Source organism: Leifsonia sp. 21MFCrub1.1 (assembly GCF_900107895.1).
GTDB classification, from domain to species: Bacteria; Actinomycetota; Actinomycetes; order Actinomycetales; family Microbacteriaceae; genus Leifsonia; species Leifsonia soli.
Genome location: NZ_LT629867.1, coordinates 3,841,414 through 3,937,779, shown reverse-complemented (window position 1 = coordinate 3,937,779; position 96,366 = coordinate 3,841,414). Strand labels below are relative to the sequence as shown.

114 protein-coding genes (1 of these 114 only partly in view) are annotated in these 96,366 nt (G+C 71.3%); 41 read left to right on the top strand and 73 right to left on the bottom strand.

Annotation, left to right across the window (positions count from 1 at the left end):
- Positions 1–255: 255 nt before the first annotated feature.
- On the bottom strand, positions 256–474 hold the full coding sequence (locus BLW09_RS18775) for a hypothetical protein (protein ID WP_089916442.1): 219 nt from the start codon (positions 472–474) through the stop codon (positions 256–258).
- A gap of 242 nt (positions 475–716) precedes the next feature.
- On the opposite strand from BLW09_RS18775, the gene BLW09_RS18770 reads away from it, so the two are divergent.
- The 3 genes from BLW09_RS18770 to BLW09_RS18760 are packed head-to-tail and all read left to right on the top strand — an operon-like array spanning position 717 to position 4,887.
- Positions 717–1,928, top strand: a complete 1,212-nt coding sequence (locus BLW09_RS18770) for an EfeM/EfeO family lipoprotein (protein ID WP_089916439.1) — start codon at positions 717–719, stop codon at positions 1,926–1,928.
- Positions 1,925–3,139 carry an iron uptake transporter deferrochelatase/peroxidase subunit gene (gene efeB, locus BLW09_RS18765; protein WP_089916436.1) on the top strand — a complete coding sequence of 405 codons (1,215 nt, stop codon included), beginning with the start codon at positions 1,925–1,927 and terminating at the stop codon, positions 3,137–3,139. Before BLW09_RS18770 ends, efeB begins: the two co-directional genes overlap by 4 nt.
- Before the next feature lie 59 nt (positions 3,140–3,198).
- Positions 3,199–4,887: a phospholipase C gene (locus BLW09_RS18760; protein WP_089916434.1), complete on the top strand. Its 1,689-nt coding sequence runs from the start codon at positions 3,199–3,201 to the stop codon at positions 4,885–4,887.
- Positions 4,888–4,939: 52 nt separating this feature from the next.
- Here the strand turns inward: BLW09_RS18760 and BLW09_RS18755 are convergent, their stop codons facing one another.
- The 5 genes from BLW09_RS18755 to BLW09_RS18735 form a co-directional block, all read right to left on the bottom strand.
- Positions 4,940–5,794: an SDR family oxidoreductase gene (locus BLW09_RS18755; protein WP_089916431.1), complete on the bottom strand. Its 855-nt coding sequence runs from the start codon at positions 5,792–5,794 to the stop codon at positions 4,940–4,942.
- Complete coding sequence (locus tag BLW09_RS18750; protein WP_089916428.1) at positions 5,791–6,162, bottom strand: VOC family protein; 372 nt, start codon at positions 6,160–6,162, stop codon at positions 5,791–5,793. Before BLW09_RS18750 ends, BLW09_RS18755 begins: the two co-directional genes overlap by 4 nt.
- Before the next feature lie 52 nt (positions 6,163–6,214).
- Entirely contained in the window at positions 6,215–7,429 is a 1,215-nt protein-coding gene (locus BLW09_RS18745; protein ID WP_089916425.1) for an alpha/beta hydrolase family protein, read from the bottom strand.
- Positions 7,430–7,499: 70 nt separating this feature from the next.
- A complete protein-coding gene (locus BLW09_RS18740; RefSeq protein ID WP_089916423.1) occupies positions 7,500–7,904 on the bottom strand; it encodes an NUDIX hydrolase in 405 nt (134 codons plus the stop codon).
- Between the two features lie 35 nt (positions 7,905–7,939).
- A complete protein-coding gene (locus BLW09_RS18735) occupies positions 7,940–8,389 on the bottom strand; it encodes an SRPBCC family protein (protein ID WP_089916420.1) in 450 nt (149 codons plus the stop codon).
- 116 nt (positions 8,390–8,505) lie between these two features.
- Here BLW09_RS18735 and BLW09_RS18730 point away from each other — a divergent pair, with 116 nt between their 5' ends.
- Positions 8,506–9,414 (top strand): 5'-3' exonuclease, encoded by a 909-nt coding sequence (locus BLW09_RS18730; RefSeq protein WP_089917101.1) that lies wholly within the window; start codon positions 8,506–8,508, stop codon positions 9,412–9,414.
- A 19-nt stretch (positions 9,415–9,433) separates the two neighbouring features.
- Here BLW09_RS18730 and BLW09_RS18725 read toward each other — a convergent pair whose 3' ends face one another.
- Positions 9,434–10,642 carry a GAF domain-containing protein gene (locus tag BLW09_RS18725; RefSeq protein WP_089916417.1) on the bottom strand — a complete coding sequence of 403 codons (1,209 nt, stop codon included), beginning with the start codon at positions 10,640–10,642 and terminating at the stop codon, positions 9,434–9,436.
- 198 nt (positions 10,643–10,840) lie between these two features.
- Positions 10,841–11,770 carry an aldo/keto reductase gene (locus BLW09_RS18720; RefSeq protein WP_089916415.1) on the bottom strand — a complete coding sequence of 310 codons (930 nt, stop codon included), beginning with the start codon at positions 11,768–11,770 and terminating at the stop codon, positions 10,841–10,843.
- Positions 11,771–11,854: 84 nt separating this feature from the next.
- Here BLW09_RS18720 and BLW09_RS18715 point away from each other — a divergent pair, with 84 nt between their 5' ends.
- Positions 11,855–12,124, top strand: a complete 270-nt coding sequence (locus BLW09_RS18715; protein WP_089916412.1) for a TetR family transcriptional regulator — start codon at positions 11,855–11,857, stop codon at positions 12,122–12,124.
- Positions 12,125–12,159: 35 nt separating this feature from the next.
- On the top strand, positions 12,160–12,705 hold the full coding sequence (locus BLW09_RS18710) for a hypothetical protein (RefSeq protein ID WP_089916409.1): 546 nt from the start codon (positions 12,160–12,162) through the stop codon (positions 12,703–12,705).
- A gap of 1 nt (position 12,706) precedes the next feature.
- Here BLW09_RS18710 and BLW09_RS18705 read toward each other — a convergent pair whose 3' ends face one another.
- The gene (locus BLW09_RS18705) at positions 12,707–12,997 is read right to left on the bottom strand and encodes a hypothetical protein (protein ID WP_089916407.1); all 291 of its coding nucleotides are present in this window, start codon (positions 12,995–12,997) and stop codon (positions 12,707–12,709) included.
- Positions 12,998–13,062: 65 nt separating this feature from the next.
- Here BLW09_RS18705 and BLW09_RS18700 point away from each other — a divergent pair, with 65 nt between their 5' ends.
- Both BLW09_RS18700 and BLW09_RS18695 read left to right on the top strand, forming a co-directional pair.
- Positions 13,063–13,596 (top strand): TOPRIM nucleotidyl transferase/hydrolase domain-containing protein, encoded by a 534-nt coding sequence (locus tag BLW09_RS18700; RefSeq protein ID WP_231946954.1) that lies wholly within the window; start codon positions 13,063–13,065, stop codon positions 13,594–13,596.
- 9 nt (positions 13,597–13,605) lie between these two features.
- On the top strand, positions 13,606–14,121 hold the full coding sequence (locus BLW09_RS18695; RefSeq protein WP_089916403.1) for a tetratricopeptide repeat protein: 516 nt from the start codon (positions 13,606–13,608) through the stop codon (positions 14,119–14,121).
- 7 nt (positions 14,122–14,128) lie between these two features.
- On the opposite strand, the gene BLW09_RS18690 is transcribed toward BLW09_RS18695, so the two are convergent.
- The 4 genes from BLW09_RS18690 to BLW09_RS18675 form a co-directional block, all read right to left on the bottom strand.
- Positions 14,129–15,052, bottom strand: coding sequence for an AEC family transporter (locus BLW09_RS18690; RefSeq protein ID WP_089916400.1), 924 nt, complete (start codon positions 15,050–15,052; stop codon positions 14,129–14,131).
- Between the two features lie 90 nt (positions 15,053–15,142).
- The gene (locus BLW09_RS18685; RefSeq protein WP_089916398.1) at positions 15,143–15,958 is read right to left on the bottom strand and encodes a TspO/MBR family protein; all 816 of its coding nucleotides are present in this window, start codon (positions 15,956–15,958) and stop codon (positions 15,143–15,145) included.
- A gap of 52 nt (positions 15,959–16,010) precedes the next feature.
- On the bottom strand, positions 16,011–16,802 hold the full coding sequence (locus BLW09_RS18680) for a putative protein N(5)-glutamine methyltransferase (RefSeq protein ID WP_089916396.1): 792 nt from the start codon (positions 16,800–16,802) through the stop codon (positions 16,011–16,013).
- A 77-nt stretch (positions 16,803–16,879) separates the two neighbouring features.
- Complete coding sequence (locus tag BLW09_RS18675) at positions 16,880–17,491, bottom strand: flavodoxin family protein (RefSeq protein ID WP_089917098.1); 612 nt, start codon at positions 17,489–17,491, stop codon at positions 16,880–16,882.
- Between the two features lie 105 nt (positions 17,492–17,596).
- Between BLW09_RS18675 and BLW09_RS18670 the strand changes: the two genes are divergently transcribed.
- From BLW09_RS18670 to BLW09_RS18650, 5 genes are all read left to right on the top strand, one after another.
- Positions 17,597–17,935 (top strand): hypothetical protein, encoded by a 339-nt coding sequence (locus tag BLW09_RS18670; protein ID WP_089916392.1) that lies wholly within the window; start codon positions 17,597–17,599, stop codon positions 17,933–17,935.
- A gap of 82 nt (positions 17,936–18,017) precedes the next feature.
- On the top strand, positions 18,018–18,299 hold the full coding sequence (locus BLW09_RS18665; protein WP_089916390.1) for a hypothetical protein: 282 nt from the start codon (positions 18,018–18,020) through the stop codon (positions 18,297–18,299).
- Between the two features lie 45 nt (positions 18,300–18,344).
- Positions 18,345–19,865, top strand: a complete 1,521-nt coding sequence (locus tag BLW09_RS18660; protein WP_089916387.1) for an FAD-dependent oxidoreductase — start codon at positions 18,345–18,347, stop codon at positions 19,863–19,865.
- A 76-nt stretch (positions 19,866–19,941) separates the two neighbouring features.
- Entirely contained in the window at positions 19,942–20,592 is a 651-nt protein-coding gene (locus BLW09_RS19225) for a hypothetical protein (protein WP_231946953.1), read from the top strand.
- A 25-nt stretch (positions 20,593–20,617) separates the two neighbouring features.
- A complete protein-coding gene (locus BLW09_RS18650) occupies positions 20,618–21,523 on the top strand; it encodes a hypothetical protein (protein ID WP_089916384.1) in 906 nt (301 codons plus the stop codon).
- A 9-nt stretch (positions 21,524–21,532) separates the two neighbouring features.
- Here BLW09_RS18650 and BLW09_RS18645 read toward each other — a convergent pair whose 3' ends face one another.
- A complete protein-coding gene (locus BLW09_RS18645; RefSeq protein ID WP_089916380.1) occupies positions 21,533–21,850 on the bottom strand; it encodes a DUF7882 family protein in 318 nt (105 codons plus the stop codon).
- A 408-nt stretch (positions 21,851–22,258) separates the two neighbouring features.
- Between BLW09_RS18645 and BLW09_RS18640 the strand changes: the two genes are divergently transcribed.
- The 4 genes from BLW09_RS18640 to BLW09_RS18625 all read left to right on the top strand — a co-directional run bounded on the left by BLW09_RS18640 (position 22,259) and on the right by BLW09_RS18625 (position 25,724).
- Positions 22,259–23,032, top strand: coding sequence for an ABC transporter ATP-binding protein (locus BLW09_RS18640; protein WP_089916375.1), 774 nt, complete (start codon positions 22,259–22,261; stop codon positions 23,030–23,032).
- On the top strand, positions 23,014–24,585 hold the full coding sequence (locus BLW09_RS18635) for a transporter (RefSeq protein WP_089916373.1): 1,572 nt from the start codon (positions 23,014–23,016) through the stop codon (positions 24,583–24,585). The genes BLW09_RS18640 and BLW09_RS18635 overlap by 19 nt, the downstream gene beginning before the upstream one ends.
- A 270-nt stretch (positions 24,586–24,855) precedes the next feature.
- Complete coding sequence (locus BLW09_RS18630; RefSeq protein ID WP_089916370.1) at positions 24,856–25,233, top strand: ArsR/SmtB family transcription factor; 378 nt, start codon at positions 24,856–24,858, stop codon at positions 25,231–25,233.
- Entirely contained in the window at positions 25,230–25,724 is a 495-nt protein-coding gene (locus BLW09_RS18625; protein WP_089916369.1) for an SRPBCC family protein, read from the top strand. The genes BLW09_RS18630 and BLW09_RS18625 overlap by 4 nt, the downstream gene beginning before the upstream one ends.
- A 130-nt stretch (positions 25,725–25,854) precedes the next feature.
- Here BLW09_RS18625 and BLW09_RS18620 read toward each other — a convergent pair whose 3' ends face one another.
- Positions 25,855–26,616, bottom strand: a complete 762-nt coding sequence (locus BLW09_RS18620) for an alpha/beta fold hydrolase (RefSeq protein WP_089916366.1) — start codon at positions 26,614–26,616, stop codon at positions 25,855–25,857.
- A 225-nt stretch (positions 26,617–26,841) separates the two neighbouring features.
- Here BLW09_RS18620 and BLW09_RS18610 point away from each other — a divergent pair, with 225 nt between their 5' ends.
- The gene (locus BLW09_RS18610) at positions 26,842–28,434 is read left to right on the top strand and encodes a stealth family protein (RefSeq protein WP_089916361.1); all 1,593 of its coding nucleotides are present in this window, start codon (positions 26,842–26,844) and stop codon (positions 28,432–28,434) included.
- A 99-nt stretch (positions 28,435–28,533) separates the two neighbouring features.
- Here BLW09_RS18610 and BLW09_RS18605 read toward each other — a convergent pair whose 3' ends face one another.
- Positions 28,534–29,457, bottom strand: coding sequence for a phosphodiesterase (locus BLW09_RS18605; RefSeq protein WP_089916358.1), 924 nt, complete (start codon positions 29,455–29,457; stop codon positions 28,534–28,536).
- A 168-nt stretch (positions 29,458–29,625) separates the two neighbouring features.
- Here BLW09_RS18605 and BLW09_RS18600 point away from each other — a divergent pair, with 168 nt between their 5' ends.
- Positions 29,626–29,874 carry a hypothetical protein gene (locus tag BLW09_RS18600; RefSeq protein ID WP_089916356.1) on the top strand — a complete coding sequence of 83 codons (249 nt, stop codon included), beginning with the start codon at positions 29,626–29,628 and terminating at the stop codon, positions 29,872–29,874.
- 31 nt (positions 29,875–29,905) lie between these two features.
- Positions 29,906–30,601 (top strand): hypothetical protein, encoded by a 696-nt coding sequence (locus BLW09_RS18595; RefSeq protein ID WP_089916353.1) that lies wholly within the window; start codon positions 29,906–29,908, stop codon positions 30,599–30,601.
- Between the two features lie 2 nt (positions 30,602–30,603).
- Here the strand turns inward: BLW09_RS18595 and BLW09_RS18590 are convergent, their stop codons facing one another.
- Entirely contained in the window at positions 30,604–31,422 is an 819-nt protein-coding gene (locus tag BLW09_RS18590; protein ID WP_172824263.1) for an SDR family oxidoreductase, read from the bottom strand.
- Positions 31,423–31,477: 55 nt separating this feature from the next.
- On the opposite strand from BLW09_RS18590, the gene BLW09_RS18585 reads away from it, so the two are divergent.
- From BLW09_RS18585 to BLW09_RS18570, 4 genes are all read left to right on the top strand, one after another.
- A complete protein-coding gene (locus BLW09_RS18585) occupies positions 31,478–32,146 on the top strand; it encodes an HAD family hydrolase (RefSeq protein WP_089916351.1) in 669 nt (222 codons plus the stop codon).
- A gap of 84 nt (positions 32,147–32,230) precedes the next feature.
- The gene (locus tag BLW09_RS18580; protein WP_089916348.1) at positions 32,231–32,530 is read left to right on the top strand and encodes a hypothetical protein; all 300 of its coding nucleotides are present in this window, start codon (positions 32,231–32,233) and stop codon (positions 32,528–32,530) included.
- Entirely contained in the window at positions 32,527–32,874 is a 348-nt protein-coding gene (locus BLW09_RS18575; RefSeq protein ID WP_089916345.1) for a hypothetical protein, read from the top strand. The genes BLW09_RS18580 and BLW09_RS18575 overlap by 4 nt, the downstream gene beginning before the upstream one ends.
- A 27-nt stretch (positions 32,875–32,901) precedes the next feature.
- Positions 32,902–33,096, top strand: a complete 195-nt coding sequence (locus BLW09_RS18570) for a hypothetical protein (protein WP_089916342.1) — start codon at positions 32,902–32,904, stop codon at positions 33,094–33,096.
- Between the two features lie 80 nt (positions 33,097–33,176).
- Here the strand turns inward: BLW09_RS18570 and BLW09_RS18565 are convergent, their stop codons facing one another.
- Positions 33,177–33,491: a hypothetical protein gene (locus BLW09_RS18565; RefSeq protein ID WP_089916338.1), complete on the bottom strand. Its 315-nt coding sequence runs from the start codon at positions 33,489–33,491 to the stop codon at positions 33,177–33,179.
- Positions 33,492–33,700: 209 nt separating this feature from the next.
- Positions 33,701–36,583, bottom strand: coding sequence for a hypothetical protein (locus tag BLW09_RS18560; RefSeq protein ID WP_089916336.1), 2,883 nt, complete (start codon positions 36,581–36,583; stop codon positions 33,701–33,703).
- Positions 36,584–36,705: 122 nt separating this feature from the next.
- On the opposite strand from BLW09_RS18560, the gene BLW09_RS18555 reads away from it, so the two are divergent.
- Positions 36,706–36,933, top strand: a complete 228-nt coding sequence (locus tag BLW09_RS18555; RefSeq protein ID WP_089916333.1) for a hypothetical protein — start codon at positions 36,706–36,708, stop codon at positions 36,931–36,933.
- Positions 36,934–36,989: 56 nt separating this feature from the next.
- Here the strand turns inward: BLW09_RS18555 and BLW09_RS18550 are convergent, their stop codons facing one another.
- The 6 genes from BLW09_RS18550 to BLW09_RS18525 are packed head-to-tail and all read right to left on the bottom strand — an operon-like array spanning position 36,990 to position 42,070.
- On the bottom strand, positions 36,990–37,178 hold the full coding sequence (locus tag BLW09_RS18550; protein WP_089916332.1) for a hypothetical protein: 189 nt from the start codon (positions 37,176–37,178) through the stop codon (positions 36,990–36,992).
- A gap of 17 nt (positions 37,179–37,195) precedes the next feature.
- Positions 37,196–37,825, bottom strand: a complete 630-nt coding sequence (locus BLW09_RS18545; RefSeq protein WP_089916329.1) for a TMEM175 family protein — start codon at positions 37,823–37,825, stop codon at positions 37,196–37,198.
- Between the two features lie 22 nt (positions 37,826–37,847).
- Positions 37,848–38,471 (bottom strand): response regulator transcription factor, encoded by a 624-nt coding sequence (locus BLW09_RS18540; protein WP_089916327.1) that lies wholly within the window; start codon positions 38,469–38,471, stop codon positions 37,848–37,850.
- Positions 38,468–39,724, bottom strand: coding sequence for a sensor histidine kinase (locus BLW09_RS18535; protein ID WP_089916326.1), 1,257 nt, complete (start codon positions 39,722–39,724; stop codon positions 38,468–38,470). The genes BLW09_RS18540 and BLW09_RS18535 overlap by 4 nt, the downstream gene beginning before the upstream one ends.
- 2 nt (positions 39,725–39,726) lie before the next feature.
- Positions 39,727–41,304 carry an MFS transporter gene (locus BLW09_RS18530; protein WP_089916324.1) on the bottom strand — a complete coding sequence of 526 codons (1,578 nt, stop codon included), beginning with the start codon at positions 41,302–41,304 and terminating at the stop codon, positions 39,727–39,729.
- Between the two features lie 49 nt (positions 41,305–41,353).
- Complete coding sequence (locus BLW09_RS18525) at positions 41,354–42,070, bottom strand: TetR/AcrR family transcriptional regulator C-terminal domain-containing protein (protein WP_089916321.1); 717 nt, start codon at positions 42,068–42,070, stop codon at positions 41,354–41,356.
- Between the two features lie 73 nt (positions 42,071–42,143).
- Here BLW09_RS18525 and BLW09_RS18520 point away from each other — a divergent pair, with 73 nt between their 5' ends.
- Positions 42,144–42,854 carry a DUF4386 domain-containing protein gene (locus BLW09_RS18520; protein WP_089916319.1) on the top strand — a complete coding sequence of 237 codons (711 nt, stop codon included), beginning with the start codon at positions 42,144–42,146 and terminating at the stop codon, positions 42,852–42,854.
- Here the strand turns inward: BLW09_RS18520 and csrA are convergent.
- From csrA to fliO, 8 genes are all read right to left on the bottom strand, one after another.
- On the bottom strand, positions 42,832–43,068 hold the full coding sequence (csrA, locus tag BLW09_RS18515) for a carbon storage regulator CsrA (RefSeq protein ID WP_018188940.1): 237 nt from the start codon (positions 43,066–43,068) through the stop codon (positions 42,832–42,834). The two genes, BLW09_RS18520 and csrA, sit on opposite strands and share 23 nt — an antisense overlap.
- Positions 43,069–43,077: 9 nt before the next feature.
- On the bottom strand, positions 43,078–43,638 hold the full coding sequence (locus BLW09_RS18510) for a hypothetical protein (RefSeq protein WP_231946952.1): 561 nt from the start codon (positions 43,636–43,638) through the stop codon (positions 43,078–43,080).
- 175 nt (positions 43,639–43,813) lie between these two features.
- A complete protein-coding gene (locus BLW09_RS18505; protein ID WP_442911297.1) occupies positions 43,814–45,805 on the bottom strand; it encodes a flagellar biosynthesis protein FlhA in 1,992 nt (663 codons plus the stop codon).
- A gap of 59 nt (positions 45,806–45,864) precedes the next feature.
- On the bottom strand, positions 45,865–46,959 hold the full coding sequence (locus BLW09_RS18500) for an EscU/YscU/HrcU family type III secretion system export apparatus switch protein (protein WP_089916311.1): 1,095 nt from the start codon (positions 46,957–46,959) through the stop codon (positions 45,865–45,867).
- Positions 46,956–47,717 carry a flagellar biosynthetic protein FliR gene (locus BLW09_RS18495; RefSeq protein ID WP_089916308.1) on the bottom strand — a complete coding sequence of 254 codons (762 nt, stop codon included), beginning with the start codon at positions 47,715–47,717 and terminating at the stop codon, positions 46,956–46,958. Before BLW09_RS18495 ends, BLW09_RS18500 begins: the two co-directional genes overlap by 4 nt.
- Positions 47,717–47,992, bottom strand: a complete 276-nt coding sequence (gene fliQ, locus BLW09_RS18490; RefSeq protein ID WP_089916305.1) for a flagellar biosynthesis protein FliQ — start codon at positions 47,990–47,992, stop codon at positions 47,717–47,719. The genes BLW09_RS18495 and fliQ overlap by 1 nt, the downstream gene beginning before the upstream one ends.
- Positions 47,989–48,846 (bottom strand): flagellar type III secretion system pore protein FliP, encoded by an 858-nt coding sequence (gene fliP, locus BLW09_RS18485; protein WP_089916302.1) that lies wholly within the window; start codon positions 48,844–48,846, stop codon positions 47,989–47,991. The genes fliQ and fliP overlap by 4 nt, the downstream gene beginning before the upstream one ends.
- Positions 48,843–49,331, bottom strand: coding sequence for a flagellar biosynthetic protein FliO (fliO, locus tag BLW09_RS18480; protein WP_089917090.1), 489 nt, complete (start codon positions 49,329–49,331; stop codon positions 48,843–48,845). Before fliO ends, fliP begins: the two co-directional genes overlap by 4 nt.
- Positions 49,332–49,455: 124 nt before the next feature.
- On the opposite strand from fliO, the gene BLW09_RS18475 reads away from it, so the two are divergent.
- Positions 49,456–50,154 carry a formylglycine-generating enzyme family protein gene (locus tag BLW09_RS18475; RefSeq protein WP_089916299.1) on the top strand — a complete coding sequence of 233 codons (699 nt, stop codon included), beginning with the start codon at positions 49,456–49,458 and terminating at the stop codon, positions 50,152–50,154.
- Positions 50,155–50,164: 10 nt separating this feature from the next.
- On the opposite strand, the gene fliN is transcribed toward BLW09_RS18475, so the two are convergent.
- Positions 50,165–50,881, bottom strand: a complete 717-nt coding sequence (gene fliN / locus BLW09_RS18470; RefSeq protein WP_089916296.1) for a flagellar motor switch protein FliN — start codon at positions 50,879–50,881, stop codon at positions 50,165–50,167.
- 5 nt (positions 50,882–50,886) lie between these two features.
- Positions 50,887–51,771: a flagellar motor switch protein FliM gene (locus tag BLW09_RS18465; RefSeq protein ID WP_089916293.1), complete on the bottom strand. Its 885-nt coding sequence runs from the start codon at positions 51,769–51,771 to the stop codon at positions 50,887–50,889.
- Between the two features lie 136 nt (positions 51,772–51,907).
- Here BLW09_RS18465 and BLW09_RS18460 point away from each other — a divergent pair, with 136 nt between their 5' ends.
- From BLW09_RS18460 to BLW09_RS18445, 4 genes are all read left to right on the top strand, one after another.
- Positions 51,908–52,234 (top strand): flagellar FlbD family protein, encoded by a 327-nt coding sequence (locus tag BLW09_RS18460; RefSeq protein ID WP_089916291.1) that lies wholly within the window; start codon positions 51,908–51,910, stop codon positions 52,232–52,234.
- Positions 52,234–53,052, top strand: coding sequence for a motility protein A (locus BLW09_RS18455; protein WP_089916288.1), 819 nt, complete (start codon positions 52,234–52,236; stop codon positions 53,050–53,052). The genes BLW09_RS18460 and BLW09_RS18455 overlap by 1 nt, the downstream gene beginning before the upstream one ends.
- A 1-nt stretch (position 53,053) precedes the next feature.
- Positions 53,054–53,887 (top strand): OmpA/MotB family protein, encoded by an 834-nt coding sequence (locus BLW09_RS18450; protein ID WP_089916285.1) that lies wholly within the window; start codon positions 53,054–53,056, stop codon positions 53,885–53,887.
- An 84-nt stretch (positions 53,888–53,971) separates the two neighbouring features.
- A complete protein-coding gene (locus tag BLW09_RS18445) occupies positions 53,972–54,649 on the top strand; it encodes an SDR family NAD(P)-dependent oxidoreductase (RefSeq protein ID WP_089916283.1) in 678 nt (225 codons plus the stop codon).
- Here the strand turns inward: BLW09_RS18445 and arfA are convergent.
- The 20 genes from arfA to BLW09_RS18345 form a co-directional block, all read right to left on the bottom strand.
- Entirely contained in the window at positions 54,646–56,151 is a 1,506-nt protein-coding gene (gene arfA / locus BLW09_RS18440) for an arabinosylfuranosidase ArfA (protein ID WP_089916280.1), read from the bottom strand. The two genes, BLW09_RS18445 and arfA, sit on opposite strands and share 4 nt — an antisense overlap.
- A gap of 167 nt (positions 56,152–56,318) precedes the next feature.
- Complete coding sequence (locus BLW09_RS18435; protein WP_089916277.1) at positions 56,319–57,332, bottom strand: LacI family DNA-binding transcriptional regulator; 1,014 nt, start codon at positions 57,330–57,332, stop codon at positions 56,319–56,321.
- An 88-nt stretch (positions 57,333–57,420) separates the two neighbouring features.
- Entirely contained in the window at positions 57,421–58,170 is a 750-nt protein-coding gene (locus BLW09_RS18430; RefSeq protein ID WP_089916275.1) for an ABC transporter permease, read from the bottom strand.
- A 152-nt stretch (positions 58,171–58,322) separates the two neighbouring features.
- Positions 58,323–59,495 (bottom strand): flagellar hook protein FlgE, encoded by a 1,173-nt coding sequence (locus BLW09_RS18425; protein WP_089916271.1) that lies wholly within the window; start codon positions 59,493–59,495, stop codon positions 58,323–58,325.
- Positions 59,496–59,526: 31 nt separating this feature from the next.
- The gene (locus BLW09_RS18420) at positions 59,527–59,988 is read right to left on the bottom strand and encodes a flagellar hook assembly protein FlgD (RefSeq protein ID WP_089916267.1); all 462 of its coding nucleotides are present in this window, start codon (positions 59,986–59,988) and stop codon (positions 59,527–59,529) included.
- Between the two features lie 12 nt (positions 59,989–60,000).
- On the bottom strand, positions 60,001–61,488 hold the full coding sequence (locus tag BLW09_RS18415) for a flagellar hook-length control protein FliK (protein ID WP_089916264.1): 1,488 nt from the start codon (positions 61,486–61,488) through the stop codon (positions 60,001–60,003).
- Complete coding sequence (locus BLW09_RS18410; RefSeq protein ID WP_089916261.1) at positions 61,485–62,156, bottom strand: C40 family peptidase; 672 nt, start codon at positions 62,154–62,156, stop codon at positions 61,485–61,487. The genes BLW09_RS18415 and BLW09_RS18410 overlap by 4 nt, the downstream gene beginning before the upstream one ends.
- On the bottom strand, positions 62,153–62,590 hold the full coding sequence (locus tag BLW09_RS18405) for a hypothetical protein (RefSeq protein ID WP_231946950.1): 438 nt from the start codon (positions 62,588–62,590) through the stop codon (positions 62,153–62,155). The genes BLW09_RS18410 and BLW09_RS18405 overlap by 4 nt, the downstream gene beginning before the upstream one ends.
- Complete coding sequence (locus BLW09_RS18400) at positions 62,587–63,918, bottom strand: FliI/YscN family ATPase (RefSeq protein WP_231946949.1); 1,332 nt, start codon at positions 63,916–63,918, stop codon at positions 62,587–62,589. Before BLW09_RS18400 ends, BLW09_RS18405 begins: the two co-directional genes overlap by 4 nt.
- Entirely contained in the window at positions 63,915–64,526 is a 612-nt protein-coding gene (locus BLW09_RS18395) for a FliH/SctL family protein (RefSeq protein WP_089916255.1), read from the bottom strand. The genes BLW09_RS18400 and BLW09_RS18395 overlap by 4 nt, the downstream gene beginning before the upstream one ends.
- Positions 64,516–65,526 (bottom strand): flagellar motor switch protein FliG, encoded by a 1,011-nt coding sequence (gene fliG, locus BLW09_RS18390; protein WP_089916251.1) that lies wholly within the window; start codon positions 65,524–65,526, stop codon positions 64,516–64,518. The genes BLW09_RS18395 and fliG overlap by 11 nt, the downstream gene beginning before the upstream one ends.
- Positions 65,523–67,127: a flagellar basal-body MS-ring/collar protein FliF gene (fliF, locus tag BLW09_RS18385; RefSeq protein ID WP_089916248.1), complete on the bottom strand. Its 1,605-nt coding sequence runs from the start codon at positions 67,125–67,127 to the stop codon at positions 65,523–65,525. The genes fliG and fliF overlap by 4 nt, the downstream gene beginning before the upstream one ends.
- Entirely contained in the window at positions 67,127–67,432 is a 306-nt protein-coding gene (fliE, locus tag BLW09_RS18380; protein WP_089916245.1) for a flagellar hook-basal body complex protein FliE, read from the bottom strand. Before fliE ends, fliF begins: the two co-directional genes overlap by 1 nt.
- Entirely contained in the window at positions 67,432–67,824 is a 393-nt protein-coding gene (locus BLW09_RS18375) for a flagellar basal body rod protein FlgC (protein ID WP_089916242.1), read from the bottom strand. Before BLW09_RS18375 ends, fliE begins: the two co-directional genes overlap by 1 nt.
- Before the next feature lie 28 nt (positions 67,825–67,852).
- Positions 67,853–68,194 (bottom strand): flagellar basal body rod protein FlgB, encoded by a 342-nt coding sequence (gene flgB, locus BLW09_RS18370; protein ID WP_089916239.1) that lies wholly within the window; start codon positions 68,192–68,194, stop codon positions 67,853–67,855.
- Between the two features lie 359 nt (positions 68,195–68,553).
- Positions 68,554–68,886 (bottom strand): hypothetical protein, encoded by a 333-nt coding sequence (locus BLW09_RS18365; RefSeq protein WP_231946947.1) that lies wholly within the window; start codon positions 68,884–68,886, stop codon positions 68,554–68,556.
- Between the two features lie 7 nt (positions 68,887–68,893).
- Positions 68,894–69,325, bottom strand: a complete 432-nt coding sequence (locus tag BLW09_RS18360; protein ID WP_089916232.1) for a flagellar export chaperone FliS — start codon at positions 69,323–69,325, stop codon at positions 68,894–68,896.
- On the bottom strand, positions 69,322–70,710 hold the full coding sequence (gene fliD / locus BLW09_RS18355) for a flagellar filament capping protein FliD (RefSeq protein WP_089916229.1): 1,389 nt from the start codon (positions 70,708–70,710) through the stop codon (positions 69,322–69,324). Before fliD ends, BLW09_RS18360 begins: the two co-directional genes overlap by 4 nt.
- Before the next feature lie 106 nt (positions 70,711–70,816).
- The gene (locus tag BLW09_RS18350; RefSeq protein WP_197682036.1) at positions 70,817–71,653 is read right to left on the bottom strand and encodes a flagellin N-terminal helical domain-containing protein; all 837 of its coding nucleotides are present in this window, start codon (positions 71,651–71,653) and stop codon (positions 70,817–70,819) included.
- A gap of 155 nt (positions 71,654–71,808) precedes the next feature.
- The gene (locus tag BLW09_RS18345; protein ID WP_089916223.1) at positions 71,809–72,621 is read right to left on the bottom strand and encodes a sigma-70 family RNA polymerase sigma factor; all 813 of its coding nucleotides are present in this window, start codon (positions 72,619–72,621) and stop codon (positions 71,809–71,811) included.
- 389 nt (positions 72,622–73,010) lie between these two features.
- On the opposite strand from BLW09_RS18345, the gene flgN reads away from it, so the two are divergent.
- Genes flgN through BLW09_RS18325 form a run of 4 tightly spaced genes read left to right on the top strand, consistent with a single transcriptional unit; the run spans position 73,011 to position 76,198 of the window.
- The gene (gene flgN, locus BLW09_RS18340) at positions 73,011–73,502 is read left to right on the top strand and encodes a flagellar export chaperone FlgN (RefSeq protein ID WP_089916221.1); all 492 of its coding nucleotides are present in this window, start codon (positions 73,011–73,013) and stop codon (positions 73,500–73,502) included.
- A gap of 4 nt (positions 73,503–73,506) precedes the next feature.
- Positions 73,507–74,931, top strand: coding sequence for a flagellar hook-associated protein FlgK (gene flgK / locus BLW09_RS18335; protein ID WP_089916217.1), 1,425 nt, complete (start codon positions 73,507–73,509; stop codon positions 74,929–74,931).
- 2 nt (positions 74,932–74,933) lie between these two features.
- Positions 74,934–75,818: a flagellar hook-associated protein FlgL gene (gene flgL, locus BLW09_RS18330; protein WP_089916213.1), complete on the top strand. Its 885-nt coding sequence runs from the start codon at positions 74,934–74,936 to the stop codon at positions 75,816–75,818.
- Complete coding sequence (locus BLW09_RS18325) at positions 75,815–76,198, top strand: flagellar assembly protein FliW (RefSeq protein WP_089916210.1); 384 nt, start codon at positions 75,815–75,817, stop codon at positions 76,196–76,198. Before flgL ends, BLW09_RS18325 begins: the two co-directional genes overlap by 4 nt.
- A 13-nt stretch (positions 76,199–76,211) precedes the next feature.
- On the opposite strand, the gene BLW09_RS18320 is transcribed toward BLW09_RS18325, so the two are convergent.
- Complete coding sequence (locus tag BLW09_RS18320; protein WP_089916208.1) at positions 76,212–77,480, bottom strand: serine hydrolase domain-containing protein; 1,269 nt, start codon at positions 77,478–77,480, stop codon at positions 76,212–76,214.
- 164 nt (positions 77,481–77,644) lie between these two features.
- Between BLW09_RS18320 and BLW09_RS18315 the strand changes: the two genes are divergently transcribed.
- Both BLW09_RS18315 and BLW09_RS18310 read left to right on the top strand, forming a co-directional pair.
- Positions 77,645–78,058: a DUF4383 domain-containing protein gene (locus BLW09_RS18315; RefSeq protein ID WP_089916205.1), complete on the top strand. Its 414-nt coding sequence runs from the start codon at positions 77,645–77,647 to the stop codon at positions 78,056–78,058.
- Positions 78,059–78,087: 29 nt separating this feature from the next.
- The gene (locus tag BLW09_RS18310) at positions 78,088–78,630 is read left to right on the top strand and encodes a hypothetical protein (RefSeq protein ID WP_089916203.1); all 543 of its coding nucleotides are present in this window, start codon (positions 78,088–78,090) and stop codon (positions 78,628–78,630) included.
- Positions 78,631–78,658: 28 nt separating this feature from the next.
- Here the strand turns inward: BLW09_RS18310 and BLW09_RS18305 are convergent, their stop codons facing one another.
- Together BLW09_RS18305 and BLW09_RS18300 are read right to left on the bottom strand one after the other, a co-directional pair.
- Positions 78,659–79,012, bottom strand: coding sequence for an FHA domain-containing protein (locus BLW09_RS18305; protein ID WP_089916200.1), 354 nt, complete (start codon positions 79,010–79,012; stop codon positions 78,659–78,661).
- Between the two features lie 37 nt (positions 79,013–79,049).
- Positions 79,050–80,363 (bottom strand): ATP-dependent DNA helicase, encoded by a 1,314-nt coding sequence (locus tag BLW09_RS18300; RefSeq protein WP_089916197.1) that lies wholly within the window; start codon positions 80,361–80,363, stop codon positions 79,050–79,052.
- 93 nt (positions 80,364–80,456) lie between these two features.
- Between BLW09_RS18300 and BLW09_RS18295 the strand changes: the two genes are divergently transcribed.
- Positions 80,457–81,503 carry a hypothetical protein gene (locus BLW09_RS18295; RefSeq protein ID WP_089916193.1) on the top strand — a complete coding sequence of 349 codons (1,047 nt, stop codon included), beginning with the start codon at positions 80,457–80,459 and terminating at the stop codon, positions 81,501–81,503.
- 39 nt (positions 81,504–81,542) lie between these two features.
- Here BLW09_RS18295 and BLW09_RS18290 read toward each other — a convergent pair whose 3' ends face one another.
- The 13 genes from BLW09_RS18290 to BLW09_RS18230 form a co-directional block, all read right to left on the bottom strand.
- On the bottom strand, positions 81,543–83,453 hold the full coding sequence (locus tag BLW09_RS18290) for a cytochrome c oxidase assembly protein (RefSeq protein ID WP_442911296.1): 1,911 nt from the start codon (positions 83,451–83,453) through the stop codon (positions 81,543–81,545).
- A 174-nt stretch (positions 83,454–83,627) separates the two neighbouring features.
- Complete coding sequence (locus tag BLW09_RS18285) at positions 83,628–83,912, bottom strand: HU family DNA-binding protein (protein ID WP_018188985.1); 285 nt, start codon at positions 83,910–83,912, stop codon at positions 83,628–83,630.
- A gap of 246 nt (positions 83,913–84,158) precedes the next feature.
- On the bottom strand, positions 84,159–84,464 hold the full coding sequence (gene rpsN / locus BLW09_RS18280; protein WP_089916189.1) for a 30S ribosomal protein S14: 306 nt from the start codon (positions 84,462–84,464) through the stop codon (positions 84,159–84,161).
- A 2-nt stretch (positions 84,465–84,466) separates the two neighbouring features.
- Complete coding sequence (gene rpmG, locus BLW09_RS18275) at positions 84,467–84,634, bottom strand: 50S ribosomal protein L33 (RefSeq protein ID WP_089916186.1); 168 nt, start codon at positions 84,632–84,634, stop codon at positions 84,467–84,469.
- Positions 84,635–84,636: 2 nt separating this feature from the next.
- Positions 84,637–84,873 (bottom strand): 50S ribosomal protein L28, encoded by a 237-nt coding sequence (gene rpmB / locus BLW09_RS18270; RefSeq protein WP_018188988.1) that lies wholly within the window; start codon positions 84,871–84,873, stop codon positions 84,637–84,639.
- A 138-nt stretch (positions 84,874–85,011) separates the two neighbouring features.
- Positions 85,012–85,428, bottom strand: a complete 417-nt coding sequence (locus tag BLW09_RS18265) for a Fur family transcriptional regulator (RefSeq protein ID WP_089916184.1) — start codon at positions 85,426–85,428, stop codon at positions 85,012–85,014.
- 6 nt (positions 85,429–85,434) lie between these two features.
- The gene (locus BLW09_RS18260) at positions 85,435–86,325 is read right to left on the bottom strand and encodes a metal ABC transporter permease (protein WP_089916181.1); all 891 of its coding nucleotides are present in this window, start codon (positions 86,323–86,325) and stop codon (positions 85,435–85,437) included.
- A complete protein-coding gene (locus tag BLW09_RS18255) occupies positions 86,322–87,182 on the bottom strand; it encodes a metal ABC transporter ATP-binding protein (RefSeq protein WP_089916179.1) in 861 nt (286 codons plus the stop codon). Before BLW09_RS18255 ends, BLW09_RS18260 begins: the two co-directional genes overlap by 4 nt.
- Positions 87,179–88,081: a metal ABC transporter solute-binding protein, Zn/Mn family gene (locus tag BLW09_RS18250; RefSeq protein WP_089916177.1), complete on the bottom strand. Its 903-nt coding sequence runs from the start codon at positions 88,079–88,081 to the stop codon at positions 87,179–87,181. Before BLW09_RS18250 ends, BLW09_RS18255 begins: the two co-directional genes overlap by 4 nt.
- A 98-nt stretch (positions 88,082–88,179) precedes the next feature.
- Positions 88,180–89,616: a dihydrolipoamide acetyltransferase family protein gene (locus tag BLW09_RS18245; RefSeq protein ID WP_089916174.1), complete on the bottom strand. Its 1,437-nt coding sequence runs from the start codon at positions 89,614–89,616 to the stop codon at positions 88,180–88,182.
- A gap of 59 nt (positions 89,617–89,675) precedes the next feature.
- Positions 89,676–90,635, bottom strand: coding sequence for an alpha-ketoacid dehydrogenase subunit beta (locus tag BLW09_RS18240; protein WP_172824363.1), 960 nt, complete (start codon positions 90,633–90,635; stop codon positions 89,676–89,678).
- A 371-nt stretch (positions 90,636–91,006) separates the two neighbouring features.
- Positions 91,007–92,146 carry a pyruvate dehydrogenase (acetyl-transferring) E1 component subunit alpha gene (gene pdhA, locus BLW09_RS18235; protein ID WP_089916170.1) on the bottom strand — a complete coding sequence of 380 codons (1,140 nt, stop codon included), beginning with the start codon at positions 92,144–92,146 and terminating at the stop codon, positions 91,007–91,009.
- 4 nt (positions 92,147–92,150) lie between these two features.
- A complete protein-coding gene (locus BLW09_RS18230) occupies positions 92,151–93,260 on the bottom strand; it encodes a pyridoxal phosphate-dependent aminotransferase (RefSeq protein WP_269457900.1) in 1,110 nt (369 codons plus the stop codon).
- 102 nt (positions 93,261–93,362) lie between these two features.
- On the opposite strand from BLW09_RS18230, the gene BLW09_RS18225 reads away from it, so the two are divergent.
- Positions 93,363–93,749 (top strand): phage holin family protein, encoded by a 387-nt coding sequence (locus BLW09_RS18225; RefSeq protein ID WP_089917084.1) that lies wholly within the window; start codon positions 93,363–93,365, stop codon positions 93,747–93,749.
- Between the two features lie 69 nt (positions 93,750–93,818).
- Positions 93,819–95,198 (top strand): adenylosuccinate lyase, encoded by a 1,380-nt coding sequence (gene purB, locus BLW09_RS18220; RefSeq protein ID WP_089916164.1) that lies wholly within the window; start codon positions 93,819–93,821, stop codon positions 95,196–95,198.
- A gap of 12 nt (positions 95,199–95,210) precedes the next feature.
- On the opposite strand, the gene BLW09_RS18215 is transcribed toward purB, so the two are convergent.
- A complete protein-coding gene (locus BLW09_RS18215; RefSeq protein WP_089916162.1) occupies positions 95,211–95,510 on the bottom strand; it encodes a hypothetical protein in 300 nt (99 codons plus the stop codon).
- Positions 95,511–95,536: 26 nt separating this feature from the next.
- A complete protein-coding gene (locus BLW09_RS18210) occupies positions 95,537–96,139 on the bottom strand; it encodes a DUF308 domain-containing protein (RefSeq protein ID WP_089916159.1) in 603 nt (200 codons plus the stop codon).
- Positions 96,140–96,235: 96 nt separating this feature from the next.
- Between BLW09_RS18210 and BLW09_RS18205 the strand changes: the two genes are divergently transcribed.
- Positions 96,236–96,366, top strand: partial view of a Pr6Pr family membrane protein gene (locus BLW09_RS18205; RefSeq protein ID WP_089916156.1) — the beginning only. Its footprint extends 574 nt past the window's final position; 131 of the gene's 705 nt are visible here — the first part of the coding sequence; it begins with the start codon at positions 96,236–96,238; its stop codon lies beyond the right edge, outside the window.

Below are 96,366 nucleotides of genomic sequence, written 5' to 3'. Positions count from 1 at the left end.
CCCTGCCTCCCTCCGCCCTGCCTCCCTCCGCCCTCGCCGCAAACGGAGGTGGACGCGCGAGGAAGCAGCCCGGTGTCCTCCGTTTCCCGCGACACACCGGGCGCGCATGACGCGGCGCCTCCGTTTCCCGCAGCGACGGAAAGGGAGGAACTGCCACACGACACACCGGAAGGCAGCGTCGAACGGAGGCGGCGGCACGGAGGCGAGGAGGCGGATGCCTCCGCTTGCGCACGGGCAGGGCTGGGCGCGGATCCGCTAGCGGCGGGTGACGAAGCGCAGCAGGCGACGCAGGGCGCCCTCGCGCGGCGGCGGCGCCGCCTCGTCCGGCGCGACGTCCTCGTTCTCGGCGAAGCCGGAGTAGCCGCAGTCCTGGCAGACCAGCAGGTCGCGGTGCACGGCGAGGCCGGCGCCGTAGTAGGGGTTGCTCACGAGTCGGGCGACGCCACGGCACTGCGGACAGCTCGCCTCGCGCATGACCCCTCCTCTGCTCCGTCCCCATCATCCGCCCACGGGATGTGCGCATCCGGCCGGTCTGTTCGGCTCCCGAACGTGCTCGGGGAGCGCAGACCCCCCGTCCGGGGGCATACCGGTGACGGTCTCGTGAACAGCGGATGAAGCCGGGGACGGCGGCCCGGGGTGCGCTTCTAGGATCGCTGACGCCGGACCGTCGCCGGCGCCCCCTTCCCCGCCCCATCCCCCACAGGAGTCATCCCCCGATGTCGACCCGCGCCCGGCTCGCCGCCTTCTTCGCGGCCCTCGGTGCGCTGGTCGTCGTCGCGACGATCCTGACGATCGCGCTGCGACCGGTGGCTGTCGCGCCCAACGCACCCGACGCCTTCGACATCACCGCGGGGATGGACGACTGCGGCCGGGGCTGGGGCGCAGCCGGCACCGCAGAGACCGACGGTGTTGCGGCGGAAGCGCCCGCCGTGCGCGGCGGCGACCAGACCTTCACGGTGACCAATACGACCGTCGGCGGCATCGAGGTCTACGTCCAGGCCGTCGACAGCAAGCGCGTCTACCTCGACCTCGAGAGCATCGGGGCCGGCGCCCACGCCACGGCCCGCGTGACGCTCGGCGCGGGCCGCTACCGCTTCGTGTGCCTGCCGGCCGACGCCGACCCCGTCCGCGGTCCCGTCGTCACCGTCGGAAAGGCGCCGCCGGGCTCACCGCTCACCCCCGGCATCGTCCCCGTGACACGCACCGATCTCATCCCGGTGGCGAAGGCCTACACCGCCTGGGTCGCCTCCCGGCTCCCCGCGCTCCGCCAGCAGGTCGCCGCCGTCGCGGCCGACGCCGAGGAGGGCGACTTACCGGCCGCACGACGCGACTGGCTGACGGCGCACACCACCTACGAGACGCTCGGCGCGGCGTATGACGCCTTCGGCGAGCTCGGCGACCAGCTCGACGGGGTGCCGCGCGGCGAGCCGACCGGGTTCCACCTCGTGGAGTCGCAGCTCTGGCACGGGGATGCGGCAGCGACCGTCGCCGCCTCCGCCGACGCCCTGCTCGGCCTGGTCGACCGGCTGCAGGCCGAGTTCGCCGACGTGCAGCTCGATCCCGGCGACGTGGCACTCCGGGCGCACGAGATCGTCGAGGATGCGATCCAGGACACGCTGACCGGCGCGACCGACGCCGGCTCCGGCACCTCGCTGGCGAGCGCCGACGCCGAGCTGACCGGAGCCGAGCAGGCGCTCGCCCCGCTGGAGCCGGTGCTCGCCAGCCGCTACGACCGGCTCGGCGACACGCGCGCCGCCCTCGCCGCAGCCCACGCGGTCGTCGAGACGCACCGCGCCGCCGACGGCACCTGGACGCCGCTCGCCCAGCTCAGCCGGGCCGATCGGGAGCGGGTGGATGCTGCGCTCGACCGCGCCGCGGAACTCCTGGCGCCCGTCGCCGCGATCTGCGACCCGAGGAGGGACTCATGACGCCCATCGACCGCCGCGGCTTCCTCGCCGCCGGTGCGGCCACCGTCGCCGGAGCAGGGCTGGCGACGGGAGCGCGTCCAACGGCCGCGGACCCCCCGGCTGCGGACCGGCCCACCGCGCTTCCGTTCCACGGCCGCCACCAGCAGGGCATCCTCACCCCGCCGCAGCGCGAGGCATCGTTCGTCGCCCTCGACGTCACCGCCGCATCCCGCGCCGAACTCGCCGACCTGCTGAAGACGATCACCGAGCGCGCCCGCTTCCTCACCACCGGGGGAACCCCGCCCGTCCCGGGTCTCGCCGCGCCGCCGCGCGACTCCGGCGTGCTCGGGCCGACCGTCGTGCCCGACGCTCTCACGGTCACGCTCTCGGCCGGGGCATCGCTCTTCGACGAGCGGTTCGGGTTGGCCTCCCGCAGACCGGCCCGGCTGCGGACGATGGACGAGTTCCCCGACGACGCCCTCCGGCGCGACGTCTGCGACGGCGACCTCCTGCTGCAGGTGTGCGCGGCCGACCGGGATGCGGTCACGCACGCCGTCCGCGAGATCGCCCGGGCGACCCGCGGCGCGATGCAGGTGCGCTGGCGGCAGGACGGCTTCGTCTCGCCGCCCCGGCCGAGCGGCACCCCGCGCAACCTGATGGGGTTCAAGGACGGCACGAGCAACCCGGACACCGGCGATGCCGCCGAGATGGCGCGCCTGGTCTGGGCGAAGGCCGGCGACGAGCCCGCCTGGGCAGCGGGTGGCAGCTACCACGTCGTCCGCGTCATCCGGATGCTGGTCGAGTTCTGGGACCGCGTGAACCTGCACGAGCAGGAGAACATGATCGGCCGTCGGCGCGACAGCGGCGCCCCGCTCACCGCGTCCGCGGAGTTCGACGACCCCCACTTCGAGAACGACCCGACCGGCGATGTCATCCAGCTCGACGCGCACATCCGGCTCGCCAACCCGCGCACGAAGGACACGGCCGACCAGCGGATGCTGCGCCGCGCCTACAACTACGACGGCGGTCTCGACGCCAACGGCAACCTCGACATGGGACTCGTCTTCGTCGCCTTCAACCAGGACCTCGACCGGCAGTTCGTGGCCGTCCAGAAGCGGCTCGCCGGCGAGCCGCTCACCGACTACATCCAGCCCTTCGGCGGCGGCTACTACTTCGCGCTGCCCGGAGCCCGCGACTCCTCCGACTGGCTCGGGCGAACGATGCTCGCCTGACCAGCGGAGGCCACCCGTCACGACCGTGCCGGGATCAGTGAAACAAGGAAGAAGGAATCGTGTTCAGACCCTCCCGTCTGCGCCGCTCCCCGATCGCCCTCGCGGGCGTCGCGCTCGCCGGCGCGGCCGCCCTCGCCGGCGCCGGAATCCTCGCGGGTGCGCCCGCGGTCGCCACGGCCGGCGGCTCGCACGCCGACCACTCCGCCCAGACCCTCACCCCGATCAAGCACCTCGTCGTGATCTTCGACGAGAACGTCTCGTTCGACCACTACTTCGGGACCTACCCGAACGCCGCGAACACCGACGGGACGCCGTTCCATGCGTCTCCGCACACCCCGCGCACCGACACCCTGGCCTCCTCCGGGACCCTGACGAACAACCCCAACCTGTACGCGCCGAAGCGGCTCAGTCCCGCCCAGGCGGTCACGTGCGACCAGAACCACGGCTACGCCGCCGAGCAGGGCGCCGTCGACGGCGGGAAGATGGACCTGTTCGTCCAGAAGACCGAGACCGACACCTGCACCGGCGCGTACGGAGCGCCGGGGCTCGTCATGGACTACTACGACGGCAACACCGTCACCGGTCTGTGGAACTACGCCCAGAACTACGCCATGAGCGACAACAGCTGGGACACCACCTTCGGCCCGTCCACGCCCGGCGCCCTGAACCTCATCTCGGGTCAGACGCACGGCGGCACGGCCTACGACCCCAAGACGGGCGCGGTGCTCACCGCCTCGACGGCCATCCAGTCGCCCGACGCGAAGGGCGTCGGGACCGTGATCGGCGACCCCGACCCCGCCTACGACGACTGCTCGGACAACGACCACACGTCGTCCTCCGCAGTGGTCGGCATGTCGGGCCGCAACATCGGCGACCTGCTCAACGCCCGGGGCGTCAGCTGGGGATGGTTCCAGGGCGGATTCACCCCGACCACCCCGTGGAACGGCCAGGCCGGCTCGTACGCCAAGTGCGACGCCGTGACGGCCACCATCGCGGGCGCGACTCCGAAGGACTACTCGCCGCACCACTCGCCGTTCCAGTACTACACGTCCACGTCGAACCCGCATCACCTGCCGCCGACCTCGGTGAAGGCGATCGGGCACACCGACCAGGCGAACCACCAGTACGACCTGACGTCGTTCGACGCGGCCCTGAAGGCCGGCAACCTGCCGGCCGTGTCGTTCCTGAAGGCCCCGGAGGCCCAGGACGGCCACGCGGGCTACTCGAACCCGCTGGACGAGCAGAAGTTTCTGGTGAACGAGATCAACGCCCTCCAGAAGTCGGACAGCTGGTCGAGCACCGCCGTCGTCGTCGCCTACGACGACTCCGACGGCTGGTACGACCACGTGGCGCCGAAGGTCGCGAACGGGTCCGCCGACCCGGCCGTCGACCAGACGGTGTGCACGAGCGTCAAGCACGCGGCAGGCGGCTACGCCGACCGCTGCGGGCCCAGCCAGCGCCTCCCGATGCTCGTCATCTCGCCGTGGACCGCGCAGAACCGGGTCGACCACACCCCGGTCGAGCAGACCAGCGTCCTGCGGTTCATCGAGAACAACTGGCTGACGGGCCGCATCGGCGATGCGTCGTTCGACACGCGTGCCGGCTCGCTGGGCGGGATGTTCGACTGGTTCCACCCGCAGCAGCGGGAGGTGCTCCTCGACCCGGCGACGGGAGCGGTCAGCTCGATCGTCCCCACCCGCCCGCACTGGCCCGCGCCCCCGCGCGGCGGCTGGTCGGCGCAGCCGTAACGTCACCTCGGAGGGCGGTCCGCAGTGCGGGCCGCCCTCCGTCGCGCCGCGGTCAGGCGGAAGCCCCGCGCAGGACCTCGTCGAGCGAGAGCGGCCGGCGGCCGGTCACGCGCTCCACATCGTCGGTGACGCCGGCGAGTTCGCCCGCCGCGATGGCGGTGTACGTCGAGACCCACGCGTCGACCTGCCAGTCGGGGGCCTTCCACTTCGCGCGTGACTCGTACGCCTCGGGGAGGGTCTCGTCGTGGAACGAGACCGCCCGGCCCCCGTGCGCGCTGAGTTTCTCGGCGACCTCCGCGAGGGTGAGCTCCTCCGGACCGGTCAGGTCGTAGGTGACGTCGGCGTGGTCCCCCGGATGCTGCAGAGCGACGGCCGCCACGCGCGCGACGTCGGCGCGGGCGACCATGGCCGCACGGCCGTCTCCGGCCGGACCGCGGATGACGCCGTCGTCGCCGACCAGGAACTCCGCGAAGTCGAGGTACAGGTTGTCGCGCAGGAACGTGTGGTGCATCCCGGACGCCCGGATGCGCTGCTCGGTCGCGTAGTGGTCGCGGGCGAGGGTGAAGGTGGCGTCCGGGGCGGCGCCGAAGAACGAGGTGTAGACGATGTGGCGGACACCCGCCTCCTCCGCGGCGTCCACGAAGGCGAGGTGCTCGCCCAGGCGCTCGGCGTTCTCGGCGGCGGAGACCATGAGCAGGGTCTCCACACCGTCGAGCGCGGCGAGCGCCGCCTCACGGTCGCTGTACGTCGCCGCGGCGACGGTGGTCCCCGGGAAGCGCGGCGCGCGCTCCGGAGACCGCGCCAGCATCCGGAACGGCACGCCGGCGTCGGCGAGCAGGTCGGCCGTCATGCGGCCGACAGCCCCGGTGACCCCGGTGACGGCGAGCGAGGGAAGGTCGGCACTCATGTCAGCTCCCAGCACAGGCAGAAGGGATGGCCGGACGGGTCCGCGTAGACCTGGAACCCGTCCGCGGCATCGAGATCGTCCGCTTCTCTCAGCAGCGTCGCACCGACGGCGATCGCATGCTCGTGCGCCTCGCGGATGTCGTCGACGTAGAGGTCGAGGTGCAGCTGCTGCTGCGGGCCGTCCGGCCACGCGGGCCGCTCGTGGCCCGGAGCCAGCTGGAACCCGAGCCGCGGCTCGCCGTCCACGTCGACCGTGCGCCACGCGTCCTCGTCGCCGCGCACCTCTCCGCCCATCAGGTCGGCCCAGAACGCGGACTCGCGGTCGATGTCGGACGTGTCGAACACGACGATCTGGCGTGTGATCCGCATGACAGCATCCAAGCCCACGCCGCCGACACCGGCAAGAGCCGGCCGAGGCCGGTCAGCGGCCCAGCCGGTCGTCCAGCCAGTCGAACATCCTCTGCTCGGTGAGCGCCCGCGCGAGGGGCTGGACGTGGAAGTCCGCCCCCTCCGCCTCGGTGAACCGGACGAGCGTCGAGACGTCCGGCGTCAGGGCGGCCAGCTGCTCCGACTGCCCGGGCCAGAACTGCTCGTGCTCGGGGTCCGTGATGAGCAGCGGAGTGGTGATTCGAGCCGCGACCTCCGTGACGTTGTACTGGAGAACCGCGCGCATCGTCTCGGCGTAGCCCGTGGTGCCGTACGGACGGGCGCGGAACGTCCAGGTGGACGCGAGCTCGTGCGAGAACTTCATGCCCAGCTGCATGTCGCGGTCGAACTTCTCGTCCTGCCCGTCGTCGAGGAGGGTGCGCATGTTCGCGGGGAGGTGCTCGGTCCAGGAGGTGGAGACATCCACCACACCCGGGTCGGCGATCGCGGCCGCGAACCGGTGCTCGAAGGCGAGCGCGCGCGGGACCCAGTAGCCGGCCTGACTGATCCCGTAGAGGGCGACGCGGTCGGCGTCGACGCCGTCCTGTGCCCGTACGAAGTCGAGGACCGGCGTCAGCACGGCCTCCCAGTCCGGCCGGAACGGCACGTTCCGCTCGAACAGCATGGACTGCTGGCCCGGGCCGTCGAAGACGAGCGCGTGATACCCGCGCCGCAGCGCCCCAGACACCGCCGACGACAACAGGCTGGTGAGCGCCCCGTCGCTGCCGTTGGCGACGACCAGCAGAGGGCGGCTCTCCCTGGCGGCGCCGGGGGCACGGAACAGGTAACCGGGCATCGTGGTGTCACCGTAGGGGATCTCGACGCGCGCGATGTCGAGGTCGACGAGATCGACCCAGCGGTCCCAGGCGGCCCGGTGTTTGCGGAACGTCGGCAGCAACTCGTCCTCGGTCGGCAGGGAGGCCACCGCGTTCAGGGCGGTCGCGTAATACGAGGCCGCACGCAGGTACGCACTCGCCGCACTGACCGCGTGACCGGCCGTCGCCGACGCGTCCGCCTGCGCGCCGATCCGGTCGCCGAGGCCGAGCCACGCCCGGAACCAGCCGTCGTGGTCCTTCTCGCCGACCCCCTCGACCGCGGCGAGCACCTCGCCGATGTCGGCGGCGCCGCTGAAGGCCTGACCGATCGTGGTGCGGATCTCGAAGTCGAAGTCGGCATTGCCGGAGAACCGGAACTCGTGCGTTCGCGCCATGGCACCAGCCTGGCGGCAGCTCGCTACGGTTGCCAGCCCTCGCGTAGGGCACATCCCCGTGGATGCGACCTCAGTCGATGAGGCCGAGCCCGACCAGCCTGCGCAGCACCTCTCGGCCGGCGGGCGGGCAGCGGTCGGCATCGGCGCTCGTGGTCCAGTGGACCGCGTCGACTTCCGCCGACGGCGCCGGCTCGTCGTCGGTGTACGCCCGGAAAACGCGCATGTGCACCTGGCGGCCGTCCGGCTCGCCGTGCGCCTGCGTCCGCACCTCGAACAGCTCCTCGAGGTCGTCGGGCGCGAGCCGGAGCGCGACCTCCTCGAACGCCTCCCTGGCCGCCGCCTCCGCCGCGGTCTCGCCCGCATCCACCTTGCCGCCCGGCATGTAGTACACGTCCCGCCGGCGGGCGGTGACCATGAGCACGCGGCGGTCGCGCACCACCGCGACGGCGGACACGATGAGCGGGGCGGAGGTCACTCCCCCACGCTAGCGAAGCGGGAGGACGCGCGCGGTCACGCCGCCTCGGCCACCTGCTTCAGATTGCGGAGACCCTTCTCGAAGTCGCCGCCGACGAGCTTGTCGAGGCTGACGAAGCGCGTGTAGAGCTTCTGCGGGGTCTCCATGCGCCAGGTCACCCGCGTCGCGTCGCCCTCCGGCTCGAGCACGAACCTCAGCTCGTTCGACGAGCGGAAGGGGCGCGTGAAGTCGAGGTGGATGCCCACGCCGTCGTCGTCGACGGCGGTCACACGCATCGCCCCCGCGCCGGCCTTGCGGTTACCCGACCAGGTGTAGGTCGAGCCGATCGCGCCCGGTTCGCCCGCGTACTCGCGCTTGAGGTCCGGATCCATGTCCTCCCACGGCGACCACTTCGTCCACTCGGGAAGCCGGGACAGCAGCGGCAGCAGCCGCTCCCTGCTCGCCTGGATGCGGGCGGTGCGTTCGACGACGACGGTTCCGGCCATGCGCCGACCCTAGCGCCCGCGCACGCTCCGGCGGAAGCGTTCGGCGGAGGCGTTCCAGTGGAGGCGTTCCGGTGGACGGCCGGACGTGTCAGGATCGGGGCGTGACCGGCCGAACGATGCTGCTCGACAGCGCCTCCCTCTACTTCCGCGCGTTCTACGGCGTGCCCGACACGGTGAAGGCGCCCGACGGCATGCCGGTCAATGCGGTCCGCGGGTTCCTCGACATCATCGCCAAGCTGGTGACCGACTACCGGCCGGATGCGCTCATCGCCTGCTGGGACGACGACTGGCGTCCGCGCTGGCGCGTCGATCTCATTCCGAGCTACAAGGAACACCGGGTGGCGCAGGTCGTTTCCGGCGGCGTCGACGTCGAAGAGACACCCGAGGCCCTCGTGCCGCAGGTCCCCGTCATCCGCGAGGTGCTGGACGCCGTCGGCATCCCGATCGTGGGGGCGGCCGAGCACGAGGCCGACGACGTGATCGGCACGCTGGCCACGACCACCGCAGGTCCTGTGGATGTGGTGACGGGCGACCGCGACCTGTTCCAGCTCGTCGACGACGAGCGCGAAGTCCGAGTGATCTATACCGCTCGCGGCATGAGCAACCTCGAACTCGTCACCGGCGACGTCGTCCTGAGCAAATACGGCGTACGCGCCGACCAGTACGCCGACTTCGCGGCGATGCGCGGCGACACCTCCGACGGCCTTCCCGGTGTCGCGGGCGTCGGCGAGAAGACGGCGGCCGCCCTGCTCGCGGACTACGGGGACCTCGCCGGCATCATCGCGGCGGCGGAGGATTCCTCCAGCGGCATGAAGCCGGCTGCGCGTGCGAGGTTCGCCGCCGCTTCCGATTACCTGGCCGTCGCTCCGCGCGTCGTCGAGGTCGTCCGCGACCTGTCGCTGCCGACGGTGGACGCGCGCGTCCCGGCGACGACTCCCGAACGGCGCGCGGCGCTGACGCCGCTCTCCGGGCGCTGGGGCCTCGGCGGTTCGCTCGACCGCCTGCTCACCGCGCTGGAGCGCTGACCGCGCCACCGCGGGGTCCTCAGACCTCGGCGGTCGGCTCCCAGCGCCACAGCTCGCGCTGGGCCAGGAGCGCCAGCTCGCGTAGCACGTCCAGGTCGGCCTCGCCGTCGGCCCGCTCCCGCGGCGCGCGCCCGAAGACGCAGAGCGCCCCGATGCGCGTCCCGTCCGGGGCCTCGACCGGGTAGCCGGCGTAGTACCGCAGGCCCGCGGGGCCGGCCACGAGGGCGTTGCCGGCGAACCGCTCGTCCTCGACGGCGTTCAGCACGACCATCCCGTCGGGCGTCTGGATGGTGTGGATGCACGCCGACTGCTCGATCGGGATCGACTCCAACACGGAGCCGGTGGACGCCAGCGGCCACTCCCGTGCGTCGTCCAGCACGGTGAACATCGCGATCTCCGTGCCCAGGGTGCGCTTGGCCGTTCCGACGATTCCCTCGAGGCGCGCATCACCCCCACGGCGACTCAGCTTGAGGCGCTCGATCGCCCCGACGCGGGCGGCGCTCTGCGGGGTGGGCACCGCCCGCTGGGCGGCGCACTCCTGGAGAGCGGGAGCCAGCGCGTCAACGATCTGCCTGGCCCAGAACAGATAGTCCCCGGGGGTGCGGTGACGGCGGCCGCCGACACGCGGAGGTGCGGCGAGCGGCACGAACAGGCTGCCGGTGTCGTGGCAGGTTGCGCGGGCGACGGCGTTCAGGAGGTCCGCGTGCGCGTCGGCCAGCCGGCCGGACGGGGTGTCGTACGGGCGGATGGAGCGGATCGGCTGCGCCCCGAGCCACAGCACGATTCGGGGACCGCGCCGATGGGCGTCGGTGAGCAGCCGGTGGAGCTGCGTCCCCCAGGCGTGCGGTTCGGCGAAACGGAGTGCGTCGGCGACCGCGGCGCTCAGCACGACGGCGTCGTAGCGGTCGATGTCCGCCGCATGGAGCATCCGGTGCAGCTTGCGAACGCCCGCGGACGGGTGCGGCACGACGTCGACCACCGCGCCGCGGTCGGTCGCAGCGGCGAGCGATCGGGCCACCGCACCGGGGAGTGCGAGATCGTGACTGCCGACGCCCCAGCCGACCACCGGTCCGGAGCCGATCAGCAGGACGCGCAGCGGGCGGCGGCCGGCTACGGAGCCCTGACGGCCGTCGAGGGGACGCACCAGGCGCGCGCGGATGGCGGCCACGTGTGCGAGTCGCACCCGCCTGGCGAGCCGGCGCGGCAGGGACACCCGTTCGTCGTCCACGCCTCGACCGTATCCCGGCGCCGCTCGCGTCCCCAATCCGCCCCGCCGGGGGTGTTCGCTGGGGCGACGCCCTTGGCCCACCCGCGGCGGGTGTCGGGGACGGATGAGATCCGGCTCCGACCCGCCGCGGGAGACGCGAAAGGGAGGAGGATGCCGCTCCCGGGCGCGCATCCTCCTCCCTTTCTCGCCCGTCGGTGGCTACGGCAGGATGTGGCCCGCCGACGTGAACAGCCGGTACCACTCCTGGCGCGTCAGCGGGATCTCCGATCCGGCCGCCGAGTCGCGCACGCGCTGGTCGTTGGTCGTTCCGAGCACGACCTGCATGCCGGCCGGGTGCCGCGTGATCCAGGCGACCGCGATCGCCGTCGGGGTGACGTCGTACTTCTCCGCCAGCTCGTCGATCACGTCGTTGAGCTCGGCGTAGTTCTCGCGGTCGCCGAGGAAGACGCCGTCGAAGAAGCCCTTCTGGAACGGCGACCAGGCCTGCAGCACGATGTCGTGCAGGCGCGCGTAGTCGAGGATCCCGTTGTCGCGCGAGATCGACTGGTCGAGGCCCGCCATGTTGGCGGCCACGCCCTGCGCGATGAGCGGCGCGTGGGTGATGCTGAGCTGCACCTGGTTGGCGATGAGCGGCTGCGACAGCGACCGCTGCAGCAGCTCGATCTGACCGGGCGTCTGGTTGGAGACGCCGAACGCCCGGACCTTGCCCGCGCTCTGCAGCTCGTCGAAGGCGAGAGCGACCTCGTCCGGCTCGACCAGCGTGTCCGGGCGGTGCAGCAGGAGGATGTCGAGGTAGTCGGTCTTCAGGGCCTCCAGCGACTCGTCCACCGAGCGCAGGATGTGCTCGCGCGAGAAGTCGAAGAAGCCGTCGCGGATTCCGACCTTGGACTGGATGACGACCTGGTCGCGCTCGGCGGCCGGGATCGCGCCCGCGTCGCCGAACCGGCGCTCGCAGCCGTGCCGCTCGGTGCCGTAGATGTCGGCGTGGTCGAACATGGTGATGCCCTCGTCGCGGGCGGTGCGGACGAGCGTGCGGATCTGCTCGTCGTCGAGGGACGAGATCCGCATCAGGCCGAGCACGATGTTGGAGGCGGTGATGTCGGTTCGGGGGAAGGTGAACGTCTTCATGTCTCCCATCTAACCCCGCGTCAAGCCCCTGTCCGTCCCTGTTCCCGGCGACTACCGTCGGCCGGGCCAGAGAAGGAGCCCCCGATGACCATGACGCCAGATTTCCACCTCGCCGTCGACGACTTCGCCCAGGAGACGGCGCTGGGTCGCCGTCCCTCCACCCGGTCGAGGTACATCGTCAACGCTCTGGGCCGCGACTTCCGTGTCACGGACGAGATGGCCCGCATCTTCCTGAACCAGGTGGAGCGGGTCGCGGCGACCGACGCGTCGGCCCTGGTGGTGCTGCGTCACGAGGAGGGCGTCGAGCTCCTGCTGGTGACCGACGACAATTCGTTCTCGATCCGGACGGCGTGATCGGGACATCGTCGGCACGCCCATAGGCTTCTGGCGTGGGTTCTGAGAGGGACGGCACCGAGGACGACCGGGCCGTCGAGCGCATCCGCGCGGCCGTCGCCGGCGCCGTCGCGACGTTGACCGCCGCCGGTGCCCGCGACGAGGCGCTGGCCGAGTACGTGCCCGCCCACCGCCGGTTCCTGATCCGGCGCGAGCCCGTGCTGCGCGGGATCGGCCGGGTCTGGCGTCTCGGCGTGTTCCTCCTGGATGCGGACGGAACGCTGCGCGCGACCGGCACGCTGGTACGGGCGACGCCTCCCGGCCGCCCGCAGTATCAGTCGGCGTCGGCGGAGGAGCGGCGGTCCCTCCGTGCGGCCGCCGCCCGCGGGCGCTTCCGCGACGGGGAGACGGTGAACTTCGACGCGTCGGTCATTCCCCTCGACGCGTCCGCGCTGCGCGCCGCGACCGGGCCGCTGTTCCTCCGAGACGGGCAGCCGCTGGTGCGCTGGAGCCCGTCCGCGGGGGATGCGGGTGCCCGTGGCTTCGAGGCGTACCTGGCCGAGCGGGTGGACCTGCTGGCCCACCCGCCCGAGGGAGCCTGACTCAGGCGGTGGGCGACGCCGAGGCGGAGCCGTTCCCGCTCTTGCCCGTGACCTCGTCGATCTTGGAGGTCGCCTTCTCGGTGACCTTGCTGACGGTCTCGCTGACCTTGTCTCCGACGTCGGACGCCGCACGTCCGGCGAAGTCCTTGACGTCGCCCTTCACGTGCTGAATGGTGTCCGAGTCGGCGAACCCGCGCCACTTGCGGCGCAGGTCCTCGTACGCGCCGCGTCCGGCGCGCGATCCGATGATGAAGCCGACGGCTACTCCTGCGGCAAAGGTGATGATCTTCATGGTTCGCACCGTACGCGCGGCGCAGCGACCGCGACAGGGGTCGATGGCGAGGGCACAATGTGACCGTGGCCGGAGAGTGGGTGGATGTCAGCACGGCGATCCTGGTCGAGGGCGCGAGCGACCGGGCGGCCGTGCTCGCCGCCGCGCGCATCCTCGACCTCGATCTGGCGGCCGGCGGAGTCGCGGTCGTGCCCATGGGCGGTGCGATGAGCGTGCGCCGGTTCGCCGCGGAGCTCGGCCGGGACGCCGGGCTGCGGCTGCGCGGGCTCTGCGACGCGGCGGAGGTGCGCTTCTTCGAGCGCGCCGGGCTGGCCGTCGACGCGGTGTTCGTGTGCCGGCCCGACCTCGAGGCCGAGCTGCTCCGGGCTCTCGGGCACCGGCGGACGGAGGAGGTGCTGGAGCGGGAGGGCGACCTCCGGCTGTTCCGGATGTTCCAGCAGCAGCCCGCTCAGCGCGTGCGGTCGCTCGACCAGCAGCTGCACCGCTTCTTCGGCACGACCTCCGGCCGCAAGGAGCACTACGGGGCCGTGCTCACGGCAGAGCTCGCCGCGCACGAGCTGCCCGCGCCACTCCGCGGTGTGATCGGAGCGGGCCAGTAGGGTGGGCGGGTGCCTGAGACGACCGACCCCGCACTGCTGCAGCGGCTGAAGGATCTGTTCGACGCCCGGGATCGCGACGATATGGCGCCGACGATCACCGCGCTGCGTGCCGTGCTGGCCGAGCATCCCTCCGATCCGCACGTGCTCTACGAGGTGGGCGGCGCGTACGACACCGCGGGCGAGGAGCAGACGGCGGCGGGATACTACGAGCGGGCCCTCGACGCCGGCCTCGGCGGCGACACGCTGCGGCGCTGCCTGCTCCAGTACGGAAGCACGCTCCGCAACCTGGGCCGCTTCGACGAGTCGCTCGCCCTGCTCGACCGGGCGCGCGAGCTGTTCCCGGAGTCGGAGTCCGTTCTCGTCTGGCACGCCCTCTCGCTGCATGCGGCCGGGCGCAGCGACGGCGCGGTCGCCGAGCTGATGGAGCTGGCCGCCGACCGCATCCGCACCCCGGATCTGCTGCGCTACGAGGCGGCCATCCGCGGCAACGCCGACTACCTGCGATCGCTCGACGCCGACCGCTGAGCGACGGTCAGGGCGCCAGGAGCGCCGCGATCACCAGCAGGGACGGCACGGCGAAGATCGTCGTGAACAGCACGATGTCGCGCGCGACCGGCATCCCCCGCTCGTAGCGCGCGGCGAAGTTGTAGACGTTCTGCGCGGTGGGGAGCGCGGCGAGCGCGACCGCCGCGAACAGCGCCTGCCCGTCGAGGCCGAAGACGAACCGGGCCACCAGGAAGGCCAGCAGCGGCATCACCGCCGACTTGAGCGCGACGGCCACGACGATCGGGGTGCGGCCGGTGCCCGCCTGCAGCGGCTTCGAGCCGACCAGCGACATCCCGAACGCCATCAGCACGAGCGGGACCGCGGCGCCGCCCAGCAGCTCGAACGGCTGGTACACGGCATCCGGCAGCTGGATGCCGCTCACGTCGACAAGGATGCCGAGCACCGACGCGATGATCATCGGGTTGCGGATGGGCTGGGTCAGGATCGAGCGCACCGACATCGCCCCGCGGCTGGTGGTGTCGAGAACGGTGAGCGCGATCGGCGCGAACACGATGAGCTGGAGGAGCAGCACCGGCGCGACGTACGAGGCACTGCCCAGGACGTAGACGGCGACCGGGATGCCGATGTTGTTGGCGTTGACGTATCCCGCGCCCAACGCTCCGATGGTCGTCTCGGGCGCGGGCGACCGGAAGAACGCGCGGGAGAGCGCCACGAACACGGCGGCCGACGCGACGGCCGCGATCGCGGCGACGAGCAGCTGGGTCGAGAACACGACCCGCAGGTCCGCGTGCGCGAGCGTGACGAACAGCAGAGCGGGATTCGTCACGAAGAACGCGATCCGGTTCAGCACGAACGGGGCGGTCGGACCGCCGATCCGCATCCGGCCCGCGACGTAGCCGACGAGGATCACGAAGGCGATGATCCCGAACCCGGTCAGTACGCCGCCCACGGGTCCAGCGTACGGGAGGGGCCACCAGCGATCGAGTTGACGCGACGCGCCGTCGCTGACCGCCGCGCGACGGCGTGTCGCGTCAACCCGTCAGGCGCGGGCGCGGCGCGACGGCCGGGCCACCCGCACGGCCAGGGCGACCAGGAGCAGCAGCAGCGCCGCGGCGAAGGCCGTGATCGCGACCGGCGCCGAGATGAGCGTGCCGGTCAGGCGCGAGACGCCGATCCAGGCCAGACCCCACGCGGAGGCGATGGCAGGGGCGAAGCGGCCGCCGTCCCAGACCGCGAGAGCACAGCCGATGACCGCGAAGATCGCGAGCAGGGCGATCGCCCAGCCGTGCGGGCTGCCCCCGAAGCCGTCGAAGCCGGCCACCTGCAGCAGCGACGCGATATTCGCGACGGTCGCCACCATCACCCAGCCCAGGTAGAGGCCCATCACACCGTCCAGGAGCACGGCGTCCGCCGTCGAATCGCCCGGGTGACGGCGGAGGACGACGAAGGCGACGATCAGCACGACGAGCAGCGCGGCGATGGCGATCACCGAGAGCGCGAGCTGCCCGGCCTGGACGGACAGAATCCAGGCGGCGTTCAGGAGCAGGGAGGCGAGCACCCAGAATCCCGCGCGGCGCTGGCGGTCGCGCGCCGCCTGCGAGGGCAGCGCCTGCCAGATCGCGTAGGCGACGAGTCCGCCGTAGATCACCGACCAGATCGCGAACGCGGGGCCGGCGGGGGCCAGCAGCGTCGCATCCGCACTGAGCGCGCCACCCGCGACCTCGGGGATGGGCGTCCCTCCGGCGAACCCGGAGCCGACGACCGCACCGATCAGGGCCACGACGGTGCCGGCGATGACGAGGGACTGACGGACGCGGTCGGCCGGCATGGGCCGCGCGGCGGCGAGCGTGCTCATGGCACGCACACTAGTCCCGTCGTCCGCGGCGGTGAAGGGATGCGGCGGAGCGCTAGGCGGATGGCGCGGACGCCACGACCACTGTCGCGCCCAGGTCATCGTCCGATTCGATGCGCGGGCGAAGGCCGGCTGCACCGAACAGGGCAGCCGAGACGGCCGCCTGCTCCTCCCCCGCCTCGATCAGAAGAACGCCGCCCGGTGCGAGCCACCCACCGGCCTCCGCGGCGATCCGCCGGTGGATGTCGAGGCCGTCCGCGCCGCCGTCGAGCGCCATACCCGGCTCGTGGTCGCGCGCTTCCGGCGGCATGAGGGCGATGGCGTCCGTCGGCACATACGGCGCGTTGACCGCGAGGACGTCGACGCGGCCGCGCAGCTCGGACGGAAGCGCTGAGAAGAGGTCGCCCGCGAAGACGCGACCGCCGGGGAGGTTGCGCCGGGCGCACGCGACGGCGACCGGATCCAGGTCGGAGGCGACGACCTCGGCGGCCGGAACGCGGTCCGCCACCACCGCACCGATCGCGCCGACACCGCAGCACAGGTCGACCACGACCGCGGTCCCGGACGTCTCGACCGCCGCAGCGGCGAACTCCGCAGCCCGGCGCGCGAGCAGTTCGGTGCGCCGCCGCGGCACGAACACCCCCGGGTCGACCTGCAGCCGCAGCCCGCAGAATTCGACCCAGCCGAGCAACGGCTCCAGCGGCTCTCCCGCGACGCGCCGCGACACCAGGTCGTCGAGCTCCTCGGGGGATCCGGACGCCTCGATCAGCAGGCGCGCCTCCTCCTCGGCGAAGACGCATCCCGCCGCCCGAAGGCGCGCGACGATCCGGGGGTCGGGTTGGGTCACGCGGCAATGCTAGCCGGGCCTCCGTTCGGGGCGGTCAGTACAGCGCGGTCAGTACAGTGCCGTCAGTTCAGCGCCGGTCAGTACGGGCGCTCGGCCAGCAGCCTGGCCAGGTGGGCGGCGTTCTTCGCCACGACGGCGTTCGTGCTCGCCACCGACTCGGGCGTCTCGTCGAGGTCCTTGTAATCGACGGTCTGCATGGCCTCGCCGTTCCAGTACGTCGCGCCCTGCGACGGGATGCTGAAGCCGACGTCGTTGAGGCCCTGGAAGATGTCGGCGATGATGGCGTGCGCGCCGTCCTCATTGCCCACCACGCCGACGATGCCCACCTTGCCCTCCACGAGCGGACGGCCGTCGTCGTCCGTCTCGGAGAGCTCGGCGTCCAGGCGCTCCAGCGCCCGCTGCGCCACCGACGAGAGGTGGCCCATCCAGGTCGGGGTGACGATGAGAAGAATGTCCGAGGCGATGATCTGCTCGCGGATGTGCGGCCACTGGTCGCCGTCGCCCTCGTCGAGCTCCACTCCGGGCTTGATGTCGTAGTCGACGAGGCGCACCGCGGTGCCGGTCACATCGTGGGTGGCCAGCTCGTCCAGCAGCTGGCGCGCCAGCAGCTGACTGCTCGACTCGCCCGGCGACGGCTTCAGCGTGCAGACGAGGGCGAGCGCGGTCAACGGTCTGGTCTGGTCGGTCATGCTGGTCTGGTCGGTCATCCCGCGAGTGAACGCGCACCCGTTCCCGTCCGCAAGGGCCGCTCGGCAAGCCTTGACCTTTCGGTCAGATGACCGTATGGATTGGTGATGAAGCGCATCCACTATGCGAGCGGTTCCCTCCTCACCGGAGACGACATCGCCGACGTCATCGTGCGCTTCGCCGCCGCGCTGGCTCAGAACAACGCCGCCGCCGAGATCCACGCCCCCGTGGTGGTGGACTCGGGAGGCACCGGGGAGGTCCTGCTGCTCCTCGGACCGGCCAGCCAGATGCTGGCGGAGGACGCCGAGTACTCCGGCGCCGAGCTCCGCGACGAGCCGTTCGTCGAGGAGTTCGAGCACCGCATCGCGGCGCTCGCGCCGCAGCGGGCGACCTTCGTCGAGCACGGGACGGAGGACATCCCGGACGTCGACCTCGACCTGCTCTGAGCAGATCCGAAGCCGGGGCCGGGCTGGCACAACGCGGAGGGCCGCGTACTATCGGGCAGGAAACGACGACCGGGAGAGGTTAATGCAGGTGTTCCACGTCTACATCGACGACCTGAGGTTCACCTTCGTCGACCGTGCACCGGTCGAGGAGCTGAAGGCCCGGGTCGTCCAGGCGAGCAGGAACGACGGCGACTTCGTCTCCATCTCGCAGTCCAGCAGGCCCCCCAGCGAGATCTTCGTCACCGCGCAGACGCGCGTGCGGATCGAGACCGCCACCATCCCGCGCGACCCCGTCGCTTCCGGAGCGGTCGCGGGAGAGGACGACGACGACGCGTTCTGGTTCGACTTCGACTCGCTGGCCTGAAGTCAACCGCTTCCCACCTGGTCGTCGACGGGGGATGCTCGTGTCATGTCGACGACGTCCCTCTGGCTCGAGACCTCCCCGCCCATCCCGACCGACGCATTCGAATGGGACGGGCGTTACGACACCATCGTCGTCGGCGCCGGCCTGACCGGACTCGCGACCGCCCTCATGCTGGCCCGTTCGGGCATGCGCGTTCTGGCGCTCGAAGCGCGCAGCGTCGGCGCGGTCACCACAGGCAACACCACCGGGAAGGTGAGCCTGCTGCAGGGCACGACGCTCTCCTCCATCCGCCGACATGCCTCCGAGGCCGTGCTCTGCGCGTACGTCGACGGCAACTCGGCCGGACAGGGCTGGCTGCTCGACTTCCTGGAGGAGCAGGCCGTTCCGTATGAGACGCGGGACGCCGTCACCTACGCGACGACGCTCGACGGGCTGGACAAGCTGGATGCGGAACTCGCCGCCGCGCGTGTGGCGGGACTCGACGCCGTCGAGGAGCGCACCACCGAGCTCCCGTTCCCGGTGGAGGGCGCACTGACTCTGGGCGGCCAGGCGCAGGTGCACCCGCTGAGGGTGCTTGCCGCCCTCGCAGCCGAGTTCCGGCGGCTCGGCGGCCGGATCGTGGAGGGCGAACGCGTCACCGACGTGTCGGCCGCGAAACCGGCGGTGGTCACCAGCACCTCCGGAACCTCCCGCGCCGACCAGGTCGTCCTCGCGACGGGCACGCCCATCCTCGACCGCGGGCTGTACTTCGCGAAGGTCGAGCCGATGCGCTCCTACGTCACGGCCTTCCGGGTGCCCGGCGACATCCCGGAGGCGATGTACCTCTCGGCCGACGCGCCCACCCGCTCGCTCCGCACCGCGACGGCGGCGGACGGCAGCCGCCTGCTCCTCGTCGGCGGCAGCGGGCACCCGGCCGGACGGGCGGACTCCCCGGCCGAGAAGCTCGCGGACCTGACCACGTGGGCCGAGCGCACCTTCCCGGGGGCGGAACGCACGCACTGGTGGGCGGCGCAGGACTACCGGTCGGCCAACCGCATCCCGTTCGTCGGCTGGCTTCCGCGGGGACGCGGCCGCGTCTACCTCGCGACCGGCTACGACAAGTGGGGGATGACGAACGCCATCGCCTCCGCACTCAGCCTCACCGCCGACCTGACCGGGGAGACGCTGGAGTGGGCGCGGGTGATGCACCACCGGGTCACCCGGCCGGCCGACATCGCCTCGGGCGTCGCGATGAACGCGGGAGTCGGCAAGGCCGCCGTGACGGAATGGGCGTCCGCGCAGACCGCTCCCGAGGTCGGCGACGAGCCGGTCGCCGAGGGCACCGGAACGGTCGGCCGCCGCGGCCGGACCCCGGTGGCCGTCTCGACGGTCGACGGGACGACGTGCGCGCTCACCGCCGTGTGCACTCACCTCGGCGGCGTGGTGCGCTGGAACGACGCCGAGCTGTCGTGGGACTGCCCGCTGCACGGCTCGCGCTTCGCCCCAGACGGCACGGTGCTGGAGGGGCCGGCCACCCAGCCGCTCTCGCCCGCTCCCGCCGCCCGGCCGGCGGAGACCGGCGCCTGACGAGCCGCCCCCGAGCGCGCCGCGGCGCCCAGGCCGGGCCTAGTCAGCCCGATCCGCCCGGGAGTAGGGTCGCGGCATGACGAATCCAGACGACGAGAGCACACCGCGCCCCGCCGGGCCCACCGGGGCAGGCGAGCCGGTCAGCCCGCCGCCGGCATCCGACCCGACCCCTCCTCCGCCGCCGCCCAGCCAGGGCTTCCCCGCCGCGCCGCCGCCCCCTCCGAGCAGCCCGCCGGCCGCGGGAGTTCCCGGCGCCTCGACGGTCGCGCCGACTGCACCCCCGACGACGGTCAACATCGCCTTCTGGCTGTACATCGTCGGCGCGGTGCTGAGCGTGGTCAGCGGCATCATCACGATCGCCGTCGTCTCGGGCTCGCGCGCGGACCAGGTGCGCATCATCGAGCAGCAGGGCGGCGACCTCAAGGGCCTCACGGCGCAGCAGGTCGCGGACGCCTCCGTCACCTTCCTGGTGACGTGGTCGATCGTCACACTGATCTTCTGGGCCATCGTGTTCGTCCTCTTCGCCTACTTCATGCGTCGCGGAGCGAACTGGGCGCGCATCGTGCTCACGGTGCTCACCGTCCTCTCGCTGCTGAACCTGCTCACCGGATTCGGCACGGGGCTCCTGCAGGTTCTCGCGACGATCGTCGCGGTCGTGCTGATGTGGCTCCGCCCCTCGAGCGCGTACTTCGCGGCGGTCAAGGCCGCGAAGGGACCCCGCGTCTGACCCCTCCCGCGCGTACACTCGCCGCATGGACCTGCGGGAGGTGGCCGGCGAGCTGTACTCGGTCGCACCGGCCGACTTCATCGCCCGTCGCAACGCCGCCGCGGCGGGCGCCGACCGGTCGACGGCCCAGCAGATCAAGACGCTGCGCAAGCCGTCGGCGTCGGCGGCCGCCATCAACGCGCTCACCCGTGAGCATCCCGACCTGGTCGGCGATGTGCTGCAGATCGGCTCGCGAATGCGCGACGCCTTCGCGTCGCGCGACCGCGCCGAGATCCGGGCACTGACGCAGCAGCGCCAGCGGCTGCTGCAGCGCGCCACCGAGGGGCTGGGCCTCAGCCCGGCGGTGCAGCGCGAGGTCGAGGAGACTCTTCAGGCAGCCGTGATCGATCCGTCCGCAGCCGCGGCGGTGCGCAGCGGGATGCTGATCCGCGCCCTGGAATCCACCGGCCTCGAGCAGGTGGACGTCTCGGACGCCGTCGCCCTCCCGATCGACATCGAGGACTTCCCCGCGCCGCGACCGGGCCGCCCGAAGAGCCGGGCTGGGAGCGGCGGCGGCCGCGCAGCCGAGGCGGGCGACGAGATATCGGCCGGAGCCGGGCCCGACGAGTCCGGTGAGCCCGACGAGTCCGGTGAGCCCGTCGAGTCGCCAAGCGAGCGGCGGGAGCGGCAGCGCCGCATCCGGGCCGCCGAAAAGGCGCTCGCCCGCGCCCGCGAAGACGCGGAGGCCGTCGACGACGAGCTCGACGAGACGGTGGATCACCGCGGCGACCTGGAGTCCGAGCGCGATGCGCTGCAACGGCGCCTGCAGCGGATCACGGACGATCTGAGCGAGACACGCGCCGCCGAACGCGAGCTGCGCTCCCGTCTGTCGGACGCGCAACGAGCGGTCCGCGAAGCGGAGAAGGCCCTGCGCGACGCACGCGACGACTGAGGGAGGGGGTCAGCCGGGAAGGTGACGGCTGAGTTCGTCCTCTGGCATGATCACCATGCCGCCGGTGCGCTGCGAGGTGTGCATCAGCGCTTCGAGCCACTGCGGGTTGATGGCGGGCGGACGGCTTCCGCTGAACTGGAACGCCAGCGGAACCTCGCGGCTGATCCAGAGCGAGACGCGGCCCGAACCCTGCTCGACGGGCACATCCCAGTTCAGCAGAAAGCTCTCGTGGCGGCGCAGCTTGGCGACGATCGCAAGCTTGACGTGGCTGAGCACTCGATCGTCGAGGTCATACTCCTGGCCTGCGCCGTAGACGAGTTTTCCCATGGTCCTCATAGTGCCCTAACGACGCACGCAAATCCTCTCGCGTCAGGGGGATTGACTCCGGGACCGGACCATGGTTAAGAGGTCGGCCGCCAGGAGCGCCTGCAGTATGAAGATGCGCAGTTCGCAGTCACGCAACCCGACGAATGGGGTCTGAACCCTGGGAGCGGCCTGGCAACAGGGCCGATCCGCCATCCGTTCCCGCCGCGCCTCCGGATGACTCCCCGGCGGGCGGTCCCTCCCCCGCCGGGAACAGGCGCGGCACGCCGATGGCGACCAGTGGCGCGCGGCGTGCCGCGACCTGTGCCCCGGTGTCGGATCGCCCGTACCCCTCGACACCGCGTCGCAGCCCGCCGATAGGGTGGTCGGACGGGCGGTCCGAGGTGCGGGCGGCACGGATGACGTGAGGGGGTGCGCGTGGCGGAGGACGACGGCCTCGCGATCAGGATCCGCGGGCTGCACAAGCGGTTCGGACAGAAGGTCGCGGTCGACGGGATCGACCTCGACGTGCCGTCCGGCAGCTTCTACGGACTGGTCGGACCGAATGGCGCGGGCAAGACCACCACGCTGAGCATGGCGACCGGGCTGCTCCGCCCGGACGCCGGCGAGGTGCTCATCCACGGCGTCGACATGTGGAAGGACCCGCTGGCGGCCAAGGCCATGGTGGGCGTGCTGTCGGACGGCGTCCGGCTGTTCGACCGCCTCACCGGCCAGCAGCTGGTCGAGTACGCCGGGCTCCTGAGCGGGATGGACCGCCCGACCGCGCAGCAGCGCACCCACGACCTCCTTCAGCTGCTCGACCTGGAGTCGGCCGGCGGCACGCTCGTCGTCGACTACTCCGCGGGCATGACGAAGAAGATCGCGTTGGCCGCCGCCATGGTGCACGCGCCGCGCGTGCTCGTGCTCGACGAGCCGTTCGAGTCGGTCGACCCTGTGTCCGCCGCGAACATCCGCGACATCCTCCGGACCTACGTCGACGGCGGCGGCACGGTCGTGGTCTCGTCGCACGTGATGGATCTGGTGGAGCGGATGTGCGACCACGTCGCCGTCATCACTGCGGGCCGCGTCGTCGCCGCGGGCTCGGTGGACGATGTGCGCGCGGGATCCACGCTCGAGGACCGTTTCGTCGCGCTGGTCGGCGGACGCCGCGTCGGGGAGGGGCCGGAGTGGTTGCGACACTCGTAAGGCTCCGCCTGCTCGTCCTCAAGAACTCGTTCCGCCGGAGCACCGGGCAGCTGGTGGCCGTGGTCATCGGCGCGATCTACGGCGCGGTCGGGCTCGTGGTCGTGCTCGGCGCGCTCGTCGGCCTGTCGTTCGCACCCGCGGAGGTCGCGACGACGGCCGTGGTGCTGGCGGGCTCGGCCGCCGTGCTCGGCTGGGCGGTGCTTCCGCTCCTGCTCTCGGGCGTCGAGCAGACGCTCGACCCCGGGCATCTCGCGGTCTACCCGATCGCCCTGCGGCCTCTGATGATCGGGATGCTGCTGAGCGGCGCGGTCGGCGTGGCGGGCGCTGCGACGACGCTCGCTTCGCTCGGAACCGCCCTGCCCTGGCTGCACTCGCCGGGCGTCGCACTGATCGCCCTGGTGACGGGTGTGCTCGGCGCCGCGACCTGCATCGTCGTGTCGCGCGCGGTCACCTCCATCGCGAGCGGGCTGTCCTCGGGCCGCCGGTTCCGTGAGGCGAGCGGGCTCCTCATCCTGATCCCGCTCATCCTCGCCGGCCCGATCATCATCGGCATCACCAGTGGCCTGCGGTCGTCGGCGGACGCCCTGCCCGCCGTCGCGGAGGGTCTCGGCTGGTCGCCGCTCGGCGCGGTCTGGGCGGTGCCCGGCGCCGTCGCCGCGGGCGATCCGCTCGGCGCCCTGCTGCGGCTGCTCATCGCCATTGCGACCTTCGCCGTGCTCTGGGCGGTGTGGCGCTGGGGCCTCGCGCGCTCGCTGGTGACCCCGGCGCGCGCCTCGTCGCGCGTCCGCGCGCCGGGCACGTCCGGCCTGTTCGGCATCCTGCCCGGAACGCAGGCGGGTGCCATCGCGGCACGCTGCCTGACCTACTGGTTCCGCGACCCGCGCTACCTGCGGCAGCTGCTCGTCATCCCGCTGCTGCCGGCGATCATGTGGTTCTACTCGAGCATCAACCACTCGACCGGCTACTTCTTCGCCGCCGGTCCGGTGGTCGCGTTCTCCCTCGGCATCGGGATGATCGCCGACGTGTCGTACGACTCGACCGCGTTCGCGCTCCACGTGTCGAAGGCCGTTCCCGGTCGCGCGGACCGCTGGGGACGTGCCTCGGCGATGCTGACGTTCGGCATCCCCGCCGTCGTGATCGTCTCCATCGGCTCCACGGCCTTCGAGGGCGACTGGCTGCCCGCGCCCGGCCTCCTCGGACTCTCGCTCGGGATGCTGCTCAGCGGCGCCGCCGTCTGCGCGGTGACGTCTGCTCGCTTCGTCTTCCCGGTCCCGGAGCCCGGGGACAACCCGTTCCGGTCGCGCCCAGGCGCCAACATCTCGCTTCTGGGCCCGACATTCGCCGCGTGGGGCGTCATGGCCGTGCTGTGCCTGCCCGAGATCGTGCTGCTGGTCGTCTCCCTGGTCACCCGCGAGGCGATCTGGGGCTGGCTCGGGCTCGCCGCCGGCGTCGTCCTCGGCGCTGTGCTGCTCGTCGTCGGTGTGCGCGTGGGTGGCCGCGTGCTGGACGCACGCGCCCCGGAGCTGCTCCTGCAGCTGCGGAAGGACGCCTGAGGCGCGCATCCACGCCCCGAGGTGCACGTTGTTGCGGTCTGACGCGGCGTGTCGCCCGCACCTGCGTGCACCTCGCGCATCGCGGACCGCTCAGGATGGAGTGGATGCGCGACGCGCGTGCGCCGCATCCAGCACTCCGGTCAGGACGGCCTGCCACCCCTCCCTGAGTTGCGAGATGACGTCCGCAGTCGTCGCGAATTCACGCATCCGCTCGCGACTCGATCAGCCGGGGGTTGCGCCCCGCAGTGCGCCGCGCTAACGTACAACCAAATGGTTGTAAATGAGTTGACGGATGCTGAGGTCGATCGCATCTTCCAGGCACTGGCGGATGCGACCCGACGGGATATCGTCGCGCGGTCGCTGCAGGGCGAGCACTCGGTCAGCGAGCTCGCCCGACGATACGACATGAGCTTCGCCGCCGTGCAGAAGCACGTCGCCGTGCTCGAGCGGGCGGGACTCGTCCGCAAGCAGGCCCGCGGACGCGAGCGCGTCGTCTCGGGCGACCTGGAGACGATCCGGCGTGCGTCCCGGCTGCTCGACGCCTACGAGGAGATCTGGCGCCGTCGCGATCGCGCCATCGACGGCATCCTCGCCGAGGAGGCCAGAACCACGCCGAGCACCACCGAACCAGAGAGGAACGAGCGATGACCTTCATCGAGTCGAACAAGGACGTGGATGCGCTGACGCTCACGTTCGTCACCGAGTACGACGCCCCGCCGGAGCGCGTGTGGCAGCTGTGGTCCGACCCGCGCCAGCTGGAGCGGTGGTGGGGACCGCCGACCTGGCCTGCCACGTTCGAGGTGTTCGAGTTCGAGCCGGCGGGACGGGCGTCCTACTACATGACCGGGCCCGACGGCACGAAAGCCCATGGCTGGTGGCGGTTCGTCGAGATCGAGCCGCCGGTCCGGCTCTCGCTGGACGACGGCTTCGCCGACGACGACGGCAACCCGGCGCCCGGGGAGCCCGTCCGCATGACGACCACGCTCGAGGAGCGTGACGGACGCACCCGCATGACGCAGCTCACCCGATTCGTCAGCACGAAGCAGCTGGACGAGATGGTGGCCATGGGCATGGAGGAGGGCATGCGCGAGGCCGTCGCCCAGATCGACGACCTCCTCGCCGCCGACGTCACCCGCTGACCGCACCCCTCCCGACTCTCCGCCCCTCCGTCGAGTACGCACAAATTGCACGCCCAGGGCATCGCGGGCGTGCAATTTGTGCGTACTCGACGGGGGGCGGAGAGGAGCGAGAGACGGAATGCCCCGCGAGTCAGGCAGCGTCGAGGAAGGCGAGGAGGTGCGGTAGCGTGCGGCGGAGCGGGCCCGGGTCGCCCGCGGCGGCGAGACGCTCGCCCAGGTAGTCGCCGTGGATGCCGGGGACGATGAGGAGGCGCGCGTCCGGCAGCAGGGACGCCAGCTCGACGAAGTGTTCCGCCCGCACCACGTCACGATCCGCACCGACCACGAGCGTGGGCGCCGACACGGAGGCGAGGAGCGCGTCGGGGAAGTCCTGGAACCCGAGCATGAGCTCGCGGTCGAGGTCGAACATCCGCCGCGCATGCTCGGGGTCGCGGCTGACCGCGAGGTCCGCCTCCCGGTACGGCGCGGGCAGATCGTCGAACGTCCCGGCGGCGAGCCCGTCCCAGAAGCCGTCCACCATCCCGGCTCGATGCACCGGGGCCGAGGCCGCGATCAGCCGCCGCACCGCGGACGGATGCCGCGCCGCCAGCTGCAGAGCGACCTGGCCGCCGTTGCTGAAGCCCAGCACATCCACCGGGCCCAGGCGGAGCTCGTCCAGCACGGCCGCGACGTCATCCGCCGAGCCTTCGAAGCTCGCCGGACGGCCACCCGAGGTCGTCCGGCCGTGCCCCTGCAGCTCGACCGCGAGCACCGATCGCGTCGGCGCGAGCAGCGGCAGCAGCATCCCCCAGTTCGACTCGATCGTGGAACCGCCGCCGTGGATCAGCAGGAGAGGTGGATGCGGCGAGTCGGGGTCGCCATGCCATTCGCGATACAGGGGGATGCGTTCCACGCCCGCAGGCTAGCGGAGCGGCATCGAGGTGTCGAGGACTCCGCCCGGTGCGACCGTGCCACCACGGCATCCCCCGCCTGGCCGTAGCGGGCGGCGCCGATCGCCACGTCCGCGGCGATCCGCTGACGCTTGCGCACGTCGGCCGTCGTCCTGCACGGAGAACCGCAGCCGCAGATTCGTACCGCGGAACGCACTCCCACGAGAGCGGCCTAGAGTAATGCGTGTATGGCTGAGTATCCTCCCGCATCCCTCTCCGACCAGCCCGAGCCCGTCGTCGTCACCCGCGACCCCGGCCCTGGCGCGCCCCGGTTCGCTCGCGACGACATCGTGCAGCGCAAGGGGCTCTTCACGCTGGTCTCCGGCCCCTTCACACCGCGGGAGTCCATGATCGAAGACCTCCTCGCCGTGCGCGACGCGCTCGACGAGGCCGGTCTCGAGTACCTGCTCGTCCGCGACGACGACAACCGCCTGATCGTCGCGCTCGACCGCCGGCGCCGCAAGGAGGTGTCGGCGGTGCTCGCGGCCGCGTTCGCCGACGAGCCCTTCTACTCGCGCAGCATCGACCCCGAGAGGGATGAGCACGGAGACGACCTGCTCATCGCCGACGGCCGGCTCTCCCGCCGCAAGGCCGACATCCTGCGCCTGTACCGCCCGCGGCTGGAGCCCATCGGCCGGCTGCGGTACGGCGCCGAGACCGCGTTCCAGCTCGAGTTCTGGCGGTTCGGCGACGACGAGATCACCGCGCCCCGCGAGAACGCCCTGATGCGGCCGCGCCTTCCCCGCAGCGAGGCGGTCGAGGCGGAGGTGGAGCTGTACGGGCGGCGCTGGCGCACCCTCCAGCACATGTTCGACCCGCTGGCGAGCGACATCGCGTTCGACGTCGACATCGTGTTCTCGTGGGTCGACGGCTCCAGCGCCGAGTACCAGCGACAGCGCGCGGCGCGGATGGCGGCGTACGTGGTCGGGGAGGGCGACGACAACGAGGCCCGCTTCCGGCAGATCGACGAGCTCAAGTACGCGCTGCGCAGCGTCCACATGTTCGCGCCGTGGATCCGGAACATCTACATCGCGACCGACTCCCCGGTGCCGCCGTGGCTCGACCCGGAGCACCCGCGCATCCACATCATGCGGAGCGAGGACTTCTTCGCCGACCCGTCGACGCTGCCCACGCACAACTCGCACGCGGTGGAGAGCCAACTGCACCACATCCCGGGGCTGTCGGAGCATTTCCTCTACAGCAACGACGACATGTTCATCGGCCGGCCGCTGTCGCCCGATGTGTTCTTCTCGCCCGGCGGCATCACCAAGTTCGTCGAGGCAGGAACGCGCATCGGGCTCGGCGAGACCGACCCGACGCGCAGCGGCTTCGAGAACGCCGCGCGCGTGAACCGCCGCCTGCTCTGGGAGCGGTTCGGCACCGTGACGACACGGCACCTGGAGCACTGCGCCGCCCCGCTGCGCATCAGCGTGCTGCGGGAGATGGAGCGCGAGTTCGCCGAGGACTTCCGGCGCACCGCGGCGAGCCCCTTCCGTTCGGCGACCGACATCTCCGTCACGAACTCGCTGTACCACTACTACGCGCTCATGACCGGGCGGGCGGTGACGCAGACGCAGGCGAAGGTGCTCTACATCGAGACGACGCTGCGGCAGGCGCCCGACATGATGCGGCGGCTGCTCAAGCGGCGCGACCAGGACATGTTCTGTCTCAACGACGGCTCGAAGCCCGAGATCAGCCCCGAGGAGCGGACGCGGATCGTGACCGACTTCCTCGAGCGCTACTTCCCGTTCCCGGCCCCCTGGGAGCGCCCCGCGCGCTGACCCCCGCCGCGGCTCGCTCATTGCGACGATATGCGCCACATCTTCGTCATGGCGCGCTCATAGCGACGATTTGCGCCACATCTCGGCCGGGGGAGGGGGTCAGGCGAGGACGCTGATGGGCTCGGTGGGGGTCTCGCGACGCGGCGCCGGGGGGATGCGGATGCCGTCGGCGGCCAGGCGCCGGGCCGACTCCTCCGCATCCACGTAGTCGAGCGTCGGGTAGTGCCCGAGCGGCACGACCGAGTGCAGGACGGTGTTCGGGTAGACATGCACCAGGTTGAAGGCGAGCGCCCCATCCCGCCCGCGCGTGCCTCCGACCGGCACGTTGAGGTCCTGGGTGTAGCAGCTCGCCGACGACACCGAGACGGGGATGCCCGCGAACGTCGCGGTCGACGAGTAGTGCAGGTGTCCGGCCAGGATGCTGCGCACATCGCTGCCCTCCAGCACCTCGCGCAGCTGCGACTGGTCGCGCAGCTCCACGGAGACAGCGAGGTCGAGCACGCTCGGGATGGGCGGGTGGTGCATCGCGAGGACGGTGCCCTCGGGCGCCGGCATCGCCAGCTCGGCGGCCAGCCAGTCCAGCTGCGACTCGCTGACGTCGCCGTAGTGGTGCCCGGGAACAGTGGAGTCGAGGACGATGACGCGGAGTCCGCCGAGCCAGTACACGTCGTCGATCGGCGACGTGTCCCCGAGCTCGTCGCGCAGACCCCGGCGGAACGATGCACGATCGTCGTGGTTGCCCATCACCCAGATGACGCGGGCGCCCATCCGCTCGGCGGCCGGGTCGACCAGCGCGCGCAGTCGCGCGTACGCATCGGGCTGGCCGCGGTCGGCGAGATCGCCGGTGAAGACGATCGCCTCGGGTCGCCCGCCCGACGCCTCCACCTCCGCGAGGAGGGCGCGGAGGTGCTGTTCGCTGTCGACGGTGCCGTAGAGCTGTTCGCCTCCCGCCAGCAGATGGGTATCGCTGATGTGGAGGAGGAAGTGGTCCGGCCGCGGGTATTCCGCGATTCGCGTCTTCACGGGGATATCACACCACTTCCAACTGAACGCGTCGTGAACGCTCGCGGTGTGCCGCCTGGATCCGCCGCCGCGGTCCTCAGGCCGGATCCTCCGCGACCGCACGCAGAAATTCACCCCAGGGTGAATTCAGGTATACCCAGGGGGCCGGGCGCGGAGTTACAGTTCAGCATGAGCATGCAGCGGACGGGGGCCCGCAACCGGTCATTGGAGCCCCATCGTCAAGATGATTTCGTCGCTGTCCCCTACCTGCGACAGGGCCAGCTGATCTCCCTGATCCGGTGGTCGCTCGTCGGGGGCGAGTGGAAGTACACCACCATCCTCGCCGAGTACCTCCATCGCGACGAAGGGTCGTGGTATCTCGTGATCAACGGCAGCCGCGCCCGGCTCGATCGCTCCGAGTGGGCGATCTTCAACTAGGCGACCGCTCCGGGAGCGTACTGTTCCCGGTGTGACACAGACCGAGAGGCGGGAGCGGTCGGCCCAGCCGGAGCACCGCTGGCCCGCCGTGATCGCCACGCTCGTCGCCCTGGCGGCGTACGCGTTCCTCCCCAGCGTCGTCCCCCTGCTGGAGCGGTACGCCGTCGTCGGGGTGTGCCTGCTGATGGTGGTCGCCCTCGTGCTCTACAACCCGCATCGGCTCACCCGGGAGTCGCGGTGGTCGCGCCGAGCCGAGATCGCGCTGGCGATCTTCATCCTGGTCGCCAACCAGATCGCGTTCGCGGAGACCGTGGTCCGGCTGCTGAACAAGCACGGCAACGGGTACGAGCTGCTGCTCGCGTCGCTGCAGGTGTGGCTCACCAATGTGATCGCGTTCGCGCTGGTGTTCTGGGTGCTCGACCGCGGCGGCCCGATCGCACGGGCCACCGTCCCCCGGCCGAAACTGGCGCTGGCGGACTTCCGCTTCCCCCAGGACGAGGACCACGACGCCGTCGACGAGGTGGCACGCGGATCCAGCAAGCAGGCCGACTGGGTGCCGAACTACATCGACTACTTCTACTTCTCGCTGTCGAACTCGATGGCGTTCAGCCCGACGGACACCATGCCGCTGACCCACCGCGCGAAGCTGCTGATGTCGCTGGAGTCGTTCGCCGGCTTCTCGCTGCTCGCGCTCGTGATCGCGCGGGCCGTCTCGCTGATCGGCTGAGGTCAGAGGCGGCGCCAGTCGTCGGAGGTCAGGTGGGAGCCGGCCTGCGGGCCCATCTGCAGCATCCCGCCGTCGACCGCCCACGAGGCTCCGGTGACGTACGACGCGGCAGGCGACGCCAGGAACGCGATCACCGCGGCGATCTCCCGGGCGTCGCCGGGGCGGCCGAGCGGGACGCCGGGGCGGTGGACCTCGCGCGGGTCCTCGTCCTCCGCGTCGTTCATCGGCGTCGAGATCTCCCCCGGCGCGACGGCGTTCGCGGTGATGCCGTACTCGCCGAGCTCCAGCGCCAGCGTCTTGAGCAGGCCGCCGAGGCCGTGCTTCGCCGCGTCGTAGGCGGCCGAGCCGACCCGCGGCTGGTGCTCGTGGACGCTCGTGACGCCGATGATGCGGCCGCCGCGTCCCGCATCCACCATCCGCCGGGCCATGCGCTGGATGCAGACGAAGGCGCCGTCGAGGTCGGCGCACACGGTCTTCCGCCACGTCTCCCAGTCGGTCTCGAAGAAGGGGGTTCCGCCGTTCAGGCCGGCGTTGTTGACGAAGACGTCGCAGCCGCCGAGTTCGTCGGCCATGCGGTCCACGACGTCGCCGCAGGCCGGGGCGTCGGTGGTGTCGAGCTGCGCGACGACGGCACGACGACCGGCCTCGCGGACGAGGCGCGCGGTCTCCTCCGCGCCCTCCTCGTCGGAGTGCCAGGTGATGCCGACGTCCATGCCCGCCCGGGCGAGGGCGATCGCGGTCGCCCGGCCGATGCCGGAGTCGGAGCCGGTGACGATGGCGGTGCGCGGGTCGGTGAGTTCCGGATACGAGTGATCAGCCATGCCCGGAACGGTGCACCCCATGCCGGGCGCGCGCAAGGGGTGGTAGTCGTGGAGCATGACGATCTCCGCAGTGCTCTTCGACGTCGACGGGACCCTCGTCGACTCCAACTTCCTCCACGTCGACGCGTGGAGTCGCGCGTTCGCCGACATGGACACTCCGGTGGATTCGTGGCGCATCCACCGCGCCATCGGGCAGGACTCGGCGAAGCTGCTGGAGGAGCTCGTCGGCGACCGCGACGACGACTGGAGCGGCCGGGCGAAAGACCTGCACTCGCGGTACTACCGCGAGCAGGCCGGGCGGCTGCGGGCGTTCGACGAGGCGGCTGATCTGCTGCGCGAGCTCTCGTCCCGCGGCATCCGGGTGGTGCTCGCGACCTCCGCCCCGGAGGACGAGCTGGAACTGCTGATGGACGTGCTGGATGCGGGGGACGCCGTCCACGCCACCACCAACGCCGACGACGTGGCGACGGCCAAACCGGAACCCGGGATCATCGAGGTCGCGCTGGAGCGTGCGGGAAGCGCACCCTCCGATGCGCTCTTCATCGGCGACTCCGTCTGGGACATGATGGCCGCGGCACGGGCGCACGTCCGGTCCGCCGGCCTGCTGTCGGGCGGCGTCGGGCCCTCCGAGCTGCTGGAGGCGGGGGCGGTGTCGGTGTTCGACGACCCGGCCGACCTGCTCGCCCGGATCGACGGCGTGCTCAGCGGGCGACGCTCCGCCTGAGAGGGCGGCCGCCGAGATCCCTCTTGCCAACCGCGGGCGCTGGGCGTTCCATAGGTGCCGACGAGTCCGACGAGAGGAGTCGCCATGTCGGCGAGCGAGCTCGAGATGTCCAGCGTGCGGTATCCGTACCGGGGACGCATCTTCCACGTGGAGAAGAAGGCCGCGGGGGTGTGGGTCGTCCTCGACGAGTCGCACGCGGAACTGGGGACCCTGGTCCGCGTCGCGGTCGAAGGCGAGGAGCACGAGCCGGTCTTCGGCGCGGTGCCTCCCGGGTACACGGAGACGCTGCACGAAGGGTCCGACTGGAGGATGCTCGTGGCCTCCCTCATCAACGAGTCGCTGGACGCCGAGACCGCAGCGACGGGCAACCAGGGGGAAGCATGACCGTCCGGCTCGACCGCGCGGCGCTCGAGCACGCCAGGAAGCTGGTCGAGCAGGGCGCGGTCGTCCACGACAAGCGCGACGACTGGAGCGAGCACGCCCCCAGCGCCGACGACGAGAACCGCTACATCGAGAAGAACGGCTGGGACGACTACGCCCTCTGGCATCTCGGCGAGGATCCGGACAAGAGCGAGGAGACGAAGGGGCGCTTCAGCTTTCCGTACGGCGACTTCACGAAGGTGCACCGCTGCGCGGTGATCTCGCTGGAGAGCCGCGCCGCCCAGAACGACCACGACGACCTCGCCCGCGAGGCCAAGCGGCTGCTGAAGCTGATCGACGGAGAGTAGGCGACGCGACGGGCTACGATTGCCCGGATGAACGCGACGCTGCGCACGACACTCGGCTGGGTCGCCGCCGTGGCGCTCAACGTCGGCGCGCTGCTCGTCGTGGTCGGCCTGCTGCTGCCGAGGACCGGCGGCGATGCCCCGGTGCTCGGCGTCGGCGTCGGGATGTGCGTCGTGGGGCTGGTCGCCGGCGCCTGCTGGCTGGCCGGGCGGCCGCGCGTCTGAATGTGAGCAGCCCCGCCCTGGGATGAGGAGGGCGGGGCCGGTCGGGTACCGGCGGGGAGCCGGTGGCTGGATGCGGCGGATCAGTCCGGGGGCTCGACGTTCCCCACGAGGTCCGGGTTGGACGGCTGGTCGGCCGGATCGAAGTCGGCGGGCGGTGGCTCGGCCTGGTCGGTTCCGCCGCCGGCGGGCGTCACATCCTCTGCCCCCTCCGGTGCGACTCCCGTCTCGTGCGGTTCGGAGACGTCTCCGGACGGGCCGGGCTCCGTCCCGGCGGGCTCGGCTGCCTGGGCGTCCCGCTCGGCGTCGCCGCCCTGGCCCTGCTCGAAGCGCTCGGGCTTGTCCTCGGCCGGAACGCCCTCGGCGTCCGTGTTCGGCAGTCCGCTGGTGTCGCTCATGCTTCGCTCCTTCCCGGGCGCCTCACGGCTTGCCCTCTCCGCCGTACGAGGCGGCGGAGTCCCCGTCGTCGTCTCCGGCGCGGGTGTCGGTCACGGCCCACCAAACGCCCCACCTCGCGTGGCCGCAAGGGGGGTCCCTCCCGCCGGCGCCCACCCAGCTGTCAGTTCCGGAGTTTTTCGCCGATACGCGGCCGAAATGGGCGAAAAACTCAGGAGCGGCGGGATGGGGTGCCGGGTGAGGCGGGTGTCTCGAGGCGGGCGATGAGGTCGAGGAGCGCAACCCGGTACTGCGGCGCGGACTGGTAGTCGGGATGCGTGGCCACCTTCACGAGGTAGCGCGGCGGCCCGAACTCGTCGGCACCCCGGTCGATGTCGTCCGGGCGGCGGTCTTCGAGGCGGTAGCTGTTCACCGGGAAGCCGAGGTAGTCCGTCCTCCGCCACAGGTTGATCCAGGCGACGGATCCGTCGGGCTGGGTCAGGAGCTCCACGAGCGACGGGTCGGATGCACCGGACGCCCCGATCACGACCGGGTCGCCGTCCTGATCCCGCTCCACCTGGGTGAACCAGGGGTCGGCCTTGCCGAGCAACGGGCGACGGGAGCCGAGCGTTCCGAGGGCGTCCGGGCCGAACAGCTCGGGGAAGAAACGTCCGAAGTAGACGCGCAGCTGCGAGCCGTAGGTGAGCAGTGCCACGTTGCGCAGCCGCTGCGCGTCGTCGGGCCGCAGAGTGAAGAGCGTCGAGACCGCCAGCACCGCGCCCAGGCTGTGGGCCGAGAGGACCACGCGGAACGGGCGCTCCTCGCCGAGTGCGGCCTCCTCCTGCTCGTCGCGCCAGCGGAGACGTTCGGCGAGGGTGAGGCCCTCCGGCGGCTCCAGGTCGTGCGTCAGCCAGTCGGTGACCCGGTCGCGCAGCTCCGGCACCACGCGCTCCGCGTAGCACGGCGGCCCGAACGGATGGCCGGCCCGCGGGAGGAAGCACATGAGGTCCCACATGATGCTGATCGGACGCTCCTTGGCCGTCAGCGCGTTCTCGACGACGACGGCGAGGATGCCCGCGGCGATCACGGCGAGCGCCGGCCCGACGAGGGCGTCGATCGAGCGGAAGACGACCGAGTAGGAGACGGCGAGCGCCACGACGAAGCCGGCGGCGAGCAGCCCGGCGAGGATGCCGAGGATGGGCTCCCCCCTGTGCACCAGCGCGGCCAGCCGGCGGGCGCGCAGGATCTTCAGCGCCAGCCGGTCGGCCGTGGTGCTCGCGGCGATGCGGCCGTCGCGGTACGCATCCACCTGCTCCAGCAGCGGGCGTCGGCCGTCGCGCGTGCGGGGCGTCGTCAGCAGCGGCACCCAGCGCAGCACCGCGGCGGCGACGCCCACCCCGACGAGGCCGAGCGCGATGGCGATGAACGGGAGCACGTCGCCGAAGTTGTGGTAGACGATCGGCGGGCGCAGCACCGCGTGCGGCGGGGTCGCGCAGCCGCACGGCGTCGACCCGCTGACCAGCCAGCCCTGCACGCCGAGCACGAGCAGGGTGGAGAGGATCATCGCGGCGCCCAGCGACAGCAGCATGATCACGCCGGGGCCCATCCCCGCCCAGCCCTCGGCCCGGAACCGCTCGGGCGGCCCGGCGCGGCGGCCCCGCGCGGAGTGCGGCCAGCGCCACACCACGATCAGCTGCGCGAGCGTCAGCACGGCCGCCACGACGAACAACGGCAGACGCAGGGCTCCCGGCGCGGCGTCCTGCGTCGGCGGATTCTGGGCGACACCGGCGAGGAAGGCCAGCCCCGCCCCGGTCATCAGCGCGATCGACAGCCAATGCGGCACTCCCCGCCGCCAGCCCAGCGCCGACACGCAGATGGCCAGCAGCACCCCGAGGATGATGGAGGGCGCGGTCGCCAGCCCCAGGAATGCTCCGGACGGAGGCGCGTCGTACTCGCCGCCGAACCACAGCGAGGCCCCGACGTACAGGTAGACGAGCACGGAGACGAGCAGCACCCAGGCGGTGACGGTCCCCGTGCGGCGGAGGCGGTCGCGCAGGAACTCGCCGACCGACGCGTCGCCCGCATCCCCCGGGGTGGTCGTCTCGGCGAACACGCCGACCAGCACGATGGTGACGACCAGGCCGGCCGCCGCCAGGATGCCGCCGCTCAGCGCGAGCGCATCGCGCGAGCCGAACGCCGCGCCGAGGCACTCGCCGGAGACGAACGTCTGCAGCTTGACGCAGGCGGCGGCCCCCGCGAACATGCGGTCCCAGGCGAGCAGCAGGGCGACCAGGAGGAACGTCGCGGCCAGGTGCAGGCGCTCGGTCGGGGACCCGACGCGCGCGGTGCGCCAGAACCCCTCCGACGCGAGCGGACGCAGCCGGCCGGTGCGCCGGACGCCGCGCCCGCCCATCCGGTCGGCCGCGTCGAAGATCGCCGCCTCGTACCGCGCGCGGGCCCGACGCGACACGAGGTAGAGCAGCAGGACGCCCGCGATCGGGACGAGCGACAGCAGGGAGAGCTGCGGGCCGCGCCAGCTGAGCGGCGCGTTCGCGAAGAAGCCGGTCACCGCCTCCGGGAGCGCCGTGCAGGCCGTCCCCGTCACGCACTGCACACCGAGGTCGAGGCTCACCGACCCGAGCGCGCAGACGTAGAGAAGGGTCAGGCCGAGCGCGAAGATGCGGAGCGAGGCGCCGCCGACCCCGGCATCCCACTCGCCGCCGGGCCGCTGCGTCGGGATGCGCCTGGTCCAGTAGGCGGAGTTGGCCAGACCGAACGGCGCGAGCAGCAGCCAGGCGAGCTGGACGAACAGCTGGCCGATGAACAGCAGCGGTCCGGAGCCGTACCGGGCCAGCCGTCCCCACGAGTACGCCTCCGTCCGCACGTCCGGCGGGGGAACCGCCGGGTCGATCGTGCCGGGGGCGTCGTCGGGATCGCGCTCGGGCTCATCCTGCGCGGGCGCCCACCAGAAGCCGCCGTTCTCGTCGCCCTGCGTCTGCCGCAGCTCGCTCTGCTCGCGCCCCAGCATCTCCGTCGGCGGAGTGTTCTTGATGCCGTGGATGCGCAGCTCCAGCACATGATGGGGCCATTCGTGGGGCCGCGCCTCGTCGCTCATGCCTCCGCCGATCGTCCGGGTGACGGGCGCAGACTACTCTCGGCCCGGGCCGGGCGTCTACGCCGACGTCGGGTGCGCCGCACCTGTAGCCGAGCGGGACGGCACGGCGTAATGTCCCTGATATGAGCAACGCAGAGCAGCCGACCGGCGACGCACGCGAGAACCTCGAGGGCAGCTACACCGAGGTCGACGGCGAGGCGCCGCACGAGCGCACCATCCACGGTCAGTACACCGAGACCGAGGGCAACCCGGGCCCCGACCCTGCGGTCGAGGGCACGTACACGGACGCGGACGAGCCCGCCGACGCCCCCGAAGGCGAGTACACCGACGGGGACTACGACGAGCCCTGAGCCGTGCTGACCCCGTCGGATCCGCTCGGGCTGGATCCGCGCGGGTCACGCCGCGGTCAGGAGAGGCGCTTGCGCGCCTTCTGGGCCTGAGCCTTGGCCTTCTTGCGTGCCTTCTTGACGTCGGGCGCGTTCCAGAACGACGTCACGGCCTCGGTGATCTGCTCGTAGCGTTCGCGCCCGGCACGGGCTCCGAGGAGGTACGCGACGGCGACGGCGGCCAGGATGAGAAGGGTCTTCAGGCGCATGCCCCGAACGCTAGCCCTCAGGCCGTCGTCTGGGAAGGGCCGTACACCAGCCGGTGCAGGAGGGCGTGCAGCGGCCCCGACAGGAAGAGCAGGAACAACCAGAACAGGTTGACGCTCGGGACCAGCACGGCGAGCACGAGCGCGACGGCCATGATGCTCGCCTCGGCGACTCCGTTGGTCCGGTCGATGGTGGTCCGCGCCTCTTCGACGAGCAGTTCGGGGTTGCGGTACAGCACCTCGGCGATCAGCCGGGTCGCGATGGTCGCGACGAGCATGTCGCCGATGTACAGCGCGTAGACCTCCGCGCGCTGACCGTCGGATTCGGCGAGCACGTTCGCGCTGAACGGGATCGCGACGATGGCGAGCAGCCAGAGGAAGTTGAACCAGACGACCCAGCTGTTGTAGTCGCCGACGCTCTCGAACATGCGGTGATGGACCACCCAGAAGCGCGCGATGACGGCGAACGAGATGACGAACGCGAAGATCTCCCAGCCGTTCTCGGCGAGGAAGTCGCCGAACGACTTGCCGCCCAGCCGGGAGGCCGCGTCGACCAGCGGCAGGATGAGCAGCGTGATCGCGATGGCGACCGTGGCGTCGGAGAAGTTCACGAGCCGGTCGAGCCCGCGCTCCGTCCTGATCACCGCCATGCGGACATTCTGCCCCACCGGCTCAGTCGAGCAACCCCAGCTCGAGGGCGCGGCGGACCGCCGAGGTGCGGTCGGAGACGCCGAGCTTCTCGTACGCCCGGCTCAGGTAGGTCTTCACGGTCGCCTCGCCGATGAACAGCTCGGAGCCGATCGCCGCGTTGGTGCGCCCGTCGGCGGCGAGACGGAGCACCCGGACCTCCTGCACCGAGAGCGCCGGCGCCGCCTGCCTGCCCTGGACCCGGCCGAGCAGCGCCGTCACCGCGGAGGTGGCGAGCACGGTCTCGCCCGCGGCCGCCGACCGGACGGACCGAGCGAGTTCGGCGGGCGCGATGTCCTTCAGCAGGTAGCCGCTCGCGCCGGCCTCGATGGCGCGCAGGATGTCCTGGTCCGTCTCGTACGTCGTCAGCACGACGACCCGGGTGGCGGGATGCGCGGCGACGATCGTGCGGGTCGCCTCGACGCCGTCGCCCCCGGGCATCCGCAGGTCCATCAGCACCAGATCCGGAGCGAGCGCCGCGACGAGCGCGACGGCCTCCGGCCCGCTGCCCGCCTGCCCCACCACCTCGATGTCGTCGTAGCCCTGCAGCATCCCGCGGATGCCCTCGCGCACGACGGGGTGGTCGTCGGCGAGAACGATGCGGATCACGGTGCCTCCTCGGTGGGGTACGGCTCGGGGGTGGATGCCGCGGGCGGGGCGGCGGGGGATGCGGCGGGCGGCCCGACGGGCTCGGCGGGCAGGCGCACGCTCAGCCGCGTCCCCTGGCCGGGAGCTGTCGCCAGCTCGAAGTCACCTCCGACTTCGCGCACGCGGGCCCGCATGCCGTCGAGGCCGAAGCCGGCGCGCGGTGCGGCCGCATCGAACCCGTGGCCGTCGTCGCGCACCGTCACGGCCACCGTGCCCGGCTCGTAAGCGAGCGTCGCCTCGACGCGCCGGGCCTCGGCGTGCTTGCGCACGTTGGCGAGCGCCTCCTGGAACACCCGCAGCGCCACCACTTCGATCGCCGCAGGTGCGGGACGCGGGGCGCCCGTGACGTGGAAGGCGACGGGCACTCCCGCCTCCTCCTCGAACCGGCCGGCGACGCGCCCGAGCGCCTGCTCCAGCGTCAATTCGGCGAGGCGCCCGGGGGTGAGCGCCGCGATGATCCGCCGAGACTCCTGCAGGTTCTCCTGCGCCGTCTCGGTCATCAGCTCCACGTGCCGCCGGGCGGTCGCCGGATCGGAGTCCAGCTCCCCCTGCACCGCGTGGCCGAGGGTGACGATGCTCGTGAAGCCCTGGGCGAGCGTGTCGTGCATCTCGCGGGCGATGCGCTCCCGCTCGGCCGCCGCCCCCTGCTGCTCGGACAGCTCCGCGATCTCACGCTGCTGCTCGCGCAGCCGCCGGATGAGCAGTCCGCGCTCGCGGCTCTCCTTCGTCACGGCCGTGATGCGGTTGCTGAAGTAGATGGAGACGGCGATCACGAGGATGGTCAGGCCGACCGTCCCCGCGACGTCCCCCGGCGCGAGGGCGCCGATCAGCCAGCGGATCAGCACACCGCCGATGTTGATGACGACGATCGCGACGGCCGCGGAGACCGCGGAGAGGACGAGGAAGAACTGCGGCGAAAGGATGAACAGCGCGATGTTCGCCCAGTTGTTGAGCCCGTACGCGACGAAGTACACCGCGGTCGAGATGCCGACGTACGTCCACGCCTGCCAGCTGTTGCCACGGACGCCGGCTCGGCTCGGCCGGGCCAGGTACCAGTAGACCGGGAAGAGCGCGAGGACGAGGGCGGCGGAGGCGATGGTCCGCGGATACCCGGTGATCGGGTTGGCCAGGATGAGCAGCACCGAGGCCAGGGTCGCCGCCGCCGAGTAGCCGATCCAGTCCCCGAACCAGCGGTCGTCCACGCGCTCCGTCACGATCAGACTGTAGCCGGGTCTTCGGCCGGCCGGGCGCCGGGCAGCGACTCCTCGGGCAGCGAGGTGCGCCCAGCCGGATAGAAGAGTCCGACGACGGCGACGATCACCATGGCCGCCGCCATGCCCCAGAACGCCCACTGGACGGCGGAGGCGTAGTCGGACCGGACCGCGTGCAGGATCTGCTCCTGGACGGCCCGGGGAAGGGCGGAGAGCGCGCCGCCCTCGCCCGATGCGCCGCTGATCCGCTCGACGGCGCTCCGCGCGTCCGACGCCGTGCCGCCGAATCTCGCGAACGAGTCCGTCAGCAGGTCTGTCAGGCGCGAGGTCACGACCGTCGTGAACACCGCGATGCCCAGCGCGCCGCCGAAGTTCTTCATGGTCTGCGTGATCGCGCTGACCTCGCCGTAGCTGGCGCCGATCGCGCGGTTCACCGCGTCGGTCGAGACGGGGCTGAACATGAGGCCGATGCCGGCGCCGGCCACCACGATCGGCCAGGTCTGCGGGTTGAAGAACGCGTCGGCGTGAATGGACAGGTCGGTCGCCGTCGACGCCAGCCAGCCGAAGCCGGCCGCGCCGATCAGGCCGCCCAGGAGCACGACGCCGCGCGCGCCGCTCTTGTCGAAGCGCACCGACCCGATCCGGCTGGCCACGACGAAGCCGATGAAGAACTTGAGGAACAGCAGGCCCGTCTCTCCCGCCGAGAGCTGCAGGGACACCTGCCCATAGACGCTGAGGAAGAAGAACGTGCTGATGAAGGCGATGGAGGCGAACAGCGTCGCGACGGTGGAGAGCGCGAACCCGCGGTCGCGGAACGCGGCGATGCGGATGAGCGGCTGACGGATCCGCCGCTGCGTCAGGACGAAGGCCACCAGCAGCGCGGCGCCGGCGACGAGCGAACCGATCACCGCGGCATCGTCCCATCCCCACGGGCTCGCCTGCTGCAGACCGAAGACGACCAGGCCCATCCCGGCCGCGACGATCGCCGCCCCGAGCCAGTCGATGCGCTCGCGGCGGCGGACGGAGGGCCGTGCGGCGATGGCGACGATGACGAAGGCGGCGACCGCGATCGGCACATTCACCCAGAAGATCGCCCGCCAGGTCCACGTCGTCAGGTAGCCGCCGGCGATCGGGCCGACCGCCGTCATGGCTCCGGTGATCGCGAAGAAGATCGCCATGGCGCGGCCCCGGCTCTCGCGGGCGAAGCCCTCGACGACGATGCCGATCGCCGCGGGGAACATGATGGCCCCGCTGACGCCCTGGAGGGCACGTGCGGCGACGAGCCACGGCTCGGCGAGGTCGCCCGTCGGCGCCAGACCGCAGAGCAGCGAGGTGATGCCGAAGCCGGCGATGCCGGCCAGCGCCATGCGCTTGTGCCCGATGACGTCGGCGATGCGGCCGCCCAGGAGGAAGAAGGCCGCGGTGGTCAGCAGGTAGACGTTGACGGCCCACTGCATCCCATCGTGCGTGAGGCCGAGGTTCTGCTGGATGCTGGGCGCCGAGAGCGCGACGATCGTCTGGTCGATCGTCGTCATCGAGACGGCGAAGATGAGCCCGGTCAGGGCGAGGGTTGACGACTTCATACCTCGAGCGTGGCGGCTCGCCGCCGCCCACGGCACCGGCGGCCGGAGGTCACCCGTGTCCGCCGATCGGTGGACGCGGCGCCCGGTCGGCCGTCGCCCACCCGGGCCGCAGCTGCTCGATCCCGTCGAGGACGAGGTCGAGCCCGGTGAGGAACTCCTCGTCGTAGTCGTATCCGGCGCGGGCGAGCTCGGCGACGACTTCGAGCAGGTGCGGGTACATCGCCGCCAGCTCGGGCGGCGTCGCCTCGAGCTTGCGCGCGGCCGTCTCGCCCGACTCTTCCGGGGTGCCGAAGGGCAGTGTCTTCTGCTGGAGGGCGAAGCCGTAGACGTAGGCGTCGAGCACCGATGTGACGTGCACGGTCGTCCGGAACGAGAACCCCGACCGGCGGAGGCAGCCCATCATCGCGTCGTGCCTGCTCAGGTTCGCCGGGCCGGGACGCATGCGCGACTCCATCATCCCGACGGCCCAGCGATGGCGGAGCAGCGCGCTGCGCAGCGAGATCGAGCGGCGGCGCATCGCCTCCCGCCAGCCGAGCTCGGAGGACGGCGCCTCCACCTCGGCCCAGACGGTGTCGACCATCCCGTCGAGCAGGTCGTCCTTGTTGGCGACGTGCTTGTACAGCGCCATGGGGACGACGCCGAGCCGCTGCGCGAGCTCGCGCATGCTCAGCCCGTCGAGGCCCTCCCGGTCCGCCAGCGCGACGGCGGCCTCGATGACCCGCGCCGTGCTCAGCGTCGGGCGGGACGTCACGGGCTCGCTTGACATGGTGTACAGCGTACGCCTATCCTGATCCCGATGCAGGTGTACGCCGTACACCTCGCCTTTCCGAGAGGACGTCATGGACCCGGACCGCCGCCGCTCGCTCCTCGCGGGCGTGCTCTTCCTGCTCACATTCGCCACCTCCATCCCCGGCGCGCTGCTCTACGGGCCCGTGCTGAACGATCCGCGCTTCGTGCTCGGCGACGGCTCGGCGACGGCCGTGCTCGCCGGTGCCGTGCTCGAGATCGCGCTGGTCATCGCCAACCTCGGCACTGCGCTCGCGCTCTACCCGGTGCTCCGGCGCACCAGCCCGTCGCTCGCGCTCGGCTACGTCGTCGCTCGGGTCATGGAGTCGACGCTGATCGCCGTCGGGATCCTCAGCCTGCTCACCGTCGTGAGCCTGCGGGAGGCCGGGACCGGCGCGGACGGAACCGCGGTGGTCGTCGCGCACGCGCTCGTCGCGCTGCACGGCTGGACGTTCCTCCTCGGCCCCGGCTTCGTCGTCGGCATCGGCAACGGCCTGATGCTCGGGTGGATGCTGCGCCGGGCCGGGCTCGTGCCGCGCGGCTGGGCGTGGTTCGGCATGATCGGCGGTCCGCTCGTGTCGCTGTCGGGCATCGCCGTGCTGTTCGGCGCGTGGGACCAGGTCTCCGCCGTGTCGGTGGTGCTGACCCTGCCCGAGGTCGTCTGGGAGCTGTTCCTCGGCGTCTACCTGACGGTCCACGGGTTCCACCGGCGGGACGCCGGGGCGGTCGCGGACGGAACGGTCAGAGTCCCAGCGACTTCTTGATGAGCGCCTCCGCGTCGTCGGTGCCGGCGGCGCGCTCCGTCGCCTCCTGGTTGGCCTCGGTCACGGCCTTGACCACCTCGTCGCGCTGGATGCGGATGCCGCGCGGGGCATCGATGCCGATCCGCACGCCGTCCCCACGCGCTTCGAGGATCGTGACGACGATGTCGTCGCCGATGAGCACCCGCTCCCCCGCCTTGCGCGTCAATACCAGCATCCGTCCAGCCTATCCGCCGGGCGGCGCGTCCAGCCAGAGCACCGGCAGGCCCAGGCGGTGCACGTCGTCCGGCGTCGAGGTGAAGGCGGCGCCGGTCGCGGCCACCGCGTCCACGGCGAGCACCGCATCCACCGCCCGGACCCAGCCGCTGGTGTCGCCGAACGTGCGCGAGACGTCGACGGCCACCCAGACCTGATCGGGGGCGATGCCGGCCAGGTCGGCGGCGAGCCCGGGCACGGCATCCGGGGCGGCGAGTGGGAAGGCGGCGACCACGGGGATGTCGCGGCGCACGCCGTCGGCCCGGGCGGCGAGCGCGGCACGGCGGTCGGCGAGCTGCTGCACCTCGGCACCGGCGTCGGCGGAGGCGGCGAGCACGCGCGCCGCGGCCTCCGCGTCGGGGCCCAGCCCGACCACGAGCGTCAGGTCGCCCCGCCCGCGCAGCCGGGCCGGCGGCGGCCCGAGGTGCGACACGATGTCGCCACTCGGCGCCGATTCCGGCAACGACTCACCACTCGACGGCGTCGGGTCGAAGCCCGCGGGAAGGGTCGGCCCGTCGGGTTGCGACATCATGTCGCCACTCGGCGCGGATTCCGGCAACGACTCACCACTCGACGGGGGTGGAGGGGACGCGGGCGGAGGGGACGCGGGCGCGTCGACGGCTCGGACGAGGTCGTCGAGCACGGCCTGGAACGCGAGGGAGGACGTGGAGACGGCCGGGAGGACCTCCTCGTCGCCGGCGACCCACTCAGGCCGCGATCGACTCCGCACCCCGCACCACCCCCACCGTCTCGATCGCCGCCTGCACAGCGGTCACCTCCTGGTAGGAGAGCACCGCGAGTCCCGCGATCTGGCCGGCGACGAGCCGCCGTATGGCCGGACGCAGGGCCGGCGCGCAGACCAGGACCGCCGAGACGCCGGCGTCGTCCAACCGCGCCGCCGTGTCGCGAACGGAGGCGAGCACGGCCTCCAGGCGCGCCGGATCGAGCACGATCTGCGTGCCGCCCTCCGACGGGCGCAGGCCTTCGAGCATCGACTGCTCGAGGCCCGGGTCGATCATGATGACCCGCAGCATCCCCTCGTCGACGTGGGGTGCGACGACGGCCGGACCGAGGGCGGCGCGCGCGGCCTCGACCAGCCCCTCGGGGTCGTTCGACACCTTCGCACGCAGCGTCAGGGCCTCCAGGATGCGCGGGAGATCGTTGATCGGAACCTGCTCGGCCAGCAGCCCCTGCAGCACCCTCTGCACCTCGGCCAGGGAGAGCAGCGCAGGGATGAGCTCCTCCACCGCCGGCGGGTTCACCCGCTTGACGCCCTCGGTGAGAAGGCGCACGTCCTCCCGGGTGAGCAGGCGCGCCGCGTTCGCCGTGATGATCGACGACAGGTGCGTGATGAGCACGGAGACGCGGTCGATGACCGTCGCCCCGCCCAGCTCCGCGCTGTGCCGCATCTCGGACGGGATCCACTTCGCCGGGAGCCCGAACACCGGCTCGACGGTCGGCGTTCCCGGCAGGTTGTCCAGGGCGTCGCCGAGGGCGAGCACCCGGCCGGACGGCGCCTGCCCCCGGCCGGCCTCCACTCCCGCGATCTTGATCACGTAGGTCGACGGCGGCAGCTCCGCGCTGTCGCGCGTGCGCACCGGCGGCACGATCACCCCGAGCTCGAGCGCGATCTTGCGCCGCAGCGCCCGCACCCGGGCGAGCAGGTCGTCGGAGGCGCCGCTGACGATGTCGACGAGGTCGGGCGCGAGCGTGATCTCGAGCGCGTGCACCCGCATCTGCTCGATCAGGTCCTCCGTCGTCTCCGACGTGGTCGCCGCGACGGCGTTCTGCGCCGCCTGCGCCTTCTTCGCCGCCGCCTGCGACGTCTTGATGCGCTGCGACGCGAAGATGAGGAACGCGCCGACGAGCACGAACGGGATGGGCGGCATCCCGGGGATGAGCGCCATCACGATCGCTGCGCATCCCGCGATCATCAAGGCGTTGCGCGACTGGCTGAGCTGGTTGCTCGCCGTCGTTCCCATCTCGGACTCGGCGTTCGAGCGCGTCACGATCATGCCCGTGGACACCGCCATGAGCAGGGCGGGGATCTGCGAGACGAGGCCGTCGCCGATGGTCAGCAGGGTGTAGGAGTTGACGGCGTCGCCGAGCTGCATGCCGCGCTGCACCATCCCGATCGCGATGCCGCCGACGACGTTGATCACGATGATGAGGATGCCCGCGATGGCGTCGCCCTTGACGAACTTGGATGCGCCGTCCATCGCGCCGTAGAAGTCCGCCTCGGCCGAGACCTCGGCGCGACGGGCCCGCGCCTGCTCCTCGGTGATGAGCCCGGCGTTGAGGTCGGCGTCGATCGCCATCTGCTTGCCGGGCATCGCGTCGAGGGTGAAGCGCGCGCCGACCTCCGCCACGCGCTCCGCACCCTTGGTGACGACGATGAACTGGATGACCACCAGGATGAGGAAGACGACGGCGCCGATGATGATCGAGCCGCCGACGGCGACGTGCCCGAACGCCTGGATGACCTGCCCGGCGAAGCCGTCACCCAGCACCAGGCGGGTGGATGCGACGTTGAGCCCGAGCCGGAACAGCGTCGCCACGAGGAGCAGCGACGGGAAGACGGAGAAGTCGAGCGGCTTCTTGACGAACATCGTCGTGAGCAGCACGACCAGCGCCAGCATGATGTTGACGATGATGAGCACGTCGAGGAGCCACGACGGCACCGGGACGACGAGCAGCATGATGATGCCGACCACCCCGATCGGCACGGCCACCTTGGCGGCGAGACCCTTGTTCGGCTTCACGACATCCCTCCCTGGAGCTGCGGCCGCATGGTGTGGAGCCCGGCAGCCGAGCCGCGCTGCTTGAGCGACATGACGAACGCGAGGACCCGCGCGACCCCGTTGTAGAGCTCGACGGGGATCTCGTCCCCGACCTCGCATCCGGCGTGCAGCGCCCGCGCGAGCGGGATGTCCTTGACGATCGGAACGCGCTCCTCCTCCGCCTTCTCACGGATGCGCAGCGCGATGGCGCCCGCGCCCTTCGCGACGACCCGCGGGGCCGACTTGCCCGGTTCGTACTTCACCGCGACGGCGATGTGCGTCGGGTTTACGAGCACGACATCCGACCCGCCGATGGCCGCGATCATGCGGTTGCGGCTCATCGCGAGCTGACGGGAGCGCCGGTGGGAGCGCACCAGGGGGTCGCCCTCGCTGTTCTTGTTCTCGTCGCGCACCTCCTGCTTGCTCATGCGCGTGTGCTTGCGGTTGCGGCGCATGACCACGAGCACGTCGAGCCCGGCGAGCACGAGGCCGGCGCCGATCGCCGCCTGCAGCAGCCCCGCCGTCCCCCCGGACGCGGCCGAGAGCAGGGAGGCGAGCGGCATCGAGCCGGACGTGAGCAGCACCGGCATCAGCCCCTGGACCACGAGGAACAGCCCGATCGCGACCACGGCCGACTTGAGCAGGGTCTTCGCGCCCTCCCAGAGCGCCCGCATCCCGAACACGCGTCCGATGCCCTGCACGATGTTGAACTGCTCGTACTTGCCCTCGAGCTTCTTGAAGTGGATGCCGCCCTGCACGGCGGCGGCGCCCACCACGGCGAGCGCGCCCACGGCCAGCAGCGGTCCGATCGTCGCCATGATGCTGCCGAGCCCGTCGCCGAGCGCGGCGACCGCCTTCGCCGGGTCGGGGCTCTCGATCACCGAGCGGACGGAGAACAGCTGCTCGATGGCGGCGGTGCTGCCGGTCTGCAGGGTGAAGGGAAGCATCACGGCAGCAGCTCCGACTCCGACCCAGGCGGTCAGGTCGGACGACTTGGAGAGGCGGCCCTTGGAGCGCGCCTCCTTCATCCGCTTCTCGGTCGCCTGCTCGGTGCGTTCCTGCGCGTCGCTCATCGGCCCACCCCCAGCATGGTCTTGACGGCGGTGTCGGTGAGCCCCGAGACGACCCCCGGCAGCGCGACGAACACGATCGCGGCCAGCACGACGGTCAGCATGATCTTCAGCGGGAAGCCGAGCGAGAAGGCGTTGAGCGCCGGGGCGACGCGGGTGAGGAGTCCGAGGCCGACGTCGGCGAGGAACAGCACGACGATCAGCGGCCCGGCGATCTGCAGCGCCGCCAGGAACATCTGGGTGAGACCGTCGACCATCTGCTTCGCCGGATCGGCCAGATCGATCCCCGCGACGAGCGGGACGGCGTCGAACGTGCGCACCAGACCGCCGATGATGAGCTGGTAGCCGCCCGACGCGAACAGCAGCGCGAGCGCCGTCAACTGGAACATCCGTGTGAACTGGGCGCCGTTGATCATCGACTGCGGGTCGAACGCCTGGGCCAGCTGGAAGCCGCCGAACAGGTCGACCAGGCTGCCCGCCGACTGGATCGCCGAGAACACCAGGAAGACGAGGAAGCCGAGCGTCGCGCCCACCGCCAGCTCCCGCACCATGTCGAGCAGGAATGCGCCGGTGTCGGCCGACCGGTACCCGGCGCCGACGCGGGGCGCGACGGCGACCGCCAGACCGATGGCGAGCATCCCCTTCACCTGCGCGGGGAACCCGTTGTACGAGAACGGCGGCGCGATCACCAGGAACGCGACCATGCGCAGCGAGGCCAGCGCGATCGCCTCGATCGCGGCCAGGTCGATGGGGATGAACATCAGCCACCGCCCAGCAGCTGCGGGATCTTGTCGAACAGCACGTGGGTGAACGAGACGAGCTCGGCGATCATCCACTGGCCGCAGATGATGAGGGCGACGGCCACCGCCGCGGCCTTCGGCACGAACGAGAGCGTGACCTCCTGGATCTGCGTGATCGACTGCACCAGCGAGATCGCGAACCCCACGACGAGGGCGGTGACGACGATCGGAGCGGCCAGCTTCGCGGTCACCATCAGTCCCTGCATCGCGATGTCGAGGACGGCGTTCGGGTTCATCCGCCACCACCCCCGTAGCTGGTGATCAGGCTCGTGATGATGAGCCCCCATCCATCGACCAGCACGAACAGCAGGATCTTGAACGGCAGCGAGATCATCACCGGCGGGAGCATCATCATGCCCATCGACATGAGCGCCGCCGAGACGACCATGTCGATCACCAGGAACGGCACGAAGATGACGAAGCCGATGATGAACGCGGCGCGCAGCTCGGAGATCATGAACGCCGGGATGAGCGTGAGCAGCGGCACGGCGCTGACGCTCTCCGGGTTCGGGCGTCCGGCCGCGCGGGTCATCAGCGCGATGTCCTCCTCGCGGGTGTGCGCCGCCATGAAGCCGCGCAGCGGGGCCTCCGCCGCGTGCGCGGCCGCCGTGAAGTCGATGTGACCGGCGAGGTAGGGCTGCACGGCCGTGTTGTTGATGTCGACCAGCACCGGGCTCATGATGAACAGGCTGAGGAACAGCGAGAGGCCGGCGAGCACCTGGTTCGGCGGGATGGACGGGAGCGCCAGCGCGTTCCGCGTGATGGCGAGCACGACGAAGATCTTCGTGAACGACGACATCATCAACAGCAGGGCCGGCGCCACCGACAGCACCGTGATGCCGAGGAGGGTAAGGACGGCGGCGCTGGGCGTGCCGTTCGGGCCGTTGATGTCGAGCGTGATGCCGCCGGTGCCGGCCGCTGGTCCGGACGGGCCGGTCGGGGTCGGGACGGGTGTCGGAACGGCGTGCGCGGCGGTGGACCCCAGCAGCACGATGGCCGCGACGATGAGCGCGACCAGGATGCCGGCCAGCGCCAGGCGGGGCAGGCGCCCGGTGCGCGCCGTGCGCGCCGTGACCTCCGGCGCCGTCACTTCTTGGGGCGCACCGCCGAACTCGCCTGACGCCACGTTGCCGGGGACAGGATCGAGCCTTTGAGTGCCTCGTCGAAGAGCGAGGCGCGTCCGTGCGCCGTGAGGAAGTCGGCATCCTGCCTGGTGGTCGTGGTGGTGCTGGTGCTGCGGGTGCTCGCGGGTGCGTCGGTGGTGCCGGTCCTGGCCTCCACCTCGCGCACGGGCTTAATCGGGGTGACGTCCGCGTCCTGCGGGCGGTCACCGGAGTGGAGGACGCTGACCTGGCGCTCGGTGACGCCGAGCACGAACCGGCTGCCGTCCACATCCACGACGACGACCGAGGCCTTCTGGCCGATGCCCTGACGGCCGACGACGGTCACTGCGTTGCCGCGTCGGCCCCGCGCCGAGGAGCGCCCCTTCGTCACCCGTCGCTGCACGAACCACAGCAGCGCGACGATGACGCCGAGCACCACAGCGACGCGCAGCGCAACGAACAGGGTCTCCACGCTGCGCACTATCGGCCGCGGCCTCCCTCCCGTTAGCCGCATCCACGAGGTGCTCGCCGTTGCGGCCAACACGCCGTCACGACGCGCACTTGCGAGCACCTCGACGGCCGGGGAGGGTGAGGGAGTGGACTTCGAGATGGCGAGCATCCCCGGCGGGAGCGTGCAGTTGCAGGATGCCCGGCCGAAGCGGCGCTGGACGGTGGAGCTGGAGGCGTTCGAGCTCGGCGTCTTCGCCGTCACCGAGCAGCAGGTGGCCGAGCTCATCGGCGAGCCGGCCCCGCATCCCCGCCGCCCGGCGACAGGGATCAGCTGGCTACGCGCGGTGCGGATCTGTAACGCGGCCTCGGAGTGGGAGGGACTCGACCCCGCGTACACGTTCGACGGCGAGGATGTGACCTGGCATGTGGATGCGGACGGCTACCGCCTGCCGACCGAGGCCGAGTGGGAGTTCGCGTGCCGGGCCGGCTCGACCGCGCCGCACTACGGACCGCTGCCGGAGATCGCCTGGACCAGCGCCGACGGCCTGACCGCTCCCGCCGACGTCGGCCTGCGCCTGCCCAACCTGAACGGGCTGTTCGACACCCTCGGCAACGTGTCGGAGTGGTGCTGGGACCTCCTCGACCCGGGCCGTTCGCACGATGCCCGGGTGTTCCGCGGCGGCGGCTTCGCCGACGACGCTTGGAACGTGCGGGCGTCCGTCCGCCGCGGCGGGCCGGCGCGCACGCCGTACCCCGACGTCGGCTTCCGCGTCGCCCGCGGCGGGTTCGACGCCGATGGCGCTGCACAGGGCTGGTCGGCCGCCGCAGACGAGGAGCGCGGCTGAGCCGGCGGCGTCAGTCCAGGTCTTCCGCCGTGTCCAGGATCTTGGTGATGCGGACGGCGTAGTCCTGGTCGACGACCACGATCTCGCCGTGCGCGATCAGGCGGCCGTTGAGCAGCACATCGGCGGGCGACCCGGCGGAGCGGTCCAGCTCGATGACGGCGCCCGGCTCCATCGCGAGCACATCGCGCACCGCCATCCGGGTGCGGCCGATCTCCACGGTCAGGGCCATCTCCACGTTGCTGATGCGCGCCAGCTTGCCGCCCAGCGCACCGGTGCCCGCGCGCTCGGCGACCGAGGCGCGGCCGCGGACCGCGAACCAGCCGGCGACACCGGACGGCCCGGAGAGGGCGAAGACCGACGTGGCCGGATCGGCGAACAGCTCAGCGGCGTCGTCCGGGCGGGCGTCGTCCAGGACACCGGCGCCGAGCGTGTCGCTGGCGGCCTCGAGGGCCGGCTGCAGCACATCCTGGAGCGCCACCACGGGTGCACCGTCGGCGCCGTCGTCGACCAGCTGCGGCGCCTCGAGCAGCACGACCGCGAGGTCGGCGGAGACGGCGCCGACGAACGTGGCGACCACGGCGTGCGCGGCGTCCTGAACGTCGGACCCCTGCGCGAGCAGCGGTGTCAGCGGTGCGCCCGTCGGGAGCACGCGGGCGAGCGCCTCTGCGGCGGCCTGCGCCTGCCCGAGGGAGAGTCCTGCGGCGTGTGCTGTGCTGGTCATGCTCATCGGAATCAGTCCTCTGTGTTGACGATCACGCAGGCGAGACGCGAGCCGCTCGAGCCGAGAGCGGCCGAAGCGACGGTCTGCCCGCCGACCGTGAGATCGAAGGGTCGGTGCTGCGGATGCGGGAGGGGCAGCAGGTCGCCGACCGCCAGCCCCAGCACCACGCTGGGACGGACGGCCGCCGGGGCCAGCCGCAAGGCCACATCCACGGGGACGCGCGCCAGCTGGGCGTCGACCAGCTCGCGCGCGTTCTCGGTGCTGTGGGTGGGATTCGTCTCGCCCAGCTGCGGGAGCAGGGCGACGGCGGGCAGCGCGACGGTCGCCCGCGCGACGTTCTCGCCCACGCGCAGCTCGAAGCCCGCCACGATCATCAGCTCGGAGGTCGCGGCGGCCTGGGCGAACTGGGAGTTGTACTGGATGGCGTCCACGGTGATCGGCGCGAGCAGGATGGAGCCGAGCGAGTAGCGCAGGTCCTCCAGGGCGTCGTCCATCAGCCGCCGGACCAGCGCGTGCTCGATCTGCGTGAAGGTCCGCTCGTGGTCGACGGGGGTGCCCTGGCCGCCGAGCATCGCATTCACCCAGGACAGCGCGGCGATGGTCGGGAACTGGATGACCGCCTTCGGGGCGGTGTGTTCCAGCTCGCACAGCACCATGGCCGTTGTCGCGGGAAGCGACGCCGCGTACTCGTCGTAGGTCTGCAACTGCACGAAGTCACACTCGACCTGGCTGAGCACGCGCACCTTCGCGGTCAGCTGGGTGCCCCACTGGCGGGCGAACGTCTCGAACGCCAGCTCCAGCACGCGGGAATGCTCGCGCGCGAGCGTCGTCGGCCGGCGGAAGTCGTAGACCGGCGCCTCGGGGGCGTCCGGCGACGGGGCCTGCAGAGTCGTCACGTGAGGGACTATCGGCGCGGACGGCTCGTTCGTTAGGCACCGCGCATCCACCCCGCGTCCCCCTAACGACCGACCGGCGCGGGCCGATAGTGCACACGTGACGGCTCACCCGGAGCCGAGACCAGGATTCGCGCCCATGATCGTCGTCACCCGATTGAACGACAGCCAGTTTGCGGTCAACCCCGACCTCATCGAGCGCATCCACGCCAGTCCGGACACCACTCTCGTCATGGTCGACGGTGCGAAGTTCATCGTCACCGAGTCCATGCCGGAAGTGATCGAGAAGATCGCCGCGTACCGGGCGCGTGTGATCGCGCTCGCCCACGATCTGCCCGCCGCAGGCCCGCGACCCGTTCCGGCACCGCCGCTCGGGCTCGTGACGCTGACCGGGCTGGAAGACGACGAGACGACCAGGGCTCACCCCGAGGCCCGCGCCGTCCCCCTGCGAGCAAGGAAGAAGTAATGGACCCGGCAACGATCATCGGCATCGTCCTCGCGTTCGGCGCCGTCGTCGCGATGGTGACGATGGAGGGCGCGCACCTCAGCGCGCTCCTGCTGCCCGCCCCCATGGTGCTGGTCTTCGGGGCCACCATCGCGGTCGGCATCGCCAGCGGCACGATCAAGGACTTCCTCACCGCGGTGAAGGCGCTCCCCCGCGCCCTCCGCGGCAAGGTCGAGCCGCCGCAGCAGGTCATCGACCAGGTCGTCGGGCTGGCGGAGAAGGCCCGCGCCAACGGCCTGCTCGCGATGGAGCAGGAGGCCGACAGCGTCGACGACCCGTTCCTCAAGCGCGCGCTGCAGAACATCGCGGACGGCACGGACGGCGACGAGCTGCGCGTGCTGCTGGAGGACGAGATCGCCACGCGCTCCAAGAAGGACAGGGTCGCGGCCAAGTTCTTCAGCGCGATGGGCGGATACGCGCCGACGATCGGCATCATCGGAACCGTCGTCTCGCTCACGCACGTGCTCGAGAACCTGGCAGAGCCGGGCGAGCTCGGCCCGATGATCGCGAGCGCGTTCGTCGCGACCCTCTGGGGTCTGCTCTCGGCCAACTTCCTGTGGCTGCCGCTCGGCGCCCGCCTGCGCCGCCTGTCCGAGCTGGATGTGGAGCGCATGACCTTGCTCATGGAGGGCGTGCTGGCCGTGCAGTCCGGCTCGCAGCCGCGCCTCCTCGGCGAGCGCCTGCGTGCGATGGTCCCCGACGGCGACGCCGACAAGAGCGCGGCGAAGAGCGCCAAGCCGGCGCGCGGGGCGAAGGATCCCGTCGAGGAAGCGGCCTGACATGTCGGCCCGCCGTCGCAAGAAGCACGAGGAGCCGGAGGAGCACGAGAACGAGGAGCGCTGGATGGCCTCCTACATGGACATGGTCACCGTGCTCATGTGCATGTTCATCGTGCTGTTCGCCATGTCGACGGTGGATGCGAAGAAGTTCGAGCAGCTGAAGGACTCGCTGGCGACCGGCTTCGGGCAGGTGAAGACGCAGAAGATCGACACCGCATCCGGTGTCGTCGTGCCGCCGAAGCACGTCGACGAGTCGGGAAAGTCGACCGATTTCGCCCTCGCCCAGCAGGAGGCGCAGAACCTGCAGCACCTGAAGGACCTCATCCAGGCCGCTCTCACCCGCGACGGCCTGCAGGATGCGGTGGAGCTGAAGATCGACGAGCGCGGCCTCACGATCGGGCTGGTCGGCAACTCGACGTTCTTCGACTCCAACCGCGCGGAGCTCAGCCCGCGCGCGGTCGCCGTGCTGAACGACATCGGACCGGTGCTCGCCCCGGAGGCGTACGACGTCTCGGTGGAGGGGCACGCCGACCTCCGGCAGCCGGGCGCGCCCTATCCGACCAACTGGGAGCTCTCCGCCGGGCGCGCGACCAGCGTGCTGCGGCACCTGGTCGAGGTGAACGGCTTCCCGCAGGGCCGCATCGCGGCGGTCAGCTTCGGCTCGGCGCGTCCGGTCGCGGGCCACACCGGCACGACGGACTCCGACCTGGCGCAGAACCGGCGGGTGGATGTGGTGGTGCTGTCGGCCCAGCCCGACGTCATCCGCAAACTCATCCCGCAGGCGCTGCAGTCGCCCGCGCCCACCCCAACCACGGCCCCCGCCGCCTCCCGCTGACCCCGCCGTCGAGTACGCACAAACTGCACGCTGACGGCGCGCTCAGCGTGCAATTTTTGTGGACTCGACGGGGTTGGGACGGGTATGGATCTTCAGCTCGCGAATCGTGTCGTCCTCGTCGTCGGCGGCACCGGCTTCATCGGCTCCGCGGTCGCCGACCGCCTCCGGACCGAGGGCGCGACCGTGGTCGTCGCCTCCCGCAGCGCGTCGGAGGGGGTGACGCTGGACGCGTCGGACGACGAGTCCGTCCGCCGCGCCGTCGACACAGTGCTGGAGCGTCACGGACGCATCGACGGCCTGATCGTGACGGCCGCGCCGCCGGCACAGACCCTCGACCCCGCCCGCAGCTCCGACCCCGACCAGATCCTGAGCGCGATCGACGGCAAAGCGCTGGCGTTCCTCCGCGTCGCGCGCGCCGTGATCCCCGCCATGCGGGAGGCCGGCTTCGGACGGATCGTGGTGATCAGCGGCCAGAACGCCTACATCACCGGCAACATCACCGCGGTGGTGCGCAACGCGTCCACCAACCTGATCGCGAAGAACCTCGCGGACGAGCTGGCCGGAACGGGCGTCGCCGTCAACGTCGTCAACCCGGGCCTCGTCACCGAGAACCCGAACCCTGCGGTCGCGCCGGGCCGCGGCGGCGAGTCGTCTCCCGACCAGATCGCCGACCTGGTCGCCTTCCTCACCTCGCCCCTGTCGGCGGTCGACGGCGAGTCCATCGCCATCGGCCACCGGATGCTGGGGACGACCCTGCTCTAGCCGAGCGAGACACCCGTCCACGAGACGGGCGGAAGCTCGAGCGTGAGCACGCCGTCGTCGAGGGATGCCGTGGGCGTCGGGCGCAGGCCGACGCGGTTCTGGTCGTGCATCGTGTTCTTCGCGTAGACGTCGTCGTCCCACAGGGACACGGCCTCGCGCACCGACGAGACGCCGAGGTCGCGGACGTCCACGCGGACCGTCTGCGTCTCGGTGAGACTGCGGTTGACGAGGAACAGCGCGGCCGACCCGTCGGCCTCGTCGAACGTGGCCACCGCATCCACCAGGTCCGCCTCGCCGTAGACGGCCGTCTCGTACGAGCCGGTCTCGATGCGCGGGCGCAGCACCTCGCCGCGGGCGAGACGGCTCGTCACCGAGAACGGGAAGAACGTGGTCTGGCGCCAGGCCGCGCCGCCCGGCTCCGTCATGATCGGCGCGATCACGTTGACCAGCTGGGCGAGGGACGCGCTGGTCACCCGGTCGTGGTTCTTCAGCAGCGTGATCATCAGGTTGCCGAGCACGACGGCGTCGGCCGCCGAGTAGACGTCCTCCAGCTGGCGCGGGGCGTAGCGCCACTCGTCGTTGATCTCCTCCGACGCCTTGTGCTCGTCGAGGTACCAGATGTTCCACTCGTCGAACGAGATCTGGATCTTCTTCTTGCTCTTCAGCCGGTTGCCGACGTGATCGGCGGTCGAGACGACCGTGTCGATGAAGTACTGCATGTCCACGGAGGACGCGAGGAACGAGCCGAGGTCGCCGCCGCGCTCCTGGTAGTAGGCGTGCGCCGACACGTAGTCGACGTGCTCGTAGGAGTGCTCGAGCACGACGCGCTCCCACTCGCCGAAGGTCGGCATCCCGGAGCCGGACGAGCCGCACACCACGAGCTCGAGGTCCTTGTCGGCCATCTTCATCGCGGCGGCCGTGCGGGCCGCGAGCTTGCCGTAGTCGTCGGCGGTCATGTAGCCGGTCTGCCACGGGCCGTCCATCTCGTTGCCCAGGCACCACATCCGGATGTCGTGCGGCTCCGGCGTCCCGTTGGCGATGCGCCAGTCGCTCAGGGCGGTGCCCGAGGGGTGGTTCGCGTACTCGAGCAGGTCGAGGGCGGCCTGGATGCCGCGGGTGCCGAGGTTCACGGCGAGCATCAGCTCGGAGTCCGTCAGCGCCAGCCAGCGCGCGAACTCGTCGAGGCCGACCTGGTTGGATTCCAGCGAGTGCCAGGCCAGGTCGCGCCGCACCGGGCGCTGGTCGCGGGGGCCGACCGAGTCCTCCCAGCGGAACCCGGAGACGAAGTTGCCCCCCGGGTAGCGGATCGTCGTCGAGCCGAGCTCGCGGACGAGCTCGACGACGTCGAGGCGGAAGCCGTCCTCGTTCGCGGTCGGGTGCCCCGGCTCGTAGATGCCGTCGTACACGCAGCGCCCGAGGTGCTCGACGAACGAGCCGAAGATGCGGCGGTTGACGGGGGCGACGCGTGCGGTGCGGTCGAGGGCGATGCGGGTCTCAGACAAGGAATCTCCAGTGCTCGAATTCGCCGAGGAGCCGTGAGCCCCTTCGGCGCTGCCGTCGGTCACGGGCTCCCATTCGCGGCGCGTCGACACCCGTGTCTACAACGTTAGAGGACAACGTTGTAGAAACCATGATGCAGAACGGATGTGACCGTGTCAAACGGACGTGGTCAGGCCCGTGTCGACTCGCGTTCCACCAGACGGAACGGCATCGGGAGCCGCTCGGGGACGAACGCCTCGTCCGGGTGCTCGATCCTCCGCACCAGCAGGTCCACGGCCGTGCGCGCGATCTGCTCGCGGCCCGGGTCGATCGTCGACAGGCTCGGGATGGAGTACTCCGTCTCTTCGATGTCGTCGAAGCCGATCACGGCCACGTCCTCCGGCACCCGGCGTCCGGCCTCCTGCAGCGCACGGAGCGCTCCGAGCGCGATGGCGTCGTTGAAGGCGACCACACCGTCGAAGGGCGTCCCCTGCGCCAGCAGTTCGCGCATCGCGTCGGCCCCGTTGCGCCGGTGCCAGGGGTCGACCGGCACGACGAGCGAAGGGTCGAACGGCAGCCCTTCCGCCTCCAGCGCCTGGCGGTAGCCGTCGAGACGGAGGGCGGCCGAGCCGACGACATCGGCGGGATGGGCGCCGAAGGCCACGATCCGCCGGCGGCCGGCGTGCAGCAGGTGCTCGGTCGCCGCCCGGACCCCCGCGGTGTTCGCGATGATGACGTGATCGCGCGGCACGTCGACGTTGCGGTCGCCGAGCAGCACCACCGGCGTCGTCAGCTCGGCGAGCAGCTCGACGTCGCTCTGGTCCAGTGCCAGCACGCTGTGCAGCACCCCGTCGACCGTCTGGGCACGGGGATGCCGCAGGGCGCCGATCTCCTGCCTGCGGTCGAGCCCGTACTGCTCGATCAGCACGGCCAGACCGCGTTCGGCGGCCGCCATCATCACCGCATCCGCCAGCTCGGCGAAGTAGGCGTTGCGCAGGTTCGGGATCATCAGCGAGATCACGTTGGTCCGCCCGGACCTCAGCCCGCGCGCCAGGAAGTTGGGCCGGTAGCCGAGCACGTCGATCGCATCCAGCACCTTGCGCCGCGTCTGCTCGCGCACGTGCGGGTGGTCGTTGATGACGTTCGACACCGTCTTCACCGACACCCCGGCGAGCACGCTCACGTCCTGCATCGTCGCGGCCATGGACGCTCCCCTCTCGCCTCTTCTGCGACTTTATAACGTTGCAAGGGCAATCGTCGCAGCCATCGCCATCGCGTTCCGGCACCGATGGTCAGCGCAGAGCGGCGGGGCGGACGCGCACGGGCGCGAGCCAGGCCGAGACGATCACGGCGGTGAGGGCTCCCGCCGCCATGATCGCGGCGAGCACGACCACCTGGAACCGGCCGGCCTCGAGGGGCGACACCCCGCCGAAGATCGCGCCGACGAAGGCGCCGGGCAGGGTCACGAGGCCGGTGGTCTTGGTCTGGTCGACGGACGGGATGAGCGCCGAGTAGACCGCGTTCCGCGCCAGCTCCAGCGTCGACTGCCGGGGCGTCGCACCCAGCGCTAGCCATCCCTCCACCTCGTCCCAATGGTCGCCGACCGCCTCGGTGAAGCGGCGGCCGGCCAGGGTGGCGATGCTCATCGAGTTGCCGATGACGATGCCGCCGATGGCGAGCGCGTAGCGCGCGCTGAACTCGATGGCGCCGGTGAGGAAGACCACCGAGAACGAGACGACGACGCCGACCGCCATGGCCGTCGCCATCATGACCGCGTGCTCCGCCGACCACCCGATGCGGCGCGTGGCCGTCGCCGCCGCGACCGAGAACATCACGAGGAGGGCGAGGGCCACCCAGAGCGGATCGGTGATGACCCCGGCGAGGACCACGCTGATGACCGCGAGCTGCGCGGCGCCGCGGAGGATGGCGAGGGCCGGCGCCCAGCGGTGCGGGACGCCGTACGCGGCGAGCACCCCGACGGCGACGAGCGCGAGCACGGCGACGCCCAGCAGAGTGGGCGCCAGCTCGTGGACGATGGGCACCCGTCGAGCCTACGGCGCACCCCCTTCGCGGCGGAAACGGAGGCGATGCCGTCGGGGGATGCGGCCGGATGCGCGGAACGGAGGAGGTCCGGCCGGGTGGTGGCCGGACCTCCTCCATTCCGGGAGGTAGCGCGCGTCGCGAGAGCGCGGGATCAGCGCTTCAGGTTGGTGAGCTCCTGCAGCACCTCGTCGGACGTGGTGATGATGCGGGCGTTCGCCTGGAAGCCGCGCTGCGCGACGATCAGGTTGGTGAACTCCTGCGAGAGGTCGACGTTCGACATCTCGAGGGAGCCGCCCTGGAGCTGACCGAGGCCGTCCTCGCCGGGGCCGCCGAGCTGGGCCGCGCCCGAGTTGACCGTCGCGCGGTAGGTCGACCCTCCGCCCTTCTCCAGGCCGCCCGGGTTCACGAACGTGGCGAGCGCGATGCGGCCGACGGCCTGCTTGTCGCCGTTCGAGAACAGGCCGGTGATCGTCCCGTCCTTGTCGAGGGTGAACGACTCGAGCGTCCCGGCCGCGCGGCCGTTCTGGTCCTTGAAGGCGACCGTCGTGATGCCCGAGTAGCCGGTGACCGCGCCGAGGTTCACCGCGACGCCGCCGACCGTGAGCGCGCCACCGCCGGTGAGGACGCCGTTGGTGAAGGTGAGCGCGCTCGTTCCGGTCGCGCCCGTCGGGTCGGAGCCCGCCACATCCCACCCGGTGCCCGTCTTGGTGAAGGTCAGGGTGAGCTTCCGGGCGGTGCCGTTGGCGTCGTAGACGGAGATGTCGCGCACCAGCTGGTCGCCGACGGCCGCGTCCGAGGGGAGGTTGCCCGTCACGGCCGAGGTCGTAGTCGCCGCGGCCGGCGTGACCGCCTTCAGCGGGATGGTGATGTCGCTGAGGGCGCCGCCCTGCTGGATGACGCCGTTGACCGCGTTCCAGCCCTGCAGGATGGCGCCGCCCGGGCCGACCAGGCGGCCGAGGGCGTCTGGGTCGAGCGAGCCGGCGCGCGTGTAGACGGTCTCGCCGCCCACCTTCATGACGAAGAAGCCGTCGCCGTTGATCATGATGTCGGTGGAGCGTCCCGTCGCCTGGGCTGCGCCCTGCGTGAAGTTGGTAGAGATGCCCGCGACGAGCACGCCGAGGCCGATCTGGGCGGGATTCGTGCCGCCGGTCTGGCCCTGCGGGGCGCCCGCGCCCTGCACCAGCTGCGACAGTGTGTCCTGGAACTGCACGGCGGACGACTTGAACGCGGTGGTGTTGACGTTGGCGATGTTGTTGCCCGTCACATCCAGCATGGTCTGGTGCGAGCGGAGGCCGGAGATCCCGGAGTAGAGCGAGCGGAGCATGGCGTTTCCTTTCTGAGGAAGGTGCGTGAGGTCAGGCGGTGGGCGCGGAGGAGCCCGCGCCTGCGGCAGCCGGGGTGACCACGCCGAGGATGGCGTCGAGGGCGAGTTTCTGATCGCCCACGGTGACGATCGGGACGGCGCCCGCGTAGGAGACGGACGAGGCGAGCCCGGTCTGGGTGTCGCCGTTCTTGTCGAGGTAGCTGACGGTGTGACCGATGAGCGCGGCGGCGGCCTGGCGCATCTGGAGCGCGAAGCCCTCCTGCGCCGTGGTGTCCATGTTGGTGAGCTTCTCCATCATGGCCAGCTGCGTCGTCTGCGAGATCATCTGGTTGGTGTCCATCGGCGAGCTGGGGTCCTGGTTGCGGAGCTGGGTGACCAGCAGCTGCATGAAGGCCTCGCTGTCGAGCGACTGCTTGGGCGTCCGCGTCGGCGGGGTGGAGTAGATGCCGCCCGTGGAGGCGGAATCGGCTCCGGTGATGGGGTCGACGGCCACGGTGGCTCCCTTCTAGACGATCAGGTCGATGGTGTGGGCGGACCCGTCCACGGGTGCGGACGGGGTGGATCGGGGGGATGCGGCCGGCTCGGCTCTCGGTGCGGACGGACGGGCATCCGGGCCGTCGTGCCGGCCGCCGCTCGGCGCGTCGTGCTGCGGCGCCGGCTGGTTCTGGGACGACAGGTCGAGGGTTCCGGCGAGACCGGCTCCGCCGAGGTCGCGGCGGAGGTCGGGGAGGATGGCGCGCAGCGCATCCCGCCCGGCGTCCGTCGGCGCGAACAGCTCGACGCGCACGCCGTCGCCGCCGACGTGCGCCCGGACCGTGACCGGGCCGAGGGTGTCCGGCGTGACGTGGACGGTCATGACGTGCTCGCCGGCGCCCGCGGCCGCGAGGGTGAACACCGGGCGGGCGAGCTGCGCGCCCAGCGTGTTCTGCGGTGCGGGGGCGGTGGGAGCGGGGGCGGCGACCGGTTGCGCGGTCGGTGTGCGGTCGAGACCGGTCAGAGGCTGCAGGGTGGCCGTCGGTACGGCGACCGGGTCGGCCTTCGGGGGCTCGGGGCGGATGGATGCGGTGGGCGCGCCTGCCGTCGGCGTCGCGGTCTCAGCCGGGGCTCCGGCAGCCGGGCTCTGCGGAGCAAGCGCAGGCGCCGTCGGAACGGCGGCGGCCCGGGCGAGTGCCGCCGGAGCTGCGGGCGCGCTCGCCGCTCCGCCGGTCCCCGCTATCAGCGCGGTGGCGGCGTCGGCCTCGCCCGCATCCACGTGCGCTGCGGCACCGGGGCCGCTCGCGCCGCGGGCCGGTCGGGACGAGCCGGCCGCCTCTCCGCGCTCCCCCACGCTCGCGGCCGCGACGGCCGCGACGGTCGCGACGAGTGGTGAATCGTTGCTCGAATTCGGCGCGAGTGGTGACGTGATGTCGCTACTCGGCACGGGGGCGGCGGGGACGGGGGGCGTCGGCGCAGTGGGCTTGAGCGCGTCGGTCGGCGCGGCGACCGTCTGGGCGACAGCGGAAGACGCACCGACGGTCGGAGTCCCGGCGGTCGGGGACGCGGCGGTCGGCGCGGATGCGGCTGGGGCGGTCACGACGGGCGACGATGCGGCGTCCGTCGTCGAGGCCGGGAGGCCGGGAACCGTTGTGGCGGCCTGCGTCGGGGCGATCGACGACGAAGACGGAGTCTCCGTGCCGGTCATCGCGGCACCCGCTGACGCGCCGTCCGTGCCGGCGGCAGCGTCCACCGGAGCGTCGGCGCCTCCGGTCTGCGCCGGTCGGTCAGTGTCTCGCGCGGCGGCGACGCCGGCCGCATCCGGTTTGTCCGCACTCCGGTCGTGCTCGCGCGCCGGCTTCGGCCGCGATGAGCTGTGCGCGTCGCGCGGGGTGGCATCCACCGCACCCTGCAGGAAGGCGTCGAACGCGTCGCCGGAGCCCTTCGTCGCGCCGGAGCCGGGCCGGGCGGCCGTGGACGGCGCGGCGGGCGGAGCGGAGGTGACCGCCGCCGGGCTCACAGGGAGCCTCCCTGCACGAGCGACGCGAACAGCGAACGCATCATGTCCGCCTGGGCGGAGGACGCGGACGACGCAGAGCCACCCAGCCCCGACAGCCCCGACGCCGACGCCGTACCCGCCGGGGCCGCCTGGGGAAGCACCCGCCGGATGGTCACGATGTCCGAGTCGCTCATCCAGTTGTTCACGAGGCTGACGGTGCGCCCTTCGCTCGGTGCATGGATGACCTTGCCGTCTCCCGCGTAGATGACGATGTGCTCGCCGCCGTTGGTGACGATGAGGTCGCCCGGCTGCGCCTGCGCGAGCGAGGGCACCTCGGTGCCGACGGTCGACTGTCCGGAGACCAGGCGCGGCACGTCGATGCCGAGGTCCTTGAACACCCGCTGCACCAGCCCGGAGCAGTCGAGGCCGAAGGCGCTGGTGCCGCCGAAGACGTACGGGACGCCGAGGTACTTCTTCGCGTCCGCGACGACGTCCGCTCCGGTGGGCGACCCGGTTCCGCCGGTCGCGCCGAGCGCCCCCGACAGCGCCGCGGCGAAGTCGGTCGCCGAGGTCCCCGAGGTCCCCGACGTCCCCGCCGAGGACGACGTCGTGCTCTTCGCCGGGCTCTCCAGCTGCACCAGCGTCGCCTGGATCTGCGCGATGCGGCCGATGGCGTCCGTCACGGTCATGCGTCTCCCCCTTCTCGCGCGCGCTGCCACGCGCCGGTGGCCATCTCGTCGATGGCCGACTGCTCGGCGCTCAGCTCGCCGGCGACGACCTCCGCGCGATGACGGTTCTCGAGCTTCTCGAGTCCGACGGCGCGCTTCTTCGCCTCGGTGAACGCCTCCTGCGCGGCGGCGGCCTCGGCCTCGCGCTCGGCGGCGAGCGCGGCGAGGTCGGCGAGCATGCTCCTGCTGGATGCGCGCGCGGCCGCCATCGCGAACAGCGTCCCCGCGTCGGTGGCCTCGACGGGCACGGCGTGCAGGGCGGCGATGGCGCGCGCCTGCCGCTCGCCCGCATCGCGACGGAGGGCGTTCGCCGCCGCGAGGTCGCTCGCCGCGTGCTCCTTCTCGATCTGCCGCAGCCTCAGCAGCCCGGCCAGTGCGAATGCTCGTGCCATCATGCGCCTCCCAGCATCCCGATGAGTGCCTGCAACCGGGCCCACGACTCCGCCGCGGGGGCCGGTTCGCCGATCCCCTGGCGCAGGAACGCGTCGATCGCGTCGGCGTTGGCGACCGCGGCATCCACCTTCGGGTTGGTCCCCGGCTTGTAGGCGCCGACATCGAGCAGGTCCTGTGCGCCGACCTTCGCGGCCAGTACGCCGCGCAGGGCGATCGCCGCCGCGCGCTGCTCGGGGGTGGTCACCCGCGACGCGAGCCGCGAGACCGAGCCGAGCACATCCACCGAGGGGAAGTGCCCGACGACCGACAGCCTGCGGTCGAGCACGACGTGCCCGTCGAGGATGGAGCGCGCCGCGTCGGCGATCGGCTCGTTGTGGTCGTCTCCGTCGACCAGGACGGTGTACAGGCCGGTGATCGACCCGGTCTCGCCCGTGCCGGCCCGCTCCAGCAGCTGCGCCAGCAGGGAGAACGTCGACGGCGGGTAGCCGCGCGTCGCCGGCGGCTCCCCCGCCGACAGCCCGATCTCGCGCTGCGCCATGGCCACGCGTGTCAGGGAGTCCATCATCAGCACGACATCGGCGCCCTCGTCCCGGAACGCCTCGGCGATGCGGGTCGCTGCGAACGCTGCACGCAGGCGCATGACGGCCGGTTCGTCGGAGGTCGCCACCACCACGACCGAGCGGGCGAGGCCTTCCGGACCGAGGTCGTCCTCGAGGAACTCGCGCACCTCGCGCCCGCGCTCCCCCACCAGCGCGATGACCGACACCTGCGCGTCGGTCCCCCGCGCGATCATCGAGAGCAGCGACGACTTGCCGACGCCCGATCCCGCGAACAGGCCGAGGCGCTGGCCGCGGCCCGTCGTCACCATGGTGTCGAGCACGCGCACGCCCAGGCCGATCGGCTGCAGGATGCGCGCGCGGCGCATCGCGTCGGGCGCGCGGTTGCCGAGCGCGACGAAGCCGTCCGCCTCGACCGGCCCACGGCCGTCCACCGGGCGGCCGAGCGCGTCGACGACCCGGCCGAGCATGCCCCGCCCGGTCGGCACGAGCAGGGGGGCGCGCACGGCCCGTGCGGGGGCGCCGGCCGCGACACCGGTCAGCGGTCCGTACGGCATCACGCGGACGTGATCGGCCGTCGTCGCGACGACCTCGGCGTGGATGCCGGGGGCTTCCCCGATGACGACCACGTCGCCGATCGCGGCGGGCACGCCCTCCAGCTCGGCGCCCAGGCCGACGACGGCCGTGACCCGCCCGACCGTCTCGACCCGCGCTGCCTCGACCGCGCCGGCCCAGCGGTCGCCGAGGGTGGGGCTCAGCACCGCGGCGCTCACGACAGCGCCTCCTTCGCCCGGTCGAGGGCCGCATGGATGCGCGCATCCAGCCAGCCGTTCGGGAGCTCGCCGACGGCGTCGCCCGGCGTGAGCGCCGAGTCGGCGACCAGCTGCAGCTCCTCCGTCGCCGCTCCGGCCGCACGGAGGGCCGCAATGTCGTCGGGATGGAGCCGCACCACCGGAACGACCCCCGCCGGTGCCGCGGACTGCACGCGCACGACGGCCGCGCGTGCAGCGGCCACGCGGTCCTGCAGGGCGACACCGACGACCGCCGTCGCCAGCTCGAACGCGGCATCCACCAGCGCGGACTCGGCGTCGGCCAGCACCGGCACGGTCGCCTCGCGCAGCTCGACGGCCGCCGCGCGCAGGGCGCGCGCGAGCACCGCGACGGTCTCGGCAGCCTCCGCGGACTCGGCCGCGCGGGCCGCGACGGCCCGGTCGGCCCACTGCTCCTGTTCGCGCGCCGCCGCGCGCCGCCCCTCGGCGAACCCCGCCGCGTATCCGCGCGAGCGGGCGGCGGTCATCGCGGTGCGCTCATGCTCGGTCTCGGTCAGCACCGGGACGATCAGGGGCGCGAAGTCCTGCGCCGGGGCGGCGTCATTCGACATACGCGTCCTCGTCCCCGCGCTGCACCGTGATCGCACCCGTGGCCTCCAGGTCACGGATGGACCGGACGATCTCGGCGCGGGCGTCCTCCACCTGCGAGACGCGCACCGGCCCGAGGATGCGGACCTCGTCCTCGAGGATCTCGCGGTTGCGCTCCGAGAGGTTCGACGTGATGACCTCGCTGACCGCCTCGGATGCGCCCTTCATCGCGACCGCGAGCACGGCGGCGTCCACACCGCGCAGCACCTGCTGCACGTCGCGCGCCTCCAGCCGGACGATGTCGTCGAAGGTGAGCATCCGCGACCGGACCTCCTCGGCGAGCTGCGGGTCGCGCTGCTCCAGCGCCTCCAGCAGCGCCTTCTCGGTGGCGGCGTCGGAGCGGTTGATGATGTCGACGAGCGGCTGCACTCCCCCGACGGCGTCGGACGCCGCCCGGGACGACACGACGGCGCTGGCCCGCTGCTTGAGCGTCTCGGCGACCACGCGCACCGCGTCGGGACTCGGCGACCCCATGGTGGCGATCGCGTGGGCGACCTCGGTGCGCGCCGAGTCGTCCAGCCCGGCGAGCACGCGGGAGGCGTGGTCGGCACGCAGGTGCGCCAGCACGAGCGCACTGGTCTGCGGCAGCTCGCCGGCGAGCAGCATCTGCACCTGGGCCGGCTCCACCGCGTCGAGGAACTCGAACTGCTTGCCGGCCAGATTGGATGCGACCCTGTTGAGCACTCCGGTCGCCCGTTCGGCGCCGAACGACGCCTCGAGCAGTCCGACCGCGATGTCCCGCCCGCCGCGCGTGGTCACCGCCCCGCGGGTCGCGAGGTCGTGGAACTCGCTGAGCGCCTTCTCGGCGATCCCCGGGTCGACGCGGCGCAGCCGCAGGATCTCGGCGGTGATCTCGTCGGCCTCCTCGTCGGAGAACTGCTTCATCACCTGGGCCGCGCGCTGCTGATCCATGTTCATCAGCACGACCGCGACCTTCTGCGCGCCGGTCAGTGCGGTGCTCATACGCCCGCCCTGTCATCCATGAGGCTGCGGAGGAACTCGGCGGTGCGCTGCGGGTCGCGCTCGGCGAGCGCCTCGATCTCGGCGCGGCGACGGTCGGCCTCCACCTCTGCGGGGTCGGGCGTGGGGTCGGGAAGCGGGTCGAGCTGCATCGGCACCGTCGGAGCCGCCTGCTCCAGCGCGATCGGGAAGGCCGCCGCGTCGAGGGCCAGCGTGTCCGCGTCCTCGGCGAGCGCCGCCGTCTCGGCCGCGCGCCGCCGTCCCCGGCGGAACAGCAGGAAGGCGATGATCGCCGCGGCGAGGATGGCGGCCGCGATGACGGAGGTCCGGATGATGCCGCTGAGCTGGTCCGCCGCAGCGGCGTCCTTCGCCTCCTGCAGCGCCTTCGCCGCCTCGGTCGCGCCGGTCTTGCTGAACGGCACCATCTCGACGCTGACGGAGTCGCCCCGCTTCACGTCGATGCCGGCCGCGGCGTTCACCAGGTTGCGGATCTCGTTGGCGCTCACGTTGCCGACCGCGTCCGAGTTGAGCGCGACGGACACGGTCTGCCGGTTGATGGCGCCCGCCGGGATGGTCCGCTGCTCCGTGACCTTGTCGACCGCGTTGTCCTTGGTGCTCGACTCCGAGTTGAAGGTGCCGTTGCCGTTCGTGCCGTTGGGGACGGCGATGTTGTCCGGCCCGAGAACGCCCGCGTTGCCGCCGCCCCCGGAGCCGGTGTACGTCTCCTTCTGGGTCGTCTCGCTGAGCGAGGGCGCGGCGGTCGGGGCCGTGTACGACTCCTCCGTGCGCTGCGCGCTCTCGGTGCTGACGTCCGCGGCGACCGCGACCGTCGCGTTCCCGGCGCCGACCACCTTGTCGAGCATCTCCTGCACGGCGGACTTCACGCGGGTCTCGTAGTCGCTCGCCTGCTTGTCCGCTCCCCCGGTCGCTCCGCCTCCGACGGTGCTGAGCACGGTGCCGTCCGCGTCCACGACCGCCACATCCGTCGGCTTCATGCCGGGCACGGCCGCACTGGTCAGGTGCACGATCGCCTGCACCTGGTCGGCGCTGAGGGTCACCCCGCTCTGCGTCTCGACGAACACCGACGCGGTCGGGTCCTTCTTCTCCGACGCGAAGACGGTCTCCTGGGGGATGGCGAGGCGGACGGATGCCGCCTTGACGCCCTTCATGGCGGCGATGGTGTTGCCGAGCTCCCCCTCCATCGCGCGCTTGTATGTGACGTTCTGCTGGAACTCGGAGGACGTGACGCCCATCTTGTCGAGCAGGGAGTACCCGCCGGTCGTCGACGCCGGAAGGCCGGCCGATGCCGCCTTGAGCCGCTCGTCGTAGACCTTCTCCTGCGGGACGAGGATGGTCGAGCCGCCGTCGGTGAGCTGGTACGGCACCCCGTCGGTGCGCAGCTGGTCGACGATCGCCGAGGCGTCCGACGCCGCGACGCCCGAGAACAGCGGCGTGTACGACGGCTGCGACGCCCACAGGGCGAGCCCCGTCGCGCCGAGGGCGACCACGGCGACGCCGATGATCGCGATCACCCGCTGGGCCACGGAGAAGCCGCGGATCGAGTCGCCGATCCGCCGGAAGAAGCTGGTCACCTGCTGAGGCATCAGGCCTGCATCCGCATGATCTCGTTGAAGGCGTCGACCGCCTTGTTCCGGACGCCGGCGACGAGCTCGAGCGTGACCTGTGCCCGGGTGGAGGCGAGGGTGGCGTCATGGATGTCGTCGAGGTTCCCGGTGACGGCCTGGATCGCCAGGCGGTCGCTCGTGCCCTGCAGCTGCTGCAGGTTGTCGATCGCGCCGGTGAGCGCGTTGCCGAACGCCGCTCCCCCGGTGCCGCCGGTCTGCTGGGTCGCGGAGACCCCGGTGGTGGCGTCGATCCCGGAGAGCGCGCCGATGGCGGGGATGGGCATCAGTTCCTCCCGATCTGCAGCGCGGCCTGGTAGGTCTCCTTGGCGCGATCGACGACGGCCGCGTTGGCCTGGTAGCCGCGCTGCGCCATGATCAGGGAGCCCATCTGCTCCGACAGGTCGATGTCGGGGTACCGCACGTACCCCTTCTCGTCGGCGACGGGGTTGTCCGGCTCGTAGACCATCCGCCCCTCGGCGCTGCCGTAGGCCGCGCCGGCGACGTAGACGCCCGAGACGCCCTGGCCCTCCTGCGCGACCACGTAGCGGGCCTGGAAGGCGGCTCCGTCGGTCGGCTTGGCGGTGTTGATGTTGGCCAGGTTGTCGGAGATGGCGTCCAGCCAGTGGCGGTGCAGGGTCAGCCCCGTCCCGGCGATCCCGATGGCATCGAAGGTCATGTCGTGCTCCTCTCGTCGGTGTCCTGGCTCAGGTGGTCTTCAGCGCGGCGCGGATGGCCGAGAACTGGTTGCCCGCAGCTTGCGAGGCGAACTGGAAGCGGAGAACCGTGTCGACGTTCGAGAGCGTCTCGGTGTCGAGGTTGACGTTGTTGCCGTCGAGTCGCGTCGGCTCGAGCGACCGAGCGGTGGTGGCGGCTGCGTGACCGTCGTGGTCGGCGACGGAGGCGGCGAGGGCGTCCTCGAACGACACGCGCTCGGCGGTGTAGCCCGGCGTGTTCACGTTGGCGATGTTGTTCGCGATGGCGCGTTGGCGCGCCGCGAGGCCGTCGAGGGCGCTCGCGAGGGCGGCGCTGGTCACGGATTCGAGCACAGCTGCACTCCAGGGTCGTGGGGCGGCCCATCCGTGGCCAAGTCGATGAGCGATCCGTGCTCGAAAGGAGCTATCGGCAGCTCTCCCCCACCCGTTAGGGATGACATCCCGGGCGTGTTCGCGTGACGATTTCCCACACCGTCATCCACAGTGTGTACCCCGATGTGAATTACACCCGTGTGGTTTCGAAGGGGTGTTCGACTGTCACAGAATTCCTGCAAAAGGCCCGGTCACGTACCGTTTATCCAACCTGGGATTCTGAGAGTCCACATATCTCGCGCGTGTCCTCCACACGATCCGGCCGCTCATCCACCGATTCTGCACAGAGTTATCCACAGGTGGAGAACTGCTATGGGGACTCAGCCGATCAGGTCGAAGTAGACGGGATGCGCTCCCACCTCCGACCGGGGTACAGCGCGTACCGCCGCGAGGTGCCGTGCGGTCGTCTGACGGACGTCCTCGAGGTAGCGGATCGTGTGCAGCTGCGCCTCCAGCAGGCGCGTCGCGCGCTCCTGGAGCTCGGCCGGGATCGGTCCGAGTGCGATCGGCGGACGCCAGGGGACCGGGTCCACCTGCGCCAGCGCGCCGTGCAGCTCGTGCTCCATCCGGTCGAGCGCCTCGGCCCACGCGGCGGACTCGGGCGTCACCCCGGACACCGGCTCGGGCGCCGCGGCGGGCGCCGCGTCGGGCATCGTGTCGTCAGGCGACGCCGAGATCACGGTCCGCCTCGGTCGCGCCCGATGCCGCCGGCAGCAGCGCCGCCGCTTCGTGCCACGTCCGGCGCAGCGGCTCGGCGAGCTCGATGGCCTCCCGCACCTTCGCCGGGTCGCGTTCGATCATGCCGCCGACGATGAGGTCGGCGAGGTAGCCGTACAGCTGGAGCAGGCTCTCGGCGCCATCCCACAGGTCGACGCGCAGCGTTCCCGCGAGCTCGGCCACGATCTGGTCGGCGTGCCGCAGGTTCTCCCAGGCGGTCGGCCACTGCTCGGCCGTGAGGGCGGCCTCGCCGCGTGTGAGGTCGAGCAGGAGCCGGTCGTACAGCATCGTGAGGAGTCGCGCCGGGCTGGCGGAGAGGATGCTGTCGCGGTTGTAGGCCGAGAGCTTCGCGGCCGCGGAGGTGAGGACGTTCATGATGCGCTCGCAGACGGGAGGGAGGAGAGCTGGCCGGTCAGCCACGACGACTGGGACTGCAGCTGCTGCAGCTGGACCTCGAGGTTGGCGTACGTCTTCTCGAGGGTCGCTCGCCGGTCGGCGAGGCGGCCGTCCCAGTCGGTGATCTGGTCGTTGAGGCTCTTGACGGTCGACTGCTCGCCCTTGATCTTGAGCGAGATCGAGCCGGTGTACGTGTCGCTCGCGCCGGTGGCCGCGTCCGCGACGCGTTGCGCGATCGTGGCGACGGCGGCCTTCACGGTGTCGGGGTCGGCGGCCATCGCCTTCGCGAAGGCGTCCTGGTCGAAGGTGACCGCGCCGTCCCGCGTGATGCTGATGCCGTACGTGGAGGGGGAGACGCCGCCGATCGGGGCGATCACCGCATCCACGAGCTTCTGGTTGACGTCGCGGACGGACGACTCGCCGGTGAAGACGCCGCCGGTGACGACCGTTCCGCCCGCTGCGTCGGTCGAGGTGGAGACGGCCTGCTTCTGGCCGATGTACGTGAGGATGTCGTTGACCGCGCCGGCGAGGGATCCGGCGGCGGCCGAGATGCTCTTGTCGTCGCGGGCGACCGTGAGGGTCACCGGCGTGGTCGACGCCGCGGTGACCGAGACGGTGACGCCGGGGAGGACGTCGGTGAAGCTGTTCGTCGCGCTCGTGACCGTCTGCGCGGCTCCCGTTCCGGCCCACAGGGTCAGCTGCGCGTCCTGCGCCTGACGCACCTGCGACGACCCGGGGTCCGACAGGATGTTCGTCGCGGTGCCGGCCGCCACATCCGCCGCCGTCCCGCGGTAGGCCGTGAAGGCCGCCGCCGCACCGGTCTTCGTGGAGCTGAGCTGCAGCCGGTACAGCGGCTGGCCGGTCGCCGGGTCGAGACCCGCGGCCACCCGGGTCGCACTGACACCGGCTCCGGCCTGGTTGATCGCGGCGGCGACATCGGCGAGCGACGAGCTGGCCGCGGTGATCTGCTTGGTGGTGCCGTCGGCCGCGACGAACGTGAGCGTCGGCGGCTGGTCCGGCCACTGCGTCAGCGGGCCGGTCACGGTGACCTGCGACTGCGCGAGGCGGTCGACCGTGAAGTCGATGGTGCCGTCGACGGCACCGGTGCCCGCGGTCGCCGTCGCCGCGGTGGAGCTGGTGCTCGCGGTGTGCAGGTCGGTGCCTGCGGGCTTCGCGAGCTTCGCGGCGGAGTCGGCGAGCGCGGCGACCTTCGAGTTGAGCGCCTGCATCGCCGAGATGAAGTTGGTGGAGTCGGTGACCTTGTTCTTGAGCAGGGTCTGCGGAATCGCCTCCGCCTGCATCAGGCTGTCGATCAGGTCCGTCGTCTTCAGACCGCTGATGAGCCCGTCGATGGCCATGCCCATGCGGTGGTCTCCCTCCTACGACGGTGGTTCCGGGTGCTGCGGTGGTGCGGGGTGGTGCGGCGGCCGGGGCACGCTTTGGGGACTACGCCCCGGCCGCCGGGCCTGATCAGCGGAGCAGCTGCAGGACGCCCTGGTTGGACTGGTTCGCCTGAGCGAGCATCGCGGTGCCGGCCTGCGACAGGATGTTGGAGCGGGTGTACTTCACCATCTCCTCCGCCATGTCGGTGTCGGTGATGCGGCTGGACGCGGCCGAGAGGTTCTCCTTCGAGACGTTCAGGCTGCGAACGGCCGACTCGAACCGGTTCTGCGAGGCACCGAGCTCCGAGCGGGCGGTCGAGATCGCGGTGATCGCGGTGTCGATCGCCGTGATGGTCGTGTTCGCCGTCGCGTTGTCGGTGACGACGAAGCCCGTGGCGCCGGTGGCGCTGCTGAGCGTGCCGACCGAGGTGGCGACGTCGGCCAGGCTGACCTGGATGGTGTCGTTCGCCGTCGAACCCGCGCCGACCTGGAAGTTCAGCGAGCCGCCCTTGAGCAGGTCGATCCCGTTGAAGTTGGTGCCGTTGGTGATGCGGTTGAGCTCCTTGCCCAGCTCGTCGGCCTCCGTCTTGATCGCCGCGCGCGAGGTCGCGTTGTTCGAGTCGTTGCCGCCCTGCACCGCGAGGTCGCGCATGCGCTGCAGGATGGAGTGGACCTCGGTGAGCGAGCCTTCAGCGGTCTGCACGACGCTGATGCCGTCCTGAGCGTTGCGGGCGGCGACGGTCAGACCGCCGACCTGCGACTTCAGGCCCTCCGAGATGGCGAGGCCCGCCGCGTCGTCCGCCGCACGGTTGATGCGGAGACCGCTGGACAGCTTCTCGAGCGACTTCGAGAGGTCGCTCTGCGTGTTGTTCAGGTTGCGGTAGGCGTTGTTCGCCGCGATGTTGGTGTTGATCTGCATACCCATGATGTTTCCTCCATGACTGGGTGGTGGTTCGCGGCCCTTCCGTGGTCCGCATCAGCCTCTATCGGCTGTCTGATTCATCCCGTTAGCAGCGATCTGCTCCTGAGTTTTTCGCCTCTGCGATGCGGTTCAGGCGGAAAAAGTCAGGAGCTGATGGCTCAGGACGCCCGGGCAGAGCTCGGGGACGTGGGGGAGAGGCGCGAGACGCCCGCGACCGCGTGCTGCGCGAGACGCGCCAGGTAGGCGCTGCGCCGGGCCTGGGAGGTCTTCGCCTCGATGACGACGGGGTCGCCCTCGTCGGCGTAGTGGGTGGCCATGCCCTCGCGCATGAGGCGGATGGCCTCCGAGCGCTGCTGCGAGACGGCCGAGTGGGTGATGCCCAGTTCCTCCGCGATCTCGGTCACCGTGCGGTCGTCGAAGTAGATCGCCTCGACGATGGACCGCATCCGGTCGGGGAGGGCGGCGACCGCGGCGCGGACGTACGCGGTCTGCTCGCCGGCCAGCAGCGAGTCCTCCGGGCCGACGGTCTCCGAGACGAGCAGCGGCTCGATGGTCTCGTCGAGCGCGGTCACCGTGCGGGAGGCGTCGGCCAGGCCGGCCGCGGCCGTCTCGCGGTCCACACCGAGCGCGTTCGCGATCTCGTCGACGCTCGGCGTGCGCCCGAGGGCTGCCGTGAGGCTCTCCCGGACCGCCAGCGTCTCCTTGATGCGCTTGCGCGCGGAGCGGGTGGCCCAGTCGGATGCGCGCAGTTCGTCGGCGAGCGCACCGACGATGCGGGTCCGTGCGTACGCACCGAACGGGACGCCGGTGGTGGCGTCGTAGGCGTCCGCCGCCATGACCAGGGCGACGGCCCCGGCCGAGGCCAGGTCGTCGCGCGACAGGTGGGTGGCGCGGGAGCACAGGTCGGAGACCAGATAGCCGACGAGCGGCAGGTTCTCCACGACGAGCGTGTTGCGTTCGTTCCGGTTCACGCTGGGCGACCCCTCTTCATCGGACGGGTACCGCGTCCCGTCCTCGTTCGGGGAGGGCGTGACAGGGTACTCGGGCGGTGCGGTGGATGCTCGGGCTGGGTCGGGTGCCGAGCGGGTTGCTAGGAGTCTTCCGCTGTTCACGGTAACAATTCGAGACTGCTCAGATTGCATGCTTTCTGTCCCCATTACGGGGCAGTCCGTACCCCCAGTACGGGGAATACTGACAGCACCCCGATAAGCGGTACGTCGTGCCCTTCACCCGGGCCATCACGCGCCTAACATCGGGCGCAAGCGTGCCGATGGTCTGGGATGGCGGAACACATCCACCCCGCCTTCGGACCCGAGGAGACCAGGTGCGCACATCGACTCACGAGGAAGTTGGTAGCGACATGGCCGCGAGCGAACTCTCTGCGCAGCTCTGGAAGGAACGCGAGCTCCTCGAGCTCCTGCTGTTCAAGCTGGAGGAGGAGCAGCTGCTGCTGATCGCGGGCAAGTCCCGCTGGATCTCGCACGCCACCCGCGAAGTCGAGCAGGTCATCGAGCGGATGCGCGCCGTCGGTCTCGCCCGGACGGTCGAGGTCGCCGCGCTGGCCGAGGAGTGGGGCCTCGACCAGGATGCGACCCTGCGCGAACTCGCCACCGGCGCCCCCGACGGCATCTGGTCCGACATCTTCGGGTCGCACCTCGCGGCCATGACCGAGCTGACCGCGCAGATCGCGGAGGTGCGCGACACCAACGAGCGTCTGCTCCGCGAGGCCGCCCGCTCCACGCAGGAGACGCTGAGCTCGTTGTCGGGCGCGGGGGAGGACCCCGGCGTGTACGGCGCGGGCGGCGCAGGCCGCGCGGGGGACACCGCGCGCTTCTTCGACACGGAGGCCTGACCGGATGAGCACCTTCAGCGGCCTGAACACCGCCTACACCGGGCTCGTCGCCGCCAAGGCGGGGCTCGACGTGGTCGGGCAGAACCTCGTGAACGCGAACACGCAGGGCTACACGCGGCAGCGGGTCACGACGTCCGGCGTGCCCGCCCTGTCGTCCGCCGGTCTGTTCAGCGGCGGCGTCCGGCCGGGACAGGGCGTCACGGTCGACGGCATCCAGCGCCTCGACGACGCCGCCCTGGATGCGCGGGTGCGCACGACCACCGCGCTCTCCGGCTACACGAACACGCGTGCCGACGCCCTGGCGACCCTCGAGCAGTCGCTCAACGAGCCGGGAACGAACGGGTTGTCGGCCCAGCTGCAGAAGTTCTGGTCGGCCTGGGGGGATGTGGCGAACCAGGCGGGGGAGCAGGCACCCGCTGGCGTGCTGCTCGGCCAGGCGGGAAGCCTCGTCACCCAGCTGCAGACCGGCTACCGGGCGGTCGACGACCAGTGGAGCACCCTCCGCACGTCGATGGACGGCATGGCCTCCGACCTGAACACCGCAGCGACCGCCGTCGCCGACCTCAACGGCCGCATCCGCTCCGCCCTGGCGTCGGGGCAGTCGGCGAACGAGCTGCTCGACCGGCGCGACCTGCTCACCGCATCCATCGCCAAACTGGCCGGCGGTGTCGTCCGGCCGAACGACGACGGCACGGTGGATGTGCTGGTCGGAGGAAACGCGCTGGTGTCCGGGACCAGCACCAACCTCGTGAAGGCAGCGGGCGCCACGCGCATGGCGGATGCCGCGACGGATCCGGCCCGCCTCGAGTGGGCCTACCGGCCGGGTGCCGCGATCTCTCTCGAAGGCGGCTCGATCGCCGGGGCGGTCTCCACCCTCGCACCCGCCGACGCCTCCGGGACCGGGGGAGTGCTGGCCGAAGCGGCCGTGAGCTACAACGCGTTCGCCGTCACGCTCGCCCAGCGGGTGAACGCGGTCCACGCCACGGGTGCGACCCCCACGGGCGCAACCGGGCTCGACTTCTTCGCCATCGACCCCACCAAGCCGGCCGCACTGGGCCTCTCCGTCGTCCCGACCGGCGTCGGGCAGATCGCGACGGGAACGCCCGGGGCCGGCGGGACGGACGGCAGCATCGCCGACGCCATCAGCCAGCTCGGCACCGGCCCGAACGCGGTCGACAAGCAGTGGTCGTCGTTCGTCGTGCGGGTCGGCGTCGCCAGCCGCACCGAGAAGCAGCAGTCGGACCTCGCCGACCTCGCGACCAGTGCGGCGACCAACGCCCAGCTGTCCGGCTCCTCCGTCGACCTCGACGAGGAGAACATGAACATGCTGTCCTTCCAGCACGCCTACCAGGGCGCCGCGCGCGTGATGACCGCCGTGGACGAGGCCCTCGATGTGCTCATCAACCACACCGGACTCGTCGGGAGATAGCCGTGATCAGCCGCGTGACCAACGCCACCCAGACTCTCAACGCCCAGCGGAACCTGCAGCTCAGCCTGCAGCGCCAGGCGCAGCTGTACGACCAGGCGACCAGCCGCCGGCTGCTCAACAAGCCGTCGGACGACCCCACGGCGACGGCCAGCGCCATGGGCGTCCGGTCGGATGCGGCAGCCACGGCGCAGTATCAGCGCAACGTCGGCAACGGCGACGCCTGGCTGACCACGGCCGACTCCGCTCTCACCTCCGTCGAGACGCTCATGCGCCGCGTCCGCGACCTCACCCTGCAGGGAGCGAACGACGGCGCCATGTCGCCCGAGGCGAAGGAGTCGATCGCGACGGAGCTCGACGGCCTGAAGAAGAGCCTCCTGTCGCTCGCCAACACCACCTACCTCGGCCGCACGGTATTCGCGGGCAACTCGGACGCGGGCGTCGCGTTCCAGCCGGACTACTCGTTCACCGGGACGGCGGGAAGTACAGTGGAGCGCAGGATCGGCCCCGACACCACGGTGCGGGTGGATGCGGACGGCGCCGCGGTCTTCGGAACCGGCTCGTCGTCGGTGTTCGCGCTGATCGACAACACCGTGAACGACCTCCGCACGGGTGTGAACGTCACCCCGCGCCTCGCGGAGATCGACGACAGGATGAAGGCGATCGTGGGAGAGCACGCGGAGGTCGGCGGCCGGCAGACCCGGATCGACAAGGCCAAGGACACCCTCGCGGTCGGGGCCAACGCACTGGAAGGCCAGCGCTCGTCGCTCGAGGACGTCGACCTGAGCAAGGTGATCCTCGACCTCAAGACCCAGGACGTGAACTACCAGACCGCGATCGCCGTCACGGCCCGCGTTCTGCAGCCGACCCTGATGGACTTCCTCCGGTGAGCGCCGTCCGCTTCCTCACCCCGCCGCCCGGACTGGAGCCGCTGGACGCGTTCGACCTCGACCCGGTCGCCGGCGCGGACGGCCTGTACACGCTCGCCTCCGTCGAGCGGCCCGAGATCCGGCTGTTCACGATCGACGCGGAGCGGCACCTGCCGGGCTACTCCCCGGAGCTTCCGGACGATCGCGCCGCCGAGCTCGGCATCGCCGAGGCCGCGGATGCGCTGCTGCTCGTCGTCGTCACGCCGTCGCGCGAGGGCAGCACCGTCAACCTGCTGGCACCGGTCATCGTCAACCGGGCGAGCGGGGCGGCGCTGCAGCTGGTGCTCGACGACGACGCGTTCCCCGTGCGTGCGGAACTGGCGGAGCTGGCCGGGGCCTAGTCCTCCTGGCCGGCTATCCGGCCTTCTTCGCCGGGCAGGGCGCCGCCTTCGTCAACGCGTCGACCGTCTGCTGCTCCGACCAGGGCAGCGAGGCGACGACCTTCGCACCCTTCTCCTTCGCCGGCGTCTTGGAGACGATGGAGGCGAGGCGCTGAGCCAGGAGCTGGGCGAATCCCGGCCCGGCCGTCGAGTTGTTGAGCGCGACCACGATCGTCAGACCCGACGCCGGGTCCGTGTACACCGCCGAGAGGTAGCCCGGCACCGCACCGCTGCTCCCGCGCAGGGGTCCGAGCAGCTGCATCCCGAGCCCGTAGCGCTCCCACGACTGGCCGATCGCGATTCCGTCGGCCTGGGCAGCGCGCGACTTCTCGCTGAGGAGGCTGCCGGACGCGAGCGCCTGCCCGAAGGCCTTCATGTCCGAGACGGTCGAGACCACTCCGCCCGCGGTCCACCCCTGCGACGGCGACATGCTGCTGACGTCGCGCATCGGCTCGCAGACGATGGCGCCCGCCCCGTCCAGCCCTGCCGAGTAGCCGGCGGCATGGGGTCCGGGAACCGTGAACTGCGCACTCTCGGGCAGGGAGCTCGCTGTCATCCCGAGCTTGTCGAAGATGTACCTCTTGTAGAGGTCCTGCCAGCTACGGCTCGTCGCGTTCTGCAGGGCCATGCCGAGGAGCACGGCATTCGTGGACGAGCGGCCCCACTTCTCTCCGGGTTTGCCGACGCGCTGCATCGCGATCCCATCGCTGGCCAGCTCCAGCGCGGGCCACTGGCGCGTCGGGTTCATCAGGAACTCCGGGTTGAGCTGCGCGACGTAGTCGCCGATTCCCGAGGTGTTCTGGCAGAGTTCGCGGAGTGTGACGCCCTCCACGCCGACCAGCCCGGGCAGCCACTTGGTGAGCGGATCGTCGAGCCCGACCTCGCCCTCGTCGACGAGCTGCAGCAGAACCGTGCAGGTCATCGGCGTGGTGTTCTGGCCGACACGGAAGCGCATGTCCGCGCTGACCGGTTGCGTCCCGCCCCGCTTCGTCGTGCCCTGCGCCGTCGTCCACGATCCGGCCCAGGGCGCCCAGACGCCGGCGAAACCGGCGGAGGCGTCCGCGAGCGTCATGGCGTCGGTGATCGCCGCCGAGAGCCGCTTCTCGACGTCGCCGTCGAATCCACCCTTCTGCTGCTGGGGAAGTTTCGCTCCGGCCGTGGAGGTGCACGCCGAGAGGACGAGCGCCACGAGTCCCGCGGTCGCGGCGAGCGCGATCCGCCCGAACGTCGTGTGTCGTCGCATCGATACAACCCCCGCGGTGTCGGCCCTGCGTGTCCAGCGATTGTAACGTGCGGCAGAAACCCTTCCGTCGCGCAAGGGGCTGTGGCCGCAATCCGATCGGGTCGATGCTGCGAATGGACAAGTGAGGCGCGCGTCCGTGCGCCGTCCTATGGAAGGAACAGACAATGCGCACATCTCCGAACCGGCTCGTCGCCACTATTTTCGGAGCGGTCTACCTGCTGGTGGGGCTGCTCGGGTTCGCCGTCACCGGAGGCGTCGGCTTCGTCGCCACGAAGGGCGGTCTGCTCCTGGGCATCTTCGAGGTCAACCCGCTTCACAACATCGCCCACCTCCTCATCGGCGCGGCCCTGCTGATCGCCGGCCTGACCCGCGTCGCCGCCGCCAAGGCCGTCAACACCACGATCGGAGCGGTCTACCTCCTCCTCGGCATCGTCGGCTTCTTCCTGGTCGGCACGGGCGCGAACATCCTCGCTCTGAACACGCCCGACCACTTCCTCCACCTGGTGAGCGCGATCGTCCTCCTCGGAACCGGCCTCGGCGCCGACCGCGGAACGCGCGCCACGACGGCCGCCGCCTGACCGGCGGGGCCACGGCTCCCATGAGCAGGATGACAGGAACGCTGCGGGCCGCCCCCGTCGCCTCGGCCCCAACGGCCGTCGCGGTGGGCTCGGCGACCCGCGCCTTCCTCGCCGTGGCCGCTCTGGGGGCGGGGCTGCTTCACGCGGCGCTCGCCCCCAGCGCACCCCCTGCCCTGCTGGCCGCCTTCCTCCTGCTCGCCGTCGCGGAGCTGGGATGGGCGGTCGCCACCCTCGCACGGGATCGCCCGCCGGTGTTCCGGCTGGCCCCCGCCCTCGCCCTGCTGCCCGTCGGGATGTGGGCGGCGCTCGCGATCGCCGGCGCAACGGCCTCCGGCGGCACCGTGCTCGCGCTCCCGCTCATCCCGATGGGCGCGGCCTCCCTCCTCGACGTCGCCGTCGCGGCGACCGCCGCGGTCGTCCTCCGTTCCGGCGATCCCCGGCCGGACCAGGGCGGACTGCGCTTCTTCATCGCCCTCGCGCTCAGTGCGTGCGCAGTGTGCGCCGTCACCATCCCCGCGCTCGGGCTCACCGACGCCGGCATCGCCGCCGTGACGGTGCACCACCACCACTGACGCTCGCCAGCGCGGGGTCGGCGCGTGGTCAGCGGCGGGTCAGCGCAAAGGACTCCCCGCCGAACCGCACGATCGACCCGGGGTCGACCTCGTGCCGCGTGTTCGGGTCGCAGGCGAACGTGCCCTCGCCCGGGTACGTGATGGTCGTGCCATTGGCCGACCCCAGGTCCATCACCCAGAACACGCCGTCGTACTGGCCGAACGCCAGGTGGGCGCGGGACACCGACTTCACGTCGTCCTGGATCGTGATCAGCTGGACGTGGCCCGGGTCGTCCATCTCGGTCCCCGGCGTGTGCACGGCCGGGTTGCGGCCGATCACGCCGTTGCCGCTCGTCTCGACATGCTGCCCGTCGCTGAAGTCCAGCACGAAGGTCACCGCCACGTCCGACCCCTCTCCCGTTCCGCCATCAGGGTTCTCGTCATCCGGCCTGCGCGCCGGCGACCGGCATCGTCACCGGCCGCGCGTCGCGCATGAAGCGCTCGACGTCCGGGTCGACCGTGATGTCGCTCGGCCGCAGCGGCCTGGTCAGGTACAGGCCGTCGAGCGTGGTGATCCGGCTCAGGGCGACGTACGTCTGGCCCGAGGTGAACGCGCGCGTGCCGAGGTCGACGATCGCCGCATCGTAGGTCTTGCCCTGCGACTTGTGGATGGTGACCGCCCACGCCAGCCGCAGCGGGAACTGCGTGAACTCCGCCACCACGTCCTTGGTCAGCTTCTTCGTCTCGGGCGACCAGGTGTACCTGAACTTCTCCCAGATCGCCGGTTCGACCTCGTGCACCTCCCCGTCCACATCCACGTAGACGTTGGAGTCGATGCGCGTCACCGTGCCGATGGTGCCGTTCACCCAGCGCGGGCCGTCGCCCTGCCCGACATCGTTGCGGAGGAACATCACCTGGGCGCCCACCTTGAGCTCGAGCGACTCGTCCGCCGGGTAGTTGCGGCCGCCGAAGTCGCCGCTGACCTCGGCCTTCGCCGTGAGCACGCGGCCGGGCAGCCGCTCCAGTGCGTGCGCGTTGATGCGGTTCACCGTGTCGTTGCGGGTGGCGAGGGTGATGGTGCCGTCGTCGGGCGCCGGCCGGGCGCCCACCTCGTTGAGGCGGTCCGCGATCTCCTTGGGCACCTGTCCGTGTCGCACCGCGTTGAGCATGAACCGGAAGTCGGACTCGTGCTGACGGTGCACCTGCAGCAGCTCGACGATCCGCAGGTCGGTCTCCTGCCAGACGCGCGCGTCGAAGAACCACATCGAGCGGTAGGTGTCGGCGAAGTAGGCGCGCTCTTCGCGGTCGCCCGGCACGGGCGCCAGCTGGTACGGATCGCCGAAGAGCACGACCTGGACGCCCCCGAACGGCTCCCCGGCGCGCTGGCGCGCCTGGCGCAGGCTGCGGTCCACCGCATCCATCAGGTCGGCGTTGACCATCGACACCTCGTCGATGACGAGCGTGTCGATGCTGTTCAGCAGCTTGCGCAGCTCGGCGCTCTGGTCGATGGCGTGGTCGGCGATGACACCGATCGGCAGGCGGAACAAGGAGTGGATGGTCTGGCCGCCGACGTTCAGCGCGGCCACACCCGTCGGGGCCGAGATCACGATGGACTTCTCGGTGTTCCACGAGAAGTGGTTGAGCAGCGTCGACTTGCCGGTTCCGGCACGGCCGGTCACGAAGACATGCTCGCGGGTGTGCTCGATGAGCTCGTACACCGCCTGCTGCTCCGGCGAGAGGGAAAGCCGGCCCATCCCCGCCCCTTCCGTGTCGCCCGACCTGCCGGACTACTCTAACCCGGCGCAGCGTCCCGGGGCCGCTCATCCACAGGACCCTAGGATGGCCTCATGGCTGTGGGGGATGCGCACGCGCACCGACGCGCCGTCCTCCTCTGGTCGGGTGTCGGCGTCCTCCTGGTCGTCGCTTTCCTGGCGGCCCTCGGGGCGGTGCAGCGCGCGTACTACAGCCCGAGCGGGTTCGTCGCCGCCTTCGCCCAGTCCATCGCGTCGCACGACGTGTCCACGGCGCTCGCGATGCCCGGAGCGGATCCGACCGCCTCGGCCCTGACGGCCGCCCGCCTCCCCGGCGACGCCTCCCGCGAGCTGCTGCGGTCGGACATCCTGCCGACCGTGCGCGATGTCGCCGTCGCCTCCGACACCGCCGGAGCGGACGGCGTCCATACGGTCGTCGTCACAGCGGTCGCGAACGGCGACCCGGTGTCCGCCACCTTCCGCGTGCGGCAGACCGGCGCCGTGCTCGGCATCCTTCCCACCTGGGCGTTCGCCTCCCCTCCCGTCGGCGTCGCGCGCATCACGGTCGCCCACGCCTCGACGTTCACCGTGGGAGGGCACACGGTGAACCCGCGGGCGGCATCGCCCGATCAGCCCGCTGACGCGTTCACTCTCTCGGCCGACTACCTCGTGCTTCCGCTCGCGCCCCTCGAGCTCCGGCACGATTCGCGCTATGTCCGCGCCTCGCCCGTCGCCGCGTCCGCATCCCCCGGGCGGATCACCGAGACCACGGTGGATGCCCAGCCCACCCGCGCGTTCACCTCGGCGGTGCAGAAACAGGTCGACGGCTTCCTCGACCGGTGCGCGGAACAGCACGTGCTCCAGCCGGCCGGGTGCCCGTTCGGCGTCGAGATCGACGACCGCGTCCAGGGCGATCCGTCGTGGTCGATCGACACCTACCCCGACGTCCGGCTGCAGGCGGGCGACGCGGGATGGGTCACCGGCCGGATGGTCGGCGTCGCCCACCTCGATGTGACCGTCCAGTCGCTGTTCGACGGAACGGTCACCCCGCGCAGCGACCCGGAGCCGTTCGCCATGAGTCTCAGCAGCGTTACCATCCGCTCGGACGGCTCGCTCGACATCGTCGTCGCCCAGGAGCAGTAGCCGCGGGGTCCCCCGACGCTCTCGGGCGCCGCGGGAGGATCAGCGGGAGACGCGGTCGCGGTCGGCCATGCGCGCCAGCCGTTCGTTGTAGGCGTTCAGCTCGGCGTCGCCCGTCCGGTCCGCGTTCCGGTCGCGCCGTTTCGTCTCGCGCTCGTCGCTGCGGCTCCACTGGATCGCCACGACGATGGCGAGGATGACGGTCGGGATCTCGCCGATGCTCCACGCGATCCCGCCGCCGGCCTGCTGGTCGACCAGCGGGGAGTCGCCCCAGGTGCGGCCCATCGCGCCGAACCAGTCCGCGAGCAGCAGGCCGTGCATCTGCATGATCGAAAGCCCGAAGAAGGCGTGGAACGCCATCGTGAGCAGCAGGAGGAGCAGCCGGAACGGGTACGGCAGCCGGTACTTGACCGGGTCGATGCCGATCAGCGACTGCACGAACAGGTAGCCGGTGATCAGGAAGTGCACGATCATCCACTCGTGCCCGATGTGGTCGGTCGTCGCCCAGCGGAAGACGGGTGTGTAGTAGAAGACCCAGAGCGAGCCGGCGAACAGGACCGCCGCGACGATCGGGTTGGAGATCACCGACGCGAAACGCGAGTGCACCGCGAGCAGCAGCCACTCCCGGCCGCCGCGCGAGCCGTCGCGGCGCTTCCGGATCGCCCGCGCCGCCAGCGTGATCGGGGCACCGGGGACGAGCAGCAGGGGCACGCCCATCGTCAGCACCATGTGGGCGGACATGTGCGCCGAGAAGAGGTACTTCTCGTAGACGTTGACGCCGCCGTTGGTGATGTAGAAGAGCAGGACGATGCCCAGCGTCCACAGCACCGTGCGGTAGATCGGCCACTTATCGCCGCGCTTCCGCAGCCGCCAGACCGCGGCGAAGTAGAAGAACAGGCCGAAAGCGCAGGCGAGCACCCAGAGCAGGTCGAAGTTCCACGACGTGAAGAGGCGGTCCCAGGTGAGAGCGGGAGGCAGCTTCTCGCCCGTGAGGATCTCGGCGGGCGTCGGGGTGGCCGCGCGCGTCTCCGGCACCGGCGTGACCGTTCGGGCGAGCGCTGCGGCGACACCGGACGCGATGCCCATGAACGCCAGCTCGGCCACGACGATCCACCAGAAGCTCCGCGGTTCGCCGGACTGCTTGAGCCGCCCGATGAAGTAGCGCCGCTGGGTGAGACCGAAGAGGCCGAGCACGACCAGCGCGGCGACTTTGACCAGCACCAGGATGCCGTACGGCGTCGCCAGCTCGGCGAGCGTTCCAACGCGGAGCTCGGCGTTGACGTACCCCGAGGCCGCCACGACGACGAAGCAGATCAGCGCGACCGTCGAGTAGCGCTCGAGGACGGTGACGAGACGCCCGTTCCCCAGCCGCTGCTTGACCACGATGAGCGTCACCAGGCCGCCCAGCCAGATCGCCGCGAACAACACGTGAAGTCCGAACGAGGTCACCGCGGCGTCGTGACCGGCCGCCTCGGCACTGTGGCCCTGCTGCGCCATCGGCACGACGGTCGCCATGGCCAGCAGGGTGACGAAGACGATCGCGGTCTGATTGCGCACGGCGAAGCAGAGCACCGTGACGGCCGCGGCGATGAGCGTGATCCCGAGCCACGCCTGGCCGAGCGACACGCTCGTGATGAACGAGCTCAGCCCGTTGCTGAACGTCGCATCGAACGACCAGGGCACGTTCGACACGCTGACGAACGTGAGCAGGCCCGTCGCGGCGGAGGCGACCGTCATCACCGCGGCGCTGCCCGCGGCGAAGTCGAGTGCGTTGCCGTACTCGTCGCGATCCGGGCTGAAGGCGAAGCACGCCAGGACGAGCGCGCCCACCGTGCCCGCCAGGCTGAGATTGACCACGAGGGTCGCCGCCGGGAGTCCCCACCGCACGAGAGCGCCCGGGTCCGCGAGCAGCGGGGCTGCGGCACCTCCGCCGAACGCGAGGGCGGCGATCATCGCCGCCACGGCTGCGAGGAGCAGCGCGGCAGGGCCGATCACGCGGAGGATTCGAGGCACCCGTCCAGCCTACGTCCCCCGCCCTGGACGGCCGCCCACAGGCTGCCCGGCCGCGGACACGACGAAGGCGGCGCCGCGTGATGCGGCGCCGCCTTCGGGCAAAGCTGGGAAGGACTACTTGACGGCAGCCTTGAGCTTCGAGCCCGCGGTCAGCTTGACGCGGTGGCCGGCCGGGATCGAGATCTCCTCGCCGGTCTGCGGGTTGCGGCCGGTGCGGGCAGCGGTCTCGCTGCGCTCGGCGGCGAGCCAGCCGGGGATGGTGACCTTGCCGCCCTTGGCGACGGTCTCGCTGATGGTGCTGAAGAACGCGTCGACGACGCTCGAGACGGTGGCCTGGCTCTGACCCGACGCCGCAGCGACGGCAGCAACGAGCTCGGTCTTGTTCAGGTTGTCAGCCATTGAGTGTCCTCCTCGGACCTTGTGCTGGATCTACAGCTTTCTTGTGGAACGGTTGAGGCCACAGGGGGCCGTAACGTTTGGTCGGTTGACCGCCTTGAATGTATCAGAAACCCGCGGAAACACGCGGAACTTCGCCCTCTTTCACCCACATCGGACCGGATGCGCAGCTTCGCGCATCCCTCCGGGGACGGCGAAGGGGCGCCCGGCCGAAGCCGGACGCCCCTCGAGTGGCGTCGTCGCGCTGGGTTACCAGCTCGACTTGGTGATGCCGGGCAGCTCGCCGCGGTGCGCCATGTCACGGAAACGGACACGCGAGATGCCGAACTTGCTGAGGTTTCCGCGCGGACGGCCGTCGACCGCGTCGCGGTTGCGCACGCGGATCGGGGAGGCGTCGCGGGGGAGCTTCTGCAGGCCGATGCGGGCGGCCTCGCGGGACTCGTCGGTCCCGTTCGGGTCGACCAGGGCCTTCTTCAGCTCGGCGCGCTTCGCGGCGTAGCGCTCGACGATGACCTTGCGCTGCTCGTTCTTGGCGATCTTTGACTTCTTGGCCATGTTTAGCGCTCCTCTCGGAAGTCGACGTGCTTGCGCACTACGGGGTCGTACTTCTTGAGCACGAGTCGGTCGGGGTCGTTGCGACGGTTCTTGCGGGTCACGTAGGTGTACCCGGTGCCCGCCGTCGAACGGAGCTTGATGATCGGACGGATGTCCTGCTGCTTCGCCATGCTTAGATCTTCTCCCCACGGGCCAGGAGGTCCTTGACGACGGACTCGATGCCACGGGCGTCGATGACCTTGATGCCCTTGGCGCTCAGCGTCAGGGTGACGTTACGGCGAAGCGACGGAACGTAGTACGTCTTCTTCTGGATGTTCGGGTCGAACCGGCGCTTCGTGCGACGGTGCGAGTGCGAGATGTTGTGGCCGAAGCCGGGAACGGCTCCAGTCACCTGGCACACTGCTGCCATTGCTTTCTTCTCCAATACCGTGGTGCCGGACGGCACCACCCAAGGTCACTTGTCGGCACGCGACTTCCCCGTCGCTTTCGTGATGGGGGTTTCTCGTACGATCTGAGCGGGAGGAGCCCACTCAGCCAAACATCCATGCTACGGCATGGACGCGGTGCCGGCCAAATCGTTCGTGGCCGTGCAGGACGCGCACAGCCCGAAGACGTCGACGACGTGCTGCGCCTGGGTGAACCCGTGGGCGGCGGCCGCCTGCCGCGCCCACTGCTCGACCGCATCCGCCTCGATCTCGACCGTCAGCCCGCAGTTGCGGCAGATGAGATGGTGGTGGTGCCCGGTCGTGCACGCGCGGTAGAGGCTCTCGCCCTCCGGCGACTGGAGCGAGTCCGCGTCGCCCTCGGACGCGAGGTCGGCGAGGGCGCGGTACACGGTCGCCAGGCCGATGGGGGAACCCGCCTCGTGCAGGCTCAGGTGGAGACCCTGCGCGCTGATGAAGCCCTCCGTCGAGGTCAGAGCCTCGCGGACGGCCTCCCGCTGCCAGGTATTCCGCTTCACCATCCCAGGCTAGCCCGCCTGGCTCACGAGTCGCCGAGAAGCGGTCGCCGCACCGCGTCGTCGCGCACGCCGCCCGCCGGCGACGCGGCAGACGACGTAGATCAGGAACGAGATGGTCGTCACGTACGGGCTGATCGGGAGGGCGCTGCCCAGGGCGAGCAGGATGCCGCCCACCACCGACACCAGGGCGAACACCACGCTCAGCACGGGGACTCCCAGAGGCGACGACGAGATGCGCATGGCCGCGGCGGCGGGCGTCACCAGCAGCGAGAGCACGAGCAGTGCGCCGACGATCTGGACGGACACCGCGACGGCCAGGCCGAGCAGCACCATGAAGGCGAGCGCGACGAACCGGGTCGGGACGCCGCGGGAGGCCGCGACGTCCGCATCCAGGCTGTCGAAGGTCAGCGGCCGCCACATCAGCAGCAGGGCGATCAGGACGATGGCGCCGATGACCAGCAGCCAGCCGAGCTGCGGGTCGTCGACCGACACGATCTGGCCGGTGAGCAGCCCGAACTTGTTCGCACTGCGGCCGGGATAGAGGGCCAGCGCCAGGATGCCGAGGCCCAGGCCGAAGGGCATCAGCACGGCGATGATCGAGTTGCGGTCGCGCGCCTTCGCGCCGAGCAGGCCGATCAGCACGGCCGCGACCAGCGACCCGGCGAGCGAACCCGCCACGACGTTGACGCCGAACAGGAGGGCGATCGCCGCGCCGGCGAACGAGAGCTCGCTGATGCCGTGCACCGCGAACGCCATGTCGCGCTGCATGACGAAGACGCCGATCAGACCACCGACGATGCCGAGGACGGCTCCGGCGAAGATGGAGTTCTTCACGAGCAGGAGCAGCTCGCCGTAGTCGGTGAAGTCGAACAGCTGCTGCCAGAGATCCAGGTGCATCATGCGGCCGGCTCCGGGTGCTCTGCTCGGGTGTGGATGTGGTGGTCGTGCGTCTCGGCGTCGGGGATGCCGACGACCACGATGCGCCCGCGACTGCGGATGACATCCACCGGCGTCCCGTACAGGTCCGTCAGCACATCGCTGCGCAGCACCTCGTCGGGGGTGCCGGTGCGGAAGCGGCCGCCGGCCAGGTAGAGGACGCGGTCGACCATCCCGAGCACCGGGTTGACGTCGTGGGTCACGAAGACGACGGCGCTCCCGTGTTCGCGGCGGCGACGGTCGATGAGCTCGCTCACGCCGCGCTGGTGCTGCAGGTCGAGCGAGAGCAGCGGTTCGTCGCACAGCAGGAGGGCCGGGTCGCCCGCGAGCGCCTGTGCGACGCGCAGCCGCTGCTGCTCGCCGCCGGACAGCGAGCCGACGGCCGTGTCCGCATAGCGGCGAGCGCCGACGGAGTCGATGAGCCGGTCGACCTGCTCCCGGTCGGAGCGCCGGGGGAGCGGGAGGCCCCAGCGGTGACCGTTGACGCCGAGGGCGACGAGGTCGCGGGCGCGCATGGGTGTTCCGGCGGGGATGAGCTTCTGCTGGGGGATGTAGCCGATGCGGCGGTCGCCGCGGCGCACGGGGTGGCCTTCGAACGCGATCTCGCCGCTGTCGAGGCGCTGCTGCCCGAGGATCGTCCGGAGCAGGCTCGTCTTGCCCGAGCCGTTCGGCCCGAGCACGGCGACGAACTCGCCCGCGTGCACGTCGAGGTCGAGCCCGCTCCACAGCGTGCGGTCGCCGAAGCCGAGGGACGCATCGCGCAGGCTCAGCACCACATCCCTGGCGTCGGGGACGGGCACGCGTTCGAGCGGTTCGGTCATTTCGCCAGCGCGTCCTTCACGGCGTCCAGGTTGCCGCGCATCCACTCGATGTAGTGCGTTCCTGCGGGGAGGGTCTCGGTGACCGGCACCACGGGGATGCCCGCGGCCTTCGCGGCGGCCAGCACCTTCTCGGTCTCGGCGCCGGTGGTCTGCTCGTTGTAGGCGAGGAGCTTCACCTCGTGACCGCTGAACAGCTGGAGGGTGTCTTTCAGCACGACGGGGGAGACGTCGGTCTCCTCCTCGATCGCCGCGCTGAACTTCTCGGGCGTCTTGTTGACGAGTCCGATGGCGTCGAGCAGGTAGAGCGGCACGGGCTCGGTGATGGCGACGCCCTCACCGGCGTACGACGCCTTCAGATCGGCTTCCGTCGCCTCGAGGGCGGAGAGCTTCTCGGTGAAGGCAGCGGCGTTCTTTTCGAAGGTCGCCTTCTTCGACGGGTCGGCGGCGCCCAGGGCGTCGGCGAGCGCGCCGGCGAAGGTCGAGACGGTCGGGAAGTCGTACCAGACGTGCTCGTTGAGCTCGCCGCCGACGGCCTTCTTGCCGGACAGGTCGACGACGTTCAGAACCTTCACGTCGTTGTTCTTCGCGCCCTTCACGAGGGTCTGCATGTAGTCGTCGTAGCCTCCGCCGTTCTCGATGACGACGTCGGCTTTGGAGACGGCGAGCTGGTTCTGCGCGCTGGCCTCGAACGAGTGCGGATCCTGGGCCGGGTCTGTCATGAGGGAGATGACGTGAACGGCGTCGCCGCCGATGGTGGTGGCGATGTCGCCGTACACGTCGGTGCTGGCGACGACGCGAAGGGTGCCGTCGTCGGACCCCGCCGACGACGAGGAGCAGCCGGCCAGGGTCAGGGCGATGGCGGCCGCGGTGAGAGCGGAGACGAGGGAACGCGTCTTCATGGATGAGCCTGTCTAAGTCGCGAACGACGTCGAGAAGTGGATGCCCGCGGTCGCGGGCACCGGCTCAGGCTACGGCTTATTGAAAATGATTGTCAAATTCAATCGAGGAGGAGCGCGGGCTCCTCGATGATCGACGCGACGTCGGCCAGGAAACGCGACGCCACGTCGCCGTCCACGACCCGGTGATCGAACGAGGCGCCCAGCGTGGTGACGTAGCGGGGACGCACCTCGCCGTCGACGACCCACGGCTTCTGCTTGATCGTGCCGAGGGCGACGATGCCGACCTCGCCGGGGTTCAGGATGGGCGTGCCGGTGTCCATCCCGAACACGCCGATGTTCGTGATGGTGATGGTTCCGCCGCTCATGTCGGCCGGCGGCGTCTTGCCGTCGCGGGCCGTCAGGGTCAGCTGCTCGAGGGCGCGCGCCAGCTCGAGCAGGGTCATGCCCTGCGCCTCCTTGATGTTCGGCACGATGAGCCCCCGCGGGGTCGCCGCGGCGATTCCGAGGTTCACGTAGTGGCGGACGATGATCTCCTCGTCCGTCCACGCCGAGTTCACGGTGGGGTTGCGGCGCACGGCCCAGATGATCGCCTTCGCCATGATCAGCAGCGGCGACACCTTGACGCCGGCGAAGTCGGCCGAGTTCTTGAGGCGCTTGACGAACTCCATGGTGCGGGTCGCATCCACGTCGACGAACAGGCTCACGTGCGGAGCGCTGAACGCGCTCGACGTCATGGCGTTGGCGATCGCCTTGCGGACGCCCTTGACGGGGATGCGCTCCTCGCGGTCGTTCGGCCACTCCGGCGTCTGGATGTTGCGGAACACGGTGACCTGCGACGCCTCGCGCAGCACGTCGTCGCGGGTGACGTCGCCGACCGGGCCCGTCGGCGTGACGACGGTGATGTCGACGCCCAGGTCTTTGGCGAGCTTGCGAACGGGGGGCTTGGCGATGACGGGGCCGCCGGCGTGCGGCACCGAAGCGGTGTGCGCCGGGGCGGCGGGCGCAGGCGCGGCGGGCGCCTGCTGTGCGGCCGGCGCGGCGGGAGCGGCCGCCGCCGGGGCGGGCGCGGCGGGTGCGGGCTGCTGCGCGACCGAGCCCGAGAACGAGACAGGGATCGACGCCGTCCCCGGGTGCGAGACCCGGCGGCGGCGACTGGTCCCGTGGCCGGCGGATCCGTAGCCGACCAGGACGGCGCCCGGCTTCGGCTCGTCCTCGTGGGAGACGCTCGCGGCGGTGTCGGCCGCGACCTCCTCGGCGGGCTCCGGCTCGCGCGCGGGGGCTTCGGCCGGTTCGCCGCCGGCCGTGACGGTGAAGATCGGGGTGCCGACCTCGACGGTCTGGCCCTCCGAGACGAGGAGTTCGCCGACCGTTCCCTCGAACGGGGACGGCAGCTCGACGAGCGACTTCGCGGTCTCGATCTCGACGATCACCTGGTTGACCGCGACCTGCTCGCCCGGGGTCACCTTCCACGAGACGATCTCCGCCTCGGTCAGGCCCTCGCCCACATCGGGCAGGAGGAACTGGGACTCGCTCATGTGCGACTTCTCTCTGTCAGTCTCTCGGCGGGCTCTGCCGCCGGTGGATGCGCCGGGCGTCAGTAGGCGAGCGCCCGGTCGACGGCCTCGAGGATGCGGTCGGCGTCGGGGAGGTAGATCTCCTCGAGCTTCGCCGGCGGGAAGGGGACATCGAAGCCGGAGACGCGGAGGACCGGCGCCTCCAGCGAGTAGAACGCCTTCTCGGCCACCGTCGCCGCGACCTCGGAGCCCACCGAGACGTTGCTCGGCGCCTCCTGGGCGATGATGAGCCGGCCGGTCTTCTGCACGGATGCGATCACCGGACCGTAGTCGACGGGGGAGAGCGAGCGGAGGTCGACGACCTCGAGGCTGCGGCCCTCCTCCGCGGCGAGCTCCGCTGCGCGCAGGGCGACGCTCACCATGCCGGCCCACGCCACGATGGTCGCGTCGGTCCCGGTGCGGACGACCCGGCTGGCGTGCAGCGGCGTCGGGTTCTCGACGACGTCGACCTCGCCCTTCGGCCAGTAGCGGCTCATCGGCTCGAAGAAGACGACGGGGTCGTCCGAACGGATCGCCTCCTGGATCATCCAGTACGCGTCATGCGGCGTCGACGGTGCGACGACCCGCAGGCCGGCGGTGTGCGCGAAGTAGGCCTCCGGCGCCTCCTGGTGGTGCTCGACGGCTCCGATGTGACCGCCATGGGGGATGCGGATGACGACCGGGAACGGGATCCGTCCGCTGTGGCGGTTGGTCATCTTGGCGAGCTGCGTCGTGATCTGGTCGAAGCCGGGGAAGACGAAGCCGTTGAACTGGATCTCGACCACCGGACGGTACCCGCGCATCGCGAGACCGATCGCCGTGCCGATGATGCCCGCCTCGGCGAGAGGTGTGTCCATCACCCGCTGCGGCCCGAACTCCTTCTGCAGGCCCTCCGTCACGCGGAAGACGCCGCCCAGCGGGCCGATGTCCTCGCCCATCAGGATGACGCGCGGGTCGTCGGCCAGCGCCCGGCGCAGACCGGCGTTGAGCGCCTTGACCATCGGAAGGGACTGGACGCGCGGCTCGGGGGCCGCATCCGCGGCGGGCTCGGACTCCGCGACCGCCGGACCGGCGTGCTCGGCCTCGGCCGCCGCCTCTCCGACCTCGGCAGAGGCCTGCAGGTCGGCCTGCGCGGTCTCCTGCCGGGCGTCCTCGTCGTCGATCACGAACTCACGCGTCCACTCCTGCTCGGCGACGTGCTCCTCGAGCACGCGCGAGCCGGGGTCGCTCTCCACGATCTCGACGACGTCGATCGCCTGCGTGTCGAGCGATGCGCCGTCGACGGACCCGTCGCCCTCGCGCGTCCCGGCCTGGTCACCCGGGCTCTCGATCAGCTCGGCCTCGACGTACTCCGCCTCGCTCCTCACGTCGCTCATGCGTCACCTCCGAACGATGCCTCGTACTCCTCGAGCCACCGTCGCTGCTCGTCCGTCACGGGATGCGGCTCACTGTAGACGTGCTGGAACATCGACGCGACAGAGGGAGGCGTCAGTTCGAGAGTGCGCCTCCGGATGTCGGCGGCGAGGTCGGCCGCCTCCTCGTCCGCGCTGTCGAAGAAGCCCTGCCCGACACCCTGCTCCTCGAGGAACACGCGGAAGCGCCGGATCGGGTCGCGCTCGGCCCAGGAGGCCAGCTCCTCGTCGGTGCGGTACTTGCTGGGGTCGTCGCTGGAGGTGTGCGCGCCCATCCGGTACGTCAGCGCCTCGATCATGCTGGGACCCTCGCCGTTCCTGGCGTCGTCGAGGTGCTTGGCGGTCACCGCGTAGGCCGCGAGGACGTCGTTGCCGTCGATCTGGACGCCGGGGATGCCGAAGCCGCTCGAGCGCAGGTAGAGCGGGGTGCGCGACTGGGTGCTCACCGGCACCGAGATCGCCCAGTGGTTGTTCTGCAGGAAGAACACCTGCGGGGTCTGGTAGCTCGCTGCGAAGACGTACGCCTCGTTGACATCGCCCTGGCTCGTGGCTCCGTCGCCGAAGTACACGATGGACGCCTCGTCCTTCGACGGGTCGCCCGTGCCGACCTTGCCGTCGAGCTTCATGCCCATGGCATAGCCGGTGGCGTGCAGGGTCTGCGAGCCGATGACCAGCGTGTAGAGGTGGAAGTTGCCGACGGCCGGGTCGGTCGGGTCCCACCCGCCGTGCGTCGTGCCGCGGAGGAGTCCGATGATCCCGATCGGGTCGATGCCCCGGACCATGCCGACCACGTGCTCGCGGTAGGAGGGGAAGAGGTGGTCCTGCGGCTTCGCGGCATGCGCAGAGCCGACCTGGGCGCCCTCCTGGCCCTGGCTGGGCACCCAGAGCCCGAGCTGCCCTTGCCGCTGCAGGTTCGCCGCCTCATGGTCGAACGCGCGAACGCGCACCATGTCGCGGTAGAAGCGGCGGTAGTCGTTCTCGTCGAGCCGCTCCAGGTAAGGGAGGTATTCGGCCGACGTCTCGCTCGGCTGGAAACGGCCGTCAGCGGTCAGCAGCTGGACGGTGTTCGCCGGGCGCGGGATCTCGTTCGTCGCAACCACCTGTCTAACCTAACCGCTTGCCGAGGTGCCCATTTGGTAGGTTCCGCACAAGATCGCCCGCGACCTGCAGGAGTTTGTCCACAGATTCCTCCTCGCCAACGCTGATGCGGATGCCCTCCGGCGGGAAGGCGCGGACCGTGAGAGCTGCGTCGAAGAAGGCGTCGTTCGCCTCGACGGTCTGCTCGCCCGTCGCGAGCCAGACGAAGTTGCCCTGCGCCTCCGGAACCGCCCAGCCCTGTTCGAGCAGCGCGTCGCGGAGCCGGTCGCGGCGCATCGCCAGGCGGGCGACGCGCTCCATGAGCTCGTCCTCCGCGTCGATGGAGGCGAGGGCCGCGACGCGGGATGCGTCCGTCACCGAGAGCGGGATGGCGGCGGAGCGGGCCGCATCCAGCACCGCCTGCGGGCCGACGGCGTAGCCGATGCGCAGTGCCGCGAGCCCGTAGGCCTTCGAGAAGGTGCGGAGCACGACGAGGTTGGGGTAGCGCGAGAGCAGGGGGATGCCGTCGACGGCCGCGTCGTCGGTGACGAACTCGTAGTAGGCCTCGTCGAGGAGCACCAGCAGGTCGGACGGCACGCGTTCCATGAACGCCTCGAAATCGGCGGTGGTCACGATGGTGCCGGTGGGGTTGTTGGGCGTGCAGACGATCACGACGCGCGTGCGGTCGGTGATCGCGGCGGCCATCGCATCCAGGTCGTGGCTGCCGTCCGGACGGTTGGGCACCTGCACGCTCGTCGCGCCCGCGACGGTCACGAGCCCGGGGTAGGCCTCGAAGGAGCGCCAGGAGTACACGACCTCGTCGCCGACGCCGGCCGCTGCGGAGATCAGCTGCGACAGCAGCGCGACCGAGCCGCTGCCGAGGTGGACCTGGCCGACGCCGACGCCGTGCCGCTCGGCGAGGCGCTCGCGCAGGTCGGCTCCGCCGGCGTTCGGGTACCGGTTCAGGTCGCGCAGAGTCGCCGCGACCGCCTCGACGACCGAGGGCAGGGGCGGGAAGGGGTTCTCGTTGCTCGACAGCTTGAATCCGTCCGCCGGTGCCGGGCGGCCCTGCTTGTAGGCGGGCACCGCGACGATCTCGGGCCGTAGTCTCACGCCGAGCGTGTCATCCGAACTCACAGACCCAACTTAGCCGCGCCCGCATACCGCTGGAGGAATTCCCGGGATCCCGTGGACGACGCACCCCTGTACCGCGGACCCGGTCACTGGGAGGATGGCGTCATGCGATTCCTGCTCAGACTGATCGTCAACGCCCTCGCCCTCTGGCTCACGACGCTGATCGTCAGCGGTGTGAGCGTGCACCCGTACGCTCCGGACACCACCGCGACGGTGCTGACCTACCTGCTCATCGCGCTCATCTTCGGCCTGGTGAACGCGATCGTCGGCACGGTCATCCGGGTGGTCGCGTTCCCGCTGTACATCCTCACGCTGGGGCTCATCTCGCTGCTCGTGAACGCGTTCCTGCTGTTCATCGTGTCGTGGATCAGCGATGCCATGGGCTTCGGTCTCCACATCGACGGCTTCTGGTGGGGCGTGCTCGGTGCACTCGTCCTCGGCATCATCGCGTGGCTGCTCGGGCTGCTGATCCGGCCCGCCCGGCGCGACTGACGTCCTCGGCCGCCGCGCGCGTGCGGGAGAATGGTGGGGTACCCGCCGCCTGATCCCGCGAGGAGCACCATGTCCGCCCTGCCTCCCCAGCCGCTCAGCCCCCTCGACGGCCGTTACCGGTCCGCCGTGCTCGGCCTCGGCGACCACCTGTCGGAGGCCGGCCTCAACCGCGCGCGCGTGCAGGTCGAGGTCGACTGGCTGATCTACCTGACCGAGCACCGGATGTTCGGCTCCTCGCCGCTGACCGGCGAGCAGAAGGCGGCGCTCCGGGCGCTCGCCGACGATTTCGGACAGCCGGAGATCGACCGGCTCGCCGAGCTGGAGGCGACGACCAGGCACGACGTGAAGGCGGTCGAGTACCTCGTGCGCGAGCGACTGCACGCGCTCGGCCTCGACCACATCGCCGAGCTCACGCACTTCGCGGCGACCAGCGAGGACATCAACAACCTCTCGTACGCCCTCACCGTGAGCGCGGCCGTGCGCGAGTCGTGGCTTCCGAAGTTCCGCGCGGTCATCGGCGAGCTCCGCGCGCAGGCGAAGCAGTACCGCGACGACGCGATGCTCGCCCGCACGCACGGGCAGCCGGCGACGCCGACCACCATGGGCAAGGAACTGGCGGTCTTCGTGCACCGCCTCGAGCGCGTGCGCGAGCAGATCGAGGGCGGTGTGCACCTCGGCAAGTTCAGCGGAGCGACGGGCACCTTCGCCGCTCACCTCGTCGCCGACCCGGATGCCGACTGGCCCCGCATCTCGCGCGAGTTCGTCGAGAGCCTCGGCCTGGACTGGAACCCGCTGACCACGCAGATCGAGTCGCACGATTGGCAGGCGGAGCTGTATTCGCGCATCTCGCACGCCAACCGCATCCTGCACAACCTGTGCACCGACATCTGGACGTACATCTCGCTCGGCTACTTCCGGCAGGTCCCGGAGCCGGGAGCGACCGGGTCGTCGACGATGCCGCACAAGGTGAACCCGATCCGGTTCGAGAACGCCGAAGCCAACCTGGAGCTCTCCAGCGCCGTGCTCGACTCGCTGGCCGCGACGCTCGTCACCAGCCGCCTGCAGCGCGACCTCACGGACTCGACCACGCAGCGCAACATCGGCGTCGGTCTGGGCCACTCCCTCCTCGCCCTCGACAACATCGAGCGCGGGCTCGGCCAGATCGCGATCGACCGGCAGGCTCTCGCGGACGACCTCGACGCCAACTGGGAGGTGCTCGCGGAGGCCATCCAGACGGTGATCCGTGCCGAGGTCACCGCCGGTCGCTCGACCATCACCGACCCGTACGCGCTGCTGAAGGAGCTGACGCGCGGCAAGCGCGTCGACCACGCGGCGCTGACCGAGTTCGTGAACGGGCTCGAGATCGGCCAGGCCGCGAAGAACCGGCTCCTGGCGCTCACGCCGGCCGGCTACATCGGCCTCGCCTCGGAGCTGGTCGACTACCTGTAGGCGTCGCGGAGGTCAGTGACCGCGGGGGCGGTCGTCGCCCTCCGCGCGGGCCTGCGCCTTGGCGCGGGCTTCCGCATCCTGCTCGTGGATGTCCTCCACCTCGGCCTCGGTCGGCTTGAAGGCGAGGGCGAACAGCGCGAGCAGGACGACCGTGACGATGAAGGTGACGCCGAGGCCGACTCCCGCGAGCACGAACTCCCGCGTCGCGACCAGCACGATGAGGCCGACGAAGACGGCGAGCCCGGCGGAGATGCCGAGAAGCTCGACGGGCAGGAAGCGGTCGCGGCGGGTCGGCTGAAGTCCCTGCTTCACTTTCGGGTCCTTGTCATTGCGCCGGCTCACGATCCGCTCTCCGCTCCGTGCGACGGGGTCCGATCGCGTGCGGCGCCTCGCAGCGTCGCTGCGCCGATCCCCTGGAAGACGCCGACGATGACGGCCCACGCGCCGAACAGGCCGATCGCGAGCACCGCATCGGCGGGGGCGAACAGCAGGACGAGGGCGAGCACGGCGGTGAGGGCGCCGGTGATGAGCCAGTCGCGGGCGGCGGCGTCACGGCCGCGTTCGCGGACGCCGTTGTAGAGCTCGAGGATGCCGGTCAGTGCCGCCCACACGGTGACGAGGTACAGGAAGAGACCCAGCCCCGAGGACGACAACGCGAGGGCGAGAACTCCGGCGATCACGCCGATCGCCCCCTGAACGGCGAAGAGCACGCGGGTGATGCGGCGCCCGGCCAGAAGGGCGCTCAGCACACCGGTCGCCAGCCCGTCGACGATGGCGAAGGCCCCGAAGACGATGAGCCCGAACGTCGCCGTGTGCGCATCCCGCGTGAACGTGATGACCGCTGCGGCGGCCAGGGCCACGACGGCGCGGACGGCGGGGACGACCCAGTACCGGCTGTGCGCGTGGATGTCGGAATGCTGGGCAGGGACGGCGGTAGCCACGGAGGCCCTCTTTCATACGGGATTCGCCAACCATTCTAGTCGGCGCGTTCCTGCGCGTTCGCCCACCGACGGCCGCCCGCTCGCTACGATCGCGGCATGCGGATCGGTTTCGCGGTTCTCCGCGCGGTGTTCTTCCTTCTCACTCTGGCTGCGGTCGTCGTCCAGCTCGCGACCAGCATCCGATCCATCGGCGACCGGGGCGGGGACATCGCCGGCCTGGTTGCGAA

What these genes read in the sequence shown, in the direction of transcription:
- BLW09_RS18775 (WP_089916442.1), bottom strand. Translation starts at nt 474, where the DNA reads ATGCGCGAGGCGAGCTGTCCGCAGTGCCGTGGCGTCGCCCGACTCGTG.
- BLW09_RS18770 (WP_089916439.1), top strand. Translation starts at nt 717, where the DNA reads ATGTCGACCCGCGCCCGGCTCGCCGCCTTCTTCGCGGCCCTCGGTGCG.
- efeB (WP_089916436.1), top strand. Translation starts at nt 1,925, where the DNA reads ATGACGCCCATCGACCGCCGCGGCTTCCTCGCCGCCGGTGCGGCCACC.
- BLW09_RS18755 (WP_089916431.1), bottom strand. Translation starts at nt 5,794, where the DNA reads ATGAGTGCCGACCTTCCCTCGCTCGCCGTCACCGGGGTCACCGGGGCT.
- BLW09_RS18750 (WP_089916428.1), bottom strand. Translation starts at nt 6,162, where the DNA reads ATGCGGATCACACGCCAGATCGTCGTGTTCGACACGTCCGACATCGAC.
- BLW09_RS18745 (WP_089916425.1), bottom strand. Translation starts at nt 7,429, where the DNA reads ATGGCGCGAACGCACGAGTTCCGGTTCTCCGGCAATGCCGACTTCGAC.
- BLW09_RS18735 (WP_089916420.1), bottom strand. Translation starts at nt 8,389, where the DNA reads ATGGCCGGAACCGTCGTCGTCGAACGCACCGCCCGCATCCAGGCGAGC.
- BLW09_RS18730 (WP_089917101.1), top strand. Translation starts at nt 8,506, where the DNA reads ATGCTGCTCGACAGCGCCTCCCTCTACTTCCGCGCGTTCTACGGCGTG.
- BLW09_RS18720 (WP_089916415.1), bottom strand. Translation starts at nt 11,770, where the DNA reads ATGAAGACGTTCACCTTCCCCCGAACCGACATCACCGCCTCCAACATC.
- BLW09_RS18715 (WP_089916412.1), top strand. Translation starts at nt 11,855, where the DNA reads ATGACCATGACGCCAGATTTCCACCTCGCCGTCGACGACTTCGCCCAG.
- BLW09_RS18705 (WP_089916407.1), bottom strand. Translation starts at nt 12,997, where the DNA reads ATGAAGATCATCACCTTTGCCGCAGGAGTAGCCGTCGGCTTCATCATC.
- BLW09_RS18685 (WP_089916398.1), bottom strand. Translation starts at nt 15,958, where the DNA reads ATGAGCACGCTCGCCGCCGCGCGGCCCATGCCGGCCGACCGCGTCCGT.
- BLW09_RS18675 (WP_089917098.1), bottom strand. Translation starts at nt 17,491, where the DNA reads ATGACCGACCAGACCAGACCGTTGACCGCGCTCGCCCTCGTCTGCACG.
- BLW09_RS18670 (WP_089916392.1), top strand. Translation starts at nt 17,597, where the DNA reads ATGAAGCGCATCCACTATGCGAGCGGTTCCCTCCTCACCGGAGACGAC.
- BLW09_RS18665 (WP_089916390.1), top strand. Translation starts at nt 18,018, where the DNA reads ATGCAGGTGTTCCACGTCTACATCGACGACCTGAGGTTCACCTTCGTC.
- BLW09_RS18660 (WP_089916387.1), top strand. Translation starts at nt 18,345, where the DNA reads ATGTCGACGACGTCCCTCTGGCTCGAGACCTCCCCGCCCATCCCGACC.
- BLW09_RS19225 (WP_231946953.1), top strand. Translation starts at nt 19,942, where the DNA reads ATGACGAATCCAGACGACGAGAGCACACCGCGCCCCGCCGGGCCCACC.
- BLW09_RS18650 (WP_089916384.1), top strand. Translation starts at nt 20,618, where the DNA reads ATGGACCTGCGGGAGGTGGCCGGCGAGCTGTACTCGGTCGCACCGGCC.
- BLW09_RS18645 (WP_089916380.1), bottom strand. Translation starts at nt 21,850, where the DNA reads ATGGGAAAACTCGTCTACGGCGCAGGCCAGGAGTATGACCTCGACGAT.
- BLW09_RS18630 (WP_089916370.1), top strand. Translation starts at nt 24,856, where the DNA reads ATGGTTGTAAATGAGTTGACGGATGCTGAGGTCGATCGCATCTTCCAG.
- BLW09_RS18625 (WP_089916369.1), top strand. Translation starts at nt 25,230, where the DNA reads ATGACCTTCATCGAGTCGAACAAGGACGTGGATGCGCTGACGCTCACG.
- BLW09_RS18610 (WP_089916361.1), top strand. Translation starts at nt 26,842, where the DNA reads ATGGCTGAGTATCCTCCCGCATCCCTCTCCGACCAGCCCGAGCCCGTC.
- BLW09_RS18600 (WP_089916356.1), top strand. Translation starts at nt 29,626, where the DNA reads ATGAGCATGCAGCGGACGGGGGCCCGCAACCGGTCATTGGAGCCCCAT.
- BLW09_RS18590 (WP_172824263.1), bottom strand. Translation starts at nt 31,422, where the DNA reads ATGGCTGATCACTCGTATCCGGAACTCACCGACCCGCGCACCGCCATC.
- BLW09_RS18585 (WP_089916351.1), top strand. Translation starts at nt 31,478, where the DNA reads ATGACGATCTCCGCAGTGCTCTTCGACGTCGACGGGACCCTCGTCGAC.
- BLW09_RS18580 (WP_089916348.1), top strand. Translation starts at nt 32,231, where the DNA reads ATGTCGGCGAGCGAGCTCGAGATGTCCAGCGTGCGGTATCCGTACCGG.
- BLW09_RS18575 (WP_089916345.1), top strand. Translation starts at nt 32,527, where the DNA reads ATGACCGTCCGGCTCGACCGCGCGGCGCTCGAGCACGCCAGGAAGCTG.
- BLW09_RS18570 (WP_089916342.1), top strand. Translation starts at nt 32,902, where the DNA reads ATGAACGCGACGCTGCGCACGACACTCGGCTGGGTCGCCGCCGTGGCG.
- BLW09_RS18565 (WP_089916338.1), bottom strand. Translation starts at nt 33,491, where the DNA reads ATGAGCGACACCAGCGGACTGCCGAACACGGACGCCGAGGGCGTTCCG.
- BLW09_RS18560 (WP_089916336.1), bottom strand. Translation starts at nt 36,583, where the DNA reads ATGAGCGACGAGGCGCGGCCCCACGAATGGCCCCATCATGTGCTGGAG.
- BLW09_RS18555 (WP_089916333.1), top strand. Translation starts at nt 36,706, where the DNA reads ATGAGCAACGCAGAGCAGCCGACCGGCGACGCACGCGAGAACCTCGAG.
- BLW09_RS18550 (WP_089916332.1), bottom strand. Translation starts at nt 37,178, where the DNA reads ATGCGCCTGAAGACCCTTCTCATCCTGGCCGCCGTCGCCGTCGCGTAC.
- BLW09_RS18545 (WP_089916329.1), bottom strand. Translation starts at nt 37,825, where the DNA reads ATGGCGGTGATCAGGACGGAGCGCGGGCTCGACCGGCTCGTGAACTTC.
- BLW09_RS18530 (WP_089916324.1), bottom strand. Translation starts at nt 41,304, where the DNA reads ATGAAGTCGTCAACCCTCGCCCTGACCGGGCTCATCTTCGCCGTCTCG.
- BLW09_RS18525 (WP_089916321.1), bottom strand. Translation starts at nt 42,070, where the DNA reads ATGTCAAGCGAGCCCGTGACGTCCCGCCCGACGCTGAGCACGGCGCGG.
- BLW09_RS18520 (WP_089916319.1), top strand. Translation starts at nt 42,144, where the DNA reads ATGGACCCGGACCGCCGCCGCTCGCTCCTCGCGGGCGTGCTCTTCCTG.
- csrA (WP_018188940.1), bottom strand. Translation starts at nt 43,068, where the DNA reads ATGCTGGTATTGACGCGCAAGGCGGGGGAGCGGGTGCTCATCGGCGAC.
- BLW09_RS18510 (WP_231946952.1), bottom strand. Translation starts at nt 43,638, where the DNA reads ATGATGTCGCAACCCGACGGGCCGACCCTTCCCGCGGGCTTCGACCCG.
- BLW09_RS18505 (WP_442911297.1), bottom strand. Translation starts at nt 45,805, where the DNA reads ATGCTGCTCGTCGTCCCGGTGCCGTCGTGGCTCCTCGACGTGCTCATC.
- BLW09_RS18500 (WP_089916311.1), bottom strand. Translation starts at nt 46,959, where the DNA reads ATGAGCGACGCGCAGGAACGCACCGAGCAGGCGACCGAGAAGCGGATG.
- BLW09_RS18495 (WP_089916308.1), bottom strand. Translation starts at nt 47,717, where the DNA reads ATGTTCATCCCCATCGACCTGGCCGCGATCGAGGCGATCGCGCTGGCC.
- fliQ (WP_089916305.1), bottom strand. Translation starts at nt 47,992, where the DNA reads ATGAACCCGAACGCCGTCCTCGACATCGCGATGCAGGGACTGATGGTG.
- fliN (WP_089916296.1), bottom strand. Translation starts at nt 50,881, where the DNA reads ATGAGCATGACCAGCACAGCACACGCCGCAGGACTCTCCCTCGGGCAG.
- BLW09_RS18460 (WP_089916291.1), top strand. Translation starts at nt 51,908, where the DNA reads ATGATCGTCGTCACCCGATTGAACGACAGCCAGTTTGCGGTCAACCCC.
- BLW09_RS18455 (WP_089916288.1), top strand. Translation starts at nt 52,234, where the DNA reads ATGGACCCGGCAACGATCATCGGCATCGTCCTCGCGTTCGGCGCCGTC.
- BLW09_RS18450 (WP_089916285.1), top strand. Translation starts at nt 53,054, where the DNA reads ATGTCGGCCCGCCGTCGCAAGAAGCACGAGGAGCCGGAGGAGCACGAG.
- BLW09_RS18445 (WP_089916283.1), top strand. Translation starts at nt 53,972, where the DNA reads ATGGATCTTCAGCTCGCGAATCGTGTCGTCCTCGTCGTCGGCGGCACC.
- BLW09_RS18435 (WP_089916277.1), bottom strand. Translation starts at nt 57,332, where the DNA reads ATGGCCGCGACGATGCAGGACGTGAGCGTGCTCGCCGGGGTGTCGGTG.
- BLW09_RS18425 (WP_089916271.1), bottom strand. Translation starts at nt 59,495, where the DNA reads ATGCTCCGCTCGCTCTACTCCGGGATCTCCGGCCTCCGCTCGCACCAG.
- BLW09_RS18410 (WP_089916261.1), bottom strand. Translation starts at nt 62,156, where the DNA reads ATGACCGTGACGGACGCCATCGGCCGCATCGCGCAGATCCAGGCGACG.
- BLW09_RS18405 (WP_231946950.1), bottom strand. Translation starts at nt 62,590, where the DNA reads ATGATGGCACGAGCATTCGCACTGGCCGGGCTGCTGAGGCTGCGGCAG.
- BLW09_RS18395 (WP_089916255.1), bottom strand. Translation starts at nt 64,526, where the DNA reads ATGTCGAATGACGCCGCCCCGGCGCAGGACTTCGCGCCCCTGATCGTC.
- fliG (WP_089916251.1), bottom strand. Translation starts at nt 65,526, where the DNA reads ATGAGCACCGCACTGACCGGCGCGCAGAAGGTCGCGGTCGTGCTGATG.
- fliF (WP_089916248.1), bottom strand. Translation starts at nt 67,127, where the DNA reads ATGCCTCAGCAGGTGACCAGCTTCTTCCGGCGGATCGGCGACTCGATC.
- fliE (WP_089916245.1), bottom strand. Translation starts at nt 67,432, where the DNA reads ATGCCCATCCCCGCCATCGGCGCGCTCTCCGGGATCGACGCCACCACC.
- BLW09_RS18375 (WP_089916242.1), bottom strand. Translation starts at nt 67,824, where the DNA reads ATGACCTTCGATGCCATCGGGATCGCCGGGACGGGGCTGACCCTGCAC.
- BLW09_RS18365 (WP_231946947.1), bottom strand. Translation starts at nt 68,886, where the DNA reads ATGCCCGACGCGGCGCCCGCCGCGGCGCCCGAGCCGGTGTCCGGGGTG.
- BLW09_RS18360 (WP_089916232.1), bottom strand. Translation starts at nt 69,325, where the DNA reads ATGAACGTCCTCACCTCCGCGGCCGCGAAGCTCTCGGCCTACAACCGC.
- fliD (WP_089916229.1), bottom strand. Translation starts at nt 70,710, where the DNA reads ATGGGCATGGCCATCGACGGGCTCATCAGCGGTCTGAAGACGACGGAC.
- BLW09_RS18350 (WP_197682036.1), bottom strand. Translation starts at nt 71,653, where the DNA reads ATGGGTATGCAGATCAACACCAACATCGCGGCGAACAACGCCTACCGC.
- flgN (WP_089916221.1), top strand. Translation starts at nt 73,011, where the DNA reads ATGGCCGCGAGCGAACTCTCTGCGCAGCTCTGGAAGGAACGCGAGCTC.
- flgK (WP_089916217.1), top strand. Translation starts at nt 73,507, where the DNA reads ATGAGCACCTTCAGCGGCCTGAACACCGCCTACACCGGGCTCGTCGCC.
- BLW09_RS18320 (WP_089916208.1), bottom strand. Translation starts at nt 77,480, where the DNA reads ATGCGACGACACACGACGTTCGGGCGGATCGCGCTCGCCGCGACCGCG.
- BLW09_RS18315 (WP_089916205.1), top strand. Translation starts at nt 77,645, where the DNA reads ATGCGCACATCTCCGAACCGGCTCGTCGCCACTATTTTCGGAGCGGTC.
- BLW09_RS18310 (WP_089916203.1), top strand. Translation starts at nt 78,088, where the DNA reads ATGACAGGAACGCTGCGGGCCGCCCCCGTCGCCTCGGCCCCAACGGCC.
- BLW09_RS18300 (WP_089916197.1), bottom strand. Translation starts at nt 80,363, where the DNA reads ATGGGCCGGCTTTCCCTCTCGCCGGAGCAGCAGGCGGTGTACGAGCTC.
- BLW09_RS18295 (WP_089916193.1), top strand. Translation starts at nt 80,457, where the DNA reads ATGGCTGTGGGGGATGCGCACGCGCACCGACGCGCCGTCCTCCTCTGG.
- BLW09_RS18290 (WP_442911296.1), bottom strand. Translation starts at nt 83,453, where the DNA reads ATGATCGCCGCCCTCGCGTTCGGCGGAGGTGCCGCAGCCCCGCTGCTC.
- BLW09_RS18285 (WP_018188985.1), bottom strand. Translation starts at nt 83,912, where the DNA reads ATGGCTGACAACCTGAACAAGACCGAGCTCGTTGCTGCCGTCGCTGCG.
- rpsN (WP_089916189.1), bottom strand. Translation starts at nt 84,464, where the DNA reads ATGGCCAAGAAGTCAAAGATCGCCAAGAACGAGCAGCGCAAGGTCATC.
- rpmG (WP_089916186.1), bottom strand. Translation starts at nt 84,634, where the DNA reads ATGGCGAAGCAGCAGGACATCCGTCCGATCATCAAGCTCCGTTCGACG.
- rpmB (WP_018188988.1), bottom strand. Translation starts at nt 84,873, where the DNA reads ATGGCAGCAGTGTGCCAGGTGACTGGAGCCGTTCCCGGCTTCGGCCAC.
- BLW09_RS18265 (WP_089916184.1), bottom strand. Translation starts at nt 85,428, where the DNA reads ATGGTGAAGCGGAATACCTGGCAGCGGGAGGCCGTCCGCGAGGCTCTG.
- BLW09_RS18260 (WP_089916181.1), bottom strand. Translation starts at nt 86,325, where the DNA reads ATGATGCACCTGGATCTCTGGCAGCAGCTGTTCGACTTCACCGACTAC.
- BLW09_RS18255 (WP_089916179.1), bottom strand. Translation starts at nt 87,182, where the DNA reads ATGACCGAACCGCTCGAACGCGTGCCCGTCCCCGACGCCAGGGATGTG.
- BLW09_RS18250 (WP_089916177.1), bottom strand. Translation starts at nt 88,081, where the DNA reads ATGAAGACGCGTTCCCTCGTCTCCGCTCTCACCGCGGCCGCCATCGCC.
- BLW09_RS18245 (WP_089916174.1), bottom strand. Translation starts at nt 89,616, where the DNA reads ATGAGCGAGTCCCAGTTCCTCCTGCCCGATGTGGGCGAGGGCCTGACC.
- BLW09_RS18240 (WP_172824363.1), bottom strand. Translation starts at nt 90,635, where the DNA reads ATGGTCAAGGCGCTCAACGCCGGTCTGCGCCGGGCGCTGGCCGACGAC.
- BLW09_RS18225 (WP_089917084.1), top strand. Translation starts at nt 93,363, where the DNA reads ATGCGATTCCTGCTCAGACTGATCGTCAACGCCCTCGCCCTCTGGCTC.
- purB (WP_089916164.1), top strand. Translation starts at nt 93,819, where the DNA reads ATGTCCGCCCTGCCTCCCCAGCCGCTCAGCCCCCTCGACGGCCGTTAC.